At 36.3% G+C, this 115343-nt stretch carries 114 protein-coding genes, 10 tRNA genes, 2 rRNA genes, 1 other RNA gene, 2 pseudogenes and 1 other annotated feature (2 of these 130 cut by a window edge); of the genes and pseudogenes, 115 read left to right on the plus strand and 14 right to left on the minus strand.

All coding sequences use genetic code 11. The annotated features are described in order from the left end of the window. The 14 genes from OTK00_RS04550 to trpA form a co-directional block, all read left to right on the plus strand. Positions 1-1990 (plus strand): 23S ribosomal RNA (locus OTK00_RS04550) (it extends 972 nt beyond the left edge of the window). An 83-nt stretch (positions 1991-2073) separates the two neighbouring features. Beyond that, positions 2074-2190: ribosomal RNA gene (gene rrf / locus OTK00_RS04555) — 5S ribosomal RNA — on the plus strand. A 275-nt stretch (positions 2191-2465) separates the two neighbouring features. After that, positions 2466-3308: a hypothetical protein gene (locus OTK00_RS04560; RefSeq protein WP_045169240.1), complete on the plus strand. Its 843-nt coding sequence runs from the start codon at positions 2466-2468 to the stop codon at positions 3306-3308. Between the two features lie 143 nt (positions 3309-3451). After that, positions 3452-3970 (plus strand): shikimate kinase, encoded by a 519-nt coding sequence (locus OTK00_RS04565; protein WP_045169241.1) that lies wholly within the window; start codon positions 3452-3454, stop codon positions 3968-3970. Continuing rightward, a complete protein-coding gene (locus tag OTK00_RS04570) occupies positions 3967-4827 on the plus strand; it encodes a TIM barrel protein (RefSeq protein WP_045169242.1) in 861 nt (286 codons plus the stop codon). Before OTK00_RS04565 ends, OTK00_RS04570 begins: the two co-directional genes overlap by 4 nt. Before the next feature lie 9 nt (positions 4828-4836). Further along, a complete protein-coding gene (gene aroQ / locus OTK00_RS04575) occupies positions 4837-5289 on the plus strand; it encodes a type II 3-dehydroquinate dehydratase (RefSeq protein WP_045169243.1) in 453 nt (150 codons plus the stop codon). Positions 5290-5309: 20 nt separating this feature from the next. Further along, positions 5310-6374 carry a M24 family metallopeptidase gene (locus tag OTK00_RS04580; protein WP_045169244.1) on the plus strand — a complete coding sequence of 355 codons (1065 nt, stop codon included), beginning with the start codon at positions 5310-5312 and terminating at the stop codon, positions 6372-6374. A gap of 176 nt (positions 6375-6550) precedes the next feature. Then, positions 6551-7918 carry an anthranilate synthase component I family protein gene (locus OTK00_RS04585; RefSeq protein ID WP_045169245.1) on the plus strand — a complete coding sequence of 456 codons (1368 nt, stop codon included), beginning with the start codon at positions 6551-6553 and terminating at the stop codon, positions 7916-7918. Then, positions 7899-8510 (plus strand): anthranilate synthase component II, encoded by a 612-nt coding sequence (locus OTK00_RS04590; RefSeq protein ID WP_045169246.1) that lies wholly within the window; start codon positions 7899-7901, stop codon positions 8508-8510. The genes OTK00_RS04585 and OTK00_RS04590 overlap by 20 nt, the downstream gene beginning before the upstream one ends. Beyond that, entirely contained in the window at positions 8491-9501 is a 1011-nt protein-coding gene (trpD, locus tag OTK00_RS04595; protein WP_045169247.1) for an anthranilate phosphoribosyltransferase, read from the plus strand. Before OTK00_RS04590 ends, trpD begins: the two co-directional genes overlap by 20 nt. Positions 9502-9504: 3 nt before the next feature. Continuing rightward, entirely contained in the window at positions 9505-10287 is a 783-nt protein-coding gene (gene trpC, locus OTK00_RS04600) for an indole-3-glycerol phosphate synthase TrpC (protein WP_045169248.1), read from the plus strand. Beyond that, positions 10284-10898: a phosphoribosylanthranilate isomerase gene (locus OTK00_RS04605; RefSeq protein ID WP_045169249.1), complete on the plus strand. Its 615-nt coding sequence runs from the start codon at positions 10284-10286 to the stop codon at positions 10896-10898. The genes trpC and OTK00_RS04605 overlap by 4 nt, the downstream gene beginning before the upstream one ends. Further along, entirely contained in the window at positions 10891-12066 is a 1176-nt protein-coding gene (gene trpB, locus OTK00_RS04610; RefSeq protein ID WP_045169250.1) for a tryptophan synthase subunit beta, read from the plus strand. The genes OTK00_RS04605 and trpB overlap by 8 nt, the downstream gene beginning before the upstream one ends. Before the next feature lie 2 nt (positions 12067-12068). After that, positions 12069-12830: a tryptophan synthase subunit alpha gene (gene trpA, locus OTK00_RS04615; RefSeq protein WP_045169251.1), complete on the plus strand. Its 762-nt coding sequence runs from the start codon at positions 12069-12071 to the stop codon at positions 12828-12830. Between the two features lie 149 nt (positions 12831-12979). Here trpA and argF read toward each other — a convergent pair whose 3' ends face one another. The 3 genes from argF to carA are packed head-to-tail and all read right to left on the minus strand — an operon-like array spanning position 12980 to position 18191. Then, the gene (gene argF, locus OTK00_RS04620) at positions 12980-13906 is read right to left on the minus strand and encodes an ornithine carbamoyltransferase (RefSeq protein ID WP_045169252.1); all 927 of its coding nucleotides are present in this window, start codon (positions 13904-13906) and stop codon (positions 12980-12982) included. Further along, on the minus strand, positions 13881-17114 hold the full coding sequence (gene carB / locus OTK00_RS04625; RefSeq protein WP_045169253.1) for a carbamoyl-phosphate synthase (glutamine-hydrolyzing) large subunit: 3234 nt from the start codon (positions 17112-17114) through the stop codon (positions 13881-13883). Before carB ends, argF begins: the two co-directional genes overlap by 26 nt. 6 nt (positions 17115-17120) lie before the next feature. Then, positions 17121-18191 carry a glutamine-hydrolyzing carbamoyl-phosphate synthase small subunit gene (gene carA, locus OTK00_RS04630; RefSeq protein WP_045169254.1) on the minus strand — a complete coding sequence of 357 codons (1071 nt, stop codon included), beginning with the start codon at positions 18189-18191 and terminating at the stop codon, positions 17121-17123. Between the two features lie 334 nt (positions 18192-18525). Here carA and OTK00_RS04635 point away from each other — a divergent pair. The 15 genes from OTK00_RS04635 (at position 18526) to OTK00_RS04705 (ending at position 25972) form a co-directional block, all read left to right on the plus strand. Then, positions 18526-18617 (plus strand) — tRNA-Ser (locus OTK00_RS04635). Positions 18618-18901: 284 nt separating this feature from the next. After that, positions 18902-19753 carry a 4-(cytidine 5'-diphospho)-2-C-methyl-D-erythritol kinase gene (gene ispE, locus OTK00_RS04640; RefSeq protein ID WP_045169255.1) on the plus strand — a complete coding sequence of 284 codons (852 nt, stop codon included), beginning with the start codon at positions 18902-18904 and terminating at the stop codon, positions 19751-19753. Between the two features lie 36 nt (positions 19754-19789). Further along, positions 19790-20470 (plus strand): GntR family transcriptional regulator, encoded by a 681-nt coding sequence (locus OTK00_RS04645; protein WP_045169256.1) that lies wholly within the window; start codon positions 19790-19792, stop codon positions 20468-20470. A gap of 17 nt (positions 20471-20487) precedes the next feature. After that, positions 20488-21240, plus strand: coding sequence for a nucleotidyltransferase family protein (locus OTK00_RS04650; protein ID WP_045169257.1), 753 nt, complete (start codon positions 20488-20490; stop codon positions 21238-21240). 85 nt (positions 21241-21325) lie between these two features. Further along, entirely contained in the window at positions 21326-21541 is a 216-nt protein-coding gene (locus OTK00_RS04655) for a DUF1858 domain-containing protein (protein ID WP_045164963.1), read from the plus strand. A gap of 48 nt (positions 21542-21589) precedes the next feature. After that, positions 21590-21663 (plus strand) — tRNA-Gly (locus OTK00_RS04660). A 44-nt stretch (positions 21664-21707) separates the two neighbouring features. Next, positions 21708-21783: transfer RNA gene (locus tag OTK00_RS04665), tRNA-Thr, on the plus strand. Positions 21784-21968: 185 nt separating this feature from the next. Beyond that, the gene (gene rpmG / locus OTK00_RS04670) at positions 21969-22133 is read left to right on the plus strand and encodes a 50S ribosomal protein L33 (RefSeq protein WP_045169258.1); all 165 of its coding nucleotides are present in this window, start codon (positions 21969-21971) and stop codon (positions 22131-22133) included. Positions 22134-22156: 23 nt separating this feature from the next. After that, the gene (gene secE / locus OTK00_RS04675) at positions 22157-22426 is read left to right on the plus strand and encodes a preprotein translocase subunit SecE (protein ID WP_045170141.1); all 270 of its coding nucleotides are present in this window, start codon (positions 22157-22159) and stop codon (positions 22424-22426) included. A gap of 59 nt (positions 22427-22485) precedes the next feature. Further along, positions 22486-23010, plus strand: coding sequence for a transcription termination/antitermination protein NusG (gene nusG / locus OTK00_RS04680; RefSeq protein WP_045169259.1), 525 nt, complete (start codon positions 22486-22488; stop codon positions 23008-23010). 39 nt (positions 23011-23049) lie between these two features. Continuing rightward, entirely contained in the window at positions 23050-23475 is a 426-nt protein-coding gene (gene rplK / locus OTK00_RS04685; RefSeq protein ID WP_013290324.1) for a 50S ribosomal protein L11, read from the plus strand. Between the two features lie 76 nt (positions 23476-23551). Continuing rightward, a complete protein-coding gene (gene rplA / locus OTK00_RS04690; RefSeq protein ID WP_045169260.1) occupies positions 23552-24244 on the plus strand; it encodes a 50S ribosomal protein L1 in 693 nt (230 codons plus the stop codon). An 18-nt stretch (positions 24245-24262) separates the two neighbouring features. Further along, positions 24263-24450: a sequence feature (ribosomal protein L10 leader region), on the plus strand. A gap of 19 nt (positions 24451-24469) precedes the next feature. Next, on the plus strand, positions 24470-24994 hold the full coding sequence (gene rplJ, locus OTK00_RS04695; RefSeq protein ID WP_045169261.1) for a 50S ribosomal protein L10: 525 nt from the start codon (positions 24470-24472) through the stop codon (positions 24992-24994). A 39-nt stretch (positions 24995-25033) separates the two neighbouring features. Continuing rightward, on the plus strand, positions 25034-25423 hold the full coding sequence (gene rplL / locus OTK00_RS04700; RefSeq protein ID WP_045169262.1) for a 50S ribosomal protein L7/L12: 390 nt from the start codon (positions 25034-25036) through the stop codon (positions 25421-25423). Positions 25424-25585: 162 nt separating this feature from the next. After that, positions 25586-25972, plus strand: a complete 387-nt coding sequence (locus OTK00_RS04705) for a hypothetical protein (RefSeq protein WP_045169263.1) — start codon at positions 25586-25588, stop codon at positions 25970-25972. On the opposite strand, the gene OTK00_RS04710 is transcribed toward OTK00_RS04705, so the two are convergent. Beyond that, positions 25948-26490, minus strand: coding sequence for an ABC transporter transmembrane domain-containing protein (locus tag OTK00_RS04710; RefSeq protein ID WP_045169264.1), 543 nt, complete (start codon positions 26488-26490; stop codon positions 25948-25950). The two genes, OTK00_RS04705 and OTK00_RS04710, sit on opposite strands and share 25 nt — an antisense overlap. Positions 26491-26698: 208 nt before the next feature. Between OTK00_RS04710 and OTK00_RS04715 the strand changes: the two genes are divergently transcribed. From OTK00_RS04715 to OTK00_RS04730, 5 genes are all read left to right on the plus strand, one after another. After that, complete coding sequence (locus OTK00_RS04715; protein WP_045170142.1) at positions 26699-27649, plus strand: HAD-IC family P-type ATPase; 951 nt, start codon at positions 26699-26701, stop codon at positions 27647-27649. Further along, on the plus strand, positions 27646-27870 hold the full coding sequence (locus tag OTK00_RS12235) for a cation transporting ATPase C-terminal domain-containing protein (protein ID WP_157841011.1): 225 nt from the start codon (positions 27646-27648) through the stop codon (positions 27868-27870). The genes OTK00_RS04715 and OTK00_RS12235 overlap by 4 nt, the downstream gene beginning before the upstream one ends. A gap of 91 nt (positions 27871-27961) precedes the next feature. Beyond that, positions 27962-29614, plus strand: a complete 1653-nt coding sequence (locus OTK00_RS04720; RefSeq protein ID WP_045169265.1) for an FAD-dependent oxidoreductase — start codon at positions 27962-27964, stop codon at positions 29612-29614. A 14-nt stretch (positions 29615-29628) separates the two neighbouring features. After that, the gene (ispD, locus tag OTK00_RS04725; protein WP_045169266.1) at positions 29629-30303 is read left to right on the plus strand and encodes a 2-C-methyl-D-erythritol 4-phosphate cytidylyltransferase; all 675 of its coding nucleotides are present in this window, start codon (positions 29629-29631) and stop codon (positions 30301-30303) included. 44 nt (positions 30304-30347) lie between these two features. Further along, on the plus strand, positions 30348-31157 hold the full coding sequence (locus tag OTK00_RS04730) for an Asp23/Gls24 family envelope stress response protein (RefSeq protein WP_045169267.1): 810 nt from the start codon (positions 30348-30350) through the stop codon (positions 31155-31157). An 11-nt stretch (positions 31158-31168) separates the two neighbouring features. On the opposite strand, the gene OTK00_RS04735 is transcribed toward OTK00_RS04730, so the two are convergent. After that, positions 31169-31927: a DUF6062 family protein gene (locus OTK00_RS04735; RefSeq protein ID WP_045169268.1), complete on the minus strand. Its 759-nt coding sequence runs from the start codon at positions 31925-31927 to the stop codon at positions 31169-31171. Positions 31928-32113: 186 nt separating this feature from the next. Between OTK00_RS04735 and OTK00_RS04740 the strand changes: the two genes are divergently transcribed. The 8 genes from OTK00_RS04740 to OTK00_RS04775 all read left to right on the plus strand — a co-directional run bounded on the left by OTK00_RS04740 (position 32114) and on the right by OTK00_RS04775 (position 36070). Next, the gene (locus OTK00_RS04740) at positions 32114-34486 is read left to right on the plus strand and encodes an ATP-binding protein (RefSeq protein WP_045169269.1); all 2373 of its coding nucleotides are present in this window, start codon (positions 32114-32116) and stop codon (positions 34484-34486) included. 7 nt (positions 34487-34493) lie between these two features. After that, positions 34494-34997 carry a nitroreductase family protein gene (locus tag OTK00_RS04745; RefSeq protein ID WP_045169270.1) on the plus strand — a complete coding sequence of 168 codons (504 nt, stop codon included), beginning with the start codon at positions 34494-34496 and terminating at the stop codon, positions 34995-34997. A 34-nt stretch (positions 34998-35031) separates the two neighbouring features. Continuing rightward, a complete protein-coding gene (locus OTK00_RS04750) occupies positions 35032-35424 on the plus strand; it encodes a secondary thiamine-phosphate synthase enzyme YjbQ (protein ID WP_045169271.1) in 393 nt (130 codons plus the stop codon). Between the two features lie 133 nt (positions 35425-35557). Next, positions 35558-35642: transfer RNA gene (locus OTK00_RS04755), tRNA-Leu, on the plus strand. Positions 35643-35699: 57 nt separating this feature from the next. Next, a tRNA-Leu gene (locus OTK00_RS04760) sits at positions 35700-35789 on the plus strand. A 5-nt stretch (positions 35790-35794) separates the two neighbouring features. Continuing rightward, a tRNA-Met gene (locus tag OTK00_RS04765) sits at positions 35795-35870 on the plus strand. A 25-nt stretch (positions 35871-35895) separates the two neighbouring features. After that, positions 35896-35972 (plus strand) — tRNA-Met (locus OTK00_RS04770). Positions 35973-35995: 23 nt separating this feature from the next. Then, positions 35996-36070 (plus strand) — tRNA-Glu (locus OTK00_RS04775). Between the two features lie 52 nt (positions 36071-36122). Here the strand turns inward: OTK00_RS04775 and OTK00_RS04780 are convergent. Further along, positions 36123-37232: pseudogene (locus tag OTK00_RS04780) on the minus strand (helix-turn-helix domain-containing protein). Between the two features lie 252 nt (positions 37233-37484). Between OTK00_RS04780 and OTK00_RS04785 the strand changes: the two are divergent. The 7 genes from OTK00_RS04785 to OTK00_RS04815 all read left to right on the plus strand — a co-directional run bounded on the left by OTK00_RS04785 (position 37485) and on the right by OTK00_RS04815 (position 48871). Further along, a tRNA-Leu gene (locus OTK00_RS04785) sits at positions 37485-37571 on the plus strand. Positions 37572-37738: 167 nt separating this feature from the next. After that, a complete protein-coding gene (locus tag OTK00_RS04790; RefSeq protein ID WP_045169273.1) occupies positions 37739-37942 on the plus strand; it encodes a hypothetical protein in 204 nt (67 codons plus the stop codon). A 14-nt stretch (positions 37943-37956) separates the two neighbouring features. Next, positions 37957-38916 (plus strand): DUF4846 domain-containing protein, encoded by a 960-nt coding sequence (locus OTK00_RS04795; RefSeq protein ID WP_045169274.1) that lies wholly within the window; start codon positions 37957-37959, stop codon positions 38914-38916. A gap of 432 nt (positions 38917-39348) precedes the next feature. Beyond that, positions 39349-42594: a DUF499 domain-containing protein gene (locus tag OTK00_RS04800; protein WP_045169275.1), complete on the plus strand. Its 3246-nt coding sequence runs from the start codon at positions 39349-39351 to the stop codon at positions 42592-42594. After that, complete coding sequence (locus OTK00_RS04805; RefSeq protein WP_045169276.1) at positions 42587-43189, plus strand: DUF3780 domain-containing protein; 603 nt, start codon at positions 42587-42589, stop codon at positions 43187-43189. Before OTK00_RS04800 ends, OTK00_RS04805 begins: the two co-directional genes overlap by 8 nt. A 42-nt stretch (positions 43190-43231) precedes the next feature. Beyond that, positions 43232-46126: an anti-phage-associated DUF1156 domain-containing protein gene (locus OTK00_RS04810; RefSeq protein ID WP_045169277.1), complete on the plus strand. Its 2895-nt coding sequence runs from the start codon at positions 43232-43234 to the stop codon at positions 46124-46126. Between the two features lie 75 nt (positions 46127-46201). Further along, positions 46202-48871, plus strand: a complete 2670-nt coding sequence (locus OTK00_RS04815; RefSeq protein ID WP_045170143.1) for a phospholipase D-like domain-containing anti-phage protein — start codon at positions 46202-46204, stop codon at positions 48869-48871. 66 nt (positions 48872-48937) lie between these two features. Here OTK00_RS04815 and gltX read toward each other — a convergent pair whose 3' ends face one another. After that, entirely contained in the window at positions 48938-50383 is a 1446-nt protein-coding gene (gene gltX, locus OTK00_RS04820; protein ID WP_045169278.1) for a glutamate--tRNA ligase, read from the minus strand. A gap of 212 nt (positions 50384-50595) precedes the next feature. On the opposite strand from gltX, the gene OTK00_RS04825 reads away from it, so the two are divergent. The 24 genes from OTK00_RS04825 to OTK00_RS04940 all read left to right on the plus strand — a co-directional run bounded on the left by OTK00_RS04825 (position 50596) and on the right by OTK00_RS04940 (position 72476). Next, entirely contained in the window at positions 50596-50898 is a 303-nt protein-coding gene (locus OTK00_RS04825; protein ID WP_241765478.1) for a hypothetical protein, read from the plus strand. 19 nt (positions 50899-50917) lie between these two features. Continuing rightward, complete coding sequence (locus OTK00_RS04830; protein WP_045169279.1) at positions 50918-51856, plus strand: hypothetical protein; 939 nt, start codon at positions 50918-50920, stop codon at positions 51854-51856. Between the two features lie 565 nt (positions 51857-52421). Continuing rightward, complete coding sequence (ylxM, locus tag OTK00_RS04835) at positions 52422-52772, plus strand: YlxM family DNA-binding protein (RefSeq protein ID WP_045169280.1); 351 nt, start codon at positions 52422-52424, stop codon at positions 52770-52772. Next, positions 52765-54096: a signal recognition particle protein gene (gene ffh / locus OTK00_RS04840; RefSeq protein ID WP_045169281.1), complete on the plus strand. Its 1332-nt coding sequence runs from the start codon at positions 52765-52767 to the stop codon at positions 54094-54096. The genes ylxM and ffh overlap by 8 nt, the downstream gene beginning before the upstream one ends. A gap of 33 nt (positions 54097-54129) precedes the next feature. Next, on the plus strand, positions 54130-54375 hold the full coding sequence (gene rpsP / locus OTK00_RS04845; RefSeq protein WP_045169282.1) for a 30S ribosomal protein S16: 246 nt from the start codon (positions 54130-54132) through the stop codon (positions 54373-54375). A gap of 28 nt (positions 54376-54403) precedes the next feature. Next, positions 54404-54637 carry a KH domain-containing protein gene (locus OTK00_RS04850; protein WP_045169283.1) on the plus strand — a complete coding sequence of 78 codons (234 nt, stop codon included), beginning with the start codon at positions 54404-54406 and terminating at the stop codon, positions 54635-54637. 49 nt (positions 54638-54686) lie between these two features. Next, a complete protein-coding gene (gene rimM / locus OTK00_RS04855) occupies positions 54687-55196 on the plus strand; it encodes a ribosome maturation factor RimM (RefSeq protein WP_045169284.1) in 510 nt (169 codons plus the stop codon). A gap of 2 nt (positions 55197-55198) precedes the next feature. Beyond that, a complete protein-coding gene (gene trmD, locus OTK00_RS04860; protein WP_045169285.1) occupies positions 55199-55936 on the plus strand; it encodes a tRNA (guanosine(37)-N1)-methyltransferase TrmD in 738 nt (245 codons plus the stop codon). 108 nt (positions 55937-56044) lie between these two features. Further along, a complete protein-coding gene (gene rplS, locus OTK00_RS04865; RefSeq protein WP_045169286.1) occupies positions 56045-56437 on the plus strand; it encodes a 50S ribosomal protein L19 in 393 nt (130 codons plus the stop codon). Positions 56438-56495: 58 nt separating this feature from the next. Next, on the plus strand, positions 56496-57344 hold the full coding sequence (gene ylqF / locus OTK00_RS04870) for a ribosome biogenesis GTPase YlqF (RefSeq protein WP_045169287.1): 849 nt from the start codon (positions 56496-56498) through the stop codon (positions 57342-57344). Then, positions 57325-57942 carry a ribonuclease HII gene (locus OTK00_RS04875; RefSeq protein ID WP_045169288.1) on the plus strand — a complete coding sequence of 206 codons (618 nt, stop codon included), beginning with the start codon at positions 57325-57327 and terminating at the stop codon, positions 57940-57942. The genes ylqF and OTK00_RS04875 overlap by 20 nt, the downstream gene beginning before the upstream one ends. Positions 57943-57948: 6 nt before the next feature. After that, positions 57949-59373: a hypothetical protein gene (locus OTK00_RS04880; protein ID WP_045169289.1), complete on the plus strand. Its 1425-nt coding sequence runs from the start codon at positions 57949-57951 to the stop codon at positions 59371-59373. A gap of 4 nt (positions 59374-59377) precedes the next feature. Continuing rightward, a complete protein-coding gene (locus OTK00_RS04885) occupies positions 59378-59683 on the plus strand; it encodes an EscU/YscU/HrcU family type III secretion system export apparatus switch protein (protein ID WP_045169290.1) in 306 nt (101 codons plus the stop codon). Further along, the gene (locus OTK00_RS04890; RefSeq protein ID WP_045169291.1) at positions 59658-60014 is read left to right on the plus strand and encodes a YraN family protein; all 357 of its coding nucleotides are present in this window, start codon (positions 59658-59660) and stop codon (positions 60012-60014) included. The genes OTK00_RS04885 and OTK00_RS04890 overlap by 26 nt, the downstream gene beginning before the upstream one ends. Before the next feature lie 198 nt (positions 60015-60212). Continuing rightward, on the plus strand, positions 60213-62393 hold the full coding sequence (locus OTK00_RS04895; RefSeq protein WP_045169292.1) for an FtsK/SpoIIIE family DNA translocase: 2181 nt from the start codon (positions 60213-60215) through the stop codon (positions 62391-62393). A 7-nt stretch (positions 62394-62400) separates the two neighbouring features. Further along, the gene (locus OTK00_RS04900; protein WP_045169293.1) at positions 62401-64269 is read left to right on the plus strand and encodes a YgiQ family radical SAM protein; all 1869 of its coding nucleotides are present in this window, start codon (positions 62401-62403) and stop codon (positions 64267-64269) included. Next, positions 64217-65086, plus strand: coding sequence for a bifunctional methylenetetrahydrofolate dehydrogenase/methenyltetrahydrofolate cyclohydrolase FolD (gene folD, locus OTK00_RS04905; RefSeq protein ID WP_045169294.1), 870 nt, complete (start codon positions 64217-64219; stop codon positions 65084-65086). The genes OTK00_RS04900 and folD overlap by 53 nt, the downstream gene beginning before the upstream one ends. A gap of 13 nt (positions 65087-65099) precedes the next feature. Continuing rightward, positions 65100-66437 (plus strand): 30S ribosomal protein S12 methylthiotransferase RimO, encoded by a 1338-nt coding sequence (rimO, locus tag OTK00_RS04910; RefSeq protein WP_268760836.1) that lies wholly within the window; start codon positions 65100-65102, stop codon positions 66435-66437. Then, positions 66437-66985, plus strand: a complete 549-nt coding sequence (pgsA, locus tag OTK00_RS04915; RefSeq protein ID WP_045169296.1) for a CDP-diacylglycerol--glycerol-3-phosphate 3-phosphatidyltransferase — start codon at positions 66437-66439, stop codon at positions 66983-66985. The genes rimO and pgsA overlap by 1 nt, the downstream gene beginning before the upstream one ends. Positions 66986-66998: 13 nt before the next feature. Then, positions 66999-68234: a competence/damage-inducible protein A gene (locus tag OTK00_RS04920; RefSeq protein WP_045170145.1), complete on the plus strand. Its 1236-nt coding sequence runs from the start codon at positions 66999-67001 to the stop codon at positions 68232-68234. A gap of 62 nt (positions 68235-68296) precedes the next feature. After that, complete coding sequence (gene recA, locus OTK00_RS04925) at positions 68297-69367, plus strand: recombinase RecA (protein WP_045169297.1); 1071 nt, start codon at positions 68297-68299, stop codon at positions 69365-69367. Then, entirely contained in the window at positions 69351-69953 is a 603-nt protein-coding gene (locus OTK00_RS04930) for a RecX family transcriptional regulator (protein WP_045169298.1), read from the plus strand. Before recA ends, OTK00_RS04930 begins: the two co-directional genes overlap by 17 nt. A 90-nt stretch (positions 69954-70043) precedes the next feature. Further along, a complete protein-coding gene (gene rny / locus OTK00_RS04935; RefSeq protein ID WP_045169299.1) occupies positions 70044-71609 on the plus strand; it encodes a ribonuclease Y in 1566 nt (521 codons plus the stop codon). Between the two features lie 87 nt (positions 71610-71696). Next, a complete protein-coding gene (locus OTK00_RS04940; protein ID WP_045169300.1) occupies positions 71697-72476 on the plus strand; it encodes a TIGR00282 family metallophosphoesterase in 780 nt (259 codons plus the stop codon). An 85-nt stretch (positions 72477-72561) separates the two neighbouring features. On the opposite strand, the pseudogene OTK00_RS04945 reads toward OTK00_RS04940, so the two are convergent. Further along, positions 72562-72967: pseudogene (locus OTK00_RS04945) on the minus strand (transposase); the annotation flags it as partial. 81 nt (positions 72968-73048) lie between these two features. Between OTK00_RS04945 and OTK00_RS04950 the strand changes: the two are divergent. The 9 genes from OTK00_RS04950 (at position 73049) to rnpB (ending at position 78000) form a co-directional block, all read left to right on the plus strand. Continuing rightward, complete coding sequence (locus OTK00_RS04950) at positions 73049-73336, plus strand: hypothetical protein (protein WP_052670874.1); 288 nt, start codon at positions 73049-73051, stop codon at positions 73334-73336. Positions 73337-73427: 91 nt separating this feature from the next. After that, a complete protein-coding gene (locus OTK00_RS04955; protein WP_045169301.1) occupies positions 73428-73814 on the plus strand; it encodes an Asp23/Gls24 family envelope stress response protein in 387 nt (128 codons plus the stop codon). A 52-nt stretch (positions 73815-73866) separates the two neighbouring features. After that, the gene (gene amaP / locus OTK00_RS04960; protein ID WP_045169302.1) at positions 73867-74406 is read left to right on the plus strand and encodes an alkaline shock response membrane anchor protein AmaP; all 540 of its coding nucleotides are present in this window, start codon (positions 73867-73869) and stop codon (positions 74404-74406) included. Positions 74407-74416: 10 nt separating this feature from the next. Next, a complete protein-coding gene (locus OTK00_RS04965) occupies positions 74417-74626 on the plus strand; it encodes a DUF2273 domain-containing protein (protein ID WP_045169303.1) in 210 nt (69 codons plus the stop codon). 24 nt (positions 74627-74650) lie between these two features. Further along, a complete protein-coding gene (gene nusB, locus OTK00_RS04970) occupies positions 74651-75079 on the plus strand; it encodes a transcription antitermination factor NusB (RefSeq protein WP_082054619.1) in 429 nt (142 codons plus the stop codon). 21 nt (positions 75080-75100) lie between these two features. Continuing rightward, on the plus strand, positions 75101-76441 hold the full coding sequence (gene xseA, locus OTK00_RS04975; RefSeq protein ID WP_268760837.1) for an exodeoxyribonuclease VII large subunit: 1341 nt from the start codon (positions 75101-75103) through the stop codon (positions 76439-76441). Continuing rightward, positions 76442-76705, plus strand: coding sequence for an exodeoxyribonuclease VII small subunit (gene xseB / locus OTK00_RS04980; protein WP_045169306.1), 264 nt, complete (start codon positions 76442-76444; stop codon positions 76703-76705). It abuts the gene before it with no gap. Further along, on the plus strand, positions 76702-77598 hold the full coding sequence (locus OTK00_RS04985; protein WP_045169307.1) for a polyprenyl synthetase family protein: 897 nt from the start codon (positions 76702-76704) through the stop codon (positions 77596-77598). Before xseB ends, OTK00_RS04985 begins: the two co-directional genes overlap by 4 nt. Before the next feature lie 42 nt (positions 77599-77640). Beyond that, positions 77641-78000: RNase P RNA component class A (gene rnpB / locus OTK00_RS04990), an RNA gene on the plus strand. A 64-nt stretch (positions 78001-78064) separates the two neighbouring features. Here rnpB and OTK00_RS04995 read toward each other — a convergent pair. Next, positions 78065-79405 (minus strand): MFS transporter, encoded by a 1341-nt coding sequence (locus OTK00_RS04995; RefSeq protein ID WP_045169308.1) that lies wholly within the window; start codon positions 79403-79405, stop codon positions 78065-78067. A 149-nt stretch (positions 79406-79554) separates the two neighbouring features. Continuing rightward, the gene (locus OTK00_RS05000; RefSeq protein ID WP_241765479.1) at positions 79555-79773 is read right to left on the minus strand and encodes a stage V sporulation T C-terminal domain-containing protein; all 219 of its coding nucleotides are present in this window, start codon (positions 79771-79773) and stop codon (positions 79555-79557) included. 169 nt (positions 79774-79942) lie between these two features. Between OTK00_RS05000 and OTK00_RS05005 the strand changes: the two genes are divergently transcribed. Then, positions 79943-81373 (plus strand): ISNCY family transposase, encoded by a 1431-nt coding sequence (locus OTK00_RS05005; protein WP_045169044.1) that lies wholly within the window; start codon positions 79943-79945, stop codon positions 81371-81373. Positions 81374-81686: 313 nt separating this feature from the next. Here the strand turns inward: OTK00_RS05005 and OTK00_RS05010 are convergent, their stop codons facing one another. After that, positions 81687-82070 (minus strand): hypothetical protein, encoded by a 384-nt coding sequence (locus tag OTK00_RS05010; protein ID WP_045169309.1) that lies wholly within the window; start codon positions 82068-82070, stop codon positions 81687-81689. A 159-nt stretch (positions 82071-82229) separates the two neighbouring features. Between OTK00_RS05010 and iorA the strand changes: the two genes are divergently transcribed. The 8 genes from iorA to OTK00_RS05050 all read left to right on the plus strand — a co-directional run bounded on the left by iorA (position 82230) and on the right by OTK00_RS05050 (position 89605). Beyond that, the gene (gene iorA, locus OTK00_RS05015; RefSeq protein ID WP_045169310.1) at positions 82230-84023 is read left to right on the plus strand and encodes an indolepyruvate ferredoxin oxidoreductase subunit alpha; all 1794 of its coding nucleotides are present in this window, start codon (positions 82230-82232) and stop codon (positions 84021-84023) included. Further along, a complete protein-coding gene (locus OTK00_RS05020) occupies positions 84020-84580 on the plus strand; it encodes an indolepyruvate oxidoreductase subunit beta (protein ID WP_045169311.1) in 561 nt (186 codons plus the stop codon). The genes iorA and OTK00_RS05020 overlap by 4 nt, the downstream gene beginning before the upstream one ends. Before the next feature lie 44 nt (positions 84581-84624). Then, positions 84625-85872: a phenylacetate--CoA ligase family protein gene (locus tag OTK00_RS05025; RefSeq protein ID WP_045169312.1), complete on the plus strand. Its 1248-nt coding sequence runs from the start codon at positions 84625-84627 to the stop codon at positions 85870-85872. Beyond that, positions 85832-87397, plus strand: a complete 1566-nt coding sequence (locus OTK00_RS05030; RefSeq protein WP_157841013.1) for a hypothetical protein — start codon at positions 85832-85834, stop codon at positions 87395-87397. Before OTK00_RS05025 ends, OTK00_RS05030 begins: the two co-directional genes overlap by 41 nt. A 16-nt stretch (positions 87398-87413) precedes the next feature. Beyond that, positions 87414-87581, plus strand: coding sequence for a DUF4363 family protein (locus OTK00_RS05035; RefSeq protein ID WP_241765480.1), 168 nt, complete (start codon positions 87414-87416; stop codon positions 87579-87581). Positions 87582-87657: 76 nt separating this feature from the next. After that, positions 87658-88302 (plus strand): hypothetical protein, encoded by a 645-nt coding sequence (locus OTK00_RS05040; RefSeq protein WP_045169313.1) that lies wholly within the window; start codon positions 87658-87660, stop codon positions 88300-88302. A gap of 10 nt (positions 88303-88312) precedes the next feature. Further along, entirely contained in the window at positions 88313-88705 is a 393-nt protein-coding gene (locus OTK00_RS05045) for a CoA-binding protein (RefSeq protein WP_045169314.1), read from the plus strand. Between the two features lie 318 nt (positions 88706-89023). Further along, on the plus strand, positions 89024-89605 hold the full coding sequence (locus OTK00_RS05050; protein ID WP_045169315.1) for a Uma2 family endonuclease: 582 nt from the start codon (positions 89024-89026) through the stop codon (positions 89603-89605). A gap of 272 nt (positions 89606-89877) precedes the next feature. Here OTK00_RS05050 and OTK00_RS05055 read toward each other — a convergent pair. Further along, positions 89878-89952: transfer RNA gene (locus tag OTK00_RS05055), tRNA-Thr, on the minus strand. 119 nt (positions 89953-90071) lie between these two features. Between OTK00_RS05055 and OTK00_RS05060 the strand changes: the two genes are divergently transcribed. After that, positions 90072-90956, plus strand: coding sequence for a damage-control phosphatase ARMT1 family protein (locus OTK00_RS05060; protein WP_045169316.1), 885 nt, complete (start codon positions 90072-90074; stop codon positions 90954-90956). An 8-nt stretch (positions 90957-90964) separates the two neighbouring features. Here the strand turns inward: OTK00_RS05060 and OTK00_RS05065 are convergent, their stop codons facing one another. Then, a complete protein-coding gene (locus OTK00_RS05065) occupies positions 90965-92287 on the minus strand; it encodes a histone deacetylase family protein (protein ID WP_045169317.1) in 1323 nt (440 codons plus the stop codon). A gap of 17 nt (positions 92288-92304) precedes the next feature. Continuing rightward, positions 92305-93945 (minus strand): hydantoinase/oxoprolinase family protein, encoded by a 1641-nt coding sequence (locus OTK00_RS05070; RefSeq protein ID WP_045169318.1) that lies wholly within the window; start codon positions 93943-93945, stop codon positions 92305-92307. A 146-nt stretch (positions 93946-94091) separates the two neighbouring features. On the opposite strand from OTK00_RS05070, the gene OTK00_RS05075 reads away from it, so the two are divergent. From OTK00_RS05075 to OTK00_RS05185, 23 genes are all read left to right on the plus strand, one after another. Next, positions 94092-94973 carry a YicC/YloC family endoribonuclease gene (locus OTK00_RS05075; RefSeq protein ID WP_045169319.1) on the plus strand — a complete coding sequence of 294 codons (882 nt, stop codon included), beginning with the start codon at positions 94092-94094 and terminating at the stop codon, positions 94971-94973. Between the two features lie 30 nt (positions 94974-95003). Beyond that, positions 95004-95291, plus strand: coding sequence for an extracellular matrix/biofilm regulator RemA (gene remA, locus OTK00_RS05080; protein ID WP_045165538.1), 288 nt, complete (start codon positions 95004-95006; stop codon positions 95289-95291). Then, positions 95288-95887 carry a guanylate kinase gene (gmk, locus tag OTK00_RS05085; RefSeq protein ID WP_045169320.1) on the plus strand — a complete coding sequence of 200 codons (600 nt, stop codon included), beginning with the start codon at positions 95288-95290 and terminating at the stop codon, positions 95885-95887. The genes remA and gmk overlap by 4 nt, the downstream gene beginning before the upstream one ends. Positions 95888-95894: 7 nt before the next feature. Beyond that, positions 95895-96137 carry a DNA-directed RNA polymerase subunit omega gene (rpoZ, locus tag OTK00_RS05090; RefSeq protein ID WP_045169321.1) on the plus strand — a complete coding sequence of 81 codons (243 nt, stop codon included), beginning with the start codon at positions 95895-95897 and terminating at the stop codon, positions 96135-96137. Then, a complete protein-coding gene (gene coaBC, locus OTK00_RS05095) occupies positions 96121-97323 on the plus strand; it encodes a bifunctional phosphopantothenoylcysteine decarboxylase/phosphopantothenate--cysteine ligase CoaBC (protein WP_045169322.1) in 1203 nt (400 codons plus the stop codon). Before rpoZ ends, coaBC begins: the two co-directional genes overlap by 17 nt. A 34-nt stretch (positions 97324-97357) precedes the next feature. Next, positions 97358-99526 carry a replication restart helicase PriA gene (gene priA, locus OTK00_RS05100; RefSeq protein WP_045169323.1) on the plus strand — a complete coding sequence of 723 codons (2169 nt, stop codon included), beginning with the start codon at positions 97358-97360 and terminating at the stop codon, positions 99524-99526. Positions 99527-99549: 23 nt separating this feature from the next. Then, positions 99550-100050 carry a peptide deformylase gene (def, locus tag OTK00_RS05105; RefSeq protein ID WP_045169324.1) on the plus strand — a complete coding sequence of 167 codons (501 nt, stop codon included), beginning with the start codon at positions 99550-99552 and terminating at the stop codon, positions 100048-100050. A 62-nt stretch (positions 100051-100112) separates the two neighbouring features. Further along, a complete protein-coding gene (gene fmt / locus OTK00_RS05110; RefSeq protein ID WP_045170150.1) occupies positions 100113-101033 on the plus strand; it encodes a methionyl-tRNA formyltransferase in 921 nt (306 codons plus the stop codon). A 20-nt stretch (positions 101034-101053) separates the two neighbouring features. Continuing rightward, a complete protein-coding gene (locus OTK00_RS05115) occupies positions 101054-101749 on the plus strand; it encodes a zinc metallopeptidase (protein WP_045169325.1) in 696 nt (231 codons plus the stop codon). After that, positions 101746-103053 carry a 16S rRNA (cytosine(967)-C(5))-methyltransferase RsmB gene (gene rsmB / locus OTK00_RS05120; RefSeq protein WP_082054622.1) on the plus strand — a complete coding sequence of 436 codons (1308 nt, stop codon included), beginning with the start codon at positions 101746-101748 and terminating at the stop codon, positions 103051-103053. The genes OTK00_RS05115 and rsmB overlap by 4 nt, the downstream gene beginning before the upstream one ends. Next, positions 103050-104081: a 23S rRNA (adenine(2503)-C(2))-methyltransferase RlmN gene (rlmN, locus tag OTK00_RS05125; protein WP_045169326.1), complete on the plus strand. Its 1032-nt coding sequence runs from the start codon at positions 103050-103052 to the stop codon at positions 104079-104081. Before rsmB ends, rlmN begins: the two co-directional genes overlap by 4 nt. 11 nt (positions 104082-104092) lie before the next feature. After that, positions 104093-104839 carry a Stp1/IreP family PP2C-type Ser/Thr phosphatase gene (locus OTK00_RS05130; RefSeq protein WP_045169327.1) on the plus strand — a complete coding sequence of 249 codons (747 nt, stop codon included), beginning with the start codon at positions 104093-104095 and terminating at the stop codon, positions 104837-104839. Between the two features lie 28 nt (positions 104840-104867). Continuing rightward, a complete protein-coding gene (gene pknB / locus OTK00_RS05135) occupies positions 104868-106751 on the plus strand; it encodes a Stk1 family PASTA domain-containing Ser/Thr kinase (RefSeq protein WP_045169328.1) in 1884 nt (627 codons plus the stop codon). A 2-nt stretch (positions 106752-106753) separates the two neighbouring features. Next, entirely contained in the window at positions 106754-107626 is an 873-nt protein-coding gene (gene rsgA, locus OTK00_RS05140; RefSeq protein ID WP_045169329.1) for a ribosome small subunit-dependent GTPase A, read from the plus strand. 30 nt (positions 107627-107656) lie between these two features. Next, entirely contained in the window at positions 107657-108325 is a 669-nt protein-coding gene (rpe, locus tag OTK00_RS05145) for a ribulose-phosphate 3-epimerase (protein ID WP_045169330.1), read from the plus strand. A 149-nt stretch (positions 108326-108474) separates the two neighbouring features. Beyond that, positions 108475-108930 (plus strand): ribosome maturation factor RimP, encoded by a 456-nt coding sequence (locus tag OTK00_RS05150; RefSeq protein ID WP_045169331.1) that lies wholly within the window; start codon positions 108475-108477, stop codon positions 108928-108930. Between the two features lie 25 nt (positions 108931-108955). Next, on the plus strand, positions 108956-110026 hold the full coding sequence (gene nusA, locus OTK00_RS05155) for a transcription termination factor NusA (protein ID WP_045169332.1): 1071 nt from the start codon (positions 108956-108958) through the stop codon (positions 110024-110026). Between the two features lie 19 nt (positions 110027-110045). Further along, entirely contained in the window at positions 110046-110315 is a 270-nt protein-coding gene (gene rnpM / locus OTK00_RS05160; RefSeq protein WP_045169333.1) for an RNase P modulator RnpM, read from the plus strand. Between the two features lie 14 nt (positions 110316-110329). Beyond that, the gene (infB, locus tag OTK00_RS05165) at positions 110330-112903 is read left to right on the plus strand and encodes a translation initiation factor IF-2 (RefSeq protein WP_045169334.1); all 2574 of its coding nucleotides are present in this window, start codon (positions 110330-110332) and stop codon (positions 112901-112903) included. Between the two features lie 24 nt (positions 112904-112927). Then, positions 112928-113332 carry a 30S ribosome-binding factor RbfA gene (gene rbfA, locus OTK00_RS05170; protein ID WP_045169335.1) on the plus strand — a complete coding sequence of 135 codons (405 nt, stop codon included), beginning with the start codon at positions 112928-112930 and terminating at the stop codon, positions 113330-113332. Next, complete coding sequence (locus OTK00_RS05175; RefSeq protein ID WP_045169336.1) at positions 113329-114285, plus strand: DHH family phosphoesterase; 957 nt, start codon at positions 113329-113331, stop codon at positions 114283-114285. The genes rbfA and OTK00_RS05175 overlap by 4 nt, the downstream gene beginning before the upstream one ends. Beyond that, positions 114282-115145 (plus strand): tRNA pseudouridine(55) synthase TruB, encoded by an 864-nt coding sequence (gene truB / locus OTK00_RS05180; RefSeq protein WP_045169337.1) that lies wholly within the window; start codon positions 114282-114284, stop codon positions 115143-115145. Before OTK00_RS05175 ends, truB begins: the two co-directional genes overlap by 4 nt. Next, a protein-coding gene (locus OTK00_RS05185) for a bifunctional riboflavin kinase/FAD synthetase (RefSeq protein WP_045169338.1) crosses the window boundary here: on the plus strand, positions 115142-115343 show its 5' portion. Its footprint extends 725 nt past the window's final position; the window shows 202 of its 927 coding nt (coding positions 1-202); it begins with the start codon at positions 115142-115144; its stop codon lies off the right edge, out of view. The genes truB and OTK00_RS05185 overlap by 4 nt, the downstream gene beginning before the upstream one ends.

Below are 115343 nucleotides of genomic sequence, written 5' to 3' on the forward strand. Positions count from 1 at the left end.
ACTCCGAATGCTGGCGGCGAGAGCCTGGGAGTCAGACCACGAGCGATAAGGTCCGTGGTCGAGAGGGGAACAGCCCAGACCGTCTGCTAAGGTCCCAAAGGTGTGGCTAAGTGTGAGAAGGATGTTCAGTCGCGAAGACAACCAGGAGGTTGGCTTAGAAGCAGCCATTCCTTTAAAGAGTGCGTAACAGCTCACTGGTCGAGCGGCTGGGCGCCGAAAATACTCGGGGCTTCAAGCCACACACCGAAGCAGCGGGTTTATAGTAGCGGAGAGCTACTATAAGCGGTAGGGGAGCGTTCTGCGCCAGGGCGAAGCCCAGGGCGAAAGCCAGGGTGGACGAGGCAGAAGTGAGAATGCCGGAATAAGTAGCGCGAGGCAGGTGAGAAGCCTGCCCGTCGGAAGCCCAAGGTTTTCTGGGGAAGGCAAATCCGCCCAGAGTTAGCCGGGACCTAAGGCGAGGCCGGAAGGCGTAGCTGATGGGCATCAGGTTGATAATCCTGAGCCACCTGCCGGAGGATAACCTACGGGGCGGGACGCAGGAGGAGCAGGCAACCGGGGCGTTGGTAGACCCCGGCCAAGCGGCGAGCGGGGGTGTGCAGGCAAATCCGCACACCCGAAAACCGTGAGCCGTGATGGGGAGCCGAAATATAAGTAGGCGAAGTGCCGCGCTTCACACTGCCAAGAAAAGCGTCGCGTAGGCGAAGGCAGGTGCCCGTACTGGAAACCGACACAGGTGGGCGAGGAGAGGATCCACAGACGGACGGGTTAAGCACCGCTAAGGAACTCGGCAAACTGACCCCGTAACTTCGGGAGAAGGGGTGCCCTGCAGGGAGAGTGCAGGGTCGCAGGGAATAGGCCCAAGCGACTGTTTATCAAAAACACAGGTCTCTGCTAAGCCGAAAGGCGAGGTATAGGGGCCGACGCCTGCCCGGTGCTGGAAGGTTAAGGGGAGGGGTTAAAAGCTCCGAACCGAAGCCCCAGTGAACGGCGGCCGTAACTATAACGGTCCTAAGGTAGCGAAATTCCTTGTCGGGTAAGTTCCGACCCGCACGAAAGGCGTAACGACTTGGGCGCTGTCTTGGCGGTGTGCCCGGCGAAATTGTGGTACCAGTGAAGACGCTGGTTACCCGCGGTTGGACAGAAAGACCCCGTGGAGCTTTACTGCAGCCTGGCACTGTGTTTTGGTGTGCTCTGTACAGGATAGGTGGGAGGCGGAGAAGGGGAGGCGCCAGCTTCCCTGGAGCCGGCGGTGGGATACCACCCTGGGTGCACTGGGGCACTAACCAGACACTCTGAACCGAGTGATGGGACACTGCCAGGTGGGCAGTTTGACTGGGGCGGTCGCCTCCTAAAAGGTAACGGAGGCGCCCAAAGGTCACCTCAGCACGGATGGAAATCGTGCGGTAGGAGTGCAAAGGCGGTAAGGTGGCTTGACTGTGAGAGAGACATCTCGAGCAGGGACGAAAGTCGGGCTTAGTGATCCGGCGGTGATTCAAGTGGGAGAGCCGTCGCTCAACGGATAAAAGTTACCCCGGGGATAACAGGCTGATCTCCCCCGAGAGTCCACATCGACGGGGAGGTTTGGCACCTCGATGTCGGCTCATCGCATCCTGGGGCTGAAGTAGGTCCCAAGGGTTGGGCTGTTCGCCCATTAAAGCGGTACGTGAGCTGGGTTCAGAACGTCGTGAGACAGTTCGGTCCTTATCCGCCGCGGGCGCAGGGTATTTGAGGGGAGCTGACCTTAGTACGAGAGGACCGGGTTGGACGGACCGCTGGTTTACCAGTTGTTCCGCCAGGGGCACAGCTGGGAAGCCAAGTCCGGAAGGGATAAACGCTGAAAGCATCTAAGCGTGAAGCCCACCCCAAGATGAGATACCCCACACCGAAAGGTGGTAAGGGTCCTGGAAGACTACCAGGTAGATAGGCCGCATGTGTAAGCGCAGTAATGCGTTAAGCAAGGCGGTACTAATGACCCGAGGAGCTTGACCGAAAGAAAAGCCTTACCCTATTCACTTGCGAGGCTGCTTTATTTGAGGTAGCCTGACAAGAGAAAAGTAAAATATAGGTAACAAATCCGGTGGCGAAAGAGCGAGGGTAACACCCGTTCCCATTCCGAACACGGAAGTTAAGTCTCGCAACGCCGATGATACTGTGCTGGAGACGGCACGGGAAAGTAGGTGGCTGCCGGATTTTTTATTTTGCCCCTGAGTGTTAAATTTTTAACAATATCTACAAAAAAACATTGGTGTTTTTAAGCAGTACAAAACCTGAAAAATTAGCTTTCATCCACTAACTACTACTCCTGCTATAAATTAAACGCTATTGATTGCAAAAAAGTTCAAAGTGATTTGGATTACAAAATTATTAAAAAATCTTGTAAATTTTCTTACCAGTATTGATACCCATTTTTAACTGGGGTATGATTATAATTAGAAAGATAAACAACTTGTAAAGGATGAACTGAGATGTCCAGGAAAATAATAGTAAAAGCATTGATATTGCTTATAATTTCATTAATAACAGCCCTAATTATAGAAAGTTTATTTATGGTAGCAGGTGCAGAAAGTTTAAATAAGGTGTCTTCTTCAGTTCAAAAAGCGTCAAAGTCTATAAAGCAAAATATACAAAAAGAACTGATTTTTCAGCAACAGGTGGATTTGAATTCAGATGCGCAGCTTGATACAATAAGCATCTGGCAGGATAAAAATCAGAAAAAATATGTACTGAGTGTGAACAGTAGTCTTTATCAACCAAAAGAAAATATTTTACAGGTAATTGGGACTGAAATAGTAGACATAGACAGCAGTGATCAATATAAAGAAATTTTGTTTCATTACAAATCAAACAAAGGTGAAAGGTTTGTTATATTAGATTATAATGGCAAATCAATTAAAGAACTTCTTAGCTCTGGCTCAAAACCGGTTATTTTGGGGAATAAAGAGGTAATCATTGAAGTAGATATGGGATTTTGGATTAAAAAGGAAAAATATGTTTTAAGTCAAAAAAATACCAGTGTACGAACTTTGAAACTCTCACCTCAGGAGTTATACAATGTTGGTGTATTTGCATATGTTAAAAAGCCTTTTGTTTTATACTCCTACAGAGACCAAAAAAGCAAATTAGCAACTACAAGAAAAGGGGAAAAGATAGAGATAATAAGCTGCGATACTTCGAATTGGTTTAAAGATCAATCAAAAAAGAATAATAAGCTTTATGACTGGTACCTGATAAAAACAGAAAATGGCTTACAGGGCTGGGCAATCCTTAAAGATTTCATAAACTATATAGATATCATCAAGAATCAATAGAAAGCGAGAAAGTAGAATATTTTTAAAAGACCATTCGATTATGAGAATGGTCTTTTTATTTTTTTCAAGATAAAGATTTTATGGTATAATAAATACAAACTTTCAAACAACATGGCTTATCAAAAGGAAAGGTAGTATATTAAATGAAAAACATAGTTCTAACAGGTTTTATGGGAAGTGGTAAGACAACCATAGGTAAATTAATTGCAGAAAAATTGAAGATTGATCTTGTTGACACCGATTCTGAGATAATAAAAGAGTTTGGGTTAACAATTGACCGGATATTTGAGATATATGGCGAGAAAAAATTTAGAGAATGCGAAAGAAAGGTTATTGAAAGGGTATCAAAGCTTGAAAACGTTGTTATCTCAACAGGTGGAGGAGTTGTTTTAGAACCAGAGAATATAAGACTTTTGAGAGAAAACGGGGTTATTTATTTTTTATATGCATCTCCTGACACTATTTTAAAAAGATTAAAAGATGATAACTCAAGACCTCTTTTAAAAAACGGTGATAAATTGAGTAACATTATTAGGCTCTTGAACCTGCGAATGCCGTTTTATAAGAATTGTGATTTTGAGATAAATACAGACATCTTAACTCCTGAACTTGTAGCTGAAAAAATAATATCAATCCATATGACAAAGGAGAGTAGAAAATGACAAGGTTTGGACCTGCAGGAAACTCCCAGAGCTTTTACGATGCAGGACACAAGTCCAGTGTGGAGGCTCCAAAGTGGCTTCATTCCATAGGGCTATCAGCCTATGAATATCAATGCAACAAAGGTGTGAATATCTCAAAGGAAAAGGCAAGACAGATAGGGGAAGAAGCGAAAAAGTATGATATACTTATATCCATTCACGCTCCCTACTATATAAACTTTGGCAGCCAGGAGGAAGATAAACTGAAAAAGTCAAAAGAATATATTTACCAGTGTATTGAAGTTGCTAAAGAAATGAAAGCTGAACGAATTGTGTTCCATCCCGGTTCCTGTGCAAAAATTGACAGAAAGTTTGCCTTTGAAACAGCAAAAAAAGCCTTGCTTGAGGTTGTAAGTGTAGTGAAGGAAATGAAGGCAGAAGGAATTTTTTTGTGTCCGGAGACAATGGGCAAGAAAAACAATCTTGGAAGTGTGGATGAGATAATAGAAATATGCAAACTTGATGAAATCTTTCTTCCAACAGTTGATTTTGGACATATAAATGCGTTTACCGGTGGAAGTTTGAGAACAAAAGAAGATTTTGTGAATCTTTTAAAAAAGTTTATTAACCAGCTTGGATATGAAAGAATGAAAAGATTTCACAGCCACTTTAGCAGAATTGAATACACGTCTCAAGGGGAAAAGAAGCATTGGAACTATGAAGACAAACAGTATGAACCTGACTTTGAACCGTTAGCCGAGGCTCTTGTAGAGCTTGATCTTGAACCTGTCATAATTTGTGAATCAAAAGACTATATGAGTGAGGATGCAGTTTTATTGAAAAAGATATACCTTGAAACATTGGAAAAGAGGATGTGATTAACAATAATGAAGAAGGTTTTGATTATAAATGGGCCTAATCTAAATCTTTTGGGTATTAGAGAGAAGAATATATATGGGACAATTAGTTACAATGAACTTTTGAAAATAATATCAAAAAAGGCAAGTGAACTTGGTCTGGATGTGGTTTTTTTTCAATCAAATCACGAAGGGGAAATAATAGACAGAATTCACAGAGCGCCTGAAGAGAATATGGATGGTATAATTATCAATCCAGGAGCTTACACCCATTACAGTTATGCTATACACGATGCAATAAAGGCTGTTAGTCTTCCCACCATTGAGGTCCATATCTCAAATATTCATGCGAGGGAGGAATTCAGACAAAAAAGTGTAATAGCCCCTGCATGCATAGGGCAGATTTCCGGGTTTGGCATAAAAAGTTATATTATTGCATTGTATGCGATAAAAGAGATATTAAACTTGGAAACAACTGAATAGCTAAAAGTGGGGGATGTTGAGTGATTGAACATAGAATTGAAAAACTTTTTGAGAGAGACGAAAGAATAGAAGCGGTATTTGTATCAAAGAAAGAGAATGTAAGATATCTCAGCGATTTCAAAGGTGATGAGAGCTTCTTGATACTTTTAAGAAATGGGAAAAGATATCTTTTAACAGATTTTAGATATATAGAACAGGCTAGAAAACAGACCTCTGGCTTTGAGATTGTGGACTATAAGGGGAAACTTTTTGAAACCATTTTGGATATACTGAATCAAAATTATACAGAGTCTCTTTATTTTGAGGGTTATTCGCTAACTTATTCAATGGTTTCTGATATGAAAGAGAAAATAGGCAATAAAGTTTATCCTCTTTCATTCAGTATTGATGAGATAAGATCTATTAAAGACCAAAAAGAGATTGAACTTATTAAAAGAGCAGTTGAAATTACAGATAGAGCATTTGAACACATTTTAAATTTTATAAAGCCGGGTGTCAGAGAAAATGAAATTGTTGCAGAGCTTAACTATTTTCTATTAAAAAACGGTGCAAAAGGATTTTCATTTGAACCTATTGTTGCATCTGGCAAAAGAAGTTCACTTCCACATGGCACAGCTACAGATAAAAAAATAGAGTATGGAGATGTAGTGACAGTAGATTTTGGTTGCATATATGATGGTTATATGTCAGATCTGACAAGGACGGTTTTTGTTGGTAATCCTGATAATACTATGGTTCGTATATACAATATCGTAAAAGAGGCTCAGCAAAAAGCAGAAGAGTTTATCAGAGAAGGAATTAAGTGTGCTGAGATAGATAAAATAGCGCGGGATTATATAGGATCTTTTGGTTATATGGAAAAATTCGGGCATTCACTGGGACACGGTGTGGGGCTTGAGATACATGAACTGCCGAGGCTTTCGCCCAGGTCAGAGGGGATCTTAAAAGAAAATATGGTTGTAACGGTAGAGCCAGGAATCTATATCGAAGATTTGGGCGGCGTCAGGATAGAAGATCTGGTAGTGGTGAAAAAAGACGGTTGCGATGTTCTGACATGTTCTACAAAAGACTTGATGGTTCTTTGATTTGCAAAGTTATAAATTTCTATTGCGGGAATTTAAATTTTTTGGTATACTAAAATTAACTTTCAGTAATAGAGGAAAGAAAACATTAAGGAAAGTTCAAAAAAATTACCGAAGAAAGAGTTTTTTAGATTGAGATGAGATGAGAATAGAAGAGATGAGAGGAGATGAGCTTAAGGATGAATAAGCAGGCAAAAGTGTGCCCCGATAGCTCATCGGGGCTTTTTGATTATGATAGGGTTTTTCTGGATATTTCTTTCTTTGAGGAATATTGCGACAACTCAATAGACATATCCAATATTGATTTTGACTCAATCAATGGAGATTATTTTTATTTTGAAAATTCCCAGATAGCGGCATTCTGCTATGACATTCTTTTATCTATTAAAATATTTGCCAGCAAAATTGTACTTGAAGGTAGTTTTACTGAAATAATTGAGCAGGAAGACATTTTGGAAACAATAAATAGCATTTTAATGCATCTTATCAAAAAAAATGCATTTGTTACGGCACAATTTAATTACCATGCCATAAATTTGATAGAGAATATATATTTAACTGATAGACCGTATATAATATTCAGAGTATTCAAAAAGAATTTAATAATTGATAAAACTTCAAAAACTGCCAAAATTCTTATTCCCAAAGGATTTGTATTTGAAAAAGAAAATTTTAATAAATTTAATATGAACAATAGAAAAACTGCAAGCAGGGTTTTGTACAATACACCAAAAGATTACTATATAAGTACAGTCAAGCAAGCAAAAGAAGATATAAGAAACGGAGAAATCTTTCAGATTGTACTATCTCAGGTTATAAAAGTGGAAAGTGATATTTCAACAAGTCAGCTTTTTTACACCATGAAAGAGAAAAATCCGTCTGAGTATTCTATTGTGTTAGATACAAAGGATGAACAGATAATTTGTTTTTCACCAGAGACTCTTATCAAAAAAGAGGGGAACATAGTAAAAACCTTTCCTATTGCCGGCACATATAGAATAACCGATAGCGATGACATAGTGCAAAAGAAGATAGAAATACTAAAAGACAAAAAAGAAATCAGTGAACATGTAATGCTTGTTGATCTTGCAAGGAATGATCTGGGTAGAATTTCAAAGGCAGGGTCAGTAAGGGTTGATGAATATCTACAAATAAAAAAGCTATACAATCTTATACACATCTACTCTGTTGTGACGGGTGAACTTGAAGAAGAGAATCTGGTAAAAGCAATACTTTCGGTATTTCCGGCGGGAACACTTACCGGTGCTCCCAAGGTTCGGGCCATGCAGCTTATAGAGAAGTACGAAGAGCAGAGGAGAAACCTGTATGGAGGGGCAATAGGATATATTTACAAAGATACATTTGATTTGGCAATTGCAATCAGAATGGCTGTGAAGAACAAGAGTGAAAGCACCTTTGTACTTCAAAGCGGCGCGGGCATTGTGAATCTATCGGTGCCAGAAAAAGAGTATCAGGAGTGTTTAACAAAGCTCAGAGCATTTTTAAATATTATGGAGGTGGACGAAGATGATATTGTTAATAGATAATTACGATTCATTTACCTTTAACATTTATCAAATGATTGCTAACAAAACTCAGGTTGTTGTATTCAGAAATGACAAAGTCACTCTTGAGACAATACAAAAATTAAATCCTGCCGGTATAATTATCTCACCCGGTCCAGGAAGTCCCAAAGATGCAGGTATTTCGTCAGATGTGGTAAAAAGATATGCAGGGATTGCCCCAATCTTGGGAGTTTGCTTGGGGCATCAGGTTATAGGTGAATGTTTTGGTGCAAGGATTGTACATGCAAAGTCAATTTATCACGGTATGAGGTCTTGTGTTGAACTTTCAGAAGCCGGCAGGAAGAGTCCACTTTTCAAAGGTGTGCCTGATAGATTTTTTGCAGGGAGATATCACTCTCTTGTTATAGAAAGGTCTTCAAAGTTAAAAGAGCTTGAAATAGCAGCTTTGAGTGAAGATGGAGAAATTATGTCAGTTTTGAATGATAAACTGAAGATATATGGGATTCAATTTCATCCAGAGTCCATCCTGACACCGGATGGAGATAGGATTTTACAGAACTTTTTAGATCTGTGTTACGGGCAGGTGGGAGAAAATGCTCAAAGAAGTGCTTGAGGCTGTAACATCCAAAAAGGACCTGGACTATGTTCAGGTAAGGAATCTTTTGGATAGTATATTGGAAGGCGAACTTGATGAAATAAAGTTTGGGGCTTTTCTGGCAGCGCTAAAAACAAAGGGTGAAACAAAAGAAGAAATATCAGCTTTTGTTGATGCGTTTTATGAGAGGGCGTTGAAAATTGAGTATCATCATCCAAAAACCATAGATACATGTGGCACTGGTGGGGATGGCAAGGGCACATTCAATATCTCAACAGCTGTGGCTATAGTTTTGAGTTGTTTTGACTTAAAAGTTGCAAAGCACGGAAACAGGAGTATAACAAGCAATTCTGGTTCGGCAGACATTCTGGAAAATCTTGGAGTTGACATTCAGGCACCGCCTGAAAAAATCTTAAGAGGTCTGGAAAAGTTCAATTTTGCATTCCTGTTTGCACCTTTGTACCATCCGGCCACCAGGAAGGTTGCAAATGTTAGAAAAGGGCTTGGTATTCGGACAGTTTTTAATATCTTAGGTCCTCTTTTGAACCCCATAAGTCTAAATTATCAGGTTGTGGGTGCATTTGATTTTGACGCGCAGGAGAAAATAGCTTCTGTTTTAAGAGGGAAGAGAAAAAGAGCTGCTGCTATCCACAGCCTTGATGGTCTTGATGAAATATCTGTCTCAGAAAAAACAAGGATTCTGGAGCTGCAGGGTGAAAATATAAAAGAATACTACATAGACCCACAGGAGTATGGTATAAAGTACAGGCTTGACGAAATAAAAGGGTTTTCGCCCGAGGAGAATGCAAAGATTCTAATGAGCATTTTAAGCGGTGAGGTTTCTGCTTATTATTGGGCGGTTGTTTTAAACTCTGCCTTTGCTCTTTATATTGCTGAAGTTGCAAAGGATGTTGAGGAAGGTATCAAACTTTGCAGAAATGTAATTGAAAAAAAAGAAGCTTTACTTAAACTCAGAGATTTGCAACAACACTACAAGATGGGGGCTTAAAAAGTGAGTGTGCTTGAAAAGATATTGGAAGCCAAAAAGAGGGAAGTAGAAAGGTGTAAACAATTAGTATCAGTTGCAAAAATGAAAAAAATAGCTATTGAGAAATGCACATCTGCATCATATACCAATAAGTTCAAAACTATATTTGAAAAAGAAAGTTTTTGTATCATCGGCGAGATAAAGCGTGCATCACCATCAGAAGGTATAATTTCTGCAAATGTTGATGTTAAAGATGTGGCAAAGCGTTATGAAAGTTTGGGGTTTTTTGCTATATCTGTATTGACAGAAAAGAATTTTTTTAATGGTTCTGAAAAGGACCTAATGGATGTCAAAAGCGTAGTATCAATTCCTGTTTTAAGAAAAGATTTTATTATTGATATATGGCAACTTTACCAGACGAAGATGATTGGTGCAGATGCTGCTTTGCTTATAACAAAAGCACTGCCGGCAAAACAGCTCAGTGTTTTTATAAAAGTTCTGGAGATTCTTGATATTGTCCCGCTTGTAGAGGTTGAAAATGAATACGAAATTGAAAAGGCTTTGAGCAGCGGAGCAAAACTGATAGGCATTAACAACAGGAATTTGGATAATTTGACAGTTGATATTAAAAAGACAGAAAGGCTTTTGAAATACATTCCAAAAGATGTGGCTGTTATAAGTGAAAGTGGTATAAAGTCAAAAGAAGACTTTGAATATATACGCGCCTTAGGTGTTGATGGTTGTCTGATAGGAACATCTTTTATGAAAACTCAAAATCCACTTGAAATAATTGGTGAGAGGATATGATAGTAAAATTTTGTGGCATAAGAAGAGAAGAGGATGTTAGATTTTGCAACCTCCTGAATCCTACAATGATAGGTCTTATCTTTGCTGAAAGTCCAAGGAAGGTTGAAAAGGAGGTTGCCCAAAAATTATTGAGAATAAAAAGTCCCTGTATAAAGGCGGTTGGAGTTTTCAAAGATCAAAATCTCAGCGATGTTTTAAGTATAAGTACACAGCTAAAACTTGACTTTGTTCAATTACATGGTAATGAAGATATTGAATTTATTGAATATTTGAAAACTAAAGGCTTTAAGGTAATTAAAGCTGTCGAGGTAGAAAATTTAAGTGATATCAAAAAGGCAGCCATTTACAAAGGGATAGCTGACTTTATTCTTATTGACAGACCCAAGGGCAGGGAAGTGGATGTAGTTGCGCTTGCAAAAAATGTCCACTTTGACTTTATAATTGCCGGTGGAATCACACCTGAAAATCTCGAAAAGTATCTTGCCCTCAAGCCGGTTGGTATTGATATTAGCTCAGGTGTAGAAACAAATGGGATAAAAGATTTTGGCAAAATGAAACTGATAATAGAAAAGGTAAAAAAATATAAGGCTGGTGAAGTTGAAAATGGATAGGTATTTTAGCAGGTTTGGTGGTATATATGCACCCGAAGTTTTGATGCCGGCACTTCTGCAGATTGAAGAAGAGTTTCAAAAGCTAATTCAAGATAAGACTTTTAAGTCTGAGTACGAGTATTATCTCAGAAACTATATCGGAAGACCCTCCCCTCTGTATTTTGCAAAAAATTTAAGTGAACACCTTGGTGTTAAAATATACCTGAAAAGAGAGGATTTGAACCACACAGGTGCTCATAAGATAAACAACTGCATCGGTCAAGCGCTTCTGGCAAAACACATGGGCAAGAGGCGACTCATTGCCGAAACAGGTGCAGGTCAGCATGGAGTTGCAACAGCTACGGTTGCAGCGCTTTTTGGTATGGAGTGTGAAATATTTATGGGTGAAGAGGACGCAAAGAGGCAGTATCACAATGTGCAGAGGATGAAAATGCTCGGTAGCAGCGTAAGAGTTGTTGACAAGGGTAGCAAAACACTAAAGGATGCAATAAATGAAGCAATGCGTGACTGGAGTGAGACATATGATTATACTTTTTATCTTTTCGGCACTGCTGCCGGACCACATCCCTTTCCAACAATAGTAAAATATTTTCAGAGCGTTATTGGCAGCGAAACCAGAAAGCAAATTTTAAAGCAGGAGGGAAGATTACCTGACTATGTTTTTGCATGTGTTGGTGGAGGCTCGAACGCGATTGGTATTTTTTCAGCCTTTTTGGATGATCCTGAAGTAAAGTTAATAGGTGTTGAAGGTGCAGGAGAGGGTGTTGGAAGTGGAAGGACTGCTGCCACCCTTTGCAGTGGATCTGTGGGTATTCTTCATGGTACCAGAACGTATGTTTTGCAAGATGAAGAGGGTCAGATATTAAATACGCATTCAATCTCGGCAGGTCTTGACTATCCAGGCGTTGGACCTGAACATGCTTATTTAAAAGAAAAGGGAAGAGTAGAATATGTTGGGATAGAAGATGAAAAAGCAGTTGAGGCGTTTTTGCTTTTGTGCAGGTTAGAAGGCATTATTCCTGCTTTAGAAAGCTCTCATGCAATTGCAGAGGTTATAAGAAGGGCAAAGAATGGGATGTTCGAAGAAGATGATATAGTTGTTGTAAATCTTTCTGGTAGGGGCGATAAAGATATTTCAACCATTTTACAGTTCTGGAGGGAAGATTGAAAGTGAATTCAATTGATACGAGATTTGAGAAGCTAAAGTCGGAGAAGAAAATGGCATTTATAGGGTATACTACGTTTGGCTATCCGACAAAAGAGGAGACACTTGAGTATATAAACCTTATTTATTCTTATGTGGATGTTTTGGAAATTGGTTTTCCGTTTTCTGACCCTGTTGCAGATGGTGAGATTATTCAAAAAGCATCTGTCAGGGCGTTAAAAGAGGGTGTGAAGTTGGACCAGCTTTTTTACAGCATAGATAAATTTAAAAAAGACAAACCGGTTGCAATTATGCTGTATGCGAATACAGTTTATAAAAGGGGTATCAAAAGATTTTTTGAAGACTGTAAAAACTTTGGCGTGGATGCTGTGATTATACCTGATGTTCCGTATGAAGAAAGTGAGGAATTTAGAAGTTCTTGTACAGAAAATGGAGTGCATTACATTGACCTTGTTTCGATAAGCTCAATTGAACGGGCTAAAATGATTGTGAAAAATTCAAGGGGGTTTGTTTACTGCGTTTCAAGAAAGGGTGTTACAGGTTTTAAAGGTGAAATTGACAGGAACATCTATGACCTTTTAGACCAGCTAAAAAAAGTTACTTCAACCCCTCTTGCAGTCGGGTTTGGAATAAAGGACAGAGAAGATGTGCTGAGGTTTAAAGGCAGAGCTGATGGCATTGTTATAGGTAGTGCCATAATAAAAAAGATTGATGAAGGAAAAGAGAGTCTGGCAAAATTTTTGGAGACAATCAGGAGTGTTTTATAAAAAGAACAGAGGCTGTCTAAAAACAAAATTTTAAAATTTTATTCCGCAACATATAGAAAAAATTAAATAAGTCAAAAACTATATATCGTAAGAAAGGGGACTATCCAATTATCTTTTTGGACAGCCCCTTTTTTTGTCTCAGAAGTTTTTTATATTCTTCCTAAAGACACAAATATCATGATGGCCTTGTGAGCATGCAATCTGTTTTCAGCCTCATCAAAAACTCTGGATTGAGGACCATCAATAACCTCAGAAGAGACTTCAAAATCTCTATATGCAGGAAGGCAGTGTAAAAAGATTGCGTCCTCTTTTGCAAGTTTCATTAAGTCCCGAGTTACCTGATAGCCTTCAAAGTCCTTTATTCTTTTCTCCTTTTCTTCTTCTTGACCCATTGAGACCCATGTGTCTGTGTAAACAACATCGGCGTTTTTCACAGCTTCTGCAGGATTGTAAGTGAATATAAGATTGCTACCGCTTTTCTTTGCTTCATCTTTTGCAAAGCTGATAACTTCATTTTTTATCTCATTCCCTTTTGGAGTTGCAACTGCCATATCAAAACCAAGTTTGCTTGCACCTACCAGAAGCGTTGCTGCAACGTTATTGCCATCCCCAACATATGCTATTTTTAAATCTTTAAGTCTTCCTTTCTCTTCAAAAATTGTCTGGAAATCAGCTATTATTTGTGTTGGATGCCAATCATCTGTGAGTCCATTTATAACAGGAATTGAAGAGTATTTTGCAAACTCTTCAACCTCACTTTGAGCATATGTGCGAATTACAATTAAATCAAGATACCTTGAAAGAACCTTTGCGGTGTCTTCTATTGTCTCACCCCGACCAAGTTGAAGGTCATTTTTACCAAGATAAAGGGAATAGCCGCCGAGCTGGTTGATTCCTACCTCAAAGGATACTCTTGTCCGTGTGGAAGCCTTGGTAAAAATCAACCCCAATGCCTTATTTTTAAGATAGGGGAAGAAAAAACCTTTTTTTACCTCACTTTTTAGCCTGCAGGCAAGTTCGACCAGGTACAGTATCTCATCTTTTGTTAAATCATTTAAGGAAAGAAAGTGTCTCATATTGTCCCATCCTTTCTCCTTTGAATAAATCATTAATACAATAAATGTCCTTTTCAAGCTGGTCAAGTGAAGTCAGCACCTCTAAGTAATAATTTGCAGTATCAATTGATGTCAGATTGGTGATACCAAACTCAACAGAAAGTCTTCTCATTTTATATCCAAATTCGCTGTTTGCATCCTTTGATGGGATGTTTATAACAAATGCAAATTTGTCTTCTATAAGCATTTTTTCAGCAGTTTTTTCATTTATAAATTCAACATTAAAACCCTTTACCATATCTTTCATACTTTCTGGTAGATAGACCTTATAATTAATTTCATACAGTTTTCTTATAATTTGTAGGATTGAATCTCTTTCTGTCCCGGGTGCTATGATAAAACAGTTACCATCTTTTGTAAACCTATAATTGGATGAGATAAAGGCCTTGTAAAGGGCAACTTTGAGATTTTTAGAGATTCCGAGAACTTCACCCGTTGATTTCATCTCCGGTCCCAAGTATGCATCCACTTTTGAAAGCTTTGAGAATGAAAATACAGGTGCCTTTACCGCAAAAAAGTCAGGTTCTTTTACAAGACCGGTTTTGTATCCCAGGTCTTTAAGTTTTTTGCCGAGTATCAGTTTTGTAGCAATCTTTATCATTGGAATCCCTGTTACCTTGCTCAAAATGGGCACAGTTCTGCTTGCTCTTGGATTGACCTCAATAACATAAACATTTTCGTCCCTGTCAATAACAAACTGGATGTTAAAAAGTCCGACCACTTTTAGAGCACAAGCAAGTTTTATTGTATATTCCACAATTTTTTCTTTTACTCTTTCTGAAAGTGTATGGGGTGGGAAGACGGCCATACTATCGCCCGAATGGACACCGGCTCTTTCAATATGTTCCATAATACCGGGAATCAGAACATCTTCGCCGTCAGAAATACCGTCAACCTCTGCCTCTTTGCCAGATATATACTTATCAATCAAAATGGGATGCTTTATAGAGATTTCTATGGCTGCTTTAATGTACTTTTCAAGTTCGTCTTTATTGTAGACTATCTCCATTGCTCTGCCGCCAAGCACGTATGATGGTCTTACCAGAACAGGATAGCCAATCTGCTCAGCCACTTTAATTGCATCTTCTAAATTGTAAGCAGAACCGCCCTGAGGATAGGGTATTCCAAGAGTTTTTAAGAGATTTAAAAATTTATCTCTGTCCTCGGCAATGTCAATACTTTCCATTGATGTTCCTAAAATCTTTACTCCATTTTTAGCAAGATAGGAAGCCATATTGATGGCTGTCTGTCCGCCAAACTGGACAATTACACCCATTGGCTTTTCTTGTTTTATAATGTCAAGTACACATTCTTTTGTGAGTGGTTCGAAAAAGAGCTTATCGGATGTATCAAAGTCTGTTGAAACAGTTTCAGGATTGTTATTGACTATTATTGCCTCAACACCTTCCTCTTTGAGCGCAAAAACCGAATGCACACAGCAATAATCAAATTCAATTCCTTGCCCAATTCTAATTGGACCTGAGCCAATAACTATTGCCTTTTTGTTTGAACTGACCCTGAGGTCGGTTTCACTTTCATATGTGGAGTAAAAGTATGGAGTTTTTGCTTCAAATTCACCTGCACATGTGTCAACCATCTTAAAAGAGGGTTTGAGTTTGCATTTCTCTCTTATCTCAATTACCTCATCAACATCTTCCTTTAAAAGGTTTGCAATGTAGGAATCGCCAAAACCAAGCTTCTTTGCCTTTTTCAAAAGTTCATAGGGCAAAGAGTCAAGGTCATATTTTTTAAGTTGTTTTGACATATCCACGATGTTTTTAAATTTTTGTATGAAAAACAGATCAATTTTACTGAGCTTGCTTAAAAACTCACAATCATAATTTCTGTAAAGTGCTTCGCAAATTGCAAACACTCTCTCGTCATTGGGTGTTTTTATATACTCTAAAAGGTCCTCATCTTTCATTTCTTCAAATTTCTTAAGCCCGAGCTGATAATTTATTTTAACATCCAGCGAGTCGATTGCTTTTAAAAATGCCTCTTCGAATGTCCTTCCGATTGCCATTACCTCACCGGTTGATTTCATCTGTGTACCCAGTGTTCTGTCAGCTTTTTCAAATTTATCAAAAGGCCAGCGAGGAACTTTTACAACCACATAGTCAATTGAAGGTTCAAAACTTGCATATGTGTTTTGCGTAATGGGGTTGATTATCTCATCAAGGGTAAGACCTATTGCAATCTTTGCTGCAATTCTTGCAATGGGATAACCTGTTGCTTTTGAGGCAAGAGCAGAAGAACGGCTTACCCTTGGATTGACTTCAATCACAACATATTCCATACTGTCTGGATTCAAGGCAAATTGAACGTTACATCCACCTTCAATTTCAAGACTTTTTATGATGTTCAAAGCTGCACTTCTCAGCATCTGATATTCTTTATCAGAAAGCGTTTGAGATGGCGCAACAACAATACTATCCCCTGTATGGATTCCAACCGGGTCAATGTTTTCCATGTTGCACACAGTAATACAGTTGTCCTGACTATCTCTCATAACTTCATATTCTATTTCCTTCCAGCCAAGTACACTCTGTTCTATCAGTACTTGATGGATTAAAGAAAGCTTCAAACCTTTACTTACAATGTATCTCAGTTCCTCTTCATTGTTCGCGATTCCACCGCCAGTGCCACCAAGCGTATACGCAGGACGGACAATGACAGGATATCCTATTTCTCTTGCAAATTCTAAAGCTTCTTCCACACTGTGTGCAATTGTGCTTTTTGGAACAGGTTCACCTATTTCAAGCATTGTCTTTTTAAAAAGTTCTCTGTCTTCTGCCTTCTTGATTGTTTCCAGAGATGTTCCCAAAAGTTTTACACCATATCTGTCAAGTACTCCGGCTGTAGCTAACTCAAATGCCATGTTTAAAGCTGTTTGACCTCCAAGCCCTGCAAGAAGTCCCTGTGGTCTTTCTTTTTTGATGATCTCTTCGATGTAATCAACAGAAATTGGCTCAATATATACTCTGTCTGCTATTTCAGTGTCTGTCATAATTGTAGCCGGGTTTGAGTTGACAAGAACAACCTCTATTCCTTCTTCTTTCAAGGCACGGCAGGCTTGAGTTCCTGAGTAGTCAAACTCAGCAGCCTGCCCGATTACAATTGGTCCAGAACCAATTATTAAAACCTTTTTTATATCATTTCTCTTTGGCATTTTTTGCTACACTCCATTCAAAAGCTTTGTATACTGGTCAAAGATATATTTTGAATCGTGTGGACCAGGGCTTGCCTCTGGATGATACTGGACAGATACAATTGGAAGGTCTAAATGAGCAAACCCTTCGACTGTTTTGTCATTAACATTAACATGGGTTATCCTTATTTTGTCATACTCTTTGTATTCAATAGCATAGTTGTGATTCTGTGATGTAATATACACTTTGCCGGTTGTTAAATCTTTTACAGGATGATTTCCACCATGATGTCCAAATTTCAGTTTGTATGTTTTAAGCCCCAAACACAATCCCAGAAGCTGATGTCCCAAGCATATTCCTAAAATAGGTTTTTTAAGATTTATAATAGATTTCAAATTTTCGAATATTTCTTGCAAATCCACCGGATCACCGGGACCATTTGAAAATACAAATCCATCCGGATTAACACTCATAATATCATCAAGTGAACTATTGTACGGGAAAACATACAAGTCAAGTCCCCTTTTGGAAAGCTCTCTCAGTATATTCTGCTTTATTCCAAAGTCAAGCACGGCAACTCTTTTACCATTTCCTTCTATTCTGTAGATTTCTTTTGTTGAGACCTCTTTTACTAAGCAGGGTTTTTGATTCTTATATTCTGCAATTTTATTCAAAAGAAGTTCTTTGTTATCAGTTTCTGTTGAGATTATTCCAAGCATTGAGCCTTTGTTTCTTATATGTTCTGTAATTGCACGTGTATCAACACCTTCAATTCCCACTATATTATTTTCTCTTAAATATTGGTGGAGAGTCTTTTTTGACCTGAAGTTAGAAGGTTGTTTACAAGCCTCTCTTACAATAAAACCTTCAACATGAGGTTTGTATGACTCAACATCCTCATCATTTATACCATAATTGCCTATTAAAGGATAAGTCATTGTTACTATTTGACCATTGTAAGAAGGATCTGTAAGTACTTCCTGATAACCTGTCATACATGTGTTGAATACTACCTCACCGATTGTTTCACCTTCTGCACCAAGTGAGATTCCTTCAAACAAAAGTCCATCTTCCAAAACAAGTATTGCTTTTTTCATCTCCATTCTCCTTTTAGACTTTTTGTATATAAGAGTATCAAAATAGTTTTGTAACTTCAATACTAAATTGTTGCCTGATAAGATTATAACTCAAAATGAATAAAAATACAATAACAAATTTATTTTTATTCGAAGTTAACATTATAGTGCTTTGCCCAAAAATCGAGTTGTACAATGTACCCGTAGAACTGGGGAAGTGTCATCAATTGTCCAAACCAAGGTTTTTCAAACGTAAAATTAGGATTCTTGATTTTCCTTCAAGGTTATTGACATATATGCTAAGATGTTTTATAATAAATTTTGCTTTGGATAAATAAAACGAGATTAAAAAAGCGGAAGGGTGTCCGAGTGGTTTAAGGAGCTGGTCTTGAAAACCAGTGACCCGCTGAACGCGGGCCGTGGGTTCGAATCCCACCCCTTCCGCCATTAATTTTTTTTGAGGTTTTCATAGCAAAGGACGTGTTAAAAAGACTTGCAAGTTTTTGGACAGATAGTGTAATATTATAATTGAGCACCATAATGCAGGACCATGAATAAAGTGGTCTTTTTTTATTAACCTCTTTGTTTCATAGCATTGGCATCTTTAATAAGGAAATTTTTAGAAATCTTTCATAATATTTCTGTGCTTTTTTGACAAAATAATTAAATGGAAAATACAATATACAATATCTGAATTGGTTAATACATCACTGTGAAAGGTGTGGAATGAATTGGTACTAAAAGCATATGCGAAAATTAACTTGACTCTGGATGTTATTTCTAAAAGAGATGATGGTTACCATGAGATCAGAACAATAATGCAAACAGTGGATTTGTATGATATAATCGATATTGAAAAGATAGAAGAAGATAACATAATTGTAACAACTTCAAGTGAAAATATTCCGACTGATAGTAAAAACCATGCGTACATTGCTGCGGCTCTTGTCAAAGAACGATTTGGAGTAAAAGAAGGTGTTAAGATACATATTCAAAAGAATATTCCTATTTCAGCAGGGTTGGCAGGTGGTAGTACTGATGCCGCAGCTGTTTTAAAAGGGTTAAATGAATTATTTAAGCTGAACTTGAGTCAGGATGAATTAATTGAACTTGGGAGAGAAATTGGTGCTGATGTTCCATTTTGCTTGATTGGTGGTACTGCTCTTTGTGAGGGAATAGGAGAAAAGGTTACAAAACTAAAGTCAGTGCCCAAAATGAATATATTGATTGCAAAGCCAGAGGTATATGTTTCAACACAGGCTGTTTATGAGGCTCTTAATCTTAGTAAAATCAAAAGAAGACCGGATACAGATGCCATGATTAGAGCAATTGAAGAGGGTAATGTGCGAGAGATTGCAAAGAATTTATGCAATGTTTTGGAAACAGTAACTGTCAATCAGTATCCTGTAATAAACAGGGTTAAAGATATTATGAGAAATTATAATGCACTGGGGACTGTTATGACAGGAAGTGGACCTGCTGTATTTGGAATATTTCCTAATCGGTATGATGCTCTTAAAGCTGCTGACAGGTTGAAGGTTTTTATTAAAGAGATAATTCTGACTACCACCTGTGATGTCTGACTTTTTTAGCAATCAAAAGTAGGAGTTGTGAGAAAGATGAATGAGAAAAACGAATCACATTATTTTTTAATAGAGAACTATAAACCATTGAGAGAGATAGTGTTTGAAAAACTGAGAGACATGATTGTCAGTGGCGAATTAAAGCCCGGTGAGAGACTGATGGAGATAAAGCTTGCAGAAATGCTTGGTGTTTCCAGAACACCAATTAGAGAGGCAATTAGAAAACTTGAGTTAGAAGGTCTTGTTGTAATGCTTCCTCGAAAGGGTGCTTATGTTGCAGATATTTCAAAAAAGGAGATTATGGATGTTTTAGAAATAAGAGCTGCTCTGGATAAGTTGGCAGCATGTCTTGCTGCTCAGAGGATGACAAAATCTGAAAAAGAGGAACTCAAAAAGGCATTAGCATCGTTTGAAAAAAACTTTAAGTTAGGTAACATTGAAGGAATGATAAATGATGATATTAAGCTGCATGATATTATCTATGCAGGTGCGAAAAATGAAAAACTCCAGCATATCATCAATAATTTGAGAGAGCAAATTACAAGGTTTAGAATTATATATCTGAAAGAGATATACAGAAAAAGTGAAAATCTATTAAATGAACACAGAGAAATTGTAGAAGCAATCTTGAGTGGAGATGCAGACAAAGCCCAGAAGGTAGCAGAAGAGCATATAAAAAATCAAGAGATAGAATTAATCAAAAGCTTAAAATTTTAACAAAAAAGGTGAAGAATATGGTAAACGCTGTAATATTAGCAGGCTCTGATAAGAGCAAATCAGGGACCCCTTACGAATGTAAAGCATTGATAAAACTTAATGATAGGTTTATGATTGAATATGTTTTGGAAGCTGTGTGCAATTCAAAGTATATTTCAAGAATAGTTGTAGTAGGTCCTTCAAAACTTGAAGAAGTGTTAAAATTAAAATATCCGAGAGTAGAATTTTTGGAAGAAGATAATTCAATTATGAAGAATGCCAAAAAAGCGATAGAGTATCTAAACAGCAATAATAGGATATTATTTCTAACCTCTGATTTACCATTTATAACTTCTGAAGCCATAGATCATTTTATCGAAGAATCAATAAAAACTGGTGCTGATATCTGCTATCCTATTGTTGAGAAAAGTATAAATGATGAAAAGTATCCTCAAATGAAAAGAACATATGGAACTGTAAAAGAAGGAACATTTACAGGTGGAAATGCAATAATTATCAATCCTTCAATATTTGACAGATGCTACAGGCTTGCTGAAAAGCTTGTAGAAAAGCGTAAGAATCCCATCGCAATGGCAAGATTGATAGGTCCAACAATTCTTTTGCTCTTTTTAACAAAGAAGCTTTCAATCCAGAGAGTAGAAAAAAGAGTTTCAAAGGTGTTCAAAGTAAAAGCCAAAGCTATTATTTCTACATACCCTGAAATTGGGCAGGATGTGGACAAGGATTCTGATTTGATGGTAGCGAAATTTTATCTTCAGAAAAAAAGATAGAATTCCTATTGAAATTGTGGTATAATATCAAATGATGAAAATTTTGCTGTGTGTCAATATTCTGAATTGAAGGAGGCTTAAAAAGATGCCAAGGATAACTCCTGACACAATTATTGCCGATGTGCTCAAGATTGACAGAGGAACTATTCCGATATTTTTAAACAATGGTCTTCATTGTTTGGGGTGCCCGTCAGCACAGGGAGAAAGCATTGAAGAAGCCTGTGCTCTGCATGGGATAGATGCTCAAAAGCTTGTAGATGAGTTGAATGAATATCTAAAGAGTAAGGGTCTATTAGACTAAAAAAACTCTTTACATCTTTAAAAAATAGTATTAAAATATAATTGCGATGCGGGTGTAGTTCAATGGTAGAACACCAGCTTCCCAAGCTGGCAGCGTGGGTTCGATTCCCATCACCCGCTCCAGGTGCTAAAAATAAAGGGGTAAAAACCCCTTTATTTTTGTAAATGCCCACGTAGCTCAGTAGGCGGAGCGTCACCTTGGTAAGGTGGAGGTCGCCGGTTCGATCCCGGTCGTGGGCTCCATTTTAGTTGTTGACAATTTTATTTGTTTATGATAGATTTAAAAAGTCAAATAAAAAAGGCGTATTTTTTTTTGCTAATTTTCCGCTTGTAATTGAGAAATGCAGAGTGCTGTATTAATCTTAGCTAAGGATGAATAAAGCCAGATATTTTAAAGGTTTTAGGATAGTGGAGGTGAACATAGCAAAATGGCAGCAAAAGGAGCGAGAGTGATAATTCATTTGGAATGCACAGAGTGCAAAAACAGGAATTACACTACAGAAAAGAACAAGAAAAATGACCCGGACAGGCTTGAGCTGAGAAAGTACTGTAAGTTTTGCCGAAAGCACACCGTTCATAGAGAGACTAAATAGTTAAAAAAGAGGATGTGTGGATGATGGTGGAGAAGAAAAAAGTAGAAAAACCAGTTATAAAATCTTCCTCAAACAGAAAGAAAGTGACATTTAAAGAATGGTGGACAAGAACAGTAAAGTTTTTTAGAGATGTAAAAATTGAAATGAAGAAGGTAGTATGGCCTTCTCGAAAACAGGTTATGAAACACACAGTTGTTGTTCTGGCATTTACGTTGTTTTTCACTGTATTTATTTTGCTGGCTGACGTAATATATGAACAGCTTATTTTTAAACTGTTACTTAAGATAAGATAACAATCTTACCTTATGAATCAATTAAAGAAAAAAGGAGGGCGGGCTTTTAGCCCTTCAAGATGAGCGATAAAAGAGCAAAATGGTATGTTATTCATACCTACGCTGGGTATGAAAACAAGGTAAAAGCAAATTTAGAAAAGATAATTGAAAATAGAAATCTTTCTGATAAAATATTAGATATCAGAATTCCCACTGAACTTGTAACAGAGATTAAAGATGGGAAAAAAGTAGTAAAAGAAAAGAAAAAGTTTCCTTCATATGTTTTAATTAAGGCTGTAATGGATAATGATATTTGGTACACCATTAGAAATGTAAGAGGTGTAACTGGTTTTGTAGGACCTGAATCCAAACCCACACCTCTTACCGATGAAGAAATTGAGGCAATGGGCATAAAAGAAGAAGTGGTTGAGGTATTTGATATTGAAGTGGGTGATAATGTAAAAGTTGTCTCTGGTCCATTTGCAGATTTTTATGGACCTGTGATTGAGATAAATAGAGAAAAGAAAAAAGTGAAGGTTATGCTCAATCTATTCGGGCGTGAAACTCCAGTTGAGTTTGATTATCATCAGGTAGAGAGATTTTAAAGATTATTCAATGTTAAGAAGTAGGAGGTGACAATCTCAATGGCAAAAAAGGTCTTAACACAAATTAAACTTCAAATTCCTGCAGGGAAAGCAACACCAGCACCACCAGTAGGACCTGCTCTGGGTCAGCATGGTGTTAACATTATGCAATTTTGCAAAGAGTTTAATGAAAGAACTGCAAAGGATGCTGGGCTTATAATCCCAGTTGTAATAACAGTATATTCTGACAGATCATTTACATTTATAACAAAAACACCACCAGCATCAGTTTTGCTAAAGAAAGCTGCGGGAATTGAGAGTGGTTCACCAAAACCAAATAAACAAAAGGTTGCCACATTAAAGAGAGATGTAATTAGAAAGATTGCTGAACAAAAGATGCCTGATTTGACTGCTGCATCCTTGGAAGCAGCAATGAGAACAATTGAAGGAACAGCAAAGAGCATGGGAATTGTTGTGGAAGACTGATCTTTTTGAGCCCGTTTTTTTAAAGTTAAGTGGGAGGTTATTTAAAGCCGCAAATACCACAAAGGAGGTTTGGAGAGTGTTCAGAGGCAAAAAATATCAAGAGGCAGCAAAACTGGTTGACAAGACCAGGTTATATGATCCGGAAGAGGCTATTGATCTGGCTCTAAAAACATCTTATGCTAAATTTGATGAAACAGTGGAAGTGCATGTAAGACTAAATGTTGATCCAAGACATGCAGATCAACAGGTAAGAGGCACGGTTGTTCTTCCAAACGGAACAGGTAAAAATGTCAGAGTACTTGTATTTGCAAAAGGTGACAAAGCGAAAGAAGCTGAAGAAGCGGGTGCTGATTATGTAGGGGCAGAGGAACTTGTTGCAAAGATTCAAAATGAAGGCTGGACAGACTTTGATGTATGTATTGCAACACCGGATATGATGGGATTGGTTGGAATACTCGGTAGGATACTGGGACCCAAAGGGCTTATGCCAAACCCTAAATCAGGCACAGTGACAATGGATATTGCAAAGGCTGTAAAGGAAGCAAAGGCTGGTAGAATAGAGTTCAGAATTGACAAAACCGGAATAATTCACTGCCCTATTGGGAAGGTTTCCTTTGGCAGGGAAAAACTTCTTGAAAACTATAGAACACTTATGGATGCAATAATCAAGGCAAGACCACCCGCAGCAAAGGGGCAGTTTATAAGAAGTATTACGGTTGCAACTACAATGGGTCCGGGAATAAAGATTAATCCTCTAAAACCAATGTAATTTCAGAGTTGTTTGAAAAAGTAAATATCCTTACAACCGAAGACAGTAGGTGCAAAGCATATTAGATGGTATGCTTTGCTTAAAGTTTGCCTACCGAGGTTGTAATTATTGGGTTCCGTCGGCTGAATGTTTATTTAGTTGTAAGCCGAAGGAGGATAATTACAGCCTCTTTAAGGTAAACTTAAAGAGGCTTTAATAATTTTATGGAGACAGGAGGTGAGTTTATTGCCAAAATCAAGAGCACTGAAAGAGCAGCTTTTGGCTGAATACAAAGAAAAGCTTTCTAAAGCAAAAGCAGGTGTTATTGTATGCAACCGTGGAATTACAGTTGAACAGGACACAGCCTTGAGGAAAAAGTTAAGAGAAGCAGGTATAGAATACAAGGTGGTAAAGAAAACACTTTTCACCTTTGCAGTAAAGGAAAACAACTTATCAGAACTTGAGCAGTTTTTTGAAGGACCTATTGCAATTGCACTTTCTTACGACGACCCTGTAAAGGTGGCAAAAGTTTTAAAAGAAAGTGCGAAGGATCTTGAAAAGTTAGAAGTTAGAGGCGGATTCATTGAAGGAAAAGTTATCTCTGCACAGGAAGTTGATGCACTATCAAAACTTCCATCAAAAGAAGAACTTATTGCAAAAATGCTGGGCGGCTTGAATGCGCCTATGTCCGGTCTTGTTTATGTGCTTTCTGGTACTATTAGAAAGCTTGTTCTGGCACTCGATGCTATTGCTAAAAAGCAGAGTGCTTAACATAAATAAAAAATTTTAAAATGGGAGGTTGTTTTAAAGATGGCAAGCGAAAAGGTTCAGAAGTTAATCGAAGAAATCAAAACATTGACTGTTTTAGAGCTTTCTGAAATGGTCAAAGCATTGGAAGAAGAGTTTGGTGTTACAGCAGCAGCTCCAGTAGCTGTTGCAGCAGCTCCAGTTGCAGGTGCTCAGGCAGCAGCTCCAGCAGCTGAGGAGAAGACAGAGTTCAATGTTATCCTGGCAGATGCAGGTGCTGATAAGATTAAGGTTATCAAGGTTGTAAGAGAGATTACTGGACTCGGGTTAAAAGAAGCAAAGGACCTTGTTGATGGTGCTCCAAAGCCAATCAAAGAAAATGTATCAAAAGATGAAGCTGAACAGATTAAGAAGAAGTTAGAAGAAGTTGGGGCAAAGGTTGAGCTCAAGTAAATTTAATTTAAAAGAGGGCAGGGGAATTATCTTCTGCCCTCTTTAATTTTTAGGTGAAATTTTATTGAACTTATGGTATTATAAAATACGTATTTTCACATAAATAGTTTTGCTTACTAACTTTCAATTATAAATATTACTTAGAAAGGTTGGGAGTCTGAAATGAATGAGAAATACTTAGAAATTGTCCAGAAGATAAATGAACTGGTACCCACTATATCAGAAGCTTTTGAACATATTGTTAATGTTCAAATTCCAGAATTACGCTTTGAAGATTCTTTTTATCTTTTAAATGATATTATTGAGGCTTTTTTGAGTATTTCAAATGCTCTGAAAATAATTCAAACAGAGTTTGACTTACAAAATGCAATGTCTTTGGAAAATGAAATCCAGCAGAGTTTAGAAAACCTTCTTGAGCTGTACAAAGAACCTACTTCTGAAAAGCTTTTGAAAAAGTACAAAGATGATGTCATTCCATTGTACAAAAAGTGGCAGGAAGAGATCTTGCTTTCAATAAATAAGTATCAAGCCAGAAAGACAAATTCATAGGTTAATAGACAGAAAATAAAAGATATAAAATAAAAAGAGGCTGAAACAAATTTAAAAAACAGCCTCTTTTTGGCTATTTTGGATTTTTTATTTTTCAGAATATTTAAACTGAGCGGTATAGCAGTTGAAAAAAGCATTCTGATACCTTCTAAGTCCCCTGTCATACGTGCCATAAGTTCGCCTGTTCGTGTTTTGTCAAAAAACTCAAAAGTTTGATTCTGTAGAAATTTATAAAGGCTTTCTCTTAAATCATACAGAATGTTTTGAGAAACATATTCAAATATGTATGAATGCCAGTAACGAATCAGCCCTCTAAAAAGGCTTACCAAAAGCATACCAATTAAAAGGGGAAGCAAAAGATTGTATTTCTTCTTAGTAATGGCTTCATCAACTACTATTTTGGAAATATAGGGGTTTACCATAGCCAAGGAAATTGATATTATTATCAAGCAAAAACCAATAAACAGAAGCTTTTTATATTTCCGAAAATAGGACGATAGTTTTTTCAGATTGTCCATTTGAAAAACCTCTCTTTTTTGAGTTTGTAATTTATTGCTTTGATAATTTTCAGCGCTCTAATAAATTATAACCCTGTGGTATCTAAAAATAAATATAAGAATTTTAATATTTGGCTCAATTTTTTAAGATGCTCTTTGTTCATCATAAAAGTTTGAACCTTTTAATAATATTGTTTATAGATACTTGACAGGGATTAGAATTTTATAGATGGTAAACAAACTTCTTGGGTCTTTTGAAAAAGGACTTTCATTTCAGGAGGCGGAAAGGAATATTAAACAATTTGGATTAAATGAAATAAAAATTGAAAAGAGTAAAAGAGCATTTTCAATATTTTTGGACCAGTTTAAAGACATTCTGGTTGTAATATTAGCGCTTTCTACAGCAGTGTCCTTTTTATTGGGCGAGTTTTTGGATGCCATTGTTATCTTCTTCTTGATAATCCTAAATGGACTTTTAGGGTTTATACAGGAGTTTAGAGCTGAAAAGGCTATAGAATCACTGAAAAATTATGTCTCATATAAAGCGAAAGTAGTAAGAGATGGCAATTTAGAGGAAATAGAAACCAGATTTGTAACAATAAATAACATAGTTATAGTTGAAGAAGGCGATAGAATTCCAGCAGATGGAATTTTGTTAAGGTCCTTTTCCTTGGCAGTTGATGAATCGATTTTGACTGGTGAGTCATTACCGGTTGAAAAAGATGAAAAAAACGAAAACAGGTTGTATATGGGCACTTATGTTGTAAAAGGCAAAGGCATAATGAAAGTGACATCTATTGGTCTTGAGACAAAAATGGGCAAAATAGCCAAAACTTTGGCTGAGATTGAAGAAGAGAAAACGCCTCTTCAAAGAAGACTTAACCAGCTTGGTAAGCAGCTTGCTCTGGTTTGTCTCAGTATATGTGCTGTTATTGTTATACTGGGAATCTTAAGAAGACAAAACATTTATGATATGTTTATGATAGGTATTTCTTTAGCGGTTGCAGCAATTCCTGAAGGTTTGCCTGCTGTGGTGACAATAACCTTAGCGGTAGGGGTTCAAAGAATGGCAAAGAAGAATGCTCTTATAAGAAAGCTTTCAGCAGTTGAAACACTGGGCTGTGTAAACATTATTTGTTCAGACAAAACAGGAACACTTACCGATAATTTATTTGTTTGAATGCTCAACATAAAAAAAGTATTCTTTATTTACTGTTTGGAAATTTATATTTATTATTTGGCGTAATTGTATCATTTTCATTATTTTTACTGGTAATCTATATACCACAGCTGGGTATAGTATTTGAAGTAACTTGCCTGGGATTTCTGGAGTGGATGGTTATCATAATTTGTTCATTATTTCCTTCTCTGCTTCATTCTATATTTGCAAAAAATAACTGAAGTGATAAAATGATATGAGAAGGACAGTTGATAAAAAAATGTCATACTTTAAGAATAAAAAATACTGTTTGGAAAGGAGATTTGCAGGAAAATGAAGATTGTCATAGTTGGAGGCGTTGCAGCTGGAGCATCTGCTGCCACAAAAGCACGCAGAACCAATGAGAGTGCCCAGATTATTCTTTTTGAGCAAGGTGAATATGTATCTTTTGCAAACTGTGGACTTCCCTATTATGTTGGTGGTACAATTCCAAAAAGGGATAGTCTTTTGGTGGTAAGGGAAGAGCTTTTCAGGAAAAGATATAATATTGATGTAAGAGTACTCTCTCAGGTTACAAAAATCAACCGTGATAGAAAGACAATTACAGTTTTTGACAGGAAGAATAACACAACCTACGAAGAGAGTTATGATAAGCTGATTATAGCAACTGGAGCAAGACCTTTTGTTTTACCATTTTTAAAAGATTGTAAAAATTCTTATACCTGCTTTACACTCTATGATGTTGACAGAATTAAAGAAGATTTTGCGAAAAAGCATGTCAAGAAAGCTGTTGTGATTGGTGCAGGTTATATCGGTATGGAGCTTGCAGAGCAATTATGTGAAATTGGACTTGATTGTACAATTATAGAATTAAAAGAGTCAATCTTGCCTCAGTTTGACAAAGAGATGACAAATCCAATTTTGGATACACTGACAACCAAAGGTATTAAGGTTAAGACAGGGATTTCTGTAACTGATGCTAAGATTGAAGATGGTGTTGCTAAAAAACTGGTGCTTTCAAATGGTGAGGAGATTGAATGCGATGCGGTATTTCAAACAGCTGGTGTAATTCCAAATGTGGAGCTTGCAAGAGAGGCAGGGCTTGAAGTAAACAGGGGTATTGTTGTTAACAGCAAAATGCAGACATCTGACCCTGATATATATGCAGCAGGGGATGCAGTTGAAGTAAGAAGCATTGTAACAGGCACAAATGTGTGGATACCGCTGGCTGGTCCTGCTAACAAGCAAGGAAGGGTTGCAGGATGTAATGCAGCAGGTGGTGATTTGGAATTCAAAGATGTTGTAGGTAGTTCTATTATAAAGGTATTTGATTGGGCGTTGGCAAAGGTAGGGCTCAGTGAAAATGAGTGCAAGAGCCTTGGTCTTGATTACAATGTTACAATTGTCCATCCTCTTCACCATGCAGGGTACTACCCTGGTGGTAAACAGCTAACCATAAAGCTTATGTTTGATAACAAAACAGGCAGAATTTATGGTGCAGAGGTTGTTGGAAAAGAAGGGGTTGATAAACGAGCAGATGTAATTGCAACTGCTATATATGCCGGGCTAACTGTATTCGATTTAGAAAATCTTGACCTTGTTTATGCACCGCCTTTCTCTTCAGCAAAGGACCCTGTGATAATGGCGGGAATGACAGCTGCGAATATTTTGAGGGGTGAAATTAAGAATATTTTACCTGATAGAGTATATGAACTTCTTGATAACAAAGAATATTTTATACTTGATGTAAGAACTCCGGAGGAATATGAATTTGGGCATATTAAAGGTGCAGTGAATATTCCAGTTGATGACCTGAGAGGAAGAATAAATGAACTTCCCAGAGACAAAAAGATAATTGCATACTGTGGTGTTGGTTTTAGGTCTTATCATGCATGTTTGATTTTGAAGGCAAATGGCTTTGACTGTTTCAATATGAGTGGTGGCTGGACTTCCTGGAGAATGTACTATCCTGACTTGGTAGAGTAGATGGGGGACTTAAAATGACAACATTTGCTATTGTATGTGCTGCGGGTAGCGGCAAGAGGTTTGGGGGCAAGACCCCCAAACAATTTTTATTTTTGAACAATAAGATGGTGATAGAATATTCTCTTTCTGTGTTTGAAAACTCACCTTTTATAGATAGTGTGGTAATTTTAATTCCAAGCGGTTATAGAGAGATTGGGGATTTGCTCAAAGAGAAATATAAAAAAGTAATCCTGTGGGATTATGGAGAAGATGAGAGAGCAAAGACAGTAAAAAAAGGTCTGGAGCTTGTAAAAGGGATGTGTGATTTTGTTGCCATACATGATGCTGCACGTCCTTTTATTAACTTAAGTCTTATAGAAAACCTGATTTTAGAGGTAAAAAGTAGTTATGCAGTTGCGCCTGCTGTTTTGGCAAAAGATACTGTAAAGTATGTTACAGATGGATATATAGAAAGTACAATTCCGAGAGAGAAAGTGTATTTGGTTCAGACACCACAGGTTTTCAAATTTGATTTGATTTACACAGCTTATAAGAAATTCGAAGATATTTGTTTTACTGATGATTTGCAATATGTAGAGGCGCTTGGAGTAAAGCCTAAAATAATCGAAGGTACCAGCTTGAATTTTAAGATTACTACACAGGAAGATATGATTTTTGCAAAGGCAGTTGCTGAGAATCTTTTTAAATAGTAAAATAAGTTTTAAGAAATTTTCAAAAAGAGGTAAATTGAACAGTGAAAGTATATGCCTTAATTGGACCGAGTGGTTCAGGAAAGAGTCATAAAGCTTTGATTGTTGCTAAAATGGTAGGTGCAGAAGCCATTATTGATGATGGTATACTGGTGTATAATTCCAAACTTATAGCAGGCAAATCTGCCAAAAAAGAACCTACATATCTGGCTTCTGTAAGAAGAGCTCTTTTTATGGAAGAAGAACATGCAAATGAGGTAAGGGAAGCTATAAGAAGACTTTCGATTAAAAGTATACTCATACTTGCAACTTCAAAACAAATGGCACAGAAGATTGCTCAGCGTTTGGAACTTGAAAAAATAGAGAGATTTATTGATATTAGTGAGGTTTCAAGTGAGATAGAAATAAAAAAAGCAATGACAACAAGGAACAAAGAGGGAAAACATGTTGTCCCGGTACCGACATTTGAGATAAAAAAGGACTTTTCCGGGCTGTTGATTTATCCCTTAAGACTTTTTAAAAGAATAAATCTCAACGACTATATTATTGCTGAAAAGACAATTGTGAGACCCACATTTAGTTATCTTGGCGAGTACACAATCTCAGAAAATGTTTTGATTGCATATATAAAAAATGTTTTAAAAAAAGAACGAAATATAGCAAAAATTTTGTCAGTGGACCTTGCCATAAAGAATAACCTTTTATATATAAAAGTAGAACTTATATTAAAATTTGGTTGTAATATCAAATCAGAACTTGAAAAGGTTCAAAAAGAAATAAAGGAAGAGATAGAATATTATACATCCATAAATGTGGAATATATTCACCTTATTGCAAGAGGTGTACAGGTTTAACTGAAAAATTTTTATTTATACTTTCCCAGTTTTTCTGTTGCGTTTATAAGCGAATTTCTTACTTCATGAGCAGGTATGTTATTTGCATTTCTGTAATCAAATTGTTTATTAAATTCACAGATATTTTTGTAAATTTGAGAAATTGCATCGAGTTCAATTTTACAAATTTTTTCAACAAATTGATCTAAATCTGTTGAGTGTAAATGATTTTGTGAAATTTTGAGTAAATCGTAAAAATGATAAAGACAGAATCCTTTTGAGTTGAGAACTTTTTGTTGAAAATCCTTTTTTGTTTTCCACATAAAAAAGAACACATCAAAATAATTCTTCATTCTTGCATTTATTCTTTCGCAAATAACACACTGAGAGTTTATGGTTTTGAAAAACGCAAGTAGATCGTTCAGAAGATTTTCCCTGAGAGCTTTGTTGTTCAAAAATCGGCTTAAAAATCCCTCTCTTTTTTGAGTATTTAAAGACATAAAATGTGAAGATAGAATCCTTTCAAAGTTAGTTTTTATTTCGTAGATATGAGTTTCCAGCATAAGACCATATGGAAGTTTATTTTTTTGTTCAAGCAACATATGAAAATGTCTTGGACAAAACCCTTTTTTATTTGTTTCCACACGGGAGTCAACTTCCATTACACTTTCGCCAAGTACAATTTCCAGACACTGTTTTTCGAAATTATTTTCCAGATAACAAAATGCACATTCGCAATCAACAGAAAATGCGTCATTGACGGGAATCATATATATTTTTTCATCACCCATTGTACCATCCACTCCTTAAAGAAATTTTATATTCTTTATAAATTTTTAACACAAAACAAAAATATGATAACATCTATTTTACAGTTTCTGCTGCTTGTGCACAATATCAATTTGCTTTTTGGAATATTTATTAAAAATATTGGGTATTAAATTTTTAAAGATAAAATAAATGGTGGAGTGATATTTATGAAAGTTACACCCGAAAAATTGAAAAGATACGTAGACCTGTCTGAATTCAATTTTAATACTACTGAAGAAATAGAACCGCTGAGAGATATAATAGGGCAGGAGAGAGCAAGAAGAGCTTTTGAGTTTGGACTCAGAATCAATACAAGAGGTTATAACATCTATATGTGTGGACCAACAGGCACGGGTAAGACAAGTTTTGCAGAAGGGTATCTCAAAGAGATTGCAAAGCAAAAACCTGTTCCCAATGATTGGGTGTATGTATACAATTTTTCAAATCCGGATTCTCCGGTGGCGATCAATCTTCCAAAAGGAATGGGGAAAATTTTTAAGAATGACGTAGAAGAATTTGTTGAATCAGTGATAAATGACCTGAAAAAAGTGTTTACAAGTGAGGAGTATGAAACTGACAGGAATAATATTTACAACGAGTACCAGGAAAAAAGAGCTCAGCTTTTGGATGATTTGGCTGAAGAAGCAAGAAGATATGGATTTGAGATAAAATATACGCCGAGCGGTGTATATTTTATACCAATTGTGAATGGGAAAGCCATATCAGAATCTGAATATCCCGAGCTTGAAAAGTCAATAAGAGATGAAATTGAAAAAAAGATTAAAAAGCTTCAGCTTGAAACTCAGGAGGTTTTAAAGAAGATAAAACTTCTTGAAAAAGAGTCAAAAGAGAGGATAAAAGAACTGCAAAAGAAGGTAGCTGTATTTACAATAAGCCATTATGTATATGAAATACGAAACAAATACAGAGAAAACCAGAAGGTGCTTGAATTTATCGACGGTGTTACAAATGACATAGTGGAAAATCTTGATGACTTTTTGGATAAAGATGACGATGAGCAGAGCATACCTTTTCAGCTTCTGTCATATAAAAAGACTTCCAGTGTGGATAAATATAAAGTAAATGTCATTGTGGACAACTCGGATTTGGACGGAGCACCGGTTGTGTATGAAGTAAATCCAACCTACTACAATCTGGTGGGGAAAATTGAATATGAAAATGAAATGGGAAATATTCTGGTAACTGATTTTACAAAAATAAAAGCCGGGGCAATTCACAGGGCAAATGGTGGATATTTGATTCTTCAGGCAAAAGACATTTTGAGTTATCCTCAGGCATGGGAAGCTCTAAAGAGAATTCTAAAAACGGGTGAGATAGTTATTGAAAATCTAAAAGATATTTATGGACTTTTTATTACTTCCACTTTAAAGCCAGAACCAATTCCTGTGGATTTAAAAGTGATTTTAATTGGCAGTGAATACATTTATAACATTTTATATAACTATGATGAAGACTTCAGAAAGCTTTTCAAAATCAAAGCAGATTTTGACAGTGAAATGGATTATAACAAAGAAAATGTATATAAGATGATACAGTTTGTCAGTTCTTTTTGTCAAAGAGAAAATGCTCTGCCTTTTTCACGATCGGCTGTTGAGAGGGTTATTGAATATTCATGCAGACTTGTTGAGAATCAGGAAAAACTCTCCACACGATTTAATGAAATAGTTGAAATTCTGGCTGAGTCAAACACATGGGCACAGCTTGAAAATAGCACACATGTGACAGAAGAGCATGTCATCAAGGCTATTTGCGAAAAGGAGTACAGAAGTGCAAAGTATGAAGAAAAGATAAATGAAATGATTGAAGATGGAACAATTCTTGTTGATGTGGATGGTTACAAAACAGCTCAGATAAATGCTCTTGCCATTTTGGATGTTGGAGATTATACTTTTGGAAAGCCATCTCGAATAACAGTTACCACAAGCAGTGGTAGAAGTGGTATAATAAATATTGAGCGCGAGGTGCAGATGTCTGGCAAAACTCACAGCAAAGGGATTTTGATAATTGCAGGGTATATTTCGGAGGTTTTTGCACAGGACATGCCTCTTACACTTAATGCCACGATATGTTTTGAACAGCTTTACTCAGGAATTGAGGGTGATTCTGCCTCAGCTGCTGAACTTTGTGCACTTTTGTCTGCACTGAGCGATGTACCTATCTACCAGGGCATTGCAATTACAGGTTCTGTAAACCAAAAAGGTGAGATTCAGCCTGTTGGCGGAGTGACAAAGAAGATAGAAGGGTTCTACTATGTTTGTAAGAAAAAAGGGTTTACAGGCAACCAGGGTGTGATAATTCCTCATCAGAATATGAAAAACCTGGTATTATGCGACGAAGTTATAGATAGTATCAGAAATGGCAATTTTCATATTTGGGCAGTGAAGTCTATAAATGAAGCTATGGAAATCCTGACCGGTAAAAGCTTTGATGAGATTATTCTTCTGTCCAAGCAGAAACTAAAAAAATACCTGGATAATCTTACAAGCATAGGGCAACCGAGTAAAGAGAAGGAGGGGTGATTTTAACATGAATATGTTAGAAGTTTTAAAGGGAAGAAGAAGTATAAGAAAGTACAAAAAGAACATGCCTCTTGATAGAGAAACCATCGAGAAGATAATAGACGCTGCACGATTTGCTCCAACAGCGCGTGGAAATCAGGGATGGGAGTTTGTGGTTGTAACAGATGAGGAATTGAAAAAGCAGATTGCTCAAAAAGCACGATATGGAAGATTTATAGAAGATGCTTCGTGCTGTGTGGCGGTCCTTTATGAAAAAGGGTTTGAATATATTTTGGAAGACATGTCAGCAGCATCAACATATATTTTGATTGCAGCAAAAGCTCTGGGCTTAGGTGCATGCTGGGTTGCGAGCTACAAAAAAGAACATTCTGAAGATGTGAAAAAGCTTTTGAATGTTCCTGAACATCTGGAACTGTGTGCACTAATTAGTATTGGGTATCCTGATGAAGAACCTGTGAGAGATAAAAAAGAATTATCTTCAATACTACACTGGAATCAATACAGAAGATAAATTTTCACAAAAATATTTATGGGGGTTGGGATAATTGTTTAGAGAACTTGAGATAAGAACAAAAGATAGAGTTGATTTTGTTGATATTACAAGCAAACTTAAAGAGATTGTAAGACACTCAAATATTGAAGAAGGGCTTATGACGGTATTTGTTCCTCACACAACAGCTGGTGTTACTATCAATGAGCATGCTGACCCTTCGGTTGTTAGCGATATAAAAAAGCAGCTTGAAAAAATAGTTCCAGCAAATAATGGATATAGTCATACAGAAGGAAACTCGGATGCACATATAAAGGCAAGCTTAATAGGTTCATCAGTAAACATCATTGTTAAAAACGGTGAACTTATGCTTGGTACATGGCAGGGCGTGTTTTTTTGTGAGTTTGATGGGCCAAGAAGAAGAAAGATTTATGTGTATATAAAGTGACAAAAGTTGATAAAAGTTAAGCCTTGACATCTGCAAACAACTGAATTTAAATTTAGAGTTGCAGGTGCTCAAGGCTTATATTTGTGTTTGACAAAGCAAGAGCCTTGTGCTAAAATATTATACGCAAAGCGGAGCGGGTATGGCGGAATTGGCAGACGCGCTAGACTTAGGATCTAGTGGCAACAGCCGTGGGGGTTCAAGTCCCTCTACCCGCACCAGAGTTAAAATCCTCTTGACAATTCAAAGACCAAACATTATAATATATAATTGCGAATGCCGGAGTGGCGGAACTGGCAGACGCACAGGACTTAAAATCCTGGGACCTGAATAAGGTCGTACCGGTTCAAGTCCGGTTTCCGGCACCAGATATCGCGGGGTGGAGCAGCTGGTAGCTCGTCGGGCTCATAACCCGAAGGTCGGAGGTTCAAATCCTCCCCCCGCAACCAAAAATTTTAGAAAAAACAAAGAGAGGGCGGCGTAGCTCAGTTGGCTAGAGCATGCGGTTCATACCCGCAGTGTCAGCGGTTCGAATCCGTTCGCCGCCACCATTTTATGTTAAGAGAGAATATATGGCCCCGTGGTCAAGTGGTTAAGACACAGGCCTTTCACGCCTGTAACAGGGGTTCGAATCCCCTCGGGGTCACCAAAAAATAAGAGAAAGAGGGCAGTTATATGCCCTTTTTTATTTTTGCTTAATTTTAAGTGTTTACCCGGCACGTGATAAAGACATATTTACCACCTAATTTATTACAGAACAGAGAATAGAAAGTACCTACCTTTTTCATAATATCATCAAGAAGTAAAGTAGGAAACTGAAATACATGGGAGGAAACCAAAGTTTTAGAGTCTTTGAATTTTTCAAATGGTGTCCTCCCATTCATTCCTTTACCATTATGAGGTCTGAAAAAATTCCATGTATCCTGCCATCTTTGGGCTCTTTGAATAAATTCATCTTTTGTTTTACATCTTTCCGCATGAATCTATTGCGAAATACTCATCATCTGCTTCTTGGTGAATTTTCAATTATACCCATCAAGTGTTTAGCTTTTGGTGGAATAGGAGTTAGTTCTACTCCCAGAAATGACAGCATCTCATTTCTACTTCTTTAGTTTTCTTTCGCTTCCTCCACAAAATTCTGCTCCATTGTCTAACCTTATTCTTATTTGGCTTCTGACATTGTGAGTTCTTAGCCATAATGCAACCAAGGATACAAACATAAAGCCAAAGGCAGAAGAAAGTTCATAAGAATAAGCTGTAAATCTTGTTCTTGTTGCAACGTCTATCATGTTCCACTCATAGAGTGGGAGATTGTATTTTTTGATATGTTCATATACTTCTTTTGGAAGACTATCTTTGTCTAAAAGATGCTTTGTATCAAGCTGAAATTCAGAAAATGGAATGAGAGTTTCGTAGTCATACAAACTTCTTTCACCTTTTTTTGCCTTTCTTGTCTTTCTTGGTACAGCATTTCTTTTAAGAATTGACTTTATCGTGTTTTCACTTATTTTAACTCCGTATTTTCTGAACAAATAAAGTGAAAGACGTCTGTATCTAAATCCTGTTCTTTTAGCCTCTTGGATAATGAGATTTTCAAGTTCAGAAGAAAGTTTTCTTGGACAAGTTTTAGGTCTTCTGGATTTATCCTCAAGAGGACCGTAAATTGCCCTTCTAATAGTAGCTCTTGATACACCTAATATTTTAGCAGTTTTTGATACGTTTTTGTTATTTACTTCAAACACTTTTCGGATTAATTCTCTTGCTTTTTCAGGAGATATTTTTCTTAACTCATGGTATGATATAATATTCATAGTAGGCTGTCCTCCCATCCTGGTAGTTTTTTGATGTTTCTTTTGAATGAAATATTACACTTTTTAATTATATCAAACAGGATGGAGGCAGCCTCTATTCTTTTTATGACCTTCTCCTCACTATTTTCGCACATTCTTTCGCTGTGGTAAATATCTTCACACCTATTCGAGTAAGAAAAATTTTTTGTGTTGACATCCGGTGGGAGTTTGGCTTAAAATATTATAATGTAGAAAGAAGTTTTTAGAACCTTAGCGGATGTGGCGGAATTGGCAGACGCGCAAGACTCAGGATCTTGTGGGGCTCTCCCCATGGGGGTTCAAATCCCCCCATCCGCACCAGAATTAGATTAAAAAAGAGCTTAGTAAAGTTTAAATAAAGAAATAGACCTATTGGACATTAAGCGTCTGATAGGTCTTTTTTATTTTGCTTGAAAAAATATGATAAAAAAGGTATATTGTTATTAAAGCAAATATAAGTAAATCCATCCTATATGGAGGAAATAAATATGAAGTTTGGTATGAGAAAACCAAGCCTAAGAAAAAGCATTGCTGCAAGGACAAGTGTTAAGAGATTTATGAGACATAATTTGGGTTTGAAAGCACCAAGAGGATATGGTTGGGTTACGAATCCTAAAAAGTATATGTATAATAAGATTTATAACAAAACAACTTTTAGCGTGTTTTCACTCTTCAAAAAGTTATTCAAGTGAGGGGTAATTAGAAGATGAAAAAGGTAAATATAAAACAAAAGCTATCCTTTCTTCTGATTGTTCTTTGCGCGGGAATAGCAGTCTTTCTATATGTAAATTTTGTTATTAAAGGCAAATTCTTCACAAATCAAAGTAATCTGCACACAGAAAAACTCAATCACAATTCTAAGCCTTTAATTTCAAAAGATAGCGTTATATCTGAAAAATCATCTGCTGTTTTCAAGATTCTTATAAACCCATCTGGCAAAACAATTGCAGAGAGGATAAGAGTACCCGAAGGATACCAGAGAATTCCTGTGCCAAAAGGATCTTTTTCTGAATTTGTTAGGAATCTTCCTTTAAAGCCCCATGGATGGAAGGTTCATTATTACAATGGGCAGGAGAAGTTCAATGATGTCTATGTAGCAGTTCTCGATATAGATGTTGGAGATAGAGATTTGCAGCAATGTGCGGATGCAGCGATTAGGCTCTATGCAGAGTATCTTTATAAGAATAAGCAGTATGATAGGATTCATTTTAACTTTACAAATGGATTCAGGGCAGATTTCAAAAGATGGATGGAAGGATACAGAATTAAAGTTGAAGGAAACAGAGCTTACTGGGTAAAGAAAGCGGGTTATTGCAATGATTATCAGTGTTTCAGGCGCTATCTTGATATGGTTTTTGCTTATGCAGGGACATTATCACTTTTAAAAGAGCTCAAAAAAGTTCCCTTAGAAGATATGCAAATAGGGGATGTGTTTTTGGATGAAAATCACTGTGAAATAATTGTTGACATAGCGCAGAACAAAAACACCGGTGAGAAAATTTTCCTTCTTGCGCAGAGCTACATGCCAGCCCAGGAGATACACATATTAAAAAATCCTGCTAATGAGGATGAAAATAACCCATGGTATTCTATAAATTTTGGAGATATGCTCACAACACCTGAGTGGCAGTTTAAGAAGGAGTCGGTTTACAGGTTTGGGGAGTAAGGAAGGTGTTTTTGATGGAAAGTCTTTTTGGTAAAATAGAGGTGTTAGATGAAAAAGGGTATATTTATAAGGCATTTTGAAATGGTTATATGATTTTTATTAGTTTAGGTGGAATGATTTTTAAATATCAACGGTGAAATTACACCGAAGATATTTAATAATTAAATGAATTTAGGTGGTGATTATTAATCATTAAAAAAGAAAGATAGCGGAGTAAATCCTTCTTTAGGTTTAAAACTAACAGGAGGATGTAAGGTATCTTATTTGTGGCAAAGCAGAGAGCTATAATCACTAAAAATATTAAGAGAAGTTATTAGCTATATGAGGAATATTTAAGGAAAGCTAACAAGGTTCTATGATTCATAAAATTTTAAATCTTGCAAAATAAATCAAAGGGATTGAAAAAATAAAGTTATTGGAGGGTTATAAATCATGAAAACTCTATTCGAGCTTTGCAAACCGCGAGAAGATATATTTACCACAAGAAGCTTAGAAGATGTTCAGGAGATCTCAGATCTTCTTTCTGAAAAAATCAATCCAGAAAAGTTTTTTGAACAAACATATATAACAAATGGTATGAAAAGATTATTCGATGTGGCGTTTAAAAGATTTATTGGAGCTGATGATGAGCAAGGTGTAATTGTCCTGCGTCAGGCAATGGGCGGCGGCAAGACTCATAATATGATTGCACTGGGGCTTTTAGCAAAATACCCTGAGATCAGGAAAAAGGTTTTGGGAGAAAACTACAAGTATTTGTATCCGGGTAGAATAAGGTTGGCAGTATTCACCGGGCGATGGACAAACTCAATACCTTGGGTAGAGATAGCAAACCAGCTTGGAAAGCAAGAGGTTTTGAACAAGTCATTAAAAAATCATATGTTTGCACCCGGTGATAGAGAGTGGACCGAGCTTCTGGCAGGAGACCCTCTTTTGATACTGCTTGATGAGCTTCCGCTGTATCTTGAGTATGTCCAGAGCATTCCGGTAGGTGAGACCAACTTTGGCAAAGTTGTTTCTATCGGGCTTTCAAATCTTTTCAATGCAGTTCAGAAAAAGGAACTTTCAAACGTAATGGTGGTTGTTGCAGACCTTCAGGCAGCATATGAGCAGGGTGGGAAGCTTTTACAAAGTGCTTTGGCAACAGAGCTTGACAAAGAAGCAACCCGTGTTGCCTCTTCTATTCAGCCGGTTGATATGGTTACAAATGATGTATACTGCATCCTGAGAAAGAGATTTTTCAAAGAGTATCCGCAGGACCCTGAAAAAGACTCCGAGGTAGAGGAGATTGCAAAAGCTTACAAAGAGATTATTGAAGAGGGCATTAAAAAAGGACAGACTACAGTTGAGCCGGAGAGAATTTACACCGAAATAAAGAGGACATATCCGTTTCATCCTGCAATAATGGAGCTTGTAAGCCGCTTCAGGGAAAATGTAAATTTCCAGCAGACACGTGGGCTTATCCGTCTTATGAGACATTACATAAGATATCTTTACAGTGGTGAAGAACCTCTTGCGCAAAGGAAGTATCTTATTGAGCCATACGATTTTGACTTAAGTGATTACAATACACGTGAAGAGATAGTAAACATCAAACAGAGCTTGGAGAATGCTATTATGCATGATGTTTATTCAACAGCTCATATTACAACAGCCAGGGCTATTGACCAAAAATACAACACAACGCTGGCAAGTGAAGTGGCAAAGTTGATTTTGCTGTCTTCACTTTCTGAGATTACAAAATCGCCGCTTGGACTTACAACAAGTGAGCTTTTTGCATATATGAGCTCACCAAACAAAGATCTGAGCTTGCTTGCCAACATAATTGAAGAGTTTAAGCAAAATTCACTGCATACAAGAATTGATGCAAATGATAGAATATATCTTACCCCAATGGAAAATGTAATTGCGCGCATGAGAAAATTCAAAAGCATGTATACACTGGATGAAGCAGAAGCAGTTTTGGAAAGACTTCTTTATGAATATTTCTCACCCAGAAACCTGAATTGCTATCAGAAGGTTTATCAAAAGATTATAGCCCTGCCAAATGATATATCCAAAATCAATGTGGACATGAACAACGTAACACTTGTTATTTCAAAGCCTTATGACTCAAAAGGGTCGCTAAACCCGGTATTGATTGGTTTTTGGCAAAATCAGACATACAAAAACAGACTTCTATTTTTAACAGGCACTACAACAATGTATAACACGCTCTTGGAAAGAATAAGTGAATACATGTGCTGGGAGAATGTTTTAAAAGAACTGAAAAGAGAAGGTGTTCCTGAAACAGATTCAGAGTATCAGCGTGCAGAAACCGAGCAGAGCAAGATGAGAAATGCAGTTTTTGAAGTCTTGAAAGAGACTTTTAACAAAATTTACTATCCACAAAGACCACCTGCCAAACATAGCGCTGAACTTATTCCTGAAGAGTTAAAATATATGCAGGAAGGTGACAACGGAGGTTCACAGAGCACAAAAGGTTTGGATGGGGTAAAGGCACTTCTTGGAAACAACCGGGATGGAGAGATTGTCATTCAAAAAGTATTGCTTGGCAAAAAGTATATAGAAGCAAATGACATTGATTACTTTCGCGAAATGGTAGAACTCATTCTCTTTACAAGAGAGTCCATGGCGTGGTCTGAGATTGTAGAAAGGGCAGCAAGGGATGCAAGATGGTTCTGGCATCCACCAGAAGCTCTTGAAAATCTAAAGCGCGAAATGCTTTCAAAAGGTTTGTGGAAAGAAAGTGGTGGGCTTGTTTTAAGAGGCGAGGCTGCAAAGGACAAAACAACTGTCAGGGTTCAATTTGTATCAGCAGATTTTGAATCAGGCGAAGTTGTCTTAAAACTTATACCAATGTTCGGAGATGTTATCCACTATGAAGAAGGGGATAATGAGGTAACAGAAAACTCACCGGTTGTGCAAAATATCAATGAGTTTAGAACAAAATCTGCAAAGCTTAAATTCCTTTGCATTGATTCAACCGGTTATCATCCAAAAGGTGAAATTGTAAAGTATGAGTGCCCGATTATGCTTGATGATAATATAAAGTATAGCGACAGCGAAGGCAAAGTTCACATAAAAGTAAGAACTGCTCCACAGGCAACTGTAAAATACACAACAGATGGCACAAACCCCAGATATAACGGCAAAGTTGCTGAAAATGGTGACATTGTAATCCCCGATGATGCAAAGGTAATTATTGTGGTTGCAGAGAAAGACAATGTATTTTCCGAGTTAAAACATATTCCGGTTAAAAAAGATGAAAGAGGGAATGTAGTAGTCAAGACAGTTGAGCTTGACTATGAAAAACCGGTTCGGCTAAAAATTGCAGGCAGCAGAAACAAGATTCAGCTGTATAATATGGAAGAAGTTAACAGAGAGATTGATCTTTTGAGAAGCTTTGGAGGCAAGCCTGTTAAATACTCAATTGATATTTATAAAGATGATGATAACTACATTGTGATTACCAATAATATCCCCAAGGGTATAGAAGCTGATGAGTTTTTGAGGCTGATTGAAAAGGTCAAGTCAGAATTTTATAATAATCAGGTTCAAAATGTTGCTGCTGTTATTACAGAGCTGTATTTTGAAGATGCAAGAAACTTTGAAGAGTGGTTAAAGCAAAAGGGCAAGACCCTTCAGGACTTCAAGGAGGCAATAACGCAGGATGAGTAAATCCAGAAAGAAAAATGTTGTAGCATCCATTGGCTTTGGATATGTTCCGTCTGAAACACAGCATCATTTTATGGTAGTAATTCCTAAGGAAAAAAATGATAATGTAAAAGTATATGAGAGATTTATATGGCAGGAAGACAGGGATGAACAGGATATTGATGAGAGCAGCCCTCTTCACAATCAGCTCAAAGTGGTTGTTCCTAAGTGGCTGTGGCAGAGAGTGGCACCGTATGTTGCACAGGAGTTCAATTTCAGGCTTGAAAAAGAAGGTTTTAAAAAATCCAAATGGAAGGTGGGGCAAAATCCGGTTCACAGGCTATTTGGTAAGGAGCTTGTGGTTTTGCTCTGGGCTCTTGAAGATTGCAGCGATGATTCGCAGGTGCCTGTGGCAATAGTCAACTGGCAGGGCTTGCGCCCGGAAGAGCGCTGGTGGCTGTATGGAGTTACAAACGCTGCAACAGGCAGGGTGAATGATAGGCGCGGCTGGAGAATGGCACTGAAATATGCCCTGCTTGAAAATCCTGTTAGCAAAAAGCAGATTATGCAGCTTGACTTTGAGAATATTCTGGACCAGAAGATTGTGTATGACGAGTAAATAGTTTATGACTCAAATCTGGCTAAAGGGAGATGAAGAGCAGTGGAAAGATCATTTATAGAAGTTCAATTTCCTGTATCAAAGCTTTCAAAAGAAGCCTTCAAGGAGCGAAAAGCAGGTGCAGGTCAGACTTTAACAGGGCTTGGCAAGTGGTGGGGGCGAAAGCCTCTTGTACTTGTAAGAGCACTTCTTTTTGGGCTTTTGCTCCCTGCCACAGAGAAATCCAAAAAAGATATGAAGATTTTCTTAAAGCTCATGACAATGGATGAGGATGGCTTAAAAATTCGAAGAAAAATGGGCATACCAGCAAAAGAGGCGTATGAGTTTGCAACAGATGAGGAAAAGGCAAAATATTTTGAGGTTTCAGATGGTGATAAGATAGCATACAGAAAAGACTTAAAAAAGGCTGACAGGGATTTCATTCAGGAAAAGATTTTTGAAAGAATGCCATATGATAAGAAACTGAAGTTTTGCAAACGCCCGGAGGAGATTGAAAACTTACCCAAAAGTTTTTGGGATGAGATAAATGAACATCTTGGCACAGAAGCTTTTTCATTTTCAGAGCTTGTAGAGCAGCTTGGGAAGAAAAGATTTGGTGAACATCCGGTGGTTGGTGACCCATTTTGCGGTGGTGGCAGTATCCCGTTTGAAGCAGCAAGGCTTGGCTTTGGTGTTTTTGCTTCTGACTTAAATCCTGTTGCAATGCTTCTTACATGGGCAGCTTTGAATCTTTTGAGCCTGCCGGAAGAAAAGATAAAAGAGCTAAAAGATTTTCAAAAAAGAATATTTGAGCAGGCAGACAGGATTGTAACTGAATGGCAAATAGAGCACAATTCAAAAGGGCACAGGGCAAACGCATATCTTTACTGCGCAGAAGTTACATGCCCTGAATGTGGCTTTAAGGTGCCTCTTTTGCCATCACTTGTAATTGGCAAAAATTCAAAAACCATTGCAAAGCTGAAAGAAGTTGCGCCTGAGAAGAGATTTGATATAGAGATAAAGATGGGAGCAGGTCAATCAGAGCTTGAAAAAGCTTCAAAGAGCGGAACAGTTAAAGATGGGTACTTGATATGTCCGCATTGCAAGATGGAGACAGCAATTTCTTCCATAAGAGGAGACAAAGTGGTTGATGGCAAAACAATCTGGGGACTCAGGCGCTGGGGAAAGCATGAGTTTGTGCCACGACCGGATGATGTTTTTCAGGAAAGGCTCTACTGTATAAGGTATGAGGATGAAAATGGCAAAAGATACTACAAAGCACCCGATGAAGAGGATCTGGAGAGAGAAAAAAAGGTAGCGGAGCTTTTACAGCAGCGCTTTGATGAGTGGCAGCAAAAAGGGTATATTCCAGAGGATATGATTGAAGAAGGGGAAGAAACAAGTAGATTGTACAGAGAACGTGGCTGGGCATACTGGCATCAGCTTTTCAACCCAAGGCAGCTTCTTTTGCACGGGCTTTTGATGGAGCTGATTGACAAAGAGGCAAAGACAAAAGAGGAGAAAATTGTGGGGCTTTTGGGGGTTAATAGGTGTTGCGACTGGAATTCAAAACTGTCTGTATGGGAAAGGGTAATAGAAAATGTGAAAAATACATTTCTCAATCAAGCGCTTAATACTTTGTTAAATTATGGTGTTCGTGGTTTTTTATCATTAAAAGAAATAGTTCTGATACCGATAAGAAATATTCTAGAAATAAAGAAGAATTATTTTCTACTAAATCTGAATGACGCCCGCGATGTAAATTACCCTTGCCACATTTGGATAACAGATCCGCCCTATGCAGATGCAATAAATTACCACGAGCTGAGTGAGTTCTTCTTAGCATGGGACAAAAAGTTTTTGAAAGAGGTTTTTCCAGACTGGTATACAGACAGCAAAAGAGCGCTTGCTGTAAGGGGCGAAGCTCAGGTTTTTAAACAAACATTTTCTGATATTTTAAAAAACATAGTTTCAGCAATGCCCGATAATGGCTATTTTGTGCTTATGTTTACTCACCAGGACTCACAGGTTTTTGCAGACCTTACAGAGATATTGCTTAGCTCCGGGCTTTTGTCTGTCAATGCATGGAGCATTGCAACAGAGACAGAGGACAATATGTCAGAGGGCAATTTTGTTCAGTCAACTGTATGTGTTGTTTTAAAGAAGATTGACAGAACTCAGCTTGAGCCTGTATTTATTGAAGAGCTGTATCCTTTTGGTAAAGAAGAGGTAGAAAGGCAGATAAAGCTCATGTATGAGCTTGACAGGGATGAATCAGAGCCCAATTTTAGCCCAACTGATTTGGAGCTTTCAGGATACTATGCAGCTCTTCGCGTTTTGACATCATGCAATCTCAGAGCAACAAACCAGAAGATTAAAGATTTCCTGGATTCTATGCGAGAATATGCAAGCAGCTACATAGTGCCAGAAGGCTTGAAGTACTTAGGGTTTGATCAGGATACCATTTATGATATCTGGCGCAAGATGGATAGCTATGAGAAGTTTTACATTAGGGTCCTGGAGTTTGAAACAAGGGGCGAAAGAAGAATAGGTGCATATCAGGATGCTGCACGAAGTTTGGGCTGCACCGATTATGACCAGCTTTTTGCCATCAAAAAATCCAATATGGCAAGGCTGAAAACTGCAAGCGAGCTCGGGCAGGAACTTCTTGATACCAAACATGCATTTAGCACAACAATCTTGCGTTATTGCCTTCTTGCAGTGAATAATGCAATAAAAAAGGACCAGGAAATAAATAACACCGCAGAAGCGGTTGCACTTTCACATGAAATGCTAAAAACTAAACTTGGGACAAAATACTGGAACCATAAAATCAAAATAGAGACAATTTTCAGATACCTTGCAAGGCTTGAAAGAATAGATGGTATGCAGCACTGGCAGACTGATTCAAAAATTGCTTCATATCTTGCCGAGCGTGTTGCAAACGACAAGCTGTAATTTTAAAGCATAAAGGAGGTGTCAAAAAGGCAGTATCCTGCAAAAAGCAGGCAGGGTATTGCCTTTTTGAAAAATATGCTGAAAAGATACTCATCGCGTCTTGTTGACCTTTCGGAAGAGTTTTTGAACAAACACCTGAGAAATGCAAAAAGCTATGATAGACTTGCAGGCTATTTTAGCTCATCTATCTTGGAGATTGCAGGTGAAGCAATTGAGAGTATACAAGGTATTGCAAGGGTTGTTTGCAACTCCGAGGTTGAGAGCAAAGACGTTCTGGTTGCGAAGCTTGCAAAACAGAAGCTTGTAAGAGAGTGGTTCAAATCAAAGCCTGAGCAAAAGGTTGAACAGTTTCCGGAGAGGTTTAAAAAGCTGTATGAGCTTCTGAAGAGTGGAAAGCTTCAGGTAAAAGTTTTACCAAACGATATATATGGACTTGTTCATGGGAAAGCCGGTGTTATAACTCTTTCAGATGGCAAAAAAGTTGCATTTGTCGGGAGCGTCAATGAAACGGCTGCCGGCTGGAAAGGTAACTATGAGATTCTCTGGGCGGATGACAGTATTGAGAGCGTGGAATGGGTACAAAATGAGTTTGAATTTTTCTGGAACAGTCCTTATGCCTGCGAGCTTTGCGATTTGATAATTGAAAACATAGGCAGACTGGCAGAGGGGAACAGGTTAAGCCTTCAGGAGTGGCAAAAAGACCCCGACCCTGCATCGCCGGTTGTTGAAGCTCCTGTTTACAGAGAAGGTTTTGGACTCTGGAATCACCAGAAGTATTTTGTGAAGATGGTGTTTGATGAGCACTGCCAGGATGGAGCAAGATACATTCTTGCAGATGAAGTTGGGCTTGGCAAAACCGCTCAGCTTGGTATGATTGCTCAGCTGACAGCACTTTATGGCAACAAGCCTGTTCTGGTAATTGTTCCAAAAACACTTCTGTGGCAATGGCAGGATGAACTCAAGACAATGTTTGACATACCTTCTGCTGTGTGGGATGGCAAAAGGTGGATAGTTGAAACAGGGCAGGAGCACAAAACCCGTGAAAATGGCATACCTGCAATCTTGCAGTGCCCAAGGCGAATAGGGATAATTTCTCAGGGATTGATTACTTCAAATTCAGATATTGTAAAACCTCTTTTAGAGCTTGAATATGAATGTGTAATTGTTGATGAGGCACACAGGGCAAGGCGGCAAAACTTAAATAAACCAGGTGATAGACCTGAGCCCAACAACCTTATGAAGTTTTTGCTTGAGCTTTCAAAAAAGACAAAGACCATGATTTTGGCAACTGCAACTCCAATTCAGCTGCATCCGATTGAGGGCTGGGACCTTCTGTACATACTTGCGCAGGGTTCAGCCAAGGTTTTGGGCGATGCGTTTAGCCTCTGGCAGCTAAGACCTTTAGAAGGAATTGATTATGTGAGAGGGGCAAAAGAGATTTCAAGCAAGGCTTACTACTGGAGCTGGATAAGAAATCCTCTGCCGCCTTCAAAGGAAAATCCATTTACAATTGGGAAGCTGAGAAGGTTGCTGGGTATGAGAAGCGATGAGTACGTTTTAAATGATGATTATGATGCACTTTTGCCTTCACAAAAAGATATTATAGATGAACTGATAGAAGAAAATTTCATGGCAAAGTACAATCCTTTTATCAGGCACATTGTTAAAAGAAAGAGAAGTACACTTGAAAATACTAAAGATCCTGAGACAGGTGAGTCATATCTTAAAAAGATTGATGTTGTCCTTTTTGGTGAAGGTGATGATGAAGGTCTTGTACTTTCTGCACCGCTCAAAAAAGCTTATGAATATGCTGAAGAGTTTACAAACCTGCTAAAGCAAAAAACAGGTGCAAAGGGGTTTTACAAGACACTGCTTTTGCGAAGGATGGGCTCTTGTATGCAGGCAGGCTTGAACACTGCAAAGGCAATTTATGAAAAAAGAGCAATTGTCAGAGATGACTTTTCTGAAGAGGATGAAGAGGATGATATGCCAGACAGGATTAATATCACAGGCAGGGATGAGCTTTTCTGTTTGGAAGAAATAATAGATCTTCTTGAATACAACAAAGACAATGACCCAAAGCTAAATAAAATTTTGCATATTCTAACCGACATGGGGTGGCTTGAAAGAGGCTGCATAATTTTTTCTGAGTACTTTGACACAGCATGGACCATTGCACAAAAGCTTTCTTCTTCTCTGCCAGATGAGAGAATAGCAATTTACGCGGGCGGCGATAAATCTGGCATAATCAAAAGTGGAATTTATTCAAAAGTTGAAAGGGATGAGATAAAAGAGCTTGTGCTGGATGGTAAGATCAGGCTTATGATCGGGACAGATGCAGCTGCTGAAGGTTTGAATTTGCAAACACTTGGTTCGCTTATAAACGTTGACCTTCCTTGGAATCCAATCAGGTTAGAGCAGCGTCAGGGAAGAATTAAGAGAATAGGGCAGCAGTTTGACAGTGTTTATGTGTACAACCTGAGATACAAAGATTCAATTGAAGATAGAATCCATGCAGTCCTGTCCGGCAGAATAAAGTTAACCTACGACATGATTGGTTCGCTTCCAGAGGTTATAAAGGATGAGTGGATGGATTTTGTCAAAACAGCCGAAGTTTTATATTCCGAACATCCGTTTGATATAAAATACAAAGATCATGTGGAAAAGGTAGACTGGGAAAGCTGCAAAAAGGTTCTGGACAATGAGCAAAGAAAAGAGTATCTGATGAGGGGATGGAGTGAGTAGACTAAAAAACCACCCCACAGTAAATTTTGCTTTAGTGCAGCTGCAGTGGGGTGGTTGTTTTTTAAATTATTTCAAAAACATATCACAGGCCTTTTTTATTCTCTTTACAACCTCATCTTTTCCCATAACTTCCATCATCTCAAAAAGTCCGGGTGTGACAGTTCTTCCACTTATACAAACTCTGATGGTATGAATAATGTTTGCCGCTTTGATGTTTAGCTCTTCGGCTTTTTTGCGCACAAGATTTTCAATCTTTGATGCTGTGAAAGGCTCCAAATTTCTAAGTTCATGTAAGAGAGATTTTACAATACTGAGGTTATCGGCTGTTAGGTACTTTTCCACACCTTTTTGCTCAAATTCATAATTGTCATCAAAAAAATATACGCTTGCGTCAACTACTTCCACTAAGGTCTTTACTTTTTCACGAACAAGTTTCAAAACAGATTTTACATACTCTTTATCAAACCTCTCAATCTCAATGCCTTTTTTGGAATAAAAATACTTCATTCTTTCATACAGATCTTCAATATCAATCTCTTTAAGATAATAACCATTTATCCATGTTAGCTTATTTGTATCATATATGGCAGCATTTTTGGATACTTTTTCAAGCTCAAACTTCTCTATTGCTTCATCAAGTCCAATTATGGTTCTGTCTTTGCCGGGTGACCAGCCAAGCAGCAAAAGGTAGTTGACAATTGCCTCTTTTAAGTATCCATTTTCAAAAAATTCTTCAACAGATGTTGCACCGTGTCTTTTGCTCAGTTTGCTTCTATCCGGTGCTAAAATCATAGGAACATGTGCAAACTGTGGCGGCTGAATGTTTAAAGCATCATAGATTATTAGCTGCTTTGGAGTGTTCGAAAGATGCTCTTCAGCCCTTATAACATGCGATATTTTCATAAGATAATCATCAATTACACAAACAAAGTTATAGGTTGGATTTCCGTCAGACTTCAGAATTATAAAATCGTCTAACTGGTCATTGGAAAATTCGACATCTCCTCTGATTATGTCATGAACAATTGTAACACCTTCCTGGGGTGCTTTTATTCTGACAACTGCCTTTTCACCGTTTTTGATTCTTTTTTTAGCTTCATCAAGACCAATATTTCTGCACTTTTTGCTGTACTTGTACGGAATCTTTTGCTCCCTTGCTATTTGCCTTTCTCTTTCTATCTCTTCCTGTGTACAAAAACAGTAATAAGCCTTTCCCTCTTCTAAAAGCTTCTGGATGTATTCAAGATATATTTCCTTTCTCTGAGATTGAAAGTACGGTCCAAAGTCGCCGCCAACATCAGGACCTTCATCCCATTCAATTCCAAGCCATCTCAAGCTTCTCATAATACCTTCTGCCCACTCAGCTCTTGACCTCTCTACATCAGTGTCTTCTATACGCAAAATAAATTTCCCATTGTGTTTTTTGGCAAATAGATAGTTGAAAAGTGCTGTCCTTGCACCGCCTATGTGAAGCTGACCGGTCGGACTTGGTGCAAATCTAACTCTTACCATCTTTTTACTCCTTTCGTTTAAAGCTTTGTTTTGGTTCAGTGTTAGTTTTGTGACAGATTGTATTATAACATAAAAATGTTAATGAAAGAGTATCTTATCTTTTTATCTACCTTATAATTTATGATAGATAAAAAATATATTAGGCTACCAACAGCAAAAATCAGGAAAAATTAGAAAATATTTATAAAACATTTGGGAGTGCAATACTTGTTATGGGTTTTGCATCTATCATGTATTTAGACAGTCGTGAAGCAATTAAATTTGCACAGCTTTTGGTAGCGGATAAATTAAGTTTTAAAGATGCATTTGTGCAGGCTGCAAGAATTTATCAGCCACAAAGGCAAGATGGTCAAAGCAGTATTGTTCGTATAATGGGATATAAATTAGCAGCGAATGATTCGCTTTATAGTTTTTATGGCTGTCGACCTGAAAAAGAATGGTATAGAAATTACAAGCAAGGATATAGTATAATAGCAGATGTAAAAATACCTGCAACTGGGGTAGTTATTAGGTAAATGAGAGGGGTTGAGCTAAATGAAAATAAAAAATGCTAAAATGCAAAGTATATTAAAAATTTCTTTTATAGTGCTAATAATTGCTTTTATAGCGGGTTATTTTTTGTATATTAAAGCAAACAGGATACCGCCGCTTAATATTCCTATGCCAGGAAATGAAATACCTGACATAGACTATAAAGTGGCAGCCAAATTTGACAATTTGCCTGTTGAAGCTATGGTATACAAATTTAAAAAGCCAAAAAACATAGATACAGAGATTAAATCTTTAGCTAAAATATTTGGACTAAAAGGTGAAGTGGAATATCAACCTATATGGAGAGCTTATTCGATAAAGGAGAAAATAGATGAAAAGTATTATCGTGAATTTGAATATGAAATTGATACAGGGAGATGGCATTATGTAGATAGAAAAGAACTTAATAATGATGATCCACAAAATCTACCTTCTGATGAAGAAGCAAAAAAGATTGCACTTGACTTTTTGAAAAAGAATGGTATTTATGATAAAAGATTTATTTATTGTGCGGTTACAGACGATTCCTCTGGCGATAAAATTACAAATGATTATAAGGTTCATCACAAGAGTGTATATTTTTATCCCGTGGTAGAAGGAAAACCTGTGTATGGTGTTTCAAGGATAATTGTGGTTGTAGGTGATAATGGTAAGATATTAGAAGTTTATAAATGGTATAAGGAGTTTGAAGAATACAGTAAGGTAAAGGTAGTGCCTGCAGAGAAAGCTTTTGAAAAAGTTAAAAATAAAAAAGCATCGATTAATATCAATCCTATGGCAAAGTCTGCAACAATCAAAAAAGTTATTCTTGCTTACTGGGAAGATGCAGGTACAATTGAAGAGCAGCCATATTTGCAACCTGTTTGGGTATTTGCCGGTGAGGCAGTGATTGAAGATGGGAAAGTAGAAAAATTTGATGCTGTTGTTCCGGCTATAGAGTAAAAGTTCGGACTGGTTGTTTATGCAGGAATGTTTCAGACAATGATTTTTGATGATAATTAATGAACAGTAAGAAACATAAGAAATAAGATAAAAACTATTTAATAAACAGAATACAAAACAGTACACCTGTGTTTTTAAGGCTAACAAAGGGGTGGGGAATTTTTGCTTCCCCTTTTGTTATTTTATATGAGAAACCAAGTGAATATTATAACTTGTATTAGCACTCAATTCGATCTAAATAATCCTTATTAGCTTTTAAGTAAGTTTTGTTTTGCCAGCTTCTAAAATTTTAGTGTAGCATCTGATGGGGTAAGATTGTTATCATAAATAAAGTAGTTTTGATACATGTAAATCACAATCCTTTTATAAATAAAAATTTCTGTATAAACTATAAATTAAAAACAATATAAAAAGTTGGACGTTATTTTATTAATAGCATTGTATTTTATAATTCTGTAAAATCTTGACATTGTTTGCTTGCAAAAAATTTTTGACAAAAGAGCAGAAGTTTATTATCATATAATAGTGTCAAGTTTTTAAGCTTTACAGAGAGATGAAATTAAAAATGCAGCAAGAAAATAAAATATATTTGAGCCTTCTTTATGACTTTTATAAAGACTTTTTAACCGAGAGACAGCAAAAAATTGTTGAACTGTATGTAAATGAAGATTTGACACTGGGAGAGATATCTCAGGAGCTTGGTATATCACGTCAGGGAGTTTTTGATTCGTTAAGAAAGGCAGAGATTACGTTAAAAAATTTTGAAGAAAAACTAAAATTAGCTGATAAGTATTACAAAAGTAAAAGTATAATAGAAGAAATTATTAAAAGACTGAAGAGAGTTTATGAAAAATACGGTGATGAAGAAATTATGAATATAATAAATAGCATTCAGGAGTGGCAGGAAAATGTTTAATAGTCTTTCAGAAAAACTGCAGGATGTGTTTAAAAAGCTAAGGGGCAAGGGTAAGCTAACAGAAAAAGATATCAAAGAGGCAATGAAAGAGGTAAAGCTTGCCCTTCTGGAAGCAGATGTCAACTACAGGGTTGTAAAGGATTTTATAAACAATGTCACCCAGAAGGCTGTCGGCAATGAGGTTTTGGAGAGCCTTACACCTGCCCAGCAGGTAATAAAGATTGTGTATGATGAGATGGTGAGCCTTTTAGGGGGAAATGACACAAAGCTTACCTTTTCTCCGAGTGGGTTTTCAATCTATATGATGGTTGGCTTGCAGGGTTCAGGCAAAACCACAACTGCAGGGAAACTTGCAGCGCTTTTGAAAAAGCAGGGGAAAAAGCCGCTTTTGATAGCGTGTGACATCTACCGACCTGCGGCTATTAAACAGCTTGAAGTGGTTGCAGAAAAGGTTGGAGTCAGTTGCTATGCCGATTATGACAAAAAAGATGCTGTAAAGATTGCTGTTGAGGGTGTGAACTTTGCAAAGTCAAACAGATTTGATGTAGCAATTGTAGACACAGCAGGAAGGCTTCATATAAATGAAGAACTGATGAATGAGCTTGTCAGTATTAAAAATACAATAAAACCCACAGAGATTTTGCTTGTTTTGGATGCCATGACCGGTCAGGATGCTGTGAATGTTGCCGAGGCGTTCAATAACCAGCTCGGAATTGATGGAATTATTATGACAAAGCTTGACGGTGATACAAGAGGTGGCGCTGCTCTTTCTGTCAAGGCTATAACAGGAAAACCCATCAAATTTGCAGGAATGGGCGAAAAGATGGAAGACTTGGAGGTATTTTATCCTGACAGAATGGCATCAAGAATACTGGGAATGGGAGATGTCCTTACCTTAATTGAAAAGGCACAGGAAGCAATTGACCAGAAAAAGGCAGAAGAACTCGAAAAGAAGCTCAGAAACATGGAATTTACGCTTGAGGACTTTTTAGACCAGCTAAAGCAAATAAAAAGAATGGGACCACTTTCACAGATAATTTCAATGATTCCGGGTGTTAAGATAAAAGGCGATGTTGATATTGACGCAGGTGAAAAAGAGCTTAAAAAGATTGAGGCAATTATCAATTCCATGACAAAAGAAGAGCGAAGGAATCCGGGTATTATTAATTCCAGCAGAAAAAGAAGAATTGCTCTGGGTTCAGGTACTCAGGTTCAGGATGTGAACAGGCTTTTAAAACAGTTTGAAGATATGAAGAGAATGATGAAACAATTTTCAAATCCTCATATTGCTAAGAAAGGAAAATTTAAATTTCCTTTCATGTAATATAAAAATTTTTGATAAGGGGAGGTGATATGTGTGGCAGTAAGGATTAGACTTAAAAGAATGGGTGCAAAGAACAATCCATTTTATAGAATTGTTGTTGCAGATTCAAGAAGTCCAAGAGATGGAAAAACAATTGATGAGATAGGATATTATAATCCTCTCAGAAATCCTGCTGATATCAAGGTTGATGTTGAGAAAGCAAAAAAATGGCTTTCCAACGGTGCTCAGCCGACAGATACTGTAAAGATTTTGCTCAAAAAAGCCGGTGTGATTGAATAATCCATTTTACAAAGGAGGGGTAGCTTTCATGCTAAAAGATTTGGTTGAGGTCATTGCAAAGTCTCTTGTTGACAATCCAGACCAGGTAAAGGTTAGCGAAATCCACGGTGAGCAATCTGTAATAATAGAATTAAAGGTTGCTCCTGAAGATATGGGTAAAGTTATAGGTAAACAGGGCAGAATTGCAAGGGCTATCAGAACGGTTGTAAGAGCTGCAGCCAGCAAAGAAAACAAGAGAGTTATTGTTGAAATTTTACAATAAAAGAGTTAGGCGCTCTTTTGCCTAACTCTTTTTTAAAAGGTGAGTGAAGATGTACAGGTACCTCCAGGTTGGTAAGATAGTGAACACTTTTGGTCTAAAAGGTGAAGTGAAAGTAATTCCGCTTACAGACAGTCCGGAGAGATTTTCTGAACTTGAATATGTGCTTTTGGAAGATAATCTTTCCCAGAGACTTACAATTGAAAGATACAGGGTAAAGGACAATATTGTCATAATGAAATTCAAAGAGATTTCCAGTATAGATGACGCACAGAAACTCAAAAATCGTTTTTTAGTGATAGAAAGAGAAAGAGCCAAAAAACTTCCGGAAGATACCTATTTTATATGTGACATAATTGGACTTGAAGTTTGCGATCTGGATGGCAGAAAGCTTGGCAGAATAAAGGATGTTCTTCAGACGGGGAGCAATGATGTTTATATATGTCAGAGCTATATAGGCAAAAAAGATCTTTTGATTCCGGCTTTGAAGGACATTGTAAAAGAAGTAAATATAGAACAGGGATATATGAAAATAAAGGTTATTGAAGGGTTGTTAGATTAAAAATGGTATTTAAGGTTTTAACCCTGTTTCCAGAAGTGATTTTACAGGCAACAAATTTCAGTATTTTAAAAAGAGCACAGCAAAGAAATCTAATTAGGATTGAAGCAGTGAATATAAGAGATTATACAAAAGATAAACACAAAAGGACAGATGATTATCCTTATGGTGGCGGCTTTGGGATGGTTATGACTGCCCAGCCGATAATTGATGCGTATGAGAGTACAAAGCCTGATAAACCTCACAGAGTAATTTATCTCACACCTCAGGGAAGGAGATATACACAGGATATTGCAAAAGAGCTATCAAAAGAGGAAGAACTTGTTATAATCTGTGGACATTATGAAGGAATAGACCAGAGGGTTATTGATTTGATTGTAACAGATGAGATTTCAATAGGAGATTATGTTCTAAGCGGAGGAGAGTATGCAGCTCTTGTTTTAATTGATTCTATATCCAGGCTTGTTGAAGGTGTAATTGAAAAGGAATCAGTACAAGAGGAAAGTTTTTCTGATGGTCTTCTGGAATATCCCCAGTATACAAGACCATATGAATTTAGAGGGCTAAAAGTTCCGGATGTTCTTCTTTCAGGAGATCATGAAAAGATAAAAAAATGGAGAAGAGAACAGAGTTTGCTAAAAACTATCAAGTCAAGACCTGAGCTTTTAAATGGTGTAGCTTTGACAAAAGAAGATAGAGAATTTTTAATAAAATATTGTGAGAGCCAAAAAATTGTGTTATAATTACACATGTTGTTCATTTTGAAGCTTTTTTCTTTAAATCGGATGGTCCTCTGCAATTGAAATATTGAATTGCATGAACATCTATACGGGAAGGAGGGAAATGAAAAGATGGATATCATAAGAGAGATTGAAAACGAAATGCTGAGGAAAGACATTCCTGATTTCAAACCCGGCGATACAGTAAGAGTTCATTTCAAGGTTATTGAAGGTGGAAGAGAGAGAATACAAGCTTTTGAGGGGCTTGTTATAAAAAGAAGAGGCAAAGGTCTTTCAGAGACTTTTACAGTAAGAAGAATATCTTACGGTGTCGGAGTTGAAAGAGTATTCCCTCTTCACTCACCAAGAATTGAAAAGATTGAAGTTGTGAGAAGAGGTAAAGTAAGAAGAGCAAAACTTTACTATATCAGAGAGAAAATTGGTAAAGCTGCAAAGATAAAAGAGCTTGTTGAAGCACCTCAGAAAGCAAATACTGATAATACTCAGGAAGAGACTAATGCTTAAAGTTTTAAGCTTAGTCTCTTTTTTGTATTTTTACCGGTGACAAAGGAGGTTTTTTTATTTGATTGTCCAGTGGTATCCAGGTCATATGCAAAAGGCAAAAAGAGAGATTCTTGAGATCAACAAATATGTGGATTTGTATCTTATACTCCTTGATGCAAGAGCGCCTTTAAGCTCGCGCAACGAAGATTTAGAAGTGCTTATAAAAGGAAAACCCATGATTTACCTTTTAAACAAGTCTGATCTGGCAGATGAAAAGAAGAATAATCAGTTTTTAAAATATTTTGAATCAATTAATCATAAGGCAATTTGTATTGATTCCCTGAGAGGCACGAACATAAAGAATATATTCAAAATTGCCGAAAATTTATTAAAAGATAAGATTGAAGAAGCAAGGCAAAAAGGGAGAAGGAAAATAATAAGATTTGGCGTTCTTGGTATACCAAATGTTGGAAAGTCCACTCTTATAAATAAAATAACAAATTCTTCTAAAGCAAAAACTGGAGACAAACCCGGAGTTACAAGGTCCAAGCAGTGGATAAAGATAAATGACTATTTTGAAATGCTGGACACGCCAGGTATACTTCTCCCAAAGCTCGAGGATGACATGGTTGCTGTAAAGCTTTGTGCAATAGGGAGTATAAAGGATGAGCTGTATGACAGGGAGCTTGTTGCAAAAAAGACCATAGATATTATCAAGAAGGACTATTGTGATCTTTTAAATAAAAAGTATTCTCTTGACTTTTCAAACATGTCTGGGGATGATTACCTTGTTGAGATTGGCAGAAAAAGAGGCTGTGTTTTGAAGGAAGGCAGGATTGACACATTAAAAGCTGCCAGTTTATTCTTGGAGGACTTGAGAAAAGCAAAAATTGGGAGGATAACACTTGATGAAATTGGGAGCAGATGAGAACTATTTTGAATTTGAAGAGAATTTGATAAAAGAGGGATATAGATTTATCTGTGGAGTTGATGAGGCGGGAAGAGGACCTTTAGCAGGACCTGTATTTGCTGCTGCTGTCATAATGGATAGACAAAGGATAATAGAAGGAGTTAGAGATTCAAAAAAGCTCACACCTAAAAAAAGGGAAAGGCTTTTTGAAGAGATTTTGAAAGAGAGTATTGCATATTCTGTTGCCATGGTTGACAGCAGAACTATTGATGAGATAAATATAAACAATGCAACATTTTTGGCTATGAAAAATGCAATTGAATCTTTGGAGGTTGTTCCTGATATAGTTCTGGTTGATGGTTATGAGATTCCTGATATGAATCTTCCTCAAAAGGCTCTGATAAAAGGTGACAGAAGGTCATATTCTATTGCATGTGCTTCTATTTTGGCAAAGGTTTCAAGGGATAGGTTTATCACTCAGATATCTTCTTTATACCCTGATTACAGGTTTGAGAAGCACAAGGGCTATGGGACAAAAGAACATGTTCAGCTTATTTTAAAATATGGTCCGTGTGAACTTCACAGGAAGTCCTTTTTGAAAAACATTTTAAGGTGATTAAAAATGAATATTATGAGTAACTATATCACACTTTATAGCCAGAATCTTGTAAAGGAAATTTTAAATCTTGTTGATGGTGCCAATCAGGAGATACCCGGTAAGATTGTAAAAATAAATGGTCAACAGTTGGTTATTGACATAGGTTCTCAGACAGTTGTTGCAAAAAATCAGTCTTCGTTTTCTTTTAAAGAGGGAGATGAGATTTTACTCAGCAGTCCTGTGTATCAGGACGGCAAATTTATTTTCAGGATTGTAAAGTTCCAAATCGAAGAAAACAAAACCGATCAAAAGACAAATTCAAATAACAATTTGGACTCTATAGCTGCAAAATCTAAAAATGATATTGTAAAAGGCATTTTGAATAAAATAGGGAAGTTAATTGAGCTTCCAGAAACCGATAATTTTATTTACATTGAAAAAAGTAAGATTCCAGGTTCTTTGATGGAGTTTGCTGAAAGAAATGAGGTTTTTTTGGGGACTGCCACAGTTAAAAGAGAAGATGAAATTGAAAAACTGATTATAAAAGTTGGTGACCAGACATTTGAAACAGAAAATGATCCGGGTATATTTTCTCTTCAAGGAAAAGTAAAAGAAGCGAAAACTTTTATGGGTGATGAGAACCTTTTTCTTTTTGTATTCAACAAAGAGAAAGGGCTTGCTGTGATTCCTCAAAAAAATCTGATTTTTAACCAGGAATTTAAAAACTTTCTTTTATCCATTTTTTCACATACTCAAATTGAACCAAGAGAAGAAAAGGATTTTTTGACCATTTTGAGTTTGATACTTGCCAGAAAGTCAATCACAAAAGAGGAGTTTGTTAAGGAAAAAGCTGAGCTTACCAAATTTGTAGAAAATTTGAGAGAAGTATTTGCAAGAAAGCCTCAGGTTTTTAGTTTGGACAATGAAAATTTGACTGTAGGTACAAAAGAGGGCTTTTTTTTATTTAAGCTGCTGGCTAAGGAGGATGGGGCTTTTGAGCAAAAAATAGCTCAGGTGTTGAATGATTTAAGATTTAATCAAAAAGAAACCATCCAATTTGATTTTGGTAACTTGTATTTAAATATTTTTAATTTCAGGCTGGATGTAAATAACAATCCTTTTGAACTTCAATTTTTTGTCAACAAGAAAAAGGGCAATAGCACAAAAGCAAGTTCAGTAATGATAAGAATAAATACACAGACCCTGGGCTGTGTCGGAATATATGTAAAAAAAGTTTTGCAAAATACCTTCAAAGCAGTGATTTTTTCGGATAGGCTTTCGACCTTAAAACTTATAGAAAGCAGTGCAGATGAGCTTGTTAAAGCTTTGAAAGAAAGAGGATACAAACTTGAGATTGACTGTAAATTAAAAGATACTTCTTCAACAGCTGCGATGTTGGAGTTTCTGGTGTTTGAAACTTCTATTCAAAAAATTGATATGAAGGTGTAAAATAATGAGTGAAAGAAAGAGAAAGAAAGCAGTTGCCATAAAGTATGATATGAGCGAAATAGCACCAAGGCTTGTTGCAAAAGGTCAGGGGCTTGTTGCGGAAAGGATTTTAAAGAAGGCAAAACAAGAGGGTATCCCTGTTTATCATGATGGTGATGTAGCAGAGAAATTATTCAATTTAGAGCTGCAGCAATATATTCCTGAAGATCTCTATGAAGTGGTTGCGCAAATTTTGGTTTATATTGGTTATTTGGACAAAATAAATCAAAGTGGAGACAGGGCATATGAACAAAAGAGAACTGGGAAATAATGGTGAAGAAATAGCAGTGGAGTTTTTAAAGAAAATGGGCTATGAAATTTTACATAGAAATTTCCGGTGCAGATTTGGAGAGGTTGACATTATAGCAAAACATGGGGATGTGGTTGTATTTGTTGAGGTAAAGACCAGAAAGAGTCTAAAATTTGGCTATCCTTCTGAAGCTGTAACCAGAACAAAACAAAAACATTTAAAAAAGGTTGCCGAGTATTTTTCTCAGAGAAGAGATGCAAAAGATTGCATGTTCAGATTTGATGTTGTTGAGATATATATGAATGCCAGAAATGAGGTAATTGATATAAATATCATCCAGAATGCTTTTTAAAAAGATAAAATAGAAGGACAGATTCATTGGTTGTTAATTACACAGATTATGTAAACATGCTTTGTTAACCTGTTTTGTATTAGAATTGAATTCCACCCTGTCATTTTAAGGGGTTTTGTTTTTTTCTATTGAAGGCTATAATAATAGTTAGGAACTTATCAATCATAATTTAATTTTGAAAGGTGAAGTGAAGGTTTAATGAAGGCAAAGACAGCAGAAGGGAAAAAAAGGTACAAGATAAAAAAGGAAGTTTTTGATAGATTGAATGCTGAGATTGTGGGGACTTTCCTATTTTTTATTTTTGTCTTTTTCATATTTTCAGTGTTCACTGACAAGGTTGGTATAATAGGCGAATTTGTAAAAAAGGTGTTACTGGGTTGTTTTGGAGCAGGGGTTTTATTGATACTTGCATTTTTGCTGTATATTTCTATTGACTCTATTGTTAAAAGACCCCAGGTGTTCTCAAAAACTGATGTTACAATATTTACCTACATACTTCTTGCATTTATACTGGGGACAACCATTTTTCAAACATCACTGTATTCTTTGCCACGTTCGTTTGTAAAAATAGTAAAAGATTCATTTTTCACAGGATTGAATTTCAAGGGGTTTGGAGTTTTTGGGAGTATACTTACATATCCTTTTATTATTCTGTTTGGTTATACTGGTACGCTTATAGTATGTATTTCGATATTGATCATTTTGAGCATGATAGTTTTCAGTTTTTCAATAAGAAATCTTGTAAAAAGCAGAAATGCAAAGAGTGTTCGTATAAATAATCAGGATAAAAAACCGGCAGAAGATGTTAGACCTGAAATGGAGAGTTTTTACAATTACCAGGAGCATGAAGAAAACCAGGAAAAAAAAAGTGATGAGATAGTGGTAAACCTCCCTAAACAGAAGAATAACAGGCCAAGGTCTGAAAGTAAAAAAGACCACAGGATAAAGGAAGGTGAATACATATATCCTCCTCTTGAGTATTTGAGGAAGCCTTCTGAAAATCTTAATATATCAAGAAAGGATATAAACGAGAATATTAAAAAACTTGAAGATACATTAAGGAATTTTGGTATTGAGGCACAGGTAACAGAAGTGAATGTGGGACCAACAATCACAAGGTACGAAATACAGCCCGGACAGGGTGTTAAAGTGAGCAGAATTGTCAGTCTTTCAGATGATATTGCCCTGGCTTTGGCTGCACCTTCTGTGAGAATTGAAGCGCCTATTCCCAATAAATCAGCAATTGGAATAGAAATCCCAAACAAAGAATCTCAGCCGGTTCTGATCAGAGAGCTGTTGGAGGATCATTTGTTTTATACACAGAACATAAAGATTCCTTTTGCGATTGGGAAGGATGTTGCAGGATCACCTATTATTGGTGATATTACAAAGATGCCTCATCTCTTGATTGCTGGTGCCACTGGTTCTGGTAAAAGTGTGTGTATTAATTCGCTTATTATAAGTATTTTGTACAGATGTTCACCTGATGATGTGAAACTTATTCTAATTGATCCGAAAGTTGTAGAGCTCAGTCTGTACAATGGCATTCCTCATCTTTTAATACCTGTTGTTACCGATAGTAAAAAAGCATCAAATGCCCTTTCGTGGGCTGTTTCAGAGATGACAAACCGTTACAAGCTGTTTGCCGGGGCAGGGGTAAGAGATATATATGGTTATAATAAATGGTGTGAAGAAAATAAACAGGAGAAACTGCCTTTTATTGTAATTATAATCGATGAGCTTGCAGATCTTATGATGGTTTCACCTGCAGAGGTTGAGGATGCAATCTGCAGGCTTGCCCAGATGGCAAGGGCGGCTGGAATGCATCTGGTTGTGGCAACGCAAAGACCGTCTGTTGATGTAATAACAGGGCTTATAAAGGCAAATATACCTTCAAGAATTGCATTTGCTGTCTCCTCACAGGTTGATTCGCGCACTATACTGGACCAATCGGGTGCAGAAAAACTTTTAGGGCGGGGAGACATGCTTTATCTTCCAATGGGGTTGTCAAAACCGATAAGAGTACAGGGGGCATATGTTTCTGAGTCTGAGGTTGAAAAAGTTGTAGAGTTTTTGAAGCAAAATTTCAAGATTGAATACAGCCAGGAAGTAATTGATGAAATAAACAATAAGGCTTCAAATTTCAACCAGCAGCAGACAGATGAGCTTTTAATAAAGGCAATACAGATTGTTGTTGAATCCCAGAATGCTTCAACTTCATTTTTACAGCGCAAGCTCAGAATTGGATACTCACGGGCAGCAAGGCTTCTTGACCAGATGGAAGAAAGGGGTATTGTCGGCAGAATGGATAGCAGTGGAAAGCGCCAGGTTTTAATCACAAAAGAGCAGTTTGATGAGATGCTTATGAATATGGAGTGATGATATTGTGGCTTTCTTGCCAATCTGCAAAGAGGACATGAAAAAACGTGGCTGGGATGAGCTCGATTTTGTATTCGTATGTGGTGATGCATATGTGGACCATCCTTCTTTTGGACATGCAATAGTTTCAAGAATAATTGAAGATTTTGGATTCAGAATAGGAATTATTCCTCAACCAGATTGGAGAGATTCAAAGAGTATAACAGTACTGGGCAGACCACGAATTGCTTTTCTGGTATCAAGCGGAAATCTTGATTCAATGGTTGCGCATTATACTTCATTTAAAAAACCACGAAGTGAAGATTATTATTCTCCTGGGATGAAAATGGGTCTGCGCCCGAACAGGGCTACGATTGTATATTGCAATCTTATAAGAAAGGAATATGGTGATATTCCAATTATAATTGGTGGGATAGAAGCATCACTTAGAAGATTTGCTCATTATGATTATTGGTCTGATAAGGTAAGATCATCTATTCTTGTTGATAGCAGTGCTGATCTTTTAATCTATGGTATGGGGGAAAAACCTTTATTTGAAATTTTAACACGGCTCAAAAGGGGTGAAGATATAAGAAACATAAAAAGTGTGAAAGGGACCTGTTATGTTGCAAAAGATCTTTCTCATCTTGAAGGAAAGGATTATATAATAATCGACAGCTATGAGAAAGTAAAAGAAGACAGGGTGGCATATGCAAAAGCGTTTGCCATACAGTACAGAGAGCAAAATCCTTTTACAGGCAGGATAATTGTACAACCGCATAGAAATTTATATGTTATACAAAACCCTCCAGCTAAGCCTCTTACAACAGAAGAGATGGATTATGTATATTCTCTGCCGTATGAACGAAATTACCACCCCATATATGAAAAGGATGGAGGAATCAAAGCCCTTGAAGAGGTAAAGTTCAGCATTGTTTCGCACAGAGGGTGTTTTGGTGGCTGTAATTTCTGTGCTATTCATTTTCATCAGGGTAGAATAATTCAAAAAAGAAGTGAAAAGTCAATCTTGGAAGAGGTAAAAAAGCTGACTCAGCTTCCTGATTTTAAAGGATATATTCACGATGTAGGAGGACCAACAGCCAACTTTAGAAATCCGGCTTGTATAAATCAGCTACAAAGAGGTGCTTGTAAAGACAGAGGCTGCCTGTTTCCCACCCCCTGCAAAAACTTAATTGTTGACCATAGAGAGTACTTTGAATTGCTTGAGAAGATTAGAAAAATAAAGGGAGTTAAGAAAGTATTTATTCGTTCGGGAATAAGATATGATTATTTTTTACTTGACAGGGACTATAAAAAATATCTTGAAGAACTTTGTCGTTATTATATATCCGGTCAGCTAAAAATTGCACCTGAACATATCTGCGATAATGTGTTAAAATATATGGGTAAACCCCCAAGAGAGGTTTATGAAAAGTTTGTTTCAGAGTATTTTAAAACCAACAAAAAACTTGGGAAAAAACAATTTATAATTCCATATTTAATGTCAGGACACCCGGGAAGTACTTTGAATGATGCAATTGAGCTTGCTCTTTACCTAAAGAATAGCGGCTTTATTCCTGAACAGGTTCAGGATTTTTATCCAACACCCGGAACAGTCTCAACCACTATGTATTATACAGGTTTAAATCCTTTTACTCTTGAGAAGGTTTACGTTCCAAAGACTCTAAAAGAAAAAATGATGCAAAGGGCATTGCTGCATTTTCACAATCCCAGAAATTATGAACTTGTATATGAAGCATTAAAACTTGCAAATAGAGAAGATTTGATTGGTTATGGGAAAAATTGCTTAATTCCACCCAAAAAACATGGCGGAGGTTTGAAAAATGGCGGCGAATATAATAGACGGAAAAAAAATAGCGCAAGCAATAAAAGATGAAGTTAAGATTGAGATAGGGAAACTGAAAGAAAAGGGAATTGAATCAACCCTGGCTGTAGTGATAGTTGGTGATGACCCGGCATCAAGAAGCTATGTAAATTCCAAGAAAAAGGCATGTTCGGAAGTAGGAATAAATTCAATTGAATATGCGCTGGATGGTACTACATCGCAGGAAGAGCTTGAAAATCTTATTGAAAGGCTAAGCCAGGACCCAAAAATAAATGGTATTTTAGTCCAGCTTCCTTTGCCAGATGGCTTAGATGAAACAAAGGTTTGTAAAAAGATTTTGCCTCAAAAAGATGTGGATGGTTTTCATCCCCTGAATGTAGGCCGACTTACAACAGGGATAGATTTTGAATATAGTATCAAACCCTGTACACCATTTGGTGTAATAGAACTTCTGAAAAGAGAAAATATAGAAATCAAAGGTAAACATGCGGTTGTAATAGGGCGTAGTAATATAGTAGGAAAGCCTTTGGCATTACTGCTTTTAAGAGAAAATGCAACTGTGACCATATGCCACTCTCATACAGGAAATTTGAAAGAAATCTGCAAAAGTGCTGATATTTTGGTTGCAGCTGTTGGCAAGCCCGGATTTGTAACATCTGACATGGTCAAAGAGGGAGCTGTTGTAATTGATGTTGGGATAAACAGGGATGATACTTCAAAAAAAATAGTTGGGGATGTAGATTTTGAAAATGTCAAACAGGTAGCCTCTTACATAACACCAGTGCCGGGCGGTGTTGGACCAATGACAGTTGCAATGCTTATGAAAAACACTCTTTTTGCAACACTTCTTCAAAATGGACTGTTGTAAAACACAGAAGAAGATGGAGGAATTTGATTTGGTTAAAATTGGATTTGTTTCACTCGGGTGCAATAAAAATCTTGTTGACAGCGAGATAATGATGGGTGCTTGTAAAAAGGCAGGTTTTGAGATAACACCGGATGCAGAAGATGCTGATGTTATTGTTATCAATACATGTGGTTTTATCAACGATGCGAAGCAGGAATCAATTGACACTATACTGGAGATGGCAGACTACAAAAAAAAGAAGTGTAAATTTTTGATTGTAACTGGGTGTCTCACACAACGCTACAAAGATGAAATTTTAAATGAGATGCCAGAAATAGACGCAATACTTGGTGTCAAAGAGATGTTAAAACTTCCTGAAGTGATCAAAAAGCTTTATGAAGGTGAAGGTAAAATCAAGGTATTTGACCAGCAATCCACATTTATCTATACAAGCTCAACACCGCGTGTCATTGCAACCCCGGCATATTATGCTTACATAAAAATAGCAGAGGGTTGTAACAACAGATGCTCCTACTGTTCTATTCCGCTTATCAGGGGAAGTTATGTGAGCAGGCATGTTGATGATATAATCAGGGAAGCAGAAATGCTTGCACAAAACGGGTATAAAGAGATAGTGCTTACTGCTCAGGATACCACAAAGTATGGTCTTGATATATACAACAAAAAAATGTTACCAGATTTGCTTCAGAGACTGAGTGAAATTGATAACATCAAGTGGATTCGTTTTTTGTATTCTTATCCTGAAGATATTGATGATAATCTGTTAAAAGTTGTAAAAGATAATCCAAAGGTGGTTAAATATTTTGATATTCCCATTCAACATATAAACAACAGAATTTTGAGGCTAATGAACAGGAAAACCTCTTCGGAGAATATTAAAGAGCTCATTACAAGAATAAGGTCGGCATTTGATGAAGTGGTGATAAGGACTACAGTTTTGGTTGGGTTTCCAACAGAGTCAGAGGATGAGTTTGAAGAGCTTTATGAGTTTGTCAGATGGGCAAAGTTTGATAGACTTGGTGCTTTTGCATATTCGCAGGAAGAGGACACACCGGCTGCGAATCTGCCCCAGGTAGACGATGAAAAAAAAATCAAAAGGTATGAAAAAATTTTAAATCTTCAAAGAAAAATTTCGCTTGATCAAAACAGAAGAAGAATTGGCAGGGAATATGAAGTTGTAATAGAAGGCAAAGATAGAAACAACTTTTACATTGCAAGAAGCCAGTTTGAAGCACCTGAAGTGGATGGCAAGATTATAGTGTTTTCAAGGCGAAAGCTTTTGCCAGGAGAGTTTGTGCACGTAAAAATCCTGGATGCTTTTGAGTATGATTTGGTAGGAGAGGTAATTTGATGAATATTGCCAATATCATTACAAGTATAAGAATATTACTTATACCTCTTTTCATGTTTTTTTTGCTTGATAGCAGGTTTTCATACTCAAAATTGATAGCTGCGGCTATCTTTATAATTGCTGCTATTACCGATAGTCTGGATGGGTACATTGCACGCTCCAAAAAGATTGTGACTAATTTTGGAAAATTTCTTGATCCACTTGCCGACAAGCTTTTAATTACAGCAGCTCTTGTTGGGCTTGTTGAGCTGAACAAAATTTCTTCATGGATTGCTATGATAATCATCGGACGGGAATTTATTGTAACAGGACTTAGGATGGTTGCTGCAGCAGAAGGTGTGGTGATTTCAGCCAATGTGTGGGGAAAACTGAAAACAATAAGTCAGATAATTGCAATAGTATTGCTTTTAGTTGACAACTATCCTTTTAAATTTTTAAACTTTCCGCTGGATCAGATTGTTTTATGGATAGCTGTAATACTTACAATTTATTCAGGATTTGATTATATAAAATCTAACTGGAGTGTAATAAACTTTGCCAAAAAGTGAGGAGATTTTTAATATGGTTGCTGAAATAATTTGTGTGGGTACAGAACTTCTGCTTGGTCAGATAGTGAACACCAATGCTCAGTATCTTTCACAGAAGCTGGCAGAGCTGGGGATAGACCTGTATTTTCAGACAACTGTAGGAGATAATCTTATCAGACTAAAAAATGCAATTGAAATAGCAAGCAAACGTGCTGATATACTTATTTTTACCGGCGGACTTGGCCCTACTTCTGATGATATAACCAGAGAAGCTGTATGTGAGTATTTTGGGAAAAGGCTTATACTTGATCAGGAAATTTTACACAGGATTGAGAATTATTTTAAGCGCATAGGTGTAAAAATGCCCGAGATTAACAAAAAACAAGCTTATGTTCCTGAAGGAGCAATTATACTGGAAAATAAGCACGGAACGGCGCCAGGTCTCATAATTGAGGAGAATAACAAGATAGCAATTTTGCTACCCGGTCCACCATTTGAAATGCAACCCATGTTTGAAGAATATGTCATACCTTATCTGGAGAGATTTTCTAATCAGAAGATATTTTCAAGAGTTTTAAAATTCGTTGGAATTGGAGAATCATCCATTGAGGAAAGATTGAAAGATCTTATAGAAAATCAGACAGATCCCAGTCTTGCGTTGTATGCAAAACCATTTGAAGTTGAGCTAAGGATTTCAACAAAGAAAAGCAGCAAAGATTTGGCAAAGGATTTACTTGATCAGATGGAGAGCAGGGTAAGGGCTCTGCTTGGTGAATATATATATGGCGTTGACAATCAAACACTGGAAGAAGTAATAGTTGAGATGCTTATGCAAAAAGGTCTTAAAGTTTCGGTGGCAGAGTCGTGCACAGGCGGGCTCATTTGCAATAAAATTACAAATGTTCCTGGAGCATCAAATGTTTTTGACAGAGGTTTTATTACATATTCAAACCAGGCGAAAATAAAAGAACTGGGAGTTTCAGATCAAGCTTTAAAAAATTTTGGTGCTGTGAGCCATGAAGTAGCAAAACAGATGGCTCTGGGTGCTCTGAACAATTCATTGGCAGATATTGCCATATCAACAACTGGAATTGCAGGTCCAACCGGTGCGACAAACACAAAACCAGTGGGTCTTGTATATGTTGGAATTGCCACAAAAAATTATGTTGATAGTTTTGAGTTTAGGTTTTCGGGAGATAGGCTTAAAATCAAAGAAAGTGCTTCAAAGGCTGCTTTAAATGTTCTGAGAAGAGCCTTAATTAGTTATTGAAAAGTTTGTTTTAAAATTATATAATAGTTCTAAACATTTGTTCGAAAAAGTGGAGGTTAAAAATGGAAAACTTAGATAAGAAGAAAGCGCTGGACAGGGTAATTCTGGAGATTGAAAAAGCGTACGGTAAGGGCGCCATTATGAAGCTCGGCGAGATGGCAAAGGAGAACATTGACGTAATTCCAACAGGAGCCCTTTCTTTGGACATTGCACTTGGTGTTGGTGGAGTTCCGCGTGGAAGAATTGTAGAGATTTACGGTGCTGAGTCCTCTGGTAAAACAACAATTGCTCTTCATATAATAGCAGAAGCTCAGAAGATGGGCGGTGAGGCAGCGTTTATCGATGCTGAACATGCTCTGGATCCATTTTATGCAAAGAGGCTTGGTGTTGATATAAACAATCTTCTTGTTTCACAGCCAGACAGTGGTGAGCAGGCGCTTGAGATTGTTGAGACGCTTGTTAGAAGCAACGCTGTTGATGTAATTGTAATAGACTCTGTTGCTGCACTTGTGCCTCAGGCAGAGATTGACGGTGAGATGGGAGAAGCACATGTTGGACTTCAGGCAAGGCTGATGTCACAGGCACTGAGAAAGCTCGCGGGAATTACCAGCAAAACAAAGACAACAGTGATTTTCATAAATCAGTTAAGGGAAAAAGTTGGGGTTATGTTTGGTAATCCTGAGACAACTCCTGGTGGAAGGGCTTTGAAATTCTATGCATCGGTAAGACTTGAGGTTAGAAAAGGCGAGATTATAAAACAGCAAGGTCAACCAATTGGTGCGAAAGTGAAGGTAAAGGTTGTGAAAAATAAGGTGGCACCTCCATTTAAAGAAGCTGAATTTGACCTCATATATGGAGAAGGGATTTCAAAAGAAGGAAATGTTTTGGATGTTGCAGTCAACATTGACGTCATCCAGAAAAGTGGTGCATGGTACACTTACAATGGGCAGAAGATAGGACAGGGCAGGGAAAATGCTAAGCAATTTTTAAAAGAGAATCCCGACATTATGCAAGAGATAATTGAGAAGATAAAACAGAATGCAAACCTTGCGTTTGAGAAAATCAAAACAACTGCTGAGATACCAGATGAAGACCTTCTTTTAAGTGGTGAAATAAATGAAGATATTGGATAAGAAGTTACATGGTGAGAAGTATTTAATAGTTTTTGAAGATGGAAGTGAAATTGAAATAGACAGGGAGATATATCTTCAGGAAAAGGTTTATGATCTTGAGGATATTGACGAAAGAACTTTGGAGCGGCTTTTATTTGAGAACAAACTAAAAAAAGCAAAGCAGGACCTTGTAAGTTATATAGCAAAATATCCGATGAGGTCCGAGTTTATGTATTACAAATATCTTATTGGTAAAGGATACGACTCAGCTACTGCTTCAGAGGCGGTAGCTTATTTTGTTAGTTTGGGATATATAGATGAAATCTCTGCGGCAAAAAAGCTTGCTTTGAAATATCAAAATTCAAAATCATCTTTTGAGATAATAAATATTCTGAGAAGAAAAGGATTTAAAAACTCTACAATTTCCCGCCTAAATATAAGTGACGAAAATGACCTGATTTTACTTGATAAGCTCCTTTCAAAAAAATTAAAGCATCTCAAGCGCGCTGATAATAAAGAGGTTCTAAGAATAATAAAATGGTTTGTTGCAAGAGGATATGATTACAATACAGTTGTGGAAAAAATTAAGGAATACCTGGAACGTTGAAAAATCACTATTGTTGACACTCTGTGCAAAAAGTAATAAAATTTAAATGTAGCTTTTTTAATATTAAACTCTTAAGTTAAACAGAAGGAGGTGCAAAAGATTAGTGATACATTGAATTTAGTAATTACCATTGCAATCAGTATAGCCTGTGCCACAGTTGCCTTTTTTCTGGGCTATTTATATAGAAAAAAGATTGCAGAAAAGACAATAAAAAGTGCCGAACAGGAAGCCCAGAGAATTGTTGAGGAGGCAAAAAAACAAGCTGAGGCATATAAAAAAGAGGCAACAATTTTAGCAAAAGAGGAAATTCACCGGGCACGGAATGAATTTGAAAGGGAAGTCAGAGAAAGGCGTGCAGAGCTCCAGAGATTTGAAAGAAGATTGATTCAAAAAGAAGAGATGCTTGACAGAAAGATGGCTTCTGTTGAAGAGAAGGAAGAACACTTAAATAAAAAAATAAAAGATGTGGAAAAACTTCAGGAAGAAATAGAACTTTTGAAGCAAAAACAGCAGGAAGAACTTCAAAGAATCTCCGGGCTTACACAGGAAGAAGCGCGCCAGATTATCCTCAAGAGTGTTGAGCAGGATGTAAAACATGATGTAGCTCTTATGATAAAAGAGCTTGAGCAACAGGCAAAAGAAGAAGCTGACAAAAAAGCCAGAGAGATTATTGCACTTGCTATTCAGCGCTATTCTTCAGACTATGTTGCAGAAAATACGGTATCTGTTGTAACACTGCCGAACGATGAAATGAAGGGTAGAATAATAGGCAGAGAAGGAAGAAATATCAAAACATTTGAGACTGTCACAGGGATTGACCTAATTATCGATGATACACCGGAGGCTGTGATTCTTTCAGGATTTGATCCGATCAGGCGAGAGATTGCAAAACTTACTTTGGAAAAGCTCATTTTGGATGGTCGAATTCATCCAGCAAGAATTGAAGAGATGTATGAAAAAGCTAAGCGTGAGATTGAAAATAAGATTCGTGAAGAAGGCGAAAGAGTTGTATTTGAGCTTGGTATACACAATTTGCATCCAGAACTTATAAAGCTTATTGGTAAACTCAGATATAGAACAAGTTATGGTCAAAATGTACTTGCTCACTCTATTGAGGTTGCAAACATTGCAGGTATTATGGCAGCAGAGCTTGGGCTTGATCAGAGCATTGCCAAACGTGCAGGGCTTTTGCATGACATTGGCAAGGCTGTAGACCATGAGATAGAAGGTTCTCATGCTTTGATTGGCTATGACCTTGCAAAGAGGTATAAAGAAACAAACCCTGATGTCCTTGAAGCGATTGGTGGACATCACGGTGAGATGGAAACCAGGTCAATCTATAATGTGCTCATTCAAGCTGCTGATTCTGTTTCAGCAGCACGCCCGGGTGCAAGAAGAGAATCTCTTGAGTCGTATATAAAAAGACTTCAGAAACTTGAAGAGATTGCAAATTCATTTGAAGGTGTAGAAAAAGCATATGCCATTCAGGCAGGTAGAGAGATAAGAATTATGGTAAAGCCAGATCGTGTGAGTGACGATGATATTATCATTATGGCAAGGGAAATAGTAAAGAGGATTGAAAGTGAGCTTGACTACCCTGGACAGATAAAGGTAAATGTTATTCGCGAAGTAAGAGCTATTGAATATGCAAAATAAGAAAAAAAGCGTGTTTTGTTCAAGAGTCTGAACAAAGCACGCTTTTTATAAATTCTTTTTTTAATTTGAGAAGTTTGGAGGCGTGGAATGAGATTTTTAGCAATAGGAGATGTTGTAGGAAGACCGGGGAGAAATATTCTCAAAAATACCCTTTCAAAAATCAGAGAGAATTATAAGATAGATGTTATCATAGCAAACTGTGAGAATGCAGCTGGTGGAAATGGTCTTACCAAAAAGGTGGCTGATGAGTTATTTGCCACCGGTATAGATATTATGACAATGGGTAACCATGTATGGGCTAACAAAGAGATCTTTTCATTTATTGAAAATGAACCCCGTATAGTAAGACCAGCAAATTATCCAGAGTGCACAACACCTGGTAGGGGCTACAACATCTTTGAAAAAAATAATGTGAGATTCGCAGTGATAAATTTATGTGGTCGGGTATTTATGGAAAACTTTGACTGTCCATTTAGAAAGAGTGATGAAATATTAGCAAAGCTTGACACAAAAATAATAATTGTGGATTTTCATGCCGAAGCAACATCTGAAAAGATTGCTCTGGGTTTTTACCTTGACGGACGTGTTTCATGTGTGTATGGTACCCATACTCACGTTCAGACAGCAGACGAGAAAATACTTCCAAACGGAACGGCATATATTACAGATATTGGCATGACAGGACCTTATGATTCGGTTTTAGGTGTTGATAAGGAGATTGTAATTCAAAAATTTGTCACTATGCTACCCGTCAAGTTTGAAATAGCCAGAGGCAAAGCCCAGTTTAATGGCATTGTATTTGAAATTGATGAAGAAAGTGGCAAAGCCATCTCTATTGACAGGATAAACTTTACTTTAGAAGAATAAAAGAGAAAATAAAATTAAAAAAGTACTGGAAAACATAGAGGCTGCAGAAAAGAAAGGTAATATATCATATCAATGAAGTAGCCTCTTATTTTTTTTCATAAAATTGAAGGTAACATAAATAATTATTTACTATAAAACAAGTAAAAAAGTAACCCATTATACAGTCAACGAGTCTTTTATATGTTCTAAAACTTCTTAGCCGTACTTGTTTCTGCGCTATATTCTCCTTTCAGCTTCCCAAATAATCTTTCAATTTTTATTCTTAGTTTATATACCCTTTGCTCTTCTTTACTTCTTAAAAATTCTATGTTTTGTGTTTTCAACATATTTTTGACATTGTTAAAATCTTTAATATTTCTCTTATTTATACCTGCTACAAACTTTATTCCAAGTCTATCAACCACATCAAACCACTTTGTACAATCATAACCTGCATCTGCTAATATTACTTCAGGTCCAAATATCTTAGCTTCATACAAAAGTTCTATCACTGTTTTTAAGCCTTCTTTAAGAACTTAAACCCATCTGTAATAGAGGTAAGTAAGCAAATTGAGTCAAGTGGTGTGGATATTTTGGATAAGATAAAATTAAAACGTGAAGTTGAGCGTTCAAAAGAGGTAAATACGTTAAAGGGTCTTCTTGATGAGAAAATGAACGAGAACAATCAAAAATTGATTGACAGAAAAATCTCTGAGATAATTGATAACAGTGCAGTCCTTTTTTCGGGAGATATTGTATATGATGTTATAACACAAAAAAAATTATCGAAGCAACAGGTGGTTCAAATACAAAACACTATAATGAATGTGTTTAAAGTAAAGATAGACAGGATTAGAATAACATCTGCTGCATCTCAATAAAAATAATAAAATCTGTTAAAATAAAAATTTGTGGGGTATAATATGAATAGTAAAGAAAAAACTTTTATGATTTGAGGAGGTATAATTCAGCATGTCAGAAAATATTATTAATGAGACAACTGGCGGAGTTGTGAAAATTGCTGAAGAGGTTGTGGCAATTATTGCAGCGGTTGCAGCTTCAGAGGTGAAAGGTGTTGCCTCGATGGTTGGAAGCTGGACAGGCAATATTACAGAAGCACTTGGGAAAAAGAACCTGGCAAAGGGCGTAAAAGTTCAGGTCGGGGAAAAGGAAGCAGCAATTGACGTCTACATAACTGTGGAGTATGGTGTCAGAATTCCGGAAGTTGCCTGGGAGATACAGGAAAGAGTCAAGAATGCAGTTGAGAGTATGACAGGCTTAAAGGTTGTTGAAGTGAATATCCACGTGCAAGGAATTAAATTTGAAAAAGAAGAACAAAAAGAAACTCAGGATGAGTAAACCTCTGGAATTCCAGAGGTTTACTCTCATTTTTGTAGGGAGGAGTATACAAATGAAGATTGGGGAGAGAATATTATTAACAATATTTACATTGGTGGTAATAATAGTATCTATTTTTGCTATTCTTTTATCTCTCGGTGTATTTAATATTGATAGTGTTCAAAGTGCAGTTTATGAATATATGAACAACCCTGTTTATGGGCTTGTACCGCTTTTGATGATAGTGATGGGCTTTGCAGTGATGTTTATTGGAGTTAAAAAGAAAAAAGTAAGACTTGGTATAATTCATACAAATGAATTTGGCAATCTTGTAATATCGCCAAAAACATTTGAGTCGGCTGGATATAGTGCTATAAAAGACATAAAAGGAATAAAAGATGCAGCAATTGAAATAGAATTTGACGAAAGTGGCGTGGAGTATAACATTGATGCTCTTGTTGTAAGTGATGTAAATATACCTGAGTTGACAAAAGAGGTTCAAAATGCTATAAAGAATCATGTTGAGACTGTGATAGGTATTCCGGTTAAAAGTGTGAATTTGCATGTAAAAGATATGGTTGCCCCTCAAACTTCAATTACTCATCTGAGGTAGGGGTGTTGATATGAAAATAATATGGGAGTTTGTCTTAAAACATGTAGGAGAGGTAGTTGGAGGAAGTATAGGTCTGGTTTTTGCTATATTTGTTTTGATTTTTGGTTTTTGGAAGACGCTATTTATATTTTTATGTATAGCACTGGGTGTATTCATAGGTGGTCGCTATTTTGAAAAAAAGAAACTGATAGAGTTTTTGGATAAACATCTACCATGGTAAAAAAGGAGTTGGTAAAGAAGAGCTATGCACAAACGACGAAGAGCGCGGGAGATGTGTATGAAGATACTGTATGCATACAGATTTCAAAGTGACCAGGGAGATATTATTCAGTTTTTAAACAAATTTAAAGAGTTAAACCCGGATGAAAATTTCAAAGAGGTAGATGAGGAATATCTAAGAAGACTCTTGATAGGAGTTATTCAGAATCAGCCGTTAATAGACAGTCTTATTGAAAAGTATTCTAAGGATTGGCCTTTGAGCAGAATTCCAATGGTTGAGCTTGAGCTTATGCGAATTGCGATATATGAGCTTTTGTTTGAAAAAGAGATTCCAGTATCTGTTGCCATAGATGAAGCAGTAGATCTTTCGAATATTTTTGGTGTGGAAAAGGCACCAAGTTTTGTGAATGGTATTCTTGGCAGTATTGCCGCAAATGAGGTGACAAGAGAATAAAAAATGTTGTTTGATAATATTGTGGCCAAAAAAGAATGGAGTGTTTATGAACTTACCAGTTATCTACGAAAAAAGGTCGAAATGGATGTTTTGCTCAAGAACATATACTTAAAAGGTGAGGTTATAAGACCCACTTTATCGGGAGACCATTTGTATTTTGAACTTAAAGATTTGGAATATGACGCCAAGGTAAAGTGCGTATATTTCTGGTTTGATAAAAGGATTGAAGTTAGACACGGTAGCAAGGTTTTAATCAAAGGCAGTGTTATCTTCTATGAAAAAGAAGGAATAATTGAGATAAAGGTAAATGAAATAACCGATATTGGTCTTGGTGAGTTGTTTGTAAAACTCAAACAGCTTGAAGAAAAATTAAGGCAGGAAGGGCTTTTTGATCAGAAACACAAAAAGGAAATTCCACAATATCCAAAAAGGATAGGAATTGTTACTTCAAAGAATGGCGCCGCTGTGAGAGATATTATAAACACTATTTATTCTAAATTTGAGAATGTAGAGGTTTATATATTTAACTGTTCTGTCCAGGGGCAGAGTGCCCCTTTTGAGATATGTGAAGGCATAGAATATTTTAACAAAGTTTTACCTGTGGAGGTTATAATTGTAGGGCGTGGCGGTGGTGCATTTGAAGATTTAATGGCTTTTAATGATGAAATGGTGGTAAGAAAGATATTTGAGTCAGAAATACCTGTAATTTCGGCGGTGGGACACGAGAGGGATTATGTCCTGACAGATTTTGTTGCTGACCTTCGTGCCATAACTCCCACAAATGCGGGAGAGATTGTTGTTGGGTTTCAAAACAGGGCTTTGGAAATGCTGGATGAATATCAGAAAAGGATGAAAAGGGCAATTTTAAAAAAAATAGAATCAGATGCAGAAAATTTGAAACACAAAATCTATAGACTGTATCAGAACTCACCTTCAAGTAAGGTTATTAAACTTGCCCAGGATGTAAATTTGCTTTCTGGCAGGCTTGCATTTTCAATTAACAAAAAATTGCACAGTGTATCCACCATATTGAAGATTTTGGAAAAGAGATTATCAGATGTGAATCCTTATATAAGATTTACCAGAGCAAAGAACCATTATGAGATGTTATGCAAAAGGCTGCATACAGCTTTTGAAGATTTTCGGAAGAGAAAAGAATTTGAACTTCAGCTTAAATTAGAGAAATTGATTGCATTGAACCCACTCAATATTCTAAAAAGAGGATATTCTGTTACAATACATAATTCAGAATTGATTACAAGCGTAAAACAAATAAAGGTTGATGATGAAATTGTAACACGTTTATCAGATGGATTTATAAGATCAAAAGTGCTTGGAGTTCAAGAAGGAGTGGATGAATAAGTGTGTGGGGATGCACAGAATAATATAAAATTTGAAGATGCAATGAAACGTCTGGAAGAGATTGTAAAGAGTTTGGAAGAAGGCAATCTGTCTTTAGATGAGGCGATAGACCTTTATGAGGAGGGTATTAGACTTTCAAAGTTATGCAATGAAATATTGCGTTCTGTTGAAAAGAGAGTGGTTCTGATTGAAAAGTTAAACGGTGAGTATGTGGAAGATGATATAACAAATGATATATATGGAGGCTTAGGACAAAAGGAATGAATAGTAGCAGATTGGCAGAGTATTTAAAATATGCTCAGGAGAAAGTGGACAGGCATCTTGATAGGTTGCTTGAAAAAAGATCTCCAGAAATTATATATGAGGCAATGAGATACAGTGTGTTTGCAGGTGGTAAAAGACTAAGACCAATTTTGTGTTTGCTTTCTTACGAAACTTTGAGTGATAAAGAAGCTGATGAGAGTGTGCTTGACATTGCCTGTGCAATAGAGTTAATTCACACATACTCTTTGATTCACGATGACCTGCCTGCGATGGATAATGATGTTTTGCGCCGCGGTAAGCCAACAAATCATGTGGTATTTGGTGAAGCAATAGCTATTCTTGCCGGGGATGCACTTTTAAACAAGGCAGCAGAGATTTGCTTTGAGTGGATACTCAAAAACAATGCAAATATTAACTTTATCAAGGCAGCCAGATATCTTTTCAAAGCCTCAGGCACAGAGGGTATGATAGGTGGACAGGTTATTGATGTAGTAAATTCTGGCAAGGAAATTGAAGATGGATCTTTGCTTTATGAGATGCATCTCAAAAAGACTTCCATGTTAATCCAGGCTGCCTGTGTTTGTGGTGCTTATGTTGCAGGTGCAAATCAGCAGATTATATCGCAGTTTGAGGAATATGGTAAATATTTGGGACTTGCTTTTCAAATTAGAGATGATATCTTGGATATAATAGGTGACAGTGAAAAAATAGGTAAAAGCACAGGAAAGGATGCGATAGAAAAAAAGAATACATTTGTAACCTACTATGGTGTTGAAAAAGCTCAAGAATATGTTCGAAGTTTTTCCCAGAAAGCTCTCAAAATAATAGAGAGGTATGATAAAACAGGAATTTTCATTGAACTTACAGATTATTTAATCAATAGGGAAAAATAACAGTTGACATAATATGAAGAATGGATATATAATTATGTATCGCGAGCAGGTCGAACGGCTGCGCAAGGTGAAAATACTTTCACCTTGTGAGGAAAGTCCGAGCTCCACAGGGCAGGGTGCCGGGTAACACCCGGTGGAGGCGACTCCAAGGAAAGTGCAACAGAAAAGAACCGCCACCTGCTGTTTTGGTGGGTGGTAAGGGTGAAAAGGTGAGGTAAGAGCTCACCAGCAGTTAGGCGACTAACTGGCTGTGCAAACCCCACCCGGAGCAAGACCAAATAGGGGAACAATGCAGTGGCCCGCTGCGTTCCCGGGTTGGTCGCAGGAGGTTTGATGGCAACATCAAACCCACAGAGAAATAGCCGTTCTCGACAGAACTCGGCTTACAGACCTGGTCGCATTTTTATATCCTTAAAATCAAAAATGCCCAGTTACAAAAAACTGGGCATTTTTACTTTTTTCATATTTATATTCTTTTTATCTTATTGATTATTACCTTTTTGAGGCTCTTTGCCCCTGGTTCTTTTACGTTTTTTTTCAGGTAAACCACAGCAAAAAATCTGATTAAACCTGATACAAAAAATGCTATATGGTAGGTTGCAACATTTATTCCCAGATGGGTTTTCAAAAAAGCAACTGCAAACGGTGCTATATTTTCAATTAGATATCCTCCCAGTATGATTGGGATAGCGCTTCCAAATATAGCGTTGAACAGGTTAATTACAGCCACATACATTGATGTTTGACTCTGGTCAGATAACTTCAAAATGAGATTGTTATTTCCCATGTCAGTTATTGGCCATAAAAGTCCTGCAAAGATACTGATTGTTGTAACCAAAAATTTGTAATTATTTACATTGGTAAAGCACCATACTATAGGAAGTAGGGAAATAAGCCCTGTTGATAGAAGGAGCATAGGTCTATTTCCAATTTTATCAACTATCCTTCCGATGTATGGTAAGGTCAAAATTGTGACCACATTGCTCACAATCTGGGTAAGCAATATTATATCAAAATAGCTCATTTTTAGGTCCTTTATCATATACATGTTAAAATACGGACCTGCTATATTTAGTCCAAAATTCCAAATCACAAAAAATACTACAAATTTTCTGAAAAAATTATTGTTAAGGGTGGATAAAAACATCTTTTTTAAATCTAATTGCACTTCCTCATTTTTCATTGGCAAATCCTTTACAAAAAAGAAACAACCAATGTCCAGCATTCCCATTATTGCAGCAAACACAAACACAATCGAAAAACCTACCAATGTATTGTGGGAATCCAAAAATTTTCCTATTCCAAGACCGCTTAGCATTCCGACAATTGTTGATATTGTTGCCCTTCTTGAGAAAAAACGTCCCCTAATATGCATGGGTATTAAGTCATTCATCCACGACCAGAAAGATACATTGGTAAAAGAATTTGAAATAGAGGAAATTGTCATAAAACCAACCAGTAAAAATAGCAATATATAAGATCCTTTACCTAAAAAAAGTGGCAAAATTGCTATGAAAACCCACAGCAGCCTATGTAAAAAGCCGCTTATCAAAAAGATAGATTTTCTCTTTTTTGATTTTTCCAATATGTATGATGCAAATACCTGGGCTACTCCACCCAAAACAGGCAGTGCCAGCATAATTCCATACATTAAATCTCCAAAACCAATAGCTTTGGCAAACCCGGCCACTGGTGAACCCATTGTGACATTAAAGAATACAATTCCAAAAGTGATTCCGAGGATGACAAAATTAAGACTTCTTTGCAGTGACTTGTCTGTTGTCAAGTCAGAGTTCAAGCTAAACATTTAATGACCCCCAACCATTAATTTGTTACATTGTTAGATTTTTAGACTTTCTGTAAATACCACATTGTTTATTATACTCTATAATTGCATTAAAAAAAACTGTAGGTATAAAAACCTACAGCCAAATAATAAAAATTTGTTTAAAACAACTATTGCTCAAGTTGTTTTCCAAAGAATGATGTTGCAGCTTGAACAAGCTTATATTCTGAATCTCCCATTTTGACATTTGATTCAGTTGAACACATTATAACACTTCCAATTACAGTGTCTTCAGACAAAATTGGACTTACGATTTGAGCGGTATATCTGGTGGTATCTCCTTCAACAATAGGGATACTACTCATGTCATTTTCAGACTTTACAAACACAATGGTGTTCTCCTCCTTTTTAGATTTTCTATTAGCCTTTTGCAGAAACGCTCAATATGAGCGTTATCAAGCTTTATAAAGATTCGAAAAAGTCTGGTCACCCTCCTCATAGTTGTAGTAAAATATGATTATATAAAACAAATTTTCTACTATGAGGAGGGGGTCCAAAATGTTCAACAACAAACCTAAACAACTTTCTTTCCTCGATCTATTCTCCCACCTAAAGGCTTCGGCTCTCTACAAGCCTGAAAGCCTCTTGGGCTTGTTCAATAAATTCATCAACTTATCAGACTACATACCTTCTTCTTTCTACAATGCCTACTACAAATACTTTGGTAAGCATAGATGCTTCTCCTTAGAATCTATGCTCCTTTGCTTTTTTGTCCAAAAATTACTCAAACTCAATACTCTTACTCAGCTCCGCGCTGTGCTTCTTAACTCCTATGAACTTCGTTCATTCTGTAACTTAAATGGTAATGTTCCCTCTATTTCAACCTTCTCTCGCTTCAGAAAAATCTTCAACAACGAAATCCATAAACTTTTTCAAAATATCTCTATCCATGCACACAATATTTCTCTTAGGCAATCCCCTGAACTTGCTTCAATCTTAATCTTCGATACAACCGGTATTGTCCCAAAGGTCCGTGAAAATAACCCTAAATTCATTCAATCTCTCTTGAAAAATACCTCAAAAGCTAACCCTGAGCTGTCCTCTGATAAAATCTACTCTCTTGTTTATTCTTCCTTGCCTAAAACTGCTAATGCTAATTCTAATATCCGTCTTATGTTCGTAAATGGCCATTTCTGCTGGGCTTTAAAATTCGCTGTCATTACCAATGCTCTCGGTATTCCTTTGGCTTTAGTACCTCTGTTTAACTCTGACTCTCCTTCTTCTGACCCTCAAGAAGCAAAGGCTATCTCTGACTCTAAAGCTTTATTTCCTTCGCTCGAAACTCTATTCTCTTACATTCCCAAAAATTTCTCCACTTTCATCGCTGACAGTGCCTTGGATGCACATAACATCTACTCAACTTTAAAAAACACTTTCAACTTCTCCAAAATCATTATCCCTCTAAATCCAAGAGCCTCTAAAAATACTACACCTACTTCAGACCCTAATATCGTTATATCTGAAGATGGTGTCCCTATCTGCAAAAAGTTCAATCAACCTTTTAAACCTGAAGGCAAATGTCAGGGTAAAAATCGTTCTGTGCGTCTTAAATGGGTCTGCCCCATGTCTTGTTATAAAGACGGCAAACGCATTTGCTCTTGCCCTCAACCTTGTACTAACTCTAAATCTGGCAGAATGTTCTACACTTACCCTGACGATTTTCGCTCTTCCCCAGGTATCAACAGAAATTCTCAAGAGTTTTTAGACCTCTACAATAAACGTGTCGCTGTAGAGCAGACTATTTATCACCTAAAATCCTATATGGGCTCCGATGTCATCTGTACTTATGACCATATTTCTATCTTCTCTGATTTTTTACTCTCTGCAATTACTTACTCACTTTTGTTTATCCTTGCTCACAATATCAAACTCTATTGTTCTAAATTAACTATCAAAAAGCTTAACAAACTCAAAAAACTTATCGCTTAAAACTACAATTTTTCTTAAATCATTAATCTACCAAAAATTTGTGACTTTGTTTTTTACTTAACCTTCTAAAGCCAAGAAGCTAGAAGGCTTAGGATACTATTGTCTTTTTTGATATTGTTAATTTTTGTCATATGTTTGTTGCTGATTATTTTTGTTTGCATTGATAATATTTGGTTGTCATTTTGCTTTTCTTTTTGTATCTTGATAGTATTTCATGTTAGTATTGGCATCTGTTACCTTCAATCACCAACCATTTTGCAAACGGCTAAGATTTTCTATAATTAGTTTTTATAATTCTTTTGATTGTTATTCTTTAAAAATCTTTTTCTTCTTCATCATCTGCTTTTTTAATTAGATTCTCAAGCTGAATTTTTCTATAGTACTGACATTTCAAAATATTATTTAATACATTTTTTTGCAGTTTTTCTTTATAGTGTTGTAAATATCCCTCGGTGTATAAATAATTTTTTACAAGGTTTCTAACTTCGGTCTCTTTATCATGTTCTTTTAAAATTGCTTTCTGAATGTTGTTTATTTGTTCCTCTCTTCTTCTTTGTTTTTGAATTATTTGCTGAATTTTTTCATAAGGTAACAGTTCGCTATATTCTTCAAGATGTCGTTGAGTTCTTGTATAATTTTCGAGAATATTCTTAAGATGCAAAAAGCGACGCTTATTGAGTTGTAAATCTTCTTTCATCTTTTCCACCTTCTTTTATATTCTATTTAGTATTTTTTGCAAATCTTTATTTTTTTACTCTTAAAATAATGTAATACAGATCACGTTTTGCAATGCACATAAATTTATGTATAATTAAAAGATAAGAAACTTTTATTTAAAAAAGGAGTCGGAAAAGTGATGAAAAAGGTTCTGATGGGCAATGAAGCAGTGGCATATTCATTATATATAAACGGTGTAAATGTGGCAGTTGGATATCCCGGAACACCATCAACAGAAGTTATAGAAACACTTAAAAATTTTTCGGATGATCATTTTTATGTTGAGTGGTCTGTCAATGAAAAGGTTGCACTTGAAATTGCAGCAGGTGCAAGTTTGGCAGGTGCAAGAAGTGTTGTGACAATGAAACAGGTAGGGCTAAATGTTGCTGCAGATCCACTTCTTTCACTATCCATTATTGGTATAGAAGGCGGGATGATTGTATTTGTTGCGGATGATCCGGGACCTCATTCATCCCAAACAGAGCAGGATACAAGAAATTTTGCCAGGTTCTGCAACTTGCCGGTTTTTGATCCTTCATCTCCAAAAGAGGCGTTTTCTCTTGTAAAAGAAGCATACGAAGTTTCAGAAAAGTATAAGCTACCTGTTATTTTTAGAATGACAACACGTGTTTGTCACTCGAACGAAACGCTGGAGTTTGAGTTTGAAAGGAGAAAGAAAGAGGTTACAGGTTTTGAAGAAAGACCTCAGTGGGTAATACTTCCTGGACTCTCTTACATAAAGCACGTCGAACTTGAAGAAAAGCTCACTGAAATGAAATCAGAGTTGGGAAAACTGAATATTGTCGAAGGGGATGGGCAAATAGGAATTGTCACTTCAGGAGTATCATATTTTTATGTAAAAGAAGCAATAAAAGGTTTTGAAGATTTATTTTCGATTTTAAAAATCACTGTAGCGCATCCTATAGATGACAGAACAATATTGGAATTTTGTGCAGATAAGAAAATGCTGATTTTTATAGAAGAACTTGACCCTGTTGTTGAAGAAGAGACAAAGCTTGTGCTTTTTGAAAATAGAATATATATTCCTACATATGGTAAGCGCAATGGTTATGTGCCATATGCAGGAGAACTGGATGTTGACAAAGTGAAGAGAATAATCTTTGATATAACAAAAGAAGAAGGGCTTTTGCTACCCAGAACTTTCATAAAAGCACCTGAGATACCAAGAAGGCAGTCACAGCTCTGTGCAGGATGTCCGCATAGAAGTTCATTTTTGATAGTCAAAAGTGCTTGTAAAGGTAAAGATGTAATCTATACAGGAGATATAGGGTGCTACACACTTGGTTTTGCAAAGCCGATTTCAGCAACACATACCTGCCTCTGTATGGGTGCAAGTGTTACAATGGCGCAGGGATTAAAGATCATAGAGAATAAAAAGAAAATAGTTGCCTTTATTGGTGATTCTACATTCTTTCACAGTGGAATTACAGGGCTTGTGAACGCATATTATAATAGACATAACATTACAGTATGTGTTTTAGACAATTTGACAACTGGAATGACTGGATTTCAGCCACACCCTGGCGTTGGTCAAAAGGTAAACGGTGAGAACGGTCAGAGAGTTGAAATAGCTGACCTGGTTAAGGGGATGGGTATAAAAAATGTTTTGATAATCGATCCTTATGACAATTTTGATTTGTGCGTTCAAAAAGTTAGAGAATTCATAGAGAAAGATGAACTCTCTGTTATAATATTCAGGCATAAGTGTGCAAATTTAGAGAAAAATAATTATTATTATAGAATAAACGAAAAATGTACTAATTGTAAGGCATGTATATCTGCAACTGGTTGTCCGGCAATTGGCGAAGATGAGAATAAAAATATATTTATAGATCAGGTACTGTGCAATGCATGTGGTCTTTGCACAAATTTTTGTCCCAATATGGCAATTGAAAAGGTGGTGGAAAGATGAAAAACATTCTCATAGCAGGAGTAGGCGGTCAAGGTAATATTTTACTCTCAAGAGTTATTTGTCAGCTTTATATGAACAGGGGCTGCAACGTGAAAACAGCAGAAAACATAGGTATGAGCCAGAGGGGAGGTTCTGTTGTTAGTTTTGTCAGGATAGGAGACAGCTTTGGACCCATAATCCCTGATGGCCAGGCGGATATCCTGATAGGACTTGAGATGTATGAAGCACTGAGAAATGTATCAAAAGTAAATGCTAACTCAATAATAGTTTTAAATAAAAGGTATATAAAGCCAAGGGCTGCATCTATTGAAGAAAAAGAAATCTTAAATTATCTAAAAATACATTTTAACCATATATATTACTTTGATGCCTATCACATAGCTATTGACTTAGGAGCTCCGAAAGCAGAGAATATTGCTATGCTTGCGCTTGCTTGTAAGAATTTACTACTACCTTTTTCAAAGGATGAAATTTTGACGGCGTTGAGTGAACTGCTACCAAAAGGGATATTTGATATGAACAAAATTTTAGTTGAAAAGATTTATGAAAAATATTAAAATAAAAGTAATTTAAAAGATGAGAAGAGAGGAGAAAAGAGAGAATGGAGAGAGTTGAGATAAGACAGTTAAAGGAAGAACTTTTTTTGAGTCAAATTGAAAATGTTTTTGAAAACAGCCCATTTTATAAGAGAAAATATGCTGAGGCTGGTATCAGTTTAAGGGATATCAAAAGTTTAAGTGATATAAAAAAACTTCCTTTCACCACAAAAGAGGAATTAAGAGAAGCTTATCCTTTAGGACTTATGTCCACAGATGAAAAAAAGATAGTACGGATTCACTCATCTTCGGGCACAACCGGAATTCCGGTAATAATACCTTATACACAAAAAGATGTAGATGACTGGAAAGAGATGATGAAAAGATGTTATCAATTTGCCGGTGTTACAGAGCTTGACAGGGTACAGGTAACACCGGGCTATGGTCTTTGGACGGCAGGGATAGGGTTTCAGCTCGGAGCAGAGTATTTAGGTGCGATGGTAATACCAATGGGTCCTGGCAATACCGAAAAGCAACTTCAAATGATGATTGATTTGAAATCAACAGTAATTGTTGCAACATCTTCATACGGTCTTTTACTTGCAGAAGAGGTAGTCAAAAGAAAACTGAAGGATAAAATTCATTTGAGGGTTGGAATATTTGGTTCAGAAAGATGGGGAGACAAGCAAAGGAGTATAATCGAAGAGTATTTGGGGATTGAAACATTTGATATATATGGACTTACAGAAATCTACGGACCAGGGATTGCCATTGATTGCAAATATCATAATGGGCTTCACTATTTTGATGACTATCTTTACTTTGAGGTAGTTGATCCGCAAACTGGTCAAGAGGTTCCGGATGGTGAATTTGGTGAGCTTGTTATAACCACACTGCAAAAAGAAGGTGCTCCTCTTATAAGATACAGAACAAGAGATATTACACGCAAGATAAATGGAGTATGCCAGTGCGGCTCTACATATCCGAGAATTGACAGGATAGTTGGCAGAACCGATGATATGGTTAAGGTAAAGGGAGTGAACATTTTCCCTGCACAAATAGATACTTTTTTGAAGGATTTAGAGGGTGTTGGTAGTGAGTATCAGGTTATTATTGAAAAAGTGGATTTCAGAGACAAGCTTACACTGAAGGTTGAAGTTGAGGAGCAGTTTTATACAACTTCAATGAAAGAATTAATATCTCATGAGTTTAAGAATAAAATTGGAGTATCTGCTGAGGTAATATTGTGCAGAATTGGTGAACTTCCGAGAAGTGAAAAGAAGACAAAGCGCATATTTGATTTGCGAGGTTGATACTACTATGGGAAAAATAAAGATTTTCAGAGGAAGGCGAGTGCTTTCCTCTATTTTAATTATAGCTGTCCTTTATTGTCTTGCGCCTAATATCTTTTCACATGACAGATACAGTGCAAACAGGCTTTTGAGCTGGCTTTTATTTTACCAGATATTTATCTTTCTTTCTTCGGCAATTACAATCTCTTTGTTGTTCAGATTTTTAAATATTAAGTATGCGCCAAAGATTTCAAATTATATTTTTGGTCTTTGCTGGAATGATGTTTTGCTAATCTTTTCAGGTGTGTCTTTGCTTCATACAGCGTTTATGCTCGCTTCGGTGAATGTAATTGATTTTTCTTCAGTGTGGCTTGTGAAGGGAATTAATTTTGACATAGTTATCTCATTGGCAGATACTATGGCAATAATTGTTTATTTTTATAATTTTTATACCATAAATCGACCGAAAAAGCTTTTGAGTCATATGCTAAGAGATTTGAACAGTTTTGAAAAAGAAAAGGAAAGGGAAAAGGTCAATGAACAATTTTCAATCATAAAAGAGTTCATTAAAAAGACAAATTCTTTTTTTGATACAGGAGTGCTGTTTTCTATTCTTGATAATTCAAGGCTGTCCCAGCCTGTTTTTGAACATGAAAAGAATGATAACCATTTGGAATTAATTGTAGAGATGTTATTTGAAAATTTACAAAGAGCTTTCTTGTCTGAAAGTCCGGAAGAGTTTAAAAGAATGGTTGATTTTTTGAATGAATTACTTGATAGATTTCAAGACAGTGAAGACAGTATTTTTGATAGGTTTATTTCAGCCTATTTTACCTTCATATTGGGTAACATTGGGGAAATGAAAACTGATATGGTTCTGTATTTTGTGAGACAGTTAGAAAATATTTTTGAGAGACTCTTTGAAAAACAAATAGGAATAACTGAAAAGTCTAAATCTGATCTGATTGGGATATTGGATCGACTTTCGTATATTGTCTATAGCAGAAATTTAGAAACAAGTGAAGAATTGTTTTCAATCTTAGAATTTTATATATGCCTTTTTGCTTATTTTGAAAAGGATTATCTTTTTTATTCTCAGCTTAAAGATGAATTTGATACCTTTGTTATTTTTATGCTGCAAAATATGAATAATGTTTCTAAAAAAGAAGCCAGAGAGTATTTTTTAAAATTGATAGAGAAAACAAAACTTTACAAAATTGCTTTTGCAGAAATGGTACTTATTTATATATTCCTTTTGGCTTTAGAATACAAAATGTGGAATACCGGATACGTTTTTTTTAATGTAATTATGGATTTAGCAAAAACAAGAAAGCTTTATAAGAAAAACAACCATTTATTTTATCATTTTATGAGTGGTAGGAAGATATTTTACCTTAAAAAATGTTTATCAAAAGTAAAAAATAAAGAAATAAATGAAGTTTTTAGAAGAAAGATTTATAAAAAATATCTGATCTCAATAGGTAGCTGCAGCCTGAAGGAATTGTCAAAATGCAGAGTATTTAGAAAGCTGGCTGGAAGAAAATAAAAGCAAGTGGGCTATATTGATTGAACATCAAGAAATAGACAGGATAGAAGAGCAGATGAGTAAAATAAAAGAACTGCTTGAACAAGATAGTAAAGAACTAATCTTGCCCGAACTCAGTACTCTGGAATTTTATGTTAATCATATAAAAGACATGGCTTTACTTAAGATTGAAAATATCTTTTAAAAAATTTTTAATACAAATGTGCGTTTGAGTGGTATATAATATATAAGAAATGTTTTTTAGATTGGAGGGGAGAGCCATGAAAAGGTACACTGTAGTAATGGGCTACTCCTTTGAAGAATATGACATCGAAAATGGGAACGCAGGGTTTGCTTACTTTTTTGTAGAAGATCTAAAGGAATTGGAAAACGATAAATACACTGTTATTCCCTATAAAGATTATAACGAATTTGCAACAAAATTCAAGAATGCAGCTTTAACTGAAAAAATGGATGCTTACTTGATTGATAATATCATTGAAGCATGTGTTGATATTTCCCGGATAATATATCCTTCTGATAGATTTTTCTCTGTGATTACTTACAATGTATCGGATAGGTTTAAAGAACTTATGTTCGAAACAAGAGCAAATGAATTTAAAATTATAGTTGATAGAAAAGCTAACTCGGTTGAAATTAGAGGAGAGGGAGTATTACGTGACCCTGTTGTGGTAAGGGAATATGATATTGTAGATGCTGTGGATGAGTTTCTGTTTGAATACAGGAAAGAAAATGTCAAACAATTTATGATAAGCTTGAAGAAGATGTACAAAGATAAATATGGTGAAGATTTGAAAATGAATGTTGTTGGTAATAAACTTTTAATCTCTATTGGTAAAGATACTTTCGAATTTGATGATACACGCTTGGATATTGTTTATAATTTTATTATGAGCAGGAAATGAGGATATAAAAATGCAGCATATCGAAGAAGCACTTAAACTTAAAAATTGGGCAGTGGTTGGTGCAACCCCAAACAAACAAAAGTATGGTTATTTAGTGTTTAAAAAATTAGTTGAAAGTGGATACAATGTATTCCCTGTAAATCCGTTTTATGAAGTACTTGATGGGTATAAGGTTTACAGAAACATTAATGAAATTTCTGATAAAATTGACTGTATAAGCATGATTGTTGCACCAGAAAAAGGTGAGAAGTATATATTGGAGGCTGCAAGTAAAAATGTTAAATACATCTGGTTTCAACCCGGTGCTGAGAATGCTAAACTTGTTGATATGTGTAAAGAATTAGATATTGTTCCAATTTACAATGCATGTATTTTGGTTGCTTTAAACTCTTTAAAAAAGTAACCTGTCAGGTTGGCTTTTAACCTGACAGGTTTTACATTATTCATCAGTTAAGCTGGGTATACCAGACGATGTTTTTAAAGTGCAAGTCATTATCAGAAATATTTAGAGTATTGTTCAAAAAAGAAGTTTTATGCCTGTTGTTTTTGATAAAAAACCGGGCTGTTTTTTAAAAGAGTTAACCTGTGAAGAATTTTTGGATCAATGATCAGAGAAGTGATAAGTGAGCCTGCAAAATTATATTCTTCGATTTCTAAATTATCATTTCTTCAAGAGGAATTTTTTTAAAAAATAAAAATCTAATCAAAGAAGGTGATACCGATGGAAGCCAGGATTCCTAAGATTTACACCTATGCAGACTATCTTCAGCTGCCAGAAGACGCAAAAGTAGAGCTGATTGAAGGTGTTATCTATGATATGAGCCCTGCTCCTTCGAGAATCCACCAGAAAATTGTAGTGGAATTGACAACAACAATTAATAACTATATCAAAAACAACAAAAAACCCTGTGAAATTTACGCAGCTCCATTTGATGTTGTCCTGATAGAAGAAGGGCAGGATGAAAAGCAGGCAGTCAATGTTGTGCAGCCAGATATTTCGATTATTTGCGATAAGAAAAAACTTACTGACAAAGGCTGCATTGGAGCTCCTGAGATGATAATTGAGGTGGTGTCACAAAATAATCCTGCGCATGATTATATCAGAAAACTTAACCTTTACACTCAATTTGGAGTTAAAGAATACTGGATTGTCAATCCATATGAACAGAACATTTTTGTGTATGTATATCATCAAGAGACAGGATATTCATATCCCAAAGTTTACACTTTCAACGACAAAGTGAAGGTCTCTCTTTTTGAGGACCTTATAATAGACTTTGCCCAGATAAAAGAGGTGCTGTAATATGCCTGCAAAAAGACAAAGAAGAGAGGGAATAATGAAGGTAGTATTTACAAACCAAAAGATGGGCTCTGGTTGAAAAATATAGTGCCTTTGCCACCAATTTAATATCCAATCTCACATCTTACCAGAAATAAGGAAAGCTGCAGCAATGAAATTAAATAATCTATTTGAGCAAATAAGTTTAAAGGGTAACCACTCCTAAGTAGATGGAGCAGTTACCCCAAAATTTTACAGTGTTATATTTTACCTATCCTCAAACCCCTTGATTTTATTGGAGCTCCATGGGGGATTCGAACCCCCGACCGGTCGATTACGAATCGACTGCTCTGCCACTGAGCTAATGGAGCACCTACAATACAATTATAATATTTTTCTTGACAACAAATCAAGAGTTATTGTATTAATTTAATATTGCTAAATAATATTTTTGCATGGTAAAAGCTAAAAGAAAGGAGATTGCAGATTTATGAAAGCACTTGTAGATTGCATCCACTGCTATTTGAAACAAGCCGTTTCGTGTATGGAAATGGTAAACATACCTGATGAAAGAAAAATAGAAGTACTGTATATTCTTATGGATTTTATAAAAACTTTAGATCCACAGGCATCACCAGCTTACAATTCCTCACTTGTCTTACTTAAGACATACGAGATTATAAAAAACCGTGACCCATACTGCTACGCTAAAAAGCAGTCTAATGCGCTGGCACTTGAGCTATATGAAGATATGAAGAAGAAGGTTTTTGGTGCAAGTGACCCTCTTTACAGTGCTTTAAAAGTGGCTGTAGCAGGAAATGTAATTGACCTGGGTATAAAAAGAGATTTTGATATTGAAACTGAGCTTTCCAATGCTTTTGGGTACGGTTTTTCAATAGATGACTATGCTTTATTAAAAGATAGAATTAAAACTGCCAAAGATATTGTAATTGCTGGAGACAATGCAGGAGAGATTGTATTTGACAAGATTTTGGTAGAAGTACTAAGACAAATGGGAAAGAGTGTATACTACATAGTGAAAACAGAGCCTATTTTGAATGATTCAACATTGGAAGATGCAAAAGAAGTTGGGATGGACAGAATTGCAAATGTTGTTGATACAGGAGTAGGACTTCTGGGTATTCCAAAAAATTTAGTGTCTTTGGAAGTAAAACAATTAATCTTGAATGCTGATGTAATAATATCAAAAGGTCAGGCAAACTTTGAATCCCTTGATGAGTTCGAAGAAATTCAAGCTAACATATTCTATCTTCTGAAGATTAAGTGTGAATTCCTGGCAAAGAAACTTGGCTTTAAGCTGGGAGATTTGGTGCTGATTAATGGTGAAAATTCAAAAAAGAGGAATTCAGAATGAACCAGAAATTATTTTGAATATTCTTTTTTGTAAAATTCAAAATTTCTTTTGTCTTGCAATATTACATGAGAGAAACTGCCAGAGTCAGTATTAGAAAAAATATCGTATCCCTGATTATAACATTCATCACAGGCATCAAACGGTATTACAATTGCAAGGACTCTATAGTTTAAACAAGTAGATTCAATAGTTATAAGACCAGAACATTTGTTACAAATCTTAATGTTTTCAAGCTGTTGTTCTAAAAATCCCATGGTATCGTAATATATTGATTTTTTTCGCGTAAAATGTTTCTGGTATTTTTTCTTTACATCATGTTCTATTTGTTCTTTGTTTTTCCATATAATATATACATTTTCACATAATTTTTTAATATATTCACTTATTCTGGTTGATTGTCTTAATTTTTCCGGGTCATAATCAGGTTCTTTAATGTTGGAACAATCAATTCCTGCAAGTGCAAATATAATTCCAAGGTTAACATAGGGCAATGCATCTTCAACAGAATAACCACCTTCTAATACAGAAATATGAGGATTTAGCTTTTCTGTGAGTTTGGCATAACCCTGAGCGGAAAAGTTCATATTTGTCAGAGGATCAGAATAATGATTGTCTTGTCCGGCTGAGTTTATGATAATTTCAGGTTTAAATTCTTCTAAGATGGGTAGAATTAGATTTTCCAGACAATACAAAAAGCCTTCGTCTGATGTATAAGGTGATAAAGGTAAGTTAAGGGTGTATCCAGTTGCAGCCGGTCCGCCTATTTCGTTTGTAAATCCACTTCCAGGGTAAAGTGTTCTACCATCCTGATGCAAGGATATAAAAAGAACATCTTTGTCGTTCCAGAATATGTCCTGTGTTCCGTCACCGTGATGGCAATCTGTATCAATGATTGCTATCTTTTTTATTTTATGCTCTTTTCTTAAATATTCCACCATTATTGCTTCATTGTTTATCACGCAAAATCCTCTATCACCGTACGTTATTCTATGTGCATGGTGACCGGGTGGACGAATTAAAGCAAATCCTTTTGCAATCTCATTTGACAAAATTTTTTTAACCAGTGTGATACAGCTGCTTGCTGCTATTTTGTGTGAAATGGTTGCAATAGAATCAACGTCGGGGATACAAAAGTGTGTAAGGTTTATATATTTGTCATCAATAATTTCAGGATTGTACACAAATATATTTTCATAATCAAAAAGACCCTCTTCTTCAATCTGGTCAATGGTATAAAGAAGTCTTTCTTCTCTTTCAGGATGTGTGGGTGTGATTCTCCAATCAAAAGCAGGAAAAAGGATAAGTCCAAGTTTGTTCTGTGCTTTTTGCATCTTTAAAAAACCTCCGTTTATTCTAATTGTTGCAACTTGGGTTTTAGCTGTGCTTTTAACCTGATTATTTTGCCACAATATTTAAAGTTCCTGATCATGTTAAATGAATTTTCCTCAATAATTTCTATTTCGTCTACCGAAATGGCATCACCTGCTTCTATGATATTTTCTATCAAAAAATTCTTTGCCTGAGCAATAGAAAAATCTATATCAACACTTTCATACCTGTTCAATTCGGGTATATAAACTATCCCCTGCTCAGTATCTGCAACCAGGTTATATTCTCTTGACAGTGAACCAAGTGCACAGCCTATTGCGTTTGCCACCATATAATATTTGGGGACCTCTACCTTGATTTTTAACCTTTTTGCTAAATGTTCAGCAATCAAATCAGCAGCTCCGCCAATTACAATTGCCTTTTCTGGTTCAAATTTTTCACCGTATAAAAGTTTTTGGATTGTATATATGGGAGCAGAATTAATATATTCAATGCCTTCTTTTATCTTTTTGCAAATTAAACTTAGAGCTGTCTCTAATACTTCATTACAAAAATGTAGAGGAGGCATGTTCACTTTTTTGGATAAATTTATAAGTCGAGCTTGGAGCTTGCAATCAAAACAGGATAAGTTCTTCATGTACAGCAGCACGTCAGAAAAGGTTACAATATTTTCTCTCTCGGTTGCAAATGGTTTTACAGTTTCAGGACCAACTGAAATATGATCTTCAAGTTTTACAAGACTGTCGCCGCCGATTCCCACAGACCTTGAATAAATGGCACGAACCAGGGTAGGATATCTTCCTATAGTTGCTCCATACTGCTCTAAGACAAATTGACCATTACAGACAAATGAAATATCAGTAGTGGTACCGCCAATGTCAATTATAACTGCATTTGAGAGTGGCTTTGATAGGATATAACCACCCTGTGCTGAAGCAGCGGGACCTGACAGGATTGAGAAAATGGGAAATTCTTTTAAACTGTCTAAATTAATAATTCCACCATCGGGTTTTTGAATAAATGCAATTTCTGGAGGTAGATTTTTTTCTTTTAAAAACTCCGAAATAGCATTATAAAGAAGCTTAAAGCTGCTATAAACAGCTGAATTCAAATATGTTGAGAATACTCTTCTTGGAAAGTTCAGCTTTCCAGAAATTCTATGACCTTTTGAAATGAATTCAAAACCGTGCTTTTTTACAATTTCATATATTTCATTCTCATGTTTTGGATTTCTCACAGAAAATTTACAGGCAATCCCCACGTGTTTAATTGAAAGCTTTTTAAATTCTGATATTGCTTTTTCTACCGTATCATGTGAAAAACCTTTTACTTCAATGCCCCTGTTGTTTATGTATCCATCAACCATGACATTGGCATCTGCACACATAAGAAAATCCGGATTTGCTCCAATCCCATTTTCGATTATCATTCCAACTTTATCAAGTTTATTTTGAACAATTGCATTTGTGGTAATTGTAGTACTGAGTATAATGCGATTTAGAATAGGAGTATAATCTGCTGTTATAAACTTTTGTAAACTTGTCAATACAGATGAAAGAATATCATCACCAAGTTCGAATTTTTTATAATCAACAACTTTATTGTTTTCAATTGCGACAATGTCAATATTTGTTCCACCCACATCAAGACCAATTATCATTTTAGGTTCACCTGCTTTTTAAGGTGGTTTATAATTATTATTATAACCCTTTCTTGATTTTATGGGTAAAAATACTTTAAAATAGATAGTGCAAATAGTTTTTGCATTTTTGTTTTAAATAATTCGAAAGGAATGATCTTACTGCAATGATTAAAAGCATGACAGGTTATGGTGGGTCAAGACAAATTACCAACCAGAGAGAGTATTCAGTTGACATAAGGAGTGTAAACCATAGGTATTTAGAAATAAACCTGAGAATACCGAAGGAATTTATAAAGTTTGAAAGTGAAATAAAAAATCTTGTATCAACTTATATTTCTCGTGGTAAAGTTGATGTCTATATAAATTTTAAAAGTTTCAGTGAGAAAGATTACAGAATAACGCCCAATTTGGGACTGCTAAAGCAGTATTTAGAGGCAATAAATGTTGTAAGACAGAACTTTGCAGAGATTCAGGATGATTTTAGCCTATCAACTTTTATAAAGCTTCCGGATGCGCTTATTATTGAAAATCAGGAGCTTGACAGTGATATAATAAAAAATGAGCTCTTGTGTTGTGTTGAGGATGCAGTTAAAAGTCTTGATAATATGAGGAGAACCGAAGGTGAAAATTTAAAAAAAGACATATTGAAGAGAATTGAAAAGATAAAAGAGATAATTACTACTATAGAACAATTTTCAGTTTCCCTGGTTGAAAATTATCGCGAGAAGCTTTATAAGAGAGTCAGTGAGTATTTTGACTTGAAAAATATAGACGAAAATAGACTGATGCTGGAGATAACTCTTTTTGCTGACAAGAGTGATATAACCGAAGAATTGGTAAGGCTTAAGAGTCATATAAATCAGTTTGTTGAATGTATAGAAAAAGGAGGAGTTGTTGGCAAAAAGCTTGATTTTATTGTTCAGGAAATGAACAGAGAGGCAAACACAATTGGTGCAAAGTCTACAATCTATGAGATTTCAAATTCTGTTGTTAGCCTAAAAGATGAACTTGAAAAAATTCGTGAACAGGTTCAAAATATTGAGTAGAGGTGAGTTTCTTTGAGTAACAGTGGTAATATAAAACTTATCAATATTGGCTTTGGGAATATTGTTTCAGCAAACAGGTTAATAGCCATTGTCAGCCCTGATTCTGCGCCCATAAAAAGGATAATTCAGGAAGCAAGAGAAAGAGGAATGCTAATTGATGCAACATACGGAAGAAGAACAAGAGCTGTTATTATAACAGATTCTGACCATGTGATACTGTCAGCTGTCCAACCAGAGACTGTTGCACACAGGGTAATAGAGCCTGAAGAGGACTTTGAAGAGGATATTGATGTTGATGATGAGGTTGACAAAAAATGAAAGAGGGGCTTTTAGTTGTCATATCAGGACCGGCAGGTGTTGGGAAAGGTACAGTTGTTGGCAGGCTTTTAGAGAAAAATGCCAATATCAAACTTTCAATTTCAAAAACCACCAGAAAACCAAGACCTGGTGAAAAAGAAGGCATTAGCTATTTTTTTGTCTCCAGGGAACAATTTGAAGACGATATAAGAAACGACAACTTGTTAGAATATGCTGAGTACAATAAAAATTATTATGGTACACCCAAAGACTTTGTTCTGGATACTTTGAAGAAGGGCTTTGATGTAATATTGGAGATTGAAACGCAGGGTGCTTTGAAAATCAAGTCTAAATTTGAGGATGCAGTACTTATATTCATATTACCTCCATCTATGCAGGAGCTTTATAACAGACTCAAAAAAAGAGCGACCGAGACTGACCAGGAAATAGAGGCAAGAATGAATATTGCGAGAGGAGAAATCAGGCTTTTGCAAGAGTATGACTATTGTGTTGTAAATGATGATGTTGATAAAGCTGTTGAGGCAATTGAAAAGATTATTGAAGTAGAAAAACTTAAAACAAAAAGATTCGACATAGAAAGCTTTTTAAAGGAGTGATTGTAAAGTGTTGCTTCGACCCGGGCTTGATGAACTTTTGCAGTATGTGGACAATAAATATACACTGTCTGTGCTTGTTGCAAAGCGGGCAAGACAGCTTTTAGAGCTGGCTCAAAAGAGAGTAGATTTAAATTTGAATTCTGACAAGTATGTAACAATGGCAGTAAATGAAATTGCTGCTGGAAAAATTTCTTACAGGTATGTAAACAAACATGAAAAGCCGGTGAAAAAGAATGAGCCTAAAGGATAAAAATATTTTGATTGGAATGTGCGGGGGAATAGCGGCATATAAAGTCTGTGAATTGATCAGGCTTTTAGTAAAATGTGGTTCTAATGTAAAAGTTATTATGACAAAAAACGCAAAGAAGTTCATTACTCCCTTGACAGTGCAAACACTTTCGCAAAACAGGGTTTATCTTGACACATTTGAAAGTGAGCATTATTACGATATAGAACATATTTCTTTGACAAACTGGGCAGATATCATGGTTGTAGCTCCCGCGACTGCTAATATAATAGGAAAATTTGCAAATGGTATTGCTGATGACCTTTTATCAACCACCTTTTTAGCTTTTAATAAACCTGTTTTGATTGTTCCTGCAATGAATTCGAATATGTTTGAAAATAGAATTGTTCAGGCAAATATACAGAAGCTAAAGCAATCCGGTGTAGCTATCTTAGATCCAGATGCAGGTTTTCTGGCCTGTGGAGTATATGGGAAAGGACGTTATCCTGAAAACCACAGGATTGTAGTTGAAATTGAAAGAATACTTGAAAAGAAGGATTTAGAGGGCAAAAATGTTCTAATTACAGCAGGACCAACCAGGGAATACTTGGACCCTGTGAGGTTTATTTCTAACAGGTCGTCAGGTAAAATGGGTTTTGCGCTGGCAGAGGAGGCTTATAAAAGAGGGGCAAAGGTTACATTAATATCAGGTCCTGTTAACATTCAAACCTATGCCAGCATAGAAATTATTAATGTTGAAACAGCTTCTCAGATGTATGATGTAGTAAAAAGGATAAAGGATGAACATGATATACTTATATTCTCTGCTGCAGTAGCCGACTTCAGACCCAAAGATTTTAAAAGTACAAAGATTAAAAAGGATCAGTTAGAAAATTTTTACATTGAGTTAGAAAAAAATCCGGACATTTTAAGGTATGCTGGGGAAACCAAAAAAAACGGGCAGATTATTGTGGGATTTTCAGCTGAGACTGAAAATATAGTAGAAAATTCGCAGAAAAAGCTTTATGAGAAAAATGCAGATTTAATTGTTGCTAACAATGTCCTGCAAGAGGGTGCTGGATTTGATGTAGATACCAACATAGTGACACTTGTATCAAAGGATAAGATTATAGAACTTCCAAAGCTCAGTAAAAAAGAAGTGGCAAGTAAAATATTTGACTTCATAGTGGATTACCTCTGCAAAAAATAGCAGAGGTAATACTTTTAGTGGGTGGAGTTTTAAAATGATTGCTGAGGTATGTATTAATTATCAAGATGCAAATGTGGACAGGACATTTGACTATCTGGTACCAGAACATTTTAAAGAGTTTGTTGAAGTTGGCAAAAGAGTTTATGTAGCGTTTGGAGTTTCAAACAGAGTTGTGGAAGGTCTTATTGTCAATGTAAAAAATGATACAAATGTTGAGAAAGATAAATTAAAATGTATTCTTGCTGTAATTGATGAGATTCCTGTTGTCTCTGAAGAGCAAATAAAGCTTGCACTTTCTATTAAAGATTACTATGCTCTTAAACTTGGACAGGCATTGGAGCTGGTTATACCACCTTTTGTAAGTAATAAAGAAATATATCAAATTTCGGTACAAAGAACCGAGCATATAGATTTAGAAGATGAATTTTTAGAGGTTTACAATAGAATCATGAAAAAACCTGTTTTAGCAGATTCGAAATTTGCAAGAGAAAACAAAGAAAAAATTATAAGTTTATTTTTAAAAGGACTGCTAAAATATGAACTGAGACCTTTGAAAGATTTGGAAGATAAAATTGAAAACTCTTTGATGCAACCACATTATACGTTGACAGAGGAACAGAATAAAGCTCTGAGTACAATAAAAACAGCTTTTGATGAAGGAGTTTACAAAAATATTCTTTTATTTGGAGTAACCGGGAGCGGAAAAACAGAGGTATATATTCAGGCAATGAAGTATGTGGTTGAAAAGGGAAAAAGTGTTATTCTGATGGTGCCAGAAATTTCTCTTACTCCCCAGATGATTGAAAGGGTTAAAAACAGATTGAATACTGATGTTGTTGTCTATCATAGTAAGATGAGCAGCACACAAAGACAGGTTGCCTGGTTGAAGTTAAAAAACGGAAAAGCAAAGGTGATAATTGGACCAAGATCGGCTATATTTGCTCCAGCAAAGGAAATAGGTCTTATAATTGTGGATGAAGAGCATGAACCAAGTTATAAATCTGAAAAATCTCCACGCATAAATGCTGTTGAAGTTGCTCAAATGAGAGCAAAGATAAACAGCATCCCTGTAGTTTTGGGTTCGGCAACTCCGACGGTTGAGCATTATTTCTGGGCTATTTCGGGAAAGTATATTTTATGTAGTTTGAAAAACAGAATAAACATGAAAATGCCTGATGTATTTGTTGTGGATATGAAAAAAGAACTTTTAGAAGGGAATAGATCTATCTTCAGCAGGTTATTGCTATCTGAAATAGAGAAAAATTTGCAGAGAAAAGAACAGGTTTTACTTTTCTTAAACAGAAGAGGGTACTCACCTGTTGTAATATGTCGTGAATGTGGTTATGTTTATATGTGTAAAAATTGCAGCATCTCTTTGACATATCACAAGACAGGGTATTTGAAGTGTCATTATTGTAATTACAAGGAGAAATATACAGGTGTTTGCCCTAAGTGTGGGAGTAAATATATGCGCCAGTATGGAAGTGGAACTCAGAAAATTGAAGATGAGATTAAGATGTATTTCAGGGATGCTAAGGTTTTACGTGTGGACAGAGATACCACTACCAGGAAAAACGCTATTGAAGAAATTTTCAATAAGTTCAAACAGAAAGAAGCTGATATACTTATTGGCACACAAATGATTGCAAAAGGGCTACACTTTCCTGATCTGACTCTGGTTGGTGTGGTTAATGCAGATACTATTTTAAATATGCCGGATTTTAGAAGCAAAGAAAGAACATTTCAACTTCTTACTCAAGTAGCTGGAAGAGCAGGAAGGGAAAAACAAGGAAGAGTGATTATCCAGACCTTCAATCCTGATGATTATAGTGTTGTGGCAGCATCAAAACATGACTATGATAGTTTTTTTAAAGAAGAGATAAAACTGCGAAAAACATTGGAATATCCTCCCTATGTATACATAGTAAATTTTTTGGTGGTGTCTCACAGTGAGAGGTATGCCAAAAAAGGAATAGAAAATGTGTATAGATTGCTTGAAGAGTGTTCTAAAACCACTGATGCAAAGATTTATGGACCAAGTGAGAGCCCAATTTTCAAGGTTGAAAATCAATATAGATACCATATACTGGTAAAATTTAAGAAGGCTCTTCAGATGATTGAGGTGGCAAATAAGATAAAAGAAAGGTATAATTATAATAATGCTGAACTAATAATAGATATAAATCCCTGGAATACACTGTAAACAGGAGGTAAAAAAAGTACAAGATGGCTTTGAGAAAGATAAGAACCTACGAAGATGAAATACTTCGGAAGAAATCTAAAACTGTTGAAAAGTTTGATAAAAGACTTCATGATCTTATTGATGATATGAAAGAAACTATGTATGAAGCAAATGGAATAGGGCTTGCAGCACCCCAGGTTGGAATATTGAAAAGAGTGATTGTAATTGATGTGGGTAATGGTGCAGTTGAACTTGTAAATCCTTCTATTGAGTATTCTGAAGGAACCCAGATAGATGTTGAGGGTTGTCTCTCAGTTCCCAATGTATGGGGAGAGGTGGAAAGACCGAAAAAGGTGGTTGTAAGAGGTCAGAACAGGTACGGTGAAGAGATTGTAATTGAGGCTGAAGATTTAATGGCACGGGCTTTGTGCCACGAGATTGATCACCTTGATGGAATTTTATTTACTGACAAGGTGATAAGGTTTGTGACAGAACAGGAAATTGAAGAAAGACGTTCAAAAGGACAAAAGATGGACTTAGAATAATGGTTCTTAAACACCCAACTATTTTCTGAAAGGAGATAGGATTGCCGTTGGATATTGTTTTCATGGGAACTCCGGAGTTTGCGGTAAATATATTGCAGAAATTAATTGAAGATCCTTCATTCAATATAAAACTGGTGGTAACTCAGCCGGACAAGCCAGTAGGCAGAAAACAGATTTTAACCTCACCACCGGTCAAGGAATTTGCTTTAAAATTCAATCTCAATGTGGTTCAACCTGACAGATTGAAAGGCAACCAGGAGTTTTTTGAAATCTTAAACAGAATAAATCCAGATGTGATTGTGGTTGTGGCATACGGGAAAATACTTCCAAAAGAAGTTTTACAGATACCCAGGTATGGATGTATCAATGTTCATGCTTCGCTTTTACCTGAATACAGAGGTGCTGCGCCAATCCAAAGAGCAATTATGGACGGGCGGGATTATACAGGCATTACAATTATGAAGATGGATGAAGGACTTGATACAGGAGATATTCTTCTTCAGGAGAGAATAAAAATAGAGTGGACTGATGATGTAATAACACTTTCTAAAAAGCTTTCCGAACTTGGCGGTAAACTTCTAATTGAGACTTTGAAAAATATCTCAAATATTTCACCGGTAAAACAGGATTCAACAAAAGCCACGTATGCTCCTCCTATCGAAAAAGATGAAGGTCAGATTTCTTGGGATATGACCGGTATAGAAATTTATAATAAATTTAGAGCTCTGAAAAATTGGCCAGGTATATTTACAACCTACAAAGGTAAGCTTTTAAAAATCCATGACATGGAAATTGTAAATAAATGGAAAATAGAAGATGTGCAAAATGGCACAGTTGTGGAAGTTGACGACAGTGGGATTGTGGTTAAGTTAAAAGATGGTGCAATTAAAATAAAAGAGCTTCAATTAGAAGGTGGGAAAAAAATAAGTGCAAGAGATTTTGTTAACGGGTATAAAATAAAAAAAGGTGATATTTTAAGTTAAAAAGGAGGGGATCATGAGTAATGTTTTACTATTTTGACCCTGTGTATTTGTTTTTTGCAATCCCTGCCTTTTTAATTTCGATATTTGCACAGATAAGGGTTCAATCTGCTTTTGCAAAGTATTCTAAAATAAGGAGTTTTTCAGGGCTAACCGGTGCAGAAGCAGCAAAGAGTATTCTTTGGGCAAATGGTATTTATGATGTGAAGGTGGAGTATGTTCCTGGGCTTTTAACAGACCATTATGATCCACGCTTTAAAATACTGAGACTTTCAAGTGGTGTATTTAATTCTAATTCCATTGCGGCACTGGGTGTTGCCGCTCACGAGGCAGGACATGCTATACAGCACTATGAAAAATATCCATGGTTAGCTTTAAGAAGTGCAATGGTGCCGGTTGTTAACATAGGTTCAAACCTTGCATTTCCGTTAATATTAATAGGACTTTTGTTCAAAAATGGAGATATTTTTATAAATATTGGAATACTTCTGTTTTGCCTTGCGGTTTTATTTACATTGATTACTTTGCCGGTTGAGCTAAACGCAAGCAGGAGGGCTATTCAGGCTTTAAAGATGGCAGGAGTAATTATGCCTTCTGAAGAGCAGGGGGTAAGAAAGGTTTTAAATGCTGCAGCAATGACATATGTTGCAGCTGTTGCGGTAGCAATACTTCAGCTATTATATTATCTGAGTTTAGTTCAAAGAAGAAGGGATGATTGAAAATTAATACAAGAAGAAGTGCTTTTTTGGTCATTTCTGAAATTGAAAATAAGAAAAATCCCAATGCAGATACTTTAATGGAAAAGTATCACCGGACGCTAAAAGATCCCAAAGATCGAAAACTTTTTGTTGAGATTGTACATGGAGTTTTAAAATTTAAAAACCTTCTTGATTACTATATAAATTTTGTTGCAACAAAGGGTGTAAAAGACAAAAGAATCTTAAATGTTTTGCGAATAGCAACGTACGAACTTATGTTTCTTGACAGGATTCCCGAATATGCAACGGTCGATGAGGCCTGCAGTCTTGTTGAAAGTATTAATAAGCATCAAAAGGGTTTTGTCAATGCGGTTCTCAGAAACATAATTAGGAAAAAAGACGAAATAGAGAAGGCACTTGAAAGAGTAAAAGAAACAAATTTGAAGGATTTTCTCTCTATAAAACTTTCATATCCAAAGTTTCTTATTGAATATTTAGAACAATCTTATGGGCTGGAAAAAACAATAAAGATTCTTGAATTTTTAAATACCAAACCATTGCAGAGTATAAAGATAAATACCAAGAAGATAGATAGAGAAGATTTTTTGAAGAAATTAGAATTAAATGGATACAAATACACTTTGGCAGAGGAGAATAGTGAAATTGTTTATATTCTCAGTGGTAATATAAAAGATAGTGATCTTTACAGAGAAGGCTATTTTTATTTCCAGGACCTTGCTTCTTCTCTTGTTGTGAAATGGAATAAAGAAGACTTTGAAAGCGCAGGGGCTATACTGGATCTTTGTGCGGCTCCAGGTGGAAAAACTTTTAACTGTGCGGAAATAACAAAAGGTTTTATAATTTCATGTGATGTTAATAAGTCAAAAGTTGATCTTCTGAGAAACAACCTGGTAAGACTTGGATTTGACAATGTTGTACCTGCGCAGAGTGATGCTACCATTTTGAATGAAGATTTTATAGACAAGTTTGATATTGTCATTGCTGATCTTCCATGTGCTGGTTTTGGGACAATTAGAAAAAAACCTGATATCAAATGGAATAAGACACTTGAAGATATAGAAAGTTTACATGAGCTTCAATTAAGAATACTTGATAATGCTGCTAAATATGTAAAAGATGGTGGTATAATATTTTACAGTACATGCACTCTTGGACATAAAGAAAACGAAGATACTGCTAAAGATTTTGTAAAAAGACATAAAGAGTTTTCTATTGTATATCAGAAAACCATTTTTCCTGATGAATATCAATGTGATGGATTTTTTATTGCAAAACTCAGGAAAGAGGGCAAGGAAGAAGCATGAAAAGGCTTATTAAAGATTTTACATTAGATGAGCTCAAAAAGTGGGTAGAAGAAGCAGGTGAAAGACCTTTTCGTGCAAATCAGATTTTTGAATGGCTTTACAAGAAGAATGCAACAGATGTGAATGCTTTTACAAACATCCCACTTGCGTTGAGAAAAAAAATAGAAGAGGAGTTTATTTTGAACTCACTGAGGACCATAGAATCTATGTGTGATGGAGAGAGCATAAAGTTTTTATTTGAGTTGGTTGATAAAAATGCCATTGAATCAGTATTTTTGCCTTATAGCTATGGAAATGCAATATGCATTTCTACTCAGGTTGGTTGCAGAATGAACTGTGCGTTTTGTGCTTCAGCAATTGGTGGAATGATAAGGAATCTTTCGGCAGGTGAGATGGTAGATCAGATTATCAATGTTGAGAATGTTACTGAAAAGAAAATATCCAATATTGTTTTAATGGGAAGCGGAGAGCCGTTTGACAATATTGAAAATGTTTTTAAGTTTATAGATATTGTAAATTCAAAAGAGGGAAAGAATATTGGTGCAAGGCATATAACAATCTCAACTGTTGGTATTGTGGAAGGAATTTATAAGCTTTCAGAGTATCCAAAGCAGGTTAACCTTGCAATTTCTCTTCATGCGCCGAATAACCAGCTGCGAAATGAGCTTGTTCCAATAAATAAAAAATATCCTATTGAAGAAGTGTTAAAAGCTGTTGATTGCTATATAGAAAAGACAAATAGAAGAGTCACATTTGAGTACGCTTTGATAGATGGTGTAAATGACTCAGACGAATGCGCAAAAGAGCTTGCAAAAATGTTATCCGGAAGGCTTGTTCATGTTAATTTAATTCCTATAAATCCAGTAAATGAAAAGGGGTTCAAAAGACCCCCACGGGAAAGAATAAGAGAATTTTATAATATTCTTGAGTCATCTGGTATTCAGGTAACAATAAGAAGAGAATTGGGAAGCAGTATTGCCGCAGCATGTGGGCAGTTGCGAGCACGCCACTATAAATATATACTCTGATAAAACAGGAGATGAAGTGTGTGAAGTACATTGCTGCTTCAGAAACTGGAAAAATAAGAACAAACAATGAGGATTATTATCTGGTATTTACAACCAGGGATAGTAGCTTTTCTATTTTTTTAATTGCAGATGGAATGGGTGGACATAGTGCAGGTGAGGTTGCAAGCAGCTTTGCCTGCAAATATATCCTTGAGTATCTTCTAATAAAATTAAAAAATATAAATGAATTAGAAGAACAGGTTATAAAGGAAGCCTATTATTATGCAAACCATAAGATGGCAGAACTTCAGCTGGAAAATCCAGTATGGTATGGAATGGGTACAACCTTAGCAGGGGTATTTGTTTTAAAAGATAGGGTAATTGTTAGCAATGTAGGCGATTCAAGGGTTTATCTTATCAATGAAAATGGGATACTGCAGATAACAGAAGACCATTCTTTAGTCTATGAAATGTATAAGAGTGGTAAAATTACAAAAGAGAAGATATATACACATCCACAGAAAAACATAATTACACGGGCTATTGGCATAGAAAGGAATATAGAGGTAGATATATACAGATTTAGTTTTCAGGAGTTAGGAGAGAAATGGTATATTTTACTCTGCACAGATGGACTTACCAACATGGTTTCAGAGATGTATATAAAAGATACCTTTGAAAAAATTTCATTTGAAAGAATAGGCAAAGTTTTAATTGACAAGGCACTTGAGAATGGTGGCATTGACAATATAACAGTGCTTTATTTTACTGCTAAGTAAAAAAGTTTTAAGAAGGTGATGGGTAAGAATGGATGATTTTGTTATAGGCAATAGATACAGCGTTATTGAAAAACTGGGCAGCGGTGGTATGTCTGTTGTATACAAAGCAAAAGATAAGGTTCTCAACAGATACGTTGCTATAAAGGTACTTAGAAGCGAGTTTGCAAGTGACGAGGAGTTTTTGACAAGGTTCAGGACAGAAGCTCTGGCTGCTGCTTCACTTTCACATCCAAACATTGTTTCCATTTATGATGTTGGTGAACAGGAAGGTATGCACTACATAATAATGGAATATGTAAATGGAAAAACTCTTAAGGAGTTTATGAAAGAAGTAGGAAGAGTTAGCACAAAAGATGCTGTGACAATTGCAATACAGGTTTTAAGGGCACTTGACCATGCACACAAAAAAGGAATTGTCCACAGAGATATAAAACCACAAAATATACTTATTGATGAAAATGGAATAGTCAAGGTTACAGACTTTGGTATAGCACGTGCTGTTTCAACCGGTACAATCATAAATACAAACCTGACAATTGGATCTGTGCACTATTTTTCACCGGAACAAGCAAGAGGTGGATATGTGGATAACAGATCTGATTTATATTCGCTTGGTGTAGTATTGTATGAGATGTTAACGGGGGTTTTACCATTTGATGGGGATACACCCATATCAATTGCTTTAAAACACTTACAGGAGCAACCAGTTCGTCCAACACTTTATAATCCGGATATTCCACGAAGTTTAGAAGCGATTATTTTGAAAGCTTTGCAGAAGGATGTACTTATGAGATACCAATCTGCTATGGAGATGATACAGGATTTGAAAAATTCATTGGTTGATCCTGAGGGTGATTTTGTAAAGATTGAAACACATGAAAATGCTGCAACAAAACAATTTCAATTTGAACAATTGAAAACAAAGGATATGATAAAAGAGCCAGAAAAAAGGCAAAAGGTTTTTAAAAAGGATTGGGTATATGTTGTAGCTGGTGTTTTAACTGCTTTAATTATTGTTGCAATTGGCTGGCTTGTATTTTATAATGCTGTTGGAAAGAGCCTGGTACCTCCAGAGGATGATATTACCCTGCCCGACCTTGTGGGTTATTCAGTGGAGGATGCAAAAAACAAGTTAAATGAACTTGGACTCAAGTTTACAATAGTAGAACAAAATGACCAGTCTGAAAAGGGTACGGTTGTAAATCAAGAACCAGCTGCAGGTATAAAGGTCAAGAAGGATACGACTGTAAAACTCATAGTGAGCAAAGGTCCAGAAATGGTACGTGTACCAGATGTTGTGGGACAGAATATAAAGGATGCAGAGATTGATCTTAACAATGCGGGGCTCAATGTCGAGATAAAAAGAGATTATTCTGATAAACCTGTTGACACTGTTATCTCTCAGCAGCCTGCAGCAAATGAATCTATTGAAAAAAATGGGACAGTAGTGCTGACAGTGAGCATAGGTCCAAAAATCGAAAAAGTATCTGTACCTGATGTCACTAATATGGACATAACTTCGGCAAGAGAACTTTTACAAAAAACAGGGTTGAGTGTGGGGAATATCACATACAAAGAGGTAACTGATAGGGAATCTGGGATGGTTCTGGAGCAATTTCCTTATGCAAATACAATGGTTGATAAGGGTAGCAGCGTGGATTTAATAGTTGCCAAAAGAGTTGAACAGAAAAATACTGCCAAGATTGTCATTAAAACAGTCATTCTGCCCGCTGATTTAAGTGAAGCAAATGTAAAGATTGTTGTTGTCTCCAACAATAATGAGAGTACTGTATTTGATAGAGTGGTAAAAAGAGAAGAGACTCCTCTACAGGTTAAGGTACCAATAACAGGTCCTTCAACTATCAGAATGTATATAAATGACCAACTTTCGTCGGAGGAGATGGTGGAATAACCATGGAGATAAATGGTGTAATTGCAAAGGTAATTGCTGGTTTTTACTATGTATATGATCACAGCGGAAATATTTATGAATGCAGAGCACGGGGTATATTCAGGAAAGAAGAGATAACGCCACTTGTCGGTGATCATGTAACAGTTGTAGAAAAGGCAAAGGATACTTATGTTATAGACAAAATACATCCGCGGAGAAACCAGCTTATAAGACCGCCTGTTGCAAATGTAGATATTGCGATTGTTGTAGTGGCTTCGGTCTCACCTGAGGTTTCGCTTATTGCACTTGACAAACTGCTTGTAAATGTTTTGAAGGAAAAGGTAAAACCTCTCATTTGTGTTAATAAAATTGACCTTGATGGTGGCAGGACATTTGAAATTATAAAGAATCAGTACAGTATATTTGATATAGTAGGAGTGTCTGCAAAAACAGGAGAGGGTATTGAGGAGTTAAAACAAAAAATCAATGGCAAAATATCAGTTTTTGCAGGACAATCGGGTGTGGGAAAGACTTCTATTCTGAACTGCCTGATACCAGGTTTGAATCTTAAAGTTGGAGAAATTTCAAAGAAGATTGAGAGAGGAAGACACACAACAAGGGTTGTTGAGCTTTTGCGAGCAGGTGAAGATACATATATAGCAGACACCCCGGGTTTTAGCTCTATTGAGATTATGGGAATACTTCGAGATGAGCTAAAATATTACTATCCGGAGTTTTACGATCATGAGAATTGTAAATTTCCGGGATGTAATCATATTTTCGAACCCGAGTGTGGTGTGAAAGCAGCAGTAAATGCAAGAATGATAAATTTTGAGAGATATGAACGCTACAAGGAGATATTTATGCAACTTCCTGCAAAAAAAGAGTATGATTGATATATTGGCTTCAAAAGGGAGGATTTTAAGGTGGCTGTAAAAATTGCACCATCAATATTATCGGCTGACTTTTCAGATTTAAAAAATGAAGTTAAAAAACTTGAAGAAAGTGGAGCAGATCTGGTACACATAGATGTTATGGATGGGAATTTTGTAGAAAATATTACCATTGGTGCTCCGGTTATAAAAGCTTTGCGAAAACATACAAATCTTTTTTTTGATGTTCATTTGATGATATTGAATCCGGAAAGACATATCGAGAAGTTTGTGAAAAGCGGTGCAGATAATATTACAGTCCATGCAGAAACAACTTATCACCTGGATGCTTTGATAAATAAAATCAAAAGTTTTGGAAAAAAAGCAAGCGTTGCAATAAATCCTGCCACTCCAGTTTGTCTTATAGAAAATGTACTTGGGATGGTTGATATGGTTCTGGTTATGACTGTAAATCCCGGTTATGGTGGACAGAAGTTCATTGATTATACTTTAGAAAAAATTCGGAATCTATCAGAGTTGAGAGAAAGAAAAGGTTACAGGTTTGAGATAGAGGTTGACGGTGGTATAAATGAACAAACGGTTGTAGAATGCGTAAAAGCAGGAGCAAGTGTAATTATCGCAGGATCGTATGTCTTTGACAGCGTTGATGTAAAAGAGGCAATAAAAAAATTGAAAAAGTCAGTGGAAAAATTGAATGAATAATTTTTGTGATTCTTGTTAAAATAGATTTAAGTATGCTATAATATATACAATCAGTTTTGTTGACATAAAGTAAATTAGCAAAAGAGTGGGTGTCCCCCACTCTTTAATGTTGTTTAAGAGAGAATTTTTTGTGAAAGGAATGATTGGGTATGTCCAAAGTGGTTAAAAAGGTTGAAGAACTTGTAAGACCTATTTTGGAAAAATACGGTTTTGATCTGGTGGATATTGAATTCAAAAAGGAAGGCAAGAGTCACTTTTTAAGAGTTTATATAGACAAACCTGGTGGAATTACAATCGATGATTGTCAGCTTGTAAGTGAGGAGTTGTCTGATAAATTAGATATTGCTGATCCTATACCTTTTAGTTATTATTTAGAAGTTTCATCACCGGGCGTAGACAGACCGCTTGTAAACGAGAAAGCTTTTATAAGAAATAAAGGAAGACTGGTTGATGTTTTCCTCAAACAGCCTTTTATGAAAACTACCAAGCTCACCGGTGAGCTTGTAGAAAAAAAAGAGGAAAATCTTATAATAATGGTAGACGGTGAAAATATTTCTATACCTTTTGAGAATATAAAAAAAGTGAAACTTACAATAAGATTTTAAAAAACAAAGGGGGCTTTTAATAAAAATGGCAAAAAAAGTTGCAACCACAGATTTTCAGGAGCTATTTTCTGCAATTGATGAGCTTGAGAGAGAGTATAAAATCGAAAGAGAGTATATTTATTCTGTTTTAGAATCAGCTCTTTTAACTGCTTACAAACAGGTAAGAGGGATAAAGGATAAGAACCTTTCAAATGTGAAGGTTTCAATTGACCCTGAAAAGGGTGATGTGAAGATTTTTGAGTACAAGAAAGTAGTGGAAAATGTAAAAGATAGAAGAAATGAAATTTCATTGGAAGATGCGCGAAAGATTGATAAACGATATCAGGTGGGTGACGTTGTTGCAATCGAGGTTCCAATTTCTGATTTTAGCCGGAAAGCTGCAATGACAGTAAGGCAAACAGTTATAGGCAAGATAAGAGAAAAGAAGAGAAATATAATATTTGAAGATTATTCAGCTAAGATTGACAATATTGTAACGGGAGTTATTCAGAGAATAGATAAGAAAAATGTTATTGTTGAAATAGAAGGTGGAAAAGTTGAAGCAATACTTCCAATGGAAGAGCAAATTCCGGGTGAAGAGTATAAGCCCGGGACAATGATGAAGTTTTATCTTGTAGATGTAAAGATTCCACCAAAAGAAAAGGAGCCCATAGTTTATCTTTCAAGAACGCATCCCAATTTGATCAGAAGGCTAATGGAAAATGAAGTACCGGAGATTCAGGAAGGTATAATAGAAATAAAAGCAATTGCAAGAGAAGCCGGGTCAAGGTCAAAAGTAGCAGTTTATTCTAATAGCTCAAGGATTGATCCTATCGGTGCATGTGTTGGCGAAAAGGGAATAAGGATTCAAAATGTGCTGAAACATCTTGGAAATGAAAAAATTGATATAGTGAAATGGAGCAACGACATAGGAGAGTTTATTAAAAATGCGCTCAGCCCTGCGGAAGTTGTCCATATTGATTTGAATCTGGTTGAGAAAAAGGCTTTTGTCCTTGTACCAAACGACCAGTTATCTCTTGCTATTGGGAAAGGCGGACAGAATGCTCGGCTTACCGCAAAACTAACTGGTTGGAAAATAGACATAAAGGGTAAATAAAATAAGTAGGTGACAAACTGTGCAAAAGTATATCCCGAACAGGAAATGTGTTGGTTGTCAGGAAGTAAAACCTAAAAACCAGCTTTTGAGAATTGCAAAAAATGACAGGGGAGTTTTCATAGATGAAAAACAAAGGTTGCCGGGAAGGGGAGCATATCTTTGTAAAAAAGCAGAGTGTTTGCATCTTGCGAAGAAGAAAAAAGGACTTGAGAGGTCTTTAAAGGTTACCATACCAAAGGAGTTTTATGATTTGCTTGATAAGTTTTTTGCTGAAAATTATAAAAATTAAGCGGAGGTGTCAGAATGACGAATAAGCTCAGGATATATGAATTTGCAAAGCTTTTAGAAATTCAAAACAAAGATTTAATGGAGATACTTAACAGGTTAAACATTGAACATAAAAATCATATGAGTGCTCTGGAGGAAAATGATATCAATCTGGTTTTAGAATATATATTGCAAGAAAAAGATAAAGAACAGGTCGAAAAAAGAAAAAGAGAAAGAGTATCAGTTCATAAAGAAACCAGCATACCAGAAAAGGAACAAAGAGCTCAGGAACATAAAAAGAGTCAGCGACAAGGTGAAAGAATGCCTTATCCTCATGATAGAAAAACTGAACCAAGGACTGCCCAGAAATCTCAGCAAGAGGGCAGACAGAAATTTGATAGAAATAGAAGAGAAAGGACTCAGGCAAATATAGTCCAAAGAGAAAGTGCTGCAGGTATTGAAAAAAAGGAGAAAAAAGCTACTGTTGATGATCAAAAGGTGATTGAAGCGCTTATGCAGGAGCCAGAAAAGAAACAGGTTGTGAAACCCAAATATGAGATTTCAAAAGAACAGAAGATAGAGAAAAAGTATCAGGATAAAACTGCTGTTAAGCAAAAATCTGAAAAGGCTGTAAAGCACAAAAAACAGCTATTTCATGTTGAAGAGCTTATACACGAAGAGGCTCCGGTTAATAGAGAAGAGCTTGAGAAAGTTGATAAAGAAGTAGAAGACACTTTACTGGAAGAAGAATTTTTACAGGAAAAGCACGTAAGACGTGGTAGAAAAGAAAAACCCAAGAAGAAGTCAAAAGAACAAAAAGAAGTACTGAGACTCCAGACCAAGACTGTGCAAGAAGAAAAGAAAGAGGAGATTGTAAAAATTCCGGAAAAGATAACCGTTGGTGAGTTTGCAAACCTTATAAGTAGGCCTGCTGCTGAGATTATTAAAAAACTGATAATGCTTGGGATTATGGCAAATATCAATCAGGAGATAGATTATGATGTTGCAGCCTTGATTGCAGAGGATTACGGGTTTAAGGTTGAAAAAGAGATAATAAAGAGTGAAGAGGAGATACTTTTGGAGGACCAGGAAGATCCACCAGAATCACTGCAACCGCAACCACCCGTTGTAGTTGTAATGGGACATGTTGACCATGGGAAAACATCACTTCTTGATGCTATACGAAAGACAAATGTGACAGAAAAAGAGGCAGGGGGTATCACGCAACATATTGGTGCATCTGTTGTGGAAGTAAACGGCAGAAAAATTACTTTTTTGGACACACCCGGGCATGAAGCTTTTACTGCTATGAGGGCTCGTGGTGCACAGGTGACTGATATTGCAGTGCTGGTTGTTGCAGCAGATGATGGTGTTATGCCGCAGACAGTTGAAGCAATAAATCACGCAAAAGCAGCAAACGTGACAATTATAGTTGCTATAAACAAGATTGACAAACCGGAAGCAAATCCAGAGAGAGTAAAACAACAACTTTCTGAATACGGTCTTATACCGGAGGAATGGGGTGGAGATACTGTATTTGTAAATGTCTCTGCTAAAAAGAAAATAGGTATAGACCATTTGCTGGAAATGATTCTGCTTGTTGCAGATTTGCTTGAACTCAAAGCAAATCCAAACAGACCTGCACGCGGTAGAGTAATAGAAGCCAAGCTTGATAAAGGACGAGGACCTGTTGCTACAGTTTTGGTTCAAAAGGGTACACTCAGAGTAGGAGATTATGTTGTTGTTGGTAATACATGGGGAAAGGTCAGAGCAATGATTGATGACAAAGGACAGAGAATCAAAGAGGCCGGTCCTTCTATGCCTGTTGAAATTTTAGGGCTTGAAGATGTTCCAACTGCGGGTGATGAACTGGTTTGTGTGAAAGATGAAAAAACAGCAAAAATGGTTGCTCAAATCCGCCAGGACAAACTTAAAGAGGAGAAGATGCAGCAGTCAAGGGTTTCGCTTGAGGAGCTATTTGAGAGGATTCAGAAAGGGCAGCTAAAAGAGCTCAGAGTTATAATAAAAGCAGATGTTCAGGGTTCGGTAGAAGCATTAAAATCTGCTATTGAAAAACTTTCAAATGAACAGGTGACAGTAAAGGTTATTCATGCTGCTGTTGGAGCGATTACAGAATCAGACGTTACACTGGCTTCTGCCTCAGATGCAATAATTATTGGATTCAATGTAAGACCAGAAGTGGGTGCTATGTCTTTGGCTGAAAAAGAAAAGGTTGACATCAGGATGTATAGAATCATATATGATGTTATAAATGACATAGAAGCAGCAATGAAAGGTCTTTTGGAACCTGTATATAAAGAAGTAGTGATTGGTCATGCTGAGGTAAGACAGATATTCAAATCATCATCTGTTGGAACTATTGCTGGCTGTTATGTTTTGGATGGCAAAATAACAAGGACTTCCAATGCACGAATCATCAGAGATGGTGTGGTTGTTTATGAAGGTAAACTTGCTTCGCTTAAAAGATTTAAAGATGATGTAAGAGAGGTTGCAGCCGGTTATGAATGTGGTATGACCTTTGAAAAGTTCAACGATATAAAAGAAGGAGATATTGTTGAAGCATATGAAATGCAAAAGGTGGAAAGCTAAAAATTAAAGAGGTGAAATTAGAATATGCAATTTGAAAGAGCTGATAGAGTTGCCGAAGAAATAAAAAAGGAGATAAGTGATATAATTCAGCACGATTTAAAGGATCCGCGCATTTGTGCAGAGCTTATAAGCATTGTAAAGGTGAATGTGAGCAAAGATTTGAGGCATGCGAAGGTCTTTGTAAGTATCTTTGACAAAGACCAGGAAAAAATTAAAAACACTATGAAGGTTCTGGAAAATGCAAAGCCTTATATAAGAAGAGAGATTTCTCAGAGGATAAAACTGAGGTTTTCACCGGAGATATCATTTGAGCTGGATGATTCGATAGAATATGGTGCAAGAATATCACAGATTCTAAACCAATTAAACATCTCAAAGGATGAAGAAAAAATACCTGAAAATGAAAGTGAAGGTGAACAGGAAAATTGATAGAGAGCAAGATTGTAAACTGTCTTTTGAATTCAGATGGAATTGCAATTGTATCACATGAAAATCCTGACGGAGATTGTATAGGTTCTATGCTTGCGCTTTACCTTGCACTGACCAAAAAAGGGAAAAGTGTAAGGATGTTTTTGAAAAATAATATCCCCAAAAATCTTTCATTTTTGCCTGCTGTAGATAAAATTGAGATAAAAGAAAAATTGGAAGAGATGTTTGATGTTTTGGTTCTCCTTGACACTGGGGAGCTTGAAAGAACAGGCATTAAGAATATTCAAAACTGTTATAAAAAGCTTATTAATATTGATCATCATATAACAAGTGAAGGAATAGGAGATTACTATTATATAAACTCATCGGCTGCAGCAACCGGTGAGATAATATACCAGCTGGTAAAGCTTATGGGTATTGATAGTGATAAAGACATAGCAACCTGTCTTTATACAAGTATTTTTACCGATACAGGTGGATTTAGATATTCAAACACTACATCTATAACCCACCAGATTGCAGGTGACCTGATAAATATGGGGATTGACTTTGTATACATTATCAACAGGGTATTTGAAGAGATGAGTCTTTCTAAATTTAATCTTTTGAAAGATGCTCTCCAGACTTTAGAACTTTTTGAAGACGGTAAAATAGCTTTTCTGACAATTACAAGGCAGATGCTTGAAAAAAACAATGCTTCACGGGATGAAACAGAAAATATTATAAATTTTGCAAAGAACATTGAAGGCGTTGAAGTGGCTGCCCTGTTTATTGAAGAGGATGATAGAACAAAGGTAAGTCTTAGGTCAAAGTACTATGTGGATGTTGCAACAATTTCCAGAGAGTTTGGAGGAGGGGGTCATCCCAGGGCAGCCGGTTTTAGCATGAACAATAGTGATATAAGCCAGATCAAGAAAAGACTACTGCAAAGACTTAAAAGTGATGTGAAATGAACGGAGTGCTTTTAGTTGACAAACCGGTTGGTCTTACTTCGCATGATATTGTTGAGTATGTCAGAAAACTTTTCAAAACAAAAGCTGGACATGCCGGTACACTTGACCCATTTGCAACAGGACTTCTGGTACTTTTGATAGGAGAGGCAACAAAACTTTCTTCTTTTTTTATAAAAGAGAAAAAAACATATATAGCTACAATGCAATTTGGAATTAAAACAAATACACTTGACATAACCGGTAAATTATTGATGAAAAACAACATCTTTATAAAAACAGACGAAGTTGAAGATGTGTTGAAAAGTCTAAAAGGGGAAATTGAGCTTTTTGTTCCTTTGTTTTCTGCAAAGAAGGTAAAAGGTAGAAAGCTATATGAGTATGCCAGAGAAGAAATTGATATTGAAATTCCAAAGATGAAGAGTATCATATATAATATAGAGATATTAAACTATTGCTATCCCTATCTAACCTTCAGGGTTGAATGTAGCCATGGCACATATATTAGAAGCCTGGCTGATGAAATAGCAAGAAGGCTTGGCACCATTGCTACTTTGACCATGCTAAGACGAGTTAAAAGTGGCAGATTCGATGTAAAAGACTCATTTTCGCTGGATATTATTTCAAAAGAAGCGATAGTTTCTTTGGAAAATTTAATTTTAAATGAGATGCTTGTAAGTGACCGGGCTTTTAAAAAGGTGCTCAACGGCAATCCACTTACATTTAAGGATATAAGAGAAATAAGACAGGTTGATGAAAGTTTTGGAGAATTTTACAAAATACGACTTGACAGCATCTTAATTGTTTATCACAGAGAGGATGATAAATTTAAATATTTACTGAAGGTGGAAAATGATAGATGAATATTTACAATAGAATTCGCAAAAGAAATGATATACCGGTAGTTGCGCTGGGTTTTTTTGATGGTTTTCATTTAGGGCACAAAAAAATATTTGAAGTTTTGGCTTTAAATGCCGGTCAGCAGAAAAAAGTGGCTTTTACATTCAAAAATCATCCTGACAGACTTTTGGGTTTGGATGTCAAATATATTCTCACAAATA

This window comes from Caldicellulosiruptor morganii (assembly GCF_026810225.1).
Lineage (GTDB): Bacteria > Bacillota > Thermoanaerobacteria > Caldicellulosiruptorales > Caldicellulosiruptoraceae > Caldicellulosiruptor > Caldicellulosiruptor morganii.

Coding starts and splice junctions, on each gene's coding strand:
- OTK00_RS04560 (WP_045169240.1), top strand. CDS start 2,466: ATGTCCAGGAAAATAATAGTAAAAGCATTGATATTGCTTATAATTTCA.
- OTK00_RS04565 (WP_045169241.1), top strand. CDS start 3,452: ATGAAAAACATAGTTCTAACAGGTTTTATGGGAAGTGGTAAGACAACC.
- OTK00_RS04570 (WP_045169242.1), top strand. CDS start 3,967: ATGACAAGGTTTGGACCTGCAGGAAACTCCCAGAGCTTTTACGATGCA.
- aroQ (WP_045169243.1), top strand. CDS start 4,837: ATGAAGAAGGTTTTGATTATAAATGGGCCTAATCTAAATCTTTTGGGT.
- OTK00_RS04585 (WP_045169245.1), top strand. CDS start 6,551: ATGAATAAGCAGGCAAAAGTGTGCCCCGATAGCTCATCGGGGCTTTTT.
- OTK00_RS04590 (WP_045169246.1), top strand. CDS start 7,899: ATGATATTGTTAATAGATAATTACGATTCATTTACCTTTAACATTTAT.
- trpD (WP_045169247.1), top strand. CDS start 8,491: ATGCTCAAAGAAGTGCTTGAGGCTGTAACATCCAAAAAGGACCTGGAC.
- OTK00_RS04605 (WP_045169249.1), top strand. CDS start 10,284: ATGATAGTAAAATTTTGTGGCATAAGAAGAGAAGAGGATGTTAGATTT.
- trpB (WP_045169250.1), top strand. CDS start 10,891: ATGGATAGGTATTTTAGCAGGTTTGGTGGTATATATGCACCCGAAGTT.
- argF (WP_045169252.1), bottom strand. CDS start 13,906: ATGAGACACTTTCTTTCCTTAAATGATTTAACAAAAGATGAGATACTG.
- carB (WP_045169253.1), bottom strand. CDS start 17,114: ATGCCAAAGAGAAATGATATAAAAAAGGTTTTAATAATTGGTTCTGGA.
- carA (WP_045169254.1), bottom strand. CDS start 18,191: ATGAAAAAAGCAATACTTGTTTTGGAAGATGGACTTTTGTTTGAAGGA.
- OTK00_RS04645 (WP_045169256.1), top strand. CDS start 19,790: ATGAATGAGAAAAACGAATCACATTATTTTTTAATAGAGAACTATAAA.
- OTK00_RS04650 (WP_045169257.1), top strand. CDS start 20,488: ATGGTAAACGCTGTAATATTAGCAGGCTCTGATAAGAGCAAATCAGGG.
- OTK00_RS04655 (WP_045164963.1), top strand. CDS start 21,326: ATGCCAAGGATAACTCCTGACACAATTATTGCCGATGTGCTCAAGATT.
- rpmG (WP_045169258.1), top strand. CDS start 21,969: ATGGCAGCAAAAGGAGCGAGAGTGATAATTCATTTGGAATGCACAGAG.
- secE (WP_045170141.1), top strand. CDS start 22,157: ATGGTGGAGAAGAAAAAAGTAGAAAAACCAGTTATAAAATCTTCCTCA.
- nusG (WP_045169259.1), top strand. CDS start 22,486: ATGAGCGATAAAAGAGCAAAATGGTATGTTATTCATACCTACGCTGGG.
- rplK (WP_013290324.1), top strand. CDS start 23,050: ATGGCAAAAAAGGTCTTAACACAAATTAAACTTCAAATTCCTGCAGGG.
- rplL (WP_045169262.1), top strand. CDS start 25,034: ATGGCAAGCGAAAAGGTTCAGAAGTTAATCGAAGAAATCAAAACATTG.
- OTK00_RS04705 (WP_045169263.1), top strand. CDS start 25,586: ATGAATGAGAAATACTTAGAAATTGTCCAGAAGATAAATGAACTGGTA.
- OTK00_RS04710 (WP_045169264.1), bottom strand. CDS start 26,490: ATGGACAATCTGAAAAAACTATCGTCCTATTTTCGGAAATATAAAAAG.
- OTK00_RS04715 (WP_045170142.1), top strand. CDS start 26,699: ATGGTAAACAAACTTCTTGGGTCTTTTGAAAAAGGACTTTCATTTCAG.
- OTK00_RS04720 (WP_045169265.1), top strand. CDS start 27,962: ATGAAGATTGTCATAGTTGGAGGCGTTGCAGCTGGAGCATCTGCTGCC.
- ispD (WP_045169266.1), top strand. CDS start 29,629: ATGACAACATTTGCTATTGTATGTGCTGCGGGTAGCGGCAAGAGGTTT.
- OTK00_RS04735 (WP_045169268.1), bottom strand. CDS start 31,927: ATGGGTGATGAAAAAATATATATGATTCCCGTCAATGACGCATTTTCT.
- OTK00_RS04740 (WP_045169269.1), top strand. CDS start 32,114: ATGAAAGTTACACCCGAAAAATTGAAAAGATACGTAGACCTGTCTGAA.
- OTK00_RS04745 (WP_045169270.1), top strand. CDS start 34,494: ATGAATATGTTAGAAGTTTTAAAGGGAAGAAGAAGTATAAGAAAGTAC.
- OTK00_RS04790 (WP_045169273.1), top strand. CDS start 37,739: ATGAAGTTTGGTATGAGAAAACCAAGCCTAAGAAAAAGCATTGCTGCA.
- OTK00_RS04795 (WP_045169274.1), top strand. CDS start 37,957: ATGAAAAAGGTAAATATAAAACAAAAGCTATCCTTTCTTCTGATTGTT.
- OTK00_RS04800 (WP_045169275.1), top strand. CDS start 39,349: ATGAAAACTCTATTCGAGCTTTGCAAACCGCGAGAAGATATATTTACC.
- OTK00_RS04805 (WP_045169276.1), top strand. CDS start 42,587: ATGAGTAAATCCAGAAAGAAAAATGTTGTAGCATCCATTGGCTTTGGA.
- OTK00_RS04815 (WP_045170143.1), top strand. CDS start 46,202: ATGCTGAAAAGATACTCATCGCGTCTTGTTGACCTTTCGGAAGAGTTT.
- gltX (WP_045169278.1), bottom strand. CDS start 50,383: ATGGTAAGAGTTAGATTTGCACCAAGTCCGACCGGTCAGCTTCACATA.
- OTK00_RS04825 (WP_241765478.1), top strand. CDS start 50,596: ATGGGTTTTGCATCTATCATGTATTTAGACAGTCGTGAAGCAATTAAA.
- OTK00_RS04830 (WP_045169279.1), top strand. CDS start 50,918: ATGAAAATAAAAAATGCTAAAATGCAAAGTATATTAAAAATTTCTTTT.
- ylxM (WP_045169280.1), top strand. CDS start 52,422: ATGCAGCAAGAAAATAAAATATATTTGAGCCTTCTTTATGACTTTTAT.
- ffh (WP_045169281.1), top strand. CDS start 52,765: ATGTTTAATAGTCTTTCAGAAAAACTGCAGGATGTGTTTAAAAAGCTA.
- OTK00_RS04850 (WP_045169283.1), top strand. CDS start 54,404: ATGCTAAAAGATTTGGTTGAGGTCATTGCAAAGTCTCTTGTTGACAAT.
- rimM (WP_045169284.1), top strand. CDS start 54,687: ATGTACAGGTACCTCCAGGTTGGTAAGATAGTGAACACTTTTGGTCTA.
- trmD (WP_045169285.1), top strand. CDS start 55,199: ATGGTATTTAAGGTTTTAACCCTGTTTCCAGAAGTGATTTTACAGGCA.
- rplS (WP_045169286.1), top strand. CDS start 56,045: ATGGATATCATAAGAGAGATTGAAAACGAAATGCTGAGGAAAGACATT.
- OTK00_RS04875 (WP_045169288.1), top strand. CDS start 57,325: ATGAAATTGGGAGCAGATGAGAACTATTTTGAATTTGAAGAGAATTTG.
- OTK00_RS04880 (WP_045169289.1), top strand. CDS start 57,949: ATGAATATTATGAGTAACTATATCACACTTTATAGCCAGAATCTTGTA.
- OTK00_RS04885 (WP_045169290.1), top strand. CDS start 59,378: ATGAGTGAAAGAAAGAGAAAGAAAGCAGTTGCCATAAAGTATGATATG.
- OTK00_RS04890 (WP_045169291.1), top strand. CDS start 59,658: ATGAACAAAAGAGAACTGGGAAATAATGGTGAAGAAATAGCAGTGGAG.
- OTK00_RS04895 (WP_045169292.1), top strand. CDS start 60,213: ATGAAGGCAAAGACAGCAGAAGGGAAAAAAAGGTACAAGATAAAAAAG.
- folD (WP_045169294.1), top strand. CDS start 64,217: ATGGCGGCGAATATAATAGACGGAAAAAAAATAGCGCAAGCAATAAAA.
- rimO (WP_268760836.1), top strand. CDS start 65,100: ATGGAGGAATTTGATTTGGTTAAAATTGGATTTGTTTCACTCGGGTGC.
- pgsA (WP_045169296.1), top strand. CDS start 66,437: ATGAATATTGCCAATATCATTACAAGTATAAGAATATTACTTATACCT.
- OTK00_RS04920 (WP_045170145.1), top strand. CDS start 66,999: ATGGTTGCTGAAATAATTTGTGTGGGTACAGAACTTCTGCTTGGTCAG.
- recA (WP_045169297.1), top strand. CDS start 68,297: ATGGAAAACTTAGATAAGAAGAAAGCGCTGGACAGGGTAATTCTGGAG.
- OTK00_RS04930 (WP_045169298.1), top strand. CDS start 69,351: ATGAAGATATTGGATAAGAAGTTACATGGTGAGAAGTATTTAATAGTT.
- OTK00_RS04940 (WP_045169300.1), top strand. CDS start 71,697: ATGAGATTTTTAGCAATAGGAGATGTTGTAGGAAGACCGGGGAGAAAT.
- OTK00_RS04955 (WP_045169301.1), top strand. CDS start 73,428: ATGTCAGAAAATATTATTAATGAGACAACTGGCGGAGTTGTGAAAATT.
- amaP (WP_045169302.1), top strand. CDS start 73,867: ATGAAGATTGGGGAGAGAATATTATTAACAATATTTACATTGGTGGTA.
- OTK00_RS04965 (WP_045169303.1), top strand. CDS start 74,417: ATGAAAATAATATGGGAGTTTGTCTTAAAACATGTAGGAGAGGTAGTT.
- nusB (WP_082054619.1), top strand. CDS start 74,651: ATGCACAAACGACGAAGAGCGCGGGAGATGTGTATGAAGATACTGTAT.
- OTK00_RS04985 (WP_045169307.1), top strand. CDS start 76,702: ATGAATAGTAGCAGATTGGCAGAGTATTTAAAATATGCTCAGGAGAAA.
- OTK00_RS04995 (WP_045169308.1), bottom strand. CDS start 79,405: ATGTTTAGCTTGAACTCTGACTTGACAACAGACAAGTCACTGCAAAGA.
- OTK00_RS05005 (WP_045169044.1), top strand. CDS start 79,943: ATGTTCAACAACAAACCTAAACAACTTTCTTTCCTCGATCTATTCTCC.
- OTK00_RS05010 (WP_045169309.1), bottom strand. CDS start 82,070: ATGAAAGAAGATTTACAACTCAATAAGCGTCGCTTTTTGCATCTTAAG.
- iorA (WP_045169310.1), top strand. CDS start 82,230: ATGAAAAAGGTTCTGATGGGCAATGAAGCAGTGGCATATTCATTATAT.
- OTK00_RS05020 (WP_045169311.1), top strand. CDS start 84,020: ATGAAAAACATTCTCATAGCAGGAGTAGGCGGTCAAGGTAATATTTTA.
- OTK00_RS05025 (WP_045169312.1), top strand. CDS start 84,625: ATGGAGAGAGTTGAGATAAGACAGTTAAAGGAAGAACTTTTTTTGAGT.
- OTK00_RS05040 (WP_045169313.1), top strand. CDS start 87,658: ATGAAAAGGTACACTGTAGTAATGGGCTACTCCTTTGAAGAATATGAC.
- OTK00_RS05045 (WP_045169314.1), top strand. CDS start 88,313: ATGCAGCATATCGAAGAAGCACTTAAACTTAAAAATTGGGCAGTGGTT.
- OTK00_RS05050 (WP_045169315.1), top strand. CDS start 89,024: ATGGAAGCCAGGATTCCTAAGATTTACACCTATGCAGACTATCTTCAG.
- OTK00_RS05060 (WP_045169316.1), top strand. CDS start 90,072: ATGAAAGCACTTGTAGATTGCATCCACTGCTATTTGAAACAAGCCGTT.
- OTK00_RS05065 (WP_045169317.1), bottom strand. CDS start 92,287: ATGCAAAAAGCACAGAACAAACTTGGACTTATCCTTTTTCCTGCTTTT.
- OTK00_RS05070 (WP_045169318.1), bottom strand. CDS start 93,945: ATGATAATTGGTCTTGATGTGGGTGGAACAAATATTGACATTGTCGCA.
- OTK00_RS05075 (WP_045169319.1), top strand. CDS start 94,092: ATGATTAAAAGCATGACAGGTTATGGTGGGTCAAGACAAATTACCAAC.
- gmk (WP_045169320.1), top strand. CDS start 95,288: ATGAAAGAGGGGCTTTTAGTTGTCATATCAGGACCGGCAGGTGTTGGG.
- coaBC (WP_045169322.1), top strand. CDS start 96,121: ATGAGCCTAAAGGATAAAAATATTTTGATTGGAATGTGCGGGGGAATA.
- priA (WP_045169323.1), top strand. CDS start 97,358: ATGATTGCTGAGGTATGTATTAATTATCAAGATGCAAATGTGGACAGG.
- def (WP_045169324.1), top strand. CDS start 99,550: ATGGCTTTGAGAAAGATAAGAACCTACGAAGATGAAATACTTCGGAAG.
- fmt (WP_045170150.1), top strand. CDS start 100,113: ATGGGAACTCCGGAGTTTGCGGTAAATATATTGCAGAAATTAATTGAA.
- OTK00_RS05115 (WP_045169325.1), top strand. CDS start 101,054: ATGTTTTACTATTTTGACCCTGTGTATTTGTTTTTTGCAATCCCTGCC.
- rlmN (WP_045169326.1), top strand. CDS start 103,050: ATGAAAAGGCTTATTAAAGATTTTACATTAGATGAGCTCAAAAAGTGG.
- OTK00_RS05130 (WP_045169327.1), top strand. CDS start 104,093: ATGAAGTGTGTGAAGTACATTGCTGCTTCAGAAACTGGAAAAATAAGA.
- pknB (WP_045169328.1), top strand. CDS start 104,868: ATGGATGATTTTGTTATAGGCAATAGATACAGCGTTATTGAAAAACTG.
- rsgA (WP_045169329.1), top strand. CDS start 106,754: ATGGAGATAAATGGTGTAATTGCAAAGGTAATTGCTGGTTTTTACTAT.
- OTK00_RS05150 (WP_045169331.1), top strand. CDS start 108,475: ATGTCCAAAGTGGTTAAAAAGGTTGAAGAACTTGTAAGACCTATTTTG.
- nusA (WP_045169332.1), top strand. CDS start 108,956: ATGGCAAAAAAAGTTGCAACCACAGATTTTCAGGAGCTATTTTCTGCA.
- infB (WP_045169334.1), top strand. CDS start 110,330: ATGACGAATAAGCTCAGGATATATGAATTTGCAAAGCTTTTAGAAATT.
- rbfA (WP_045169335.1), top strand. CDS start 112,928: ATGCAATTTGAAAGAGCTGATAGAGTTGCCGAAGAAATAAAAAAGGAG.
- truB (WP_045169337.1), top strand. CDS start 114,282: ATGAACGGAGTGCTTTTAGTTGACAAACCGGTTGGTCTTACTTCGCAT.